The organism is Helicobacter didelphidarum, from assembly GCF_003364195.1.
Classification (GTDB): Bacteria; Campylobacterota; Campylobacteria; order Campylobacterales; family Helicobacteraceae; genus Helicobacter_A; species Helicobacter_A didelphidarum.
Genome location: NZ_NXLQ01000006.1, coordinates 1 through 89,443, shown reverse-complemented (window position 1 = coordinate 89,443; position 89,443 = coordinate 1). Strand labels below are relative to the sequence as shown.

At 31.2% G+C, this 89,443-nt stretch carries 71 protein-coding genes and 1 pseudogene; 37 read left to right on the top strand and 35 right to left on the bottom strand.

Annotation, left to right across the window (positions count from 1 at the left end; all coding sequences use genetic code 11):
- The first annotated feature begins 212 nt into the window (after positions 1-212).
- From CQA53_RS04460 to ribD, 10 genes are all read left to right on the top strand, one after another.
- Positions 213-1,769 carry a dynamin family protein gene (locus tag CQA53_RS04460; RefSeq protein WP_115542824.1) on the top strand — a complete coding sequence of 519 codons (1,557 nt, stop codon included), beginning with the start codon at positions 213-215 and terminating at the stop codon, positions 1,767-1,769.
- Between the two features lie 9 nt (positions 1,770-1,778).
- A complete protein-coding gene (locus tag CQA53_RS04455) occupies positions 1,779-2,582 on the top strand; it encodes a hypothetical protein (protein ID WP_115542823.1) in 804 nt (267 codons plus the stop codon).
- 45 nt (positions 2,583-2,627) lie between these two features.
- Complete coding sequence (locus CQA53_RS04450; RefSeq protein WP_147289995.1) at positions 2,628-3,200, top strand: hypothetical protein; 573 nt, start codon at positions 2,628-2,630, stop codon at positions 3,198-3,200.
- Between the two features lie 319 nt (positions 3,201-3,519).
- Positions 3,520-3,654, top strand: a complete 135-nt coding sequence (locus CQA53_RS13510; protein ID WP_281271164.1) for a hypothetical protein — start codon at positions 3,520-3,522, stop codon at positions 3,652-3,654.
- A gap of 9 nt (positions 3,655-3,663) precedes the next feature.
- Complete coding sequence (locus CQA53_RS04445; protein ID WP_115542821.1) at positions 3,664-4,230, top strand: hypothetical protein; 567 nt, start codon at positions 3,664-3,666, stop codon at positions 4,228-4,230.
- Between the two features lie 22 nt (positions 4,231-4,252).
- Positions 4,253-4,612, top strand: coding sequence for a hypothetical protein (locus CQA53_RS04440; protein WP_115542820.1), 360 nt, complete (start codon positions 4,253-4,255; stop codon positions 4,610-4,612).
- Positions 4,609-4,896, top strand: a complete 288-nt coding sequence (locus CQA53_RS04435) for a hypothetical protein (RefSeq protein WP_115542819.1) — start codon at positions 4,609-4,611, stop codon at positions 4,894-4,896. The genes CQA53_RS04440 and CQA53_RS04435 overlap by 4 nt, the downstream gene beginning before the upstream one ends.
- An 11-nt stretch (positions 4,897-4,907) precedes the next feature.
- Positions 4,908-6,017, top strand: coding sequence for an HP0729 family protein (locus CQA53_RS04430; RefSeq protein WP_115542832.1), 1,110 nt, complete (start codon positions 4,908-4,910; stop codon positions 6,015-6,017).
- Positions 6,018-6,056: 39 nt separating this feature from the next.
- Positions 6,057-6,296 (top strand): hypothetical protein, encoded by a 240-nt coding sequence (locus tag CQA53_RS04425; RefSeq protein WP_115542818.1) that lies wholly within the window; start codon positions 6,057-6,059, stop codon positions 6,294-6,296.
- A gap of 290 nt (positions 6,297-6,586) precedes the next feature.
- Positions 6,587-8,095 carry a bifunctional diaminohydroxyphosphoribosylaminopyrimidine deaminase/5-amino-6-(5-phosphoribosylamino)uracil reductase RibD gene (ribD, locus tag CQA53_RS04420; RefSeq protein ID WP_245945644.1) on the top strand — a complete coding sequence of 503 codons (1,509 nt, stop codon included), beginning with the start codon at positions 6,587-6,589 and terminating at the stop codon, positions 8,093-8,095.
- Positions 8,096-8,197: 102 nt separating this feature from the next.
- Here ribD and CQA53_RS04415 read toward each other — a convergent pair whose 3' ends face one another.
- Positions 8,198-9,601 carry an acetyl-CoA carboxylase biotin carboxylase subunit gene (locus CQA53_RS04415; RefSeq protein ID WP_115542830.1) on the bottom strand — a complete coding sequence of 468 codons (1,404 nt, stop codon included), beginning with the start codon at positions 9,599-9,601 and terminating at the stop codon, positions 8,198-8,200.
- 39 nt (positions 9,602-9,640) lie between these two features.
- Complete coding sequence (gene accB, locus CQA53_RS04410; RefSeq protein WP_115542817.1) at positions 9,641-10,099, bottom strand: acetyl-CoA carboxylase biotin carboxyl carrier protein; 459 nt, start codon at positions 10,097-10,099, stop codon at positions 9,641-9,643.
- Positions 10,100-10,175: 76 nt separating this feature from the next.
- Between accB and dcd the strand changes: the two genes are divergently transcribed.
- Positions 10,176-10,748: a dCTP deaminase gene (dcd, locus tag CQA53_RS04405; protein ID WP_115542816.1), complete on the top strand. Its 573-nt coding sequence runs from the start codon at positions 10,176-10,178 to the stop codon at positions 10,746-10,748.
- A gap of 153 nt (positions 10,749-10,901) precedes the next feature.
- Here the strand turns inward: dcd and CQA53_RS04400 are convergent, their stop codons facing one another.
- The 3 genes from CQA53_RS04400 to CQA53_RS04390 all read right to left on the bottom strand — a co-directional run bounded on the left by CQA53_RS04400 (position 10,902) and on the right by CQA53_RS04390 (position 14,405).
- On the bottom strand, positions 10,902-11,846 hold the full coding sequence (locus tag CQA53_RS04400; RefSeq protein ID WP_115542815.1) for a hypothetical protein: 945 nt from the start codon (positions 11,844-11,846) through the stop codon (positions 10,902-10,904).
- Positions 11,847-11,950: 104 nt separating this feature from the next.
- Positions 11,951-12,943, bottom strand: a complete 993-nt coding sequence (locus tag CQA53_RS04395; RefSeq protein WP_407918841.1) for an HlyD family secretion protein — start codon at positions 12,941-12,943, stop codon at positions 11,951-11,953.
- 40 nt (positions 12,944-12,983) lie between these two features.
- The gene (locus tag CQA53_RS04390; RefSeq protein ID WP_115542829.1) at positions 12,984-14,405 is read right to left on the bottom strand and encodes a TolC family protein; all 1,422 of its coding nucleotides are present in this window, start codon (positions 14,403-14,405) and stop codon (positions 12,984-12,986) included.
- A 612-nt stretch (positions 14,406-15,017) separates the two neighbouring features.
- Between CQA53_RS04390 and CQA53_RS04385 the strand changes: the two genes are divergently transcribed.
- Entirely contained in the window at positions 15,018-16,856 is a 1,839-nt protein-coding gene (locus tag CQA53_RS04385; protein ID WP_115542813.1) for a sodium:solute symporter family transporter, read from the top strand.
- Positions 16,857-17,078: 222 nt separating this feature from the next.
- Here CQA53_RS04385 and CQA53_RS13700 read toward each other — a convergent pair whose 3' ends face one another.
- The 3 genes from CQA53_RS13700 to CQA53_RS04370 form a co-directional block, all read right to left on the bottom strand.
- Entirely contained in the window at positions 17,079-17,852 is a 774-nt protein-coding gene (locus tag CQA53_RS13700; RefSeq protein ID WP_407918840.1) for a cytochrome c biogenesis protein, read from the bottom strand.
- A gap of 2,495 nt (positions 17,853-20,347) precedes the next feature.
- The gene (locus CQA53_RS04375; protein ID WP_115542812.1) at positions 20,348-20,644 is read right to left on the bottom strand and encodes a hypothetical protein; all 297 of its coding nucleotides are present in this window, start codon (positions 20,642-20,644) and stop codon (positions 20,348-20,350) included.
- A gap of 170 nt (positions 20,645-20,814) precedes the next feature.
- On the bottom strand, positions 20,815-21,702 hold the full coding sequence (locus CQA53_RS04370; RefSeq protein ID WP_181882358.1) for a class 1 fructose-bisphosphatase: 888 nt from the start codon (positions 21,700-21,702) through the stop codon (positions 20,815-20,817).
- Positions 21,703-22,080: 378 nt separating this feature from the next.
- Between CQA53_RS04370 and rsmI the strand changes: the two genes are divergently transcribed.
- Positions 22,081-22,932 carry a 16S rRNA (cytidine(1402)-2'-O)-methyltransferase gene (gene rsmI, locus CQA53_RS04365; RefSeq protein WP_115542810.1) on the top strand — a complete coding sequence of 284 codons (852 nt, stop codon included), beginning with the start codon at positions 22,081-22,083 and terminating at the stop codon, positions 22,930-22,932.
- Positions 22,933-23,069: 137 nt separating this feature from the next.
- Here rsmI and CQA53_RS04360 read toward each other — a convergent pair whose 3' ends face one another.
- The 3 genes from CQA53_RS04360 to CQA53_RS04350 all read right to left on the bottom strand — a co-directional run bounded on the left by CQA53_RS04360 (position 23,070) and on the right by CQA53_RS04350 (position 25,763).
- A complete protein-coding gene (locus CQA53_RS04360) occupies positions 23,070-24,203 on the bottom strand; it encodes a glycosyltransferase family 8 protein (protein ID WP_115542809.1) in 1,134 nt (377 codons plus the stop codon).
- An 88-nt stretch (positions 24,204-24,291) separates the two neighbouring features.
- On the bottom strand, positions 24,292-25,029 hold the full coding sequence (locus tag CQA53_RS04355) for an imidazole glycerol phosphate synthase subunit HisH (protein WP_115542808.1): 738 nt from the start codon (positions 25,027-25,029) through the stop codon (positions 24,292-24,294).
- A gap of 2 nt (positions 25,030-25,031) precedes the next feature.
- Positions 25,032-25,763 (bottom strand): disulfide isomerase, encoded by a 732-nt coding sequence (locus CQA53_RS04350; protein WP_115542807.1) that lies wholly within the window; start codon positions 25,761-25,763, stop codon positions 25,032-25,034.
- 280 nt (positions 25,764-26,043) lie between these two features.
- On the opposite strand from CQA53_RS04350, the gene CQA53_RS04345 reads away from it, so the two are divergent.
- The 3 genes from CQA53_RS04345 (at position 26,044) to CQA53_RS04335 (ending at position 30,189) form a co-directional block, all read left to right on the top strand.
- On the top strand, positions 26,044-26,529 hold the full coding sequence (locus CQA53_RS04345; RefSeq protein ID WP_115542806.1) for a hypothetical protein: 486 nt from the start codon (positions 26,044-26,046) through the stop codon (positions 26,527-26,529).
- 134 nt (positions 26,530-26,663) lie between these two features.
- Complete coding sequence (pyrG, locus tag CQA53_RS04340) at positions 26,664-28,283, top strand: glutamine hydrolyzing CTP synthase (RefSeq protein WP_115542805.1); 1,620 nt, start codon at positions 26,664-26,666, stop codon at positions 28,281-28,283.
- Between the two features lie 7 nt (positions 28,284-28,290).
- The gene (locus tag CQA53_RS04335; RefSeq protein WP_220272070.1) at positions 28,291-30,189 is read left to right on the top strand and encodes a single-stranded-DNA-specific exonuclease RecJ; all 1,899 of its coding nucleotides are present in this window, start codon (positions 28,291-28,293) and stop codon (positions 30,187-30,189) included.
- A gap of 78 nt (positions 30,190-30,267) precedes the next feature.
- On the opposite strand, the gene CQA53_RS04330 is transcribed toward CQA53_RS04335, so the two are convergent.
- Complete coding sequence (locus CQA53_RS04330) at positions 30,268-31,443, bottom strand: metallophosphoesterase (RefSeq protein ID WP_115542804.1); 1,176 nt, start codon at positions 31,441-31,443, stop codon at positions 30,268-30,270.
- Between the two features lie 529 nt (positions 31,444-31,972).
- Between CQA53_RS04330 and CQA53_RS04325 the strand changes: the two genes are divergently transcribed.
- The 4 genes from CQA53_RS04325 to CQA53_RS04310 all read left to right on the top strand — a co-directional run bounded on the left by CQA53_RS04325 (position 31,973) and on the right by CQA53_RS04310 (position 37,919).
- A complete protein-coding gene (locus tag CQA53_RS04325) occupies positions 31,973-34,540 on the top strand; it encodes an MMPL family transporter (protein ID WP_115542803.1) in 2,568 nt (855 codons plus the stop codon).
- A 188-nt stretch (positions 34,541-34,728) separates the two neighbouring features.
- Positions 34,729-35,370 (top strand): tetratricopeptide repeat protein, encoded by a 642-nt coding sequence (locus CQA53_RS04320; RefSeq protein WP_115542802.1) that lies wholly within the window; start codon positions 34,729-34,731, stop codon positions 35,368-35,370.
- A gap of 105 nt (positions 35,371-35,475) precedes the next feature.
- Positions 35,476-36,501, top strand: a complete 1,026-nt coding sequence (locus tag CQA53_RS04315) for an SAM-dependent methyltransferase (RefSeq protein ID WP_115542801.1) — start codon at positions 35,476-35,478, stop codon at positions 36,499-36,501.
- Positions 36,502-36,875: 374 nt separating this feature from the next.
- A complete protein-coding gene (locus CQA53_RS04310) occupies positions 36,876-37,919 on the top strand; it encodes an isoaspartyl peptidase/L-asparaginase family protein (RefSeq protein WP_245945642.1) in 1,044 nt (347 codons plus the stop codon).
- 267 nt (positions 37,920-38,186) lie between these two features.
- Here CQA53_RS04310 and CQA53_RS04305 read toward each other — a convergent pair whose 3' ends face one another.
- Together CQA53_RS04305 and CQA53_RS04300 are read right to left on the bottom strand one after the other, a co-directional pair.
- A complete protein-coding gene (locus tag CQA53_RS04305; RefSeq protein WP_115542800.1) occupies positions 38,187-38,825 on the bottom strand; it encodes a hypothetical protein in 639 nt (212 codons plus the stop codon).
- 340 nt (positions 38,826-39,165) lie between these two features.
- Positions 39,166-39,738 (bottom strand): YceI family protein, encoded by a 573-nt coding sequence (locus CQA53_RS04300; protein WP_115542799.1) that lies wholly within the window; start codon positions 39,736-39,738, stop codon positions 39,166-39,168.
- Between the two features lie 626 nt (positions 39,739-40,364).
- On the opposite strand from CQA53_RS04300, the gene CQA53_RS04295 reads away from it, so the two are divergent.
- From CQA53_RS04295 to CQA53_RS04275, 5 genes are all read left to right on the top strand, one after another.
- Complete coding sequence (locus tag CQA53_RS04295; RefSeq protein WP_115542798.1) at positions 40,365-40,886, top strand: type II secretion system protein; 522 nt, start codon at positions 40,365-40,367, stop codon at positions 40,884-40,886.
- Positions 40,883-41,410: a hypothetical protein gene (locus CQA53_RS04290; protein ID WP_115542797.1), complete on the top strand. Its 528-nt coding sequence runs from the start codon at positions 40,883-40,885 to the stop codon at positions 41,408-41,410. The genes CQA53_RS04295 and CQA53_RS04290 overlap by 4 nt, the downstream gene beginning before the upstream one ends.
- Positions 41,407-42,390, top strand: a complete 984-nt coding sequence (locus CQA53_RS04285) for a type IV pilus twitching motility protein PilT (RefSeq protein WP_115542796.1) — start codon at positions 41,407-41,409, stop codon at positions 42,388-42,390. Before CQA53_RS04290 ends, CQA53_RS04285 begins: the two co-directional genes overlap by 4 nt.
- A gap of 92 nt (positions 42,391-42,482) precedes the next feature.
- Positions 42,483-43,613, top strand: a complete 1,131-nt coding sequence (lpxK, locus tag CQA53_RS04280) for a tetraacyldisaccharide 4'-kinase (RefSeq protein ID WP_115542795.1) — start codon at positions 42,483-42,485, stop codon at positions 43,611-43,613.
- A 111-nt stretch (positions 43,614-43,724) separates the two neighbouring features.
- Complete coding sequence (locus CQA53_RS04275) at positions 43,725-44,222, top strand: hypothetical protein (protein ID WP_115542794.1); 498 nt, start codon at positions 43,725-43,727, stop codon at positions 44,220-44,222.
- 101 nt (positions 44,223-44,323) lie between these two features.
- Here CQA53_RS04275 and CQA53_RS04270 read toward each other — a convergent pair whose 3' ends face one another.
- Together CQA53_RS04270 and CQA53_RS04265 are read right to left on the bottom strand one after the other, a co-directional pair.
- Positions 44,324-44,908, bottom strand: coding sequence for a class I SAM-dependent methyltransferase (locus CQA53_RS04270; protein WP_115542793.1), 585 nt, complete (start codon positions 44,906-44,908; stop codon positions 44,324-44,326).
- A gap of 67 nt (positions 44,909-44,975) precedes the next feature.
- Entirely contained in the window at positions 44,976-46,139 is a 1,164-nt protein-coding gene (locus CQA53_RS04265) for an agmatine deiminase family protein (protein ID WP_115542792.1), read from the bottom strand.
- Positions 46,140-46,212: 73 nt separating this feature from the next.
- Here CQA53_RS04265 and tsaD point away from each other — a divergent pair, with 73 nt between their 5' ends.
- Positions 46,213-47,826: a tRNA (adenosine(37)-N6)-threonylcarbamoyltransferase complex transferase subunit TsaD gene (gene tsaD / locus CQA53_RS13695; protein ID WP_115542791.1), complete on the top strand. Its 1,614-nt coding sequence runs from the start codon at positions 46,213-46,215 to the stop codon at positions 47,824-47,826.
- A gap of 87 nt (positions 47,827-47,913) precedes the next feature.
- Here tsaD and polA read toward each other — a convergent pair whose 3' ends face one another.
- A complete protein-coding gene (gene polA / locus CQA53_RS04255; RefSeq protein WP_115542790.1) occupies positions 47,914-51,042 on the bottom strand; it encodes a DNA polymerase I in 3,129 nt (1,042 codons plus the stop codon).
- A gap of 235 nt (positions 51,043-51,277) precedes the next feature.
- On the opposite strand from polA, the gene thrC reads away from it, so the two are divergent.
- The gene (gene thrC, locus CQA53_RS04250; RefSeq protein WP_115542789.1) at positions 51,278-52,783 is read left to right on the top strand and encodes a threonine synthase; all 1,506 of its coding nucleotides are present in this window, start codon (positions 51,278-51,280) and stop codon (positions 52,781-52,783) included.
- 251 nt (positions 52,784-53,034) lie between these two features.
- Here the strand turns inward: thrC and CQA53_RS04240 are convergent, their stop codons facing one another.
- Positions 53,035-54,477 (bottom strand): nicotinamide phosphoribosyltransferase domain-containing protein, encoded by a 1,443-nt coding sequence (locus CQA53_RS04240; protein ID WP_115542787.1) that lies wholly within the window; start codon positions 54,475-54,477, stop codon positions 53,035-53,037.
- A 399-nt stretch (positions 54,478-54,876) separates the two neighbouring features.
- Here CQA53_RS04240 and CQA53_RS04235 point away from each other — a divergent pair, with 399 nt between their 5' ends.
- The 5 genes from CQA53_RS04235 (at position 54,877) to bamA (ending at position 67,012) form a co-directional block, all read left to right on the top strand.
- Entirely contained in the window at positions 54,877-57,459 is a 2,583-nt protein-coding gene (locus tag CQA53_RS04235; RefSeq protein ID WP_115542786.1) for an ATP-dependent Clp protease ATP-binding subunit, read from the top strand.
- Between the two features lie 249 nt (positions 57,460-57,708).
- Positions 57,709-58,752 (top strand): recombinase RecA, encoded by a 1,044-nt coding sequence (gene recA / locus CQA53_RS04230; RefSeq protein ID WP_115542785.1) that lies wholly within the window; start codon positions 57,709-57,711, stop codon positions 58,750-58,752.
- A 278-nt stretch (positions 58,753-59,030) separates the two neighbouring features.
- On the top strand, positions 59,031-61,040 hold the full coding sequence (locus CQA53_RS04225; protein ID WP_115542784.1) for a methyl-accepting chemotaxis protein: 2,010 nt from the start codon (positions 59,031-59,033) through the stop codon (positions 61,038-61,040).
- 707 nt (positions 61,041-61,747) lie between these two features.
- The gene (locus tag CQA53_RS04220) at positions 61,748-64,348 is read left to right on the top strand and encodes a heavy metal translocating P-type ATPase (protein WP_115542783.1); all 2,601 of its coding nucleotides are present in this window, start codon (positions 61,748-61,750) and stop codon (positions 64,346-64,348) included.
- 57 nt (positions 64,349-64,405) lie between these two features.
- Complete coding sequence (gene bamA / locus CQA53_RS04215) at positions 64,406-67,012, top strand: outer membrane protein assembly factor BamA (protein WP_115542782.1); 2,607 nt, start codon at positions 64,406-64,408, stop codon at positions 67,010-67,012.
- A 127-nt stretch (positions 67,013-67,139) separates the two neighbouring features.
- Here bamA and CQA53_RS04210 read toward each other — a convergent pair whose 3' ends face one another.
- From CQA53_RS04210 to ureA, 7 genes are read right to left on the bottom strand one after another with little or no spacing between them, the layout of a single operon-like run.
- The gene (locus CQA53_RS04210) at positions 67,140-67,913 is read right to left on the bottom strand and encodes an urease accessory protein UreD (RefSeq protein ID WP_115542781.1); all 774 of its coding nucleotides are present in this window, start codon (positions 67,911-67,913) and stop codon (positions 67,140-67,142) included.
- Positions 67,913-68,512: an urease accessory protein UreG gene (ureG, locus tag CQA53_RS04205; protein ID WP_115542780.1), complete on the bottom strand. Its 600-nt coding sequence runs from the start codon at positions 68,510-68,512 to the stop codon at positions 67,913-67,915. The genes CQA53_RS04210 and ureG overlap by 1 nt, the downstream gene beginning before the upstream one ends.
- Before the next feature lie 10 nt (positions 68,513-68,522).
- Entirely contained in the window at positions 68,523-69,200 is a 678-nt protein-coding gene (locus CQA53_RS04200) for an urease accessory protein UreF (RefSeq protein ID WP_115542779.1), read from the bottom strand.
- A gap of 8 nt (positions 69,201-69,208) precedes the next feature.
- Positions 69,209-69,700 carry an urease accessory protein UreE gene (locus CQA53_RS04195; protein ID WP_115542778.1) on the bottom strand — a complete coding sequence of 164 codons (492 nt, stop codon included), beginning with the start codon at positions 69,698-69,700 and terminating at the stop codon, positions 69,209-69,211.
- Between the two features lie 33 nt (positions 69,701-69,733).
- Positions 69,734-70,246, bottom strand: a complete 513-nt coding sequence (locus CQA53_RS04190) for an AmiS/UreI family transporter (protein ID WP_115542777.1) — start codon at positions 70,244-70,246, stop codon at positions 69,734-69,736.
- 9 nt (positions 70,247-70,255) lie between these two features.
- Positions 70,256-71,965 (bottom strand): urease subunit beta, encoded by a 1,710-nt coding sequence (gene ureB, locus CQA53_RS04185; RefSeq protein ID WP_115542776.1) that lies wholly within the window; start codon positions 71,963-71,965, stop codon positions 70,256-70,258.
- 24 nt (positions 71,966-71,989) lie between these two features.
- Positions 71,990-72,667, bottom strand: a complete 678-nt coding sequence (gene ureA / locus CQA53_RS04180) for an urease subunit alpha (RefSeq protein WP_115542775.1) — start codon at positions 72,665-72,667, stop codon at positions 71,990-71,992.
- Positions 72,668-73,039: 372 nt separating this feature from the next.
- Between ureA and htpG the strand changes: the two genes are divergently transcribed.
- Positions 73,040-74,875, top strand: coding sequence for a molecular chaperone HtpG (gene htpG / locus CQA53_RS04175; RefSeq protein WP_115542774.1), 1,836 nt, complete (start codon positions 73,040-73,042; stop codon positions 74,873-74,875).
- A gap of 393 nt (positions 74,876-75,268) precedes the next feature.
- Positions 75,269-75,991, top strand: a complete 723-nt coding sequence (gene lptB, locus CQA53_RS04170; protein ID WP_115542773.1) for an LPS export ABC transporter ATP-binding protein — start codon at positions 75,269-75,271, stop codon at positions 75,989-75,991.
- A gap of 60 nt (positions 75,992-76,051) precedes the next feature.
- Here lptB and CQA53_RS04165 read toward each other — a convergent pair whose 3' ends face one another.
- The 3 genes from CQA53_RS04165 to CQA53_RS04155 form a co-directional block, all read right to left on the bottom strand.
- Positions 76,052-76,414: a hypothetical protein gene (locus CQA53_RS04165; RefSeq protein ID WP_115542772.1), complete on the bottom strand. Its 363-nt coding sequence runs from the start codon at positions 76,412-76,414 to the stop codon at positions 76,052-76,054.
- A gap of 147 nt (positions 76,415-76,561) precedes the next feature.
- Positions 76,562-77,104, bottom strand: coding sequence for a hypothetical protein (locus tag CQA53_RS04160; protein ID WP_147289994.1), 543 nt, complete (start codon positions 77,102-77,104; stop codon positions 76,562-76,564).
- Positions 77,105-77,106: 2 nt separating this feature from the next.
- The gene (locus CQA53_RS04155; RefSeq protein WP_115542770.1) at positions 77,107-77,457 is read right to left on the bottom strand and encodes a hypothetical protein; all 351 of its coding nucleotides are present in this window, start codon (positions 77,455-77,457) and stop codon (positions 77,107-77,109) included.
- A gap of 632 nt (positions 77,458-78,089) precedes the next feature.
- Between CQA53_RS04155 and CQA53_RS04150 the strand changes: the two genes are divergently transcribed.
- Complete coding sequence (locus tag CQA53_RS04150) at positions 78,090-78,827, top strand: carbonic anhydrase (RefSeq protein WP_115542769.1); 738 nt, start codon at positions 78,090-78,092, stop codon at positions 78,825-78,827.
- Between the two features lie 110 nt (positions 78,828-78,937).
- Here the strand turns inward: CQA53_RS04150 and CQA53_RS04145 are convergent, their stop codons facing one another.
- From CQA53_RS04145 to CQA53_RS04115, 7 genes and pseudogenes are all read right to left on the bottom strand, one after another.
- Complete coding sequence (locus CQA53_RS04145) at positions 78,938-80,194, bottom strand: NAD(P)/FAD-dependent oxidoreductase (RefSeq protein ID WP_115542768.1); 1,257 nt, start codon at positions 80,192-80,194, stop codon at positions 78,938-78,940.
- 188 nt (positions 80,195-80,382) lie between these two features.
- The gene (locus CQA53_RS04140; protein WP_115542767.1) at positions 80,383-80,859 is read right to left on the bottom strand and encodes a DUF2147 domain-containing protein; all 477 of its coding nucleotides are present in this window, start codon (positions 80,857-80,859) and stop codon (positions 80,383-80,385) included.
- 138 nt (positions 80,860-80,997) lie between these two features.
- Positions 80,998-81,477: a crossover junction endodeoxyribonuclease RuvC gene (ruvC, locus tag CQA53_RS04135; protein ID WP_115542766.1), complete on the bottom strand. Its 480-nt coding sequence runs from the start codon at positions 81,475-81,477 to the stop codon at positions 80,998-81,000.
- Positions 81,478-81,510: 33 nt separating this feature from the next.
- On the bottom strand, positions 81,511-83,730 hold the full coding sequence (locus CQA53_RS04130; protein WP_115542765.1) for a hypothetical protein: 2,220 nt from the start codon (positions 83,728-83,730) through the stop codon (positions 81,511-81,513).
- A complete protein-coding gene (locus tag CQA53_RS04125) occupies positions 83,727-84,353 on the bottom strand; it encodes a hydrogenase maturation protease (RefSeq protein ID WP_407918839.1) in 627 nt (208 codons plus the stop codon). Before CQA53_RS04125 ends, CQA53_RS04130 begins: the two co-directional genes overlap by 4 nt.
- Positions 84,339-84,434 (bottom strand): annotated as a pseudogene (locus tag CQA53_RS04120) (hydrogenase expression/formation protein); the annotation flags it as partial. The gene CQA53_RS04125 and the pseudogene CQA53_RS04120, both read right to left, overlap by 15 nt.
- Before the next feature lie 226 nt (positions 84,435-84,660).
- Entirely contained in the window at positions 84,661-86,277 is a 1,617-nt protein-coding gene (locus tag CQA53_RS04115) for an ABC-F family ATP-binding cassette domain-containing protein (protein ID WP_115542764.1), read from the bottom strand.
- Between the two features lie 144 nt (positions 86,278-86,421).
- Here CQA53_RS04115 and ccoG point away from each other — a divergent pair, with 144 nt between their 5' ends.
- Together ccoG and CQA53_RS04105 are read left to right on the top strand one after the other, a co-directional pair.
- Positions 86,422-87,861: a cytochrome c oxidase accessory protein CcoG gene (gene ccoG / locus CQA53_RS04110; RefSeq protein WP_115542763.1), complete on the top strand. Its 1,440-nt coding sequence runs from the start codon at positions 86,422-86,424 to the stop codon at positions 87,859-87,861.
- 225 nt (positions 87,862-88,086) lie between these two features.
- Entirely contained in the window at positions 88,087-88,734 is a 648-nt protein-coding gene (locus CQA53_RS04105; protein WP_115542762.1) for a methylated-DNA--[protein]-cysteine S-methyltransferase, read from the top strand.
- The last annotated feature ends 709 nt before the right edge of the window (positions 88,735-89,443 follow it).

The following is an 89,443-nucleotide window of genomic DNA, read 5'->3' as shown; positions in this document are numbered from 1 at the left end:
AAATGATAATAAATGATTTTTATGTATTTGACTTTTTAGATAAAGGAGATTCTAAAAATTCTTAAATCAAGAAAAAGGCTTGATTTGTTTTTTTTTTTTGTAGAATCACAATATGGTCGCAATTATAATGCTTCTATAAATGCTTCTTGCGACATGATAAATGTAGCATTTAATATGCTGAAAATAAAATTTTATTGGTAGAAAGGAAAAATATGTCATATTGTCAAAATTGTAAATTTGATAATGCAAAAGATCATGTCTTTTGTATAAATTGTGGAGCGGTGATAGGCGGAGCAGAGTTTCAGAATCAAAATGAATTGCAATCTCTCTCAAGAAAAGCACAAGATTTCATCAATGAAGTAAAAAACTCTGACAAAAATACCCCCATTGTCGCTCCTGTAAAAGAGCTAGAAGAAGTCTTTGCCAATGCACAAAGCATCAAGAATTTCTTAGAAATCTATGCAAGGTCAGCAGATAGTGATGAAGTAAAGGAAATTCATGGTTTCATCAATGAGATTGAGAGATTTTTACAACGAGATAATAGCTTTCAGATAGCATTTGTCGGTACGGTAAAAGCAGGGAAATCAACACTCATTAATGCGATACTCAAAAAAGATTATGCAAGTATGAGTGTAACACCTGAAACAGCGGTGCTAACAAAATTTAGATATGGTAAAGAAGCGAAGATGAAAATTAGCTTTTATAATGACAAAGAATGGGAGGAGTTATGGAAAAGTGTTAATACGAACAAAGATTCTCACCTCTTTTTAGACCAATACAACAACCACAATGCAGGTGCACATCTGTCAAGCTATGTAGGCAAAGAGAGTATCACGCTCCCTTTAAGCAAAGAGGAGCTAGGGAAATACACCTCATCAAAGTCAGTCTCACACTATTTTGTCAAAGAAGTCGATATTGAGTTCCCAGACTTCCCGTATGAGAATAATATCGTCTTTGTCGATACTCCGGGACTTGATGATCCGGTAGAATATCGTTCTAATATTACAAAAGCTTATTATAAAAGTGCAAATGTGGTTTTAGCCTGTGTCAATTCATCAGTTCTTACAAGCGATGAACTAGTTACAATTTCACTAATATTTGACTACACCGGCGGAAAACCTGAAAAGGTGTATGTGCTTGGCACAAAATATGATACTCTCCCAAATATCAGGGCAGATTGGGAAAAGCAAAAGGAAGAATGGACTAAATATCTAAGTTCTAATGAGAGCAATGAACGAACAAAATATACCAAAGCTTTGGCGGAAAAAAATATCATTCCTGTGTCTGGGTATGCAGATTTACTTTGCGAGCTTTATGAGAACAATAAAGATAAACTTGCTGAATCGGAAAAAAAATGGCTTCAGAAAATTAGTGTTGAAGTAGAAGTAGATGGTAACTTAGATAACAAAGATAATTTAGAGAAAATTAGAGAGTTTTCCAAAGTTGCTACTATTAAGACGCGAATAAAAGAAGACTTTTATAATGATGCACAAAGAGAAATTATAGAAGATGCTAAACTCTGTTATAAAATTTTACATAAAGAGATTACAGAACACTTTGAAAAAGTTGGCAAAGATGTAGAGAACGATTACAAAACTTCTAAAGGAGATATAGAAAAAATCAATAAAACGATAAAAGAAAAAGAAAAAGAGTTAGAAGGGCAAAAGCAAGATAAAGCAATACATGATGGCTTTATGAGAGAGTTTGAAAAACAAAGTAATACAATGCTACAACAGCTCAATCAAAAGATTGAGAATATTAATATATAAGGAGATAATATGTTTGGTTGGATAAAGGATGTAATAGACACTGGATTAACTGTTGCTAAGAAAGTTATAGAAGTTGTAGAGTGGGGTCGTGATATATTTTTTGGTAATAAAAAAGAACAACAAAAACAACAGGCAAAAGAAGAAGAAATGAAAAAAGAAATAAAGGAAACCTTGAAGGAGACTTCGCGTCAAAGTGAAGTGATTGCACAAACTCCGAGCTATGATCATAAAACAGCGAGTGTTCAGCAAACAATGCAAGTAAATGATACGCTTTCTGAAATGAAGAATACAGCCATGAACAAAGTCGATAAGATAGAGAAACAATTGACTGATCTCAACAATGCAAGCATTAAAAGGCTCATTAATTTTTTGGAAGAGCATGGTGATATAGATAAAAACTTAAAACAACTACTTAATAAAAATTTAGACACAACCTATAACACACTGCACAGCACTATCACTTCAAATTTGAGTCTTGATAACCCGAAATGTCTGGAGATTCTAAAGCGTGAGAAGGGAGTAGCAAAAAGGCAGGCTATGGATTATTTTATCCATGAGATTCTCTCAAATGGATTAAAGGATTTGGGTGCGAATATTACAAAGGAATATAAAAGCACCTTTGAGAGTGTGAAAAATAAACTCAATTCTAAGATTGAGACGCAAGAGCTACTTCTCCAAAGAAGTATCAAGAATTTAGAAGATCTTATACAGTCTCATGACATCAAAGAAAAACAAGCAAAAGAGATGCAAATCTTACATTCTCTATGTCAAAGTGAATTTGCTATCAATTTTTTAAACCAAAAAGGTATCTAGAGTGATGTTGCCAAGCAAATATTTAAGGAGCAATGAGGTTTTATGATGAAAGAGAAAGATTGTTGGGATTTTATCGATGATATTTTCTCAAATGGATTAAAGAACTATAAAAAACATGAAATCCAAATGTTGGCAGAATTATTTTTCATTCGTTCTGAAAACTTTCAAAGTTTAACTTATCAGAGATTGGATTCTCTTATATCATACCATGACATAAAATATATATTCCATTATTCTTCTGGTAATTTTATATTAAATAATAAAGATATGTATATGCTAAAAGAAAAGTATAAATCTCATTTACCTAAGATAACATGTCTTGTTGTAGAGCATTTGACAAAACTTTTTAAATCATTTGGATATTATGTTGATATACATCCAAGGGACTTGGATTTTGATTTTGATATTTATGTGTATAATGCTAATATTTATAGGAAACAAATGACGCGGAGATTCTTTCTCACGAGTAATATTAAAAAAGTATTCCATGCTAAATTTTTAGATTTTATAAGATTTCAAATAAGAAGTTTGATTAAAAATAATTATGAAGCCAAAATAGTATATAATGAATTTAGAAAAAATGTCGCATTAAAGGTATTGGAATCCAAAATTCTATAATTTTAGCTATATTGAGAATATAAATTTCATTTGCAATCAAGAGATTTTATTATCCTACGCATTATGAAATCGGTATGCTTTTAAGTGAGATTATGGGATATAGGATTACCAGTCTAATGTGAAAGCAAATACATTCTTTATCAATGGGGTAAATATTGCATGTGATACGGGGCATATTGTGGTGCATAGAGACAAGGAAAATGCGATGGTGGGACTTGAAAAAGTAGGATGCTAATAGTAAGATAAATACAAGAATCCTGTGAATGGTTAGAATAAAAATGATAAAATACTATTCAATTATCAAGACAGAGGTAAAATGATGAATATATCACGCTTATTTATGACAAAGCAGAAGCGATATAAGGAGCTTTTAGATAGCCTCCCAATTATTAGGATTCAATGCGAAGAAGATACTGAAGAGATGATAGAGAAAACACGGATATTTAAGAAATAATGGAATTTTATGATGAAAGATAAGAAAAAAGATGAAGTCCAAATGTTAGCAGAGTTATTTTATATCTATACCCCAAAGTTACAGAATTCTCTTCATGCGAGATTATATTCTGTGCCAACAAGCAGAGAGTTAAGATGTATAAAGCATTTGCGTTTGCCTAAAGATGATCAATATAGCTTTCTATTGAATACTATCGCTATGTTGGATTTAAAAGATAAATATAAATCTCATTTACCTAAGATAACATGTCTTGTTGTAGAGCATTTGACAAAACTTTTTAAATCATTTGGATATTATCTTGATGTATATATAAGGTACTTGGATTTTGATTTTGATGTATATGTATATAATGCTTATTTTTATAGACGACAAATGAGACATAATCTCTTTCAAACGTGCGATATTAAAAAAGTATTCCACGCTAAATTTTTATATTTTATAGAAAATCGGATTCAATTTTTTATGAACAATATCAGATATGATTATAAAAAATATGAAGCAAATAGAATAAATAAACACTTTAATGAATTTCAAAAAAGTGTTGCATTAAGAATATTAGAATCTAAAATTCTATAAAATTTACACAAGGAAACAACAAATGACTTTGCAAGATTTAGAAAATCTAACTCAAGATGAGATGATAGAGAAAACGCAGAATCTCTATGAGTTACTTGAGATTTTTGCACCATTACTTTTAGCATATTTCAAAGACCCAAAACTTACTGCAAAGCTTACATTTTTAGCTTTGAGATTAAAAGATTGTTTGGGTGATTTTCCTCACAATACAAAAAACCAAAAAATTGATAAGACTTTTCATGCACTTGATTTAATCTTACAATTTAAAAAACAAAATCAAGATGAGTTTGAAAAAGTCTTTGAGATTCTGCAAGATTTGCTTGAGACTTACAAACGCGATAAACAAGCTGTGCTTCATTCTATTAGAGGATTAGCACAATGAATATCCTAGCGATACTCTCACTCATCTGGCGTCATAAGGGATTTCTCTTTTTTAATTTCTTCACACTCAAATCTTTCGCTACACAACTTAACAATAATATAAACAATCTCAAAGATTCGCAAGAAATCTCACAAAAAGTGCATTATAGCTTTGAGACACTAGAGACAATACTTGAATTTAAAAAGAAAAATCCAAAAGAATTTGAAGAGCTATTAGATACATTAGAATCTCTCCTAAATGATTATAAAAAAGACCCAGATTCAATACACAACCTTTTTAAATGATTGGGGGCAATATGGCAAATCTCTTTATCCTCTATAATCCCTATTATCAAAATAATGTCATTGAGGAGCATTTAAAAATCCTCAATGAAAAGGGCAAAGTCGCCTTTGGCAAAGTCCGCTCCAAGCTTAAAGATAAAGCACATAACACCCAAGATGAATTAGATAGAATCTACCTTGAAGTAAGCAAAGATAATCCCTTGCAACTTTTCTTAAGTGATTATTGTAATCTCTTTGTGGCAAAGGTAGTGAGTGTGATAAGCGAAGATTCTCACTCTATCGCACCACCATATTACGCACAAAAGGGCTTAGAAGTTACGCAATGGTTTATCATCACTGATATGCGTGAGCTTGTGCGAAATGACTTCAAAACATTGCGTGATAACTTCCTAGCAAATTTCATTACACCTAGCTTTGGCAATCACACCTACGCACTTTATGGCAATTCATATGACTATCCTTTAATCATAGCAATGAAGCAAAAATTTAACTATTTTGATGATAATCTTTTGCATTATAGAGATGTCTATAAAAGTGATGAATATCTTGCCATTAAGGCAAATATTATTACTTATAGCTTTGGTGAAAAATTTATTCATTCCATGCACCCAAATACACTTGACAATCTTATCTCCGCAGAGATAGAATATCAAGCAAATAAGCAAAATCCACTCTATGACTTTAGCTCTGTGATAGTCAAGTATTCTAAAAGTGTAGAAGCGGAAGTTTTCTTACTTATTCGCACACTTTTTGAATTTCTCGTCAGCAAAGATGAAAATCTTTTGGATATTAGTTATGAGATTCAAGGTAAAAGATATAGCTTAGACAATCTATTCATACAGAAAGCAAACTATGGGACATATAAATATCTCCTTAGAAATACTCAAATCTCTGAATCTATACAGGCACACTGCCCACATCACATGGTAGGCTATTTTCAAAAAAGATTCTCTTATCATATCAATCTTATCCAGAATGTCCGCAATGAAAGTGTGCATGAAAAACCAGCCACATGGCAAGAAGCACAAGATATGCGGGATTCCATACTTGGATTATCCACAGAGAGTATCATTATTGGATTTGTCAAAAAACGATGTGAACTTGCTTATTTCTACCAAAAATAAAAACTTAAATGATATGATAAAGAATCATAAGGAGAATGAATGTTTGAGAGATATGAGAAATATACATGTAGAAAATGCAATCATGATGAGATACGAAGATTATCTTGCACATCAGAGGAATATATGTTTCCTCCCAAATGTCCGAAATGCAATATCGATATGGAAACAAGTCAAGTGCCAACAGAAGAATTTTGGGAACAGCAAAAAATCTTAGAAAAAGAATATAACAATCAATCCAGTATTTTTGGTAATTTATACAATCTTTTTATGAAGAAATAATAAGAATACTTTTTAGGATAAACTATCAGCCTTTTAGAATCTGATGAAATATCCTTATATGGCTTATTGAACTTAAAAATAACTTTTTAATTTTTATGATACAAAATTACTCTGCAACATAACATCTAAAAATAAAATGGAAAATATTCCAAAAATTTTATGGAGAATCTTTATAAACTCTTATCTTTGTTGTTGTATCCATCACTCTTGTATATTGTAAAAATGCTTTGCTATACAATCTTATAAAAATAAGATACAATACAAAATTAGAATTACCAAAAAGAGGAAATATGCCATTTTCAGATTATTCAGATACAATTTTTATGCAAATTGCCATTAATCATGCTTGGAAATTCCAAACTTTGACATTGCCAAATCCAGCAGTCGGAGCACTTATACTTTTTAAAAATACCATTATTGCTTTAGAGGTACATTTCAAAGCAGGATTCCCACATGCGGAAGTCTTAGCTTGCAAGCAAGCCTTTATTACACTTGCAAAAAATGACAAACAATCGCAACAAAAAATCCTACAAACTCTTTCTGATTCAAATGATATTGGCAAAATAAATCAAGTAAGCAATTCTACACAAGGATATTTGGAAAATTTTTCAGATGATACTTTGTTGAAATCTTCTAAAAATCTACTCAAAGATTCACCACAAAGACAACTTGAAAATCTTATTCAGACATTAGAACATATACATGATTCTCATGCAATCCATGATTTTATAACAACATATCATAGTGGTATATTTTATCAATGTGATTTTTTTGTAACACTTGAGCCATGTAACCATTATGGCAGGACGCCACCATGTGCAAATCTTTTGAAAACTATAAAACCAAAACGTATTGTTATTGGACACAAGGATATAAACAACAAAGCACAAGGTGGATCAAAGACATTGCAACATATTCACCTTACACAGCATATTTTAGAATCTCAAGCAAAAGTTCTTCTCTATCCGTTTTTACAATATTATAAAAAAAAATCTTTTTTACTTTTTAAAGTCGCACATCGTCTGAATGGAGATTATAAAAATGGACAAATTAGCAATCAAGATTCTAGAATCTTGACACACAACATGCGTTGCATAGCTGATAATATTATTATTTCAGGTAAAACTTTGAGAGAAGATAATCCATTGTTGGATACACGTTTCGCACAAGATATATACAAACAAAATAGTAAGCTTCCAACAATTTATATACTCACTAAAACGATGCAAAAGAAAGATATAGAAAAATATAGAATCTCTAACCGCAAAGTCTTTATTATAAAAAGTATAACAGATATTCCAAAGCATGGTTTTAGTGTAATCGAAGGAGGATTTGAATTTCTTACCTCAATATTACAAGAAATAAAACAATTGCAAGAAACACAACAATCTTGCTTAAATATTGATTGTATTTTAGGATATATTGCACCAAACTTTCTATCAAATAATCTTTGTATTCATGCAATGAATAGTCCTGTGCAAAATGATAAAAAAGATATTGCAGAACAAAATCACTTAAACAAATTTGACAAAAACAACAATATTTATGATAATGAGATATTAACAGATTTTTACCTAGCATATACACAATCTCTAGAGAACTCTTTGCATGATCCTACTATACAAGATTCTAATAATATTTTATGTTTCCAATCTTTTTTTAAAGAGTATTCCAAAGAATCTCTAAAAAATAATGCTTCATTACCGCAAAATATAAAAACACAAAAATTGGATAGGAATGTAGATTCCAAAGCGAATATAATCTATTGGCTTTTTAGGAAAATTGTATATGATAAATAACTCCGAAACTTTTCAATAAACTTTTCTTCATTACTTCATAAGAGTTTATGCGATATTTTTTGGGATTTCAAAGAAGCTTATTGTTCTGTAATAGCACATAATTTATCCTAGTTTATACTCTGTTTCTAAATATTTTGTGTAAATTTTAGAATCTTTAAAATCTTGATTATCCATCATTTTAATATGAAATGGAATTGTTGTTTTAATTCCCTCAATGGAAAATTCACGCAAAGCTCGCTTCATCTTTGCAATAGCCTTTTCTCTTGTTTCACCCCACACAATAAGTTTGCCAATCATAGAATCATAAAACATCGGCACAGAATACCCCGCATAAGCATGCGTATCAAGACGCACATTCGCACCACCGGGCGTAATCCATTCAGTAATTTTACCCGGACATGGATAAAATTTCTCTGGATCTTCGGCAGTAATCCTACATTCAATGCTATGACCATGAAATGTAATGGTATCTTGGCTAGGCAATTCTTCACCCTCTGCAATCCGTATCATCCATTCAACTAAATCAAGTCCGCTTACCATTTCACTCACAGTATGTTCAACCTGCAAACGAGTATTCATCTCCATAAAGTAAAAATCTTTGTTGTTAGAATCTAATAAAAATTCAAATGTCCCTGCACCAACATAACCAATATGTTTTGTGGCTTTAATCGCTGTTGCTAGTAATTTTTCTCGGACTTCAGGAGAAAGCACAACCGCTGGAGTTTCTTCAATAAGTTTTTGCTGTCTTCTCTGCATTGAACAATCTCTTTCACCAATATGCAAAACATTTCCATGTTTATCGGCAAGTATCTGCACTTCTATATGTTTTGGTTTATTAATAAACTTTTCCATATAGATTGTCCCATCACCAAATGCACTCAAAGCCTCGCTTTCAGCTGCTAGATAAAGATTCTTGAGTAGTCCCTTATCTGGCACAACACGCATACCGCGACCACCACCACCCGCAGCGGCTTTTAGAATCACGGGGTAACCAATTTCATCAGCAACCTTTAATGCCTCTTGATACCCCTTTAATGGACCATCACTCCCAATAATAACTGGCACACCGGCTTCTTTCATGTAATCTTTTGCTTTTGATTTATCACTCATAATCATCATGACTTCTTTGCTTGGACCGATAAATTCTATACCATGATGTTCGCAAATCTCTACAAAATTTTGATTTTCACTTAAAAAACCATATCCGGGGAAAATCGCATCTGCTTCAAAAAGATCTGCGGCACTCATAATTGCTGGAATATTGAGATAGCTTTCACTACTTTTTTCCCCACCAATACAAACTTTTGCGTCTGCGACTTCAAGATAATGCACATCTTTATCAGCAATCGAGTGAATAGCGATTGCTTGCTTTCCCATTTCTTGAATCGTGCGAATTGCACGCAATGCTATTTCACCACGATTTGCAATAAGTATTCTTTGAATCTTTTTCTTCTGTATAGCAGATTCTTTATTAGTTTTTGTACTTTTTTGTGCTTTGGTTGCCATAGTTTCGAGATTCCTTGTTTGTTTTGCCATAAAAGCCCCTTATATTTTTTCAACCATGACAAGCTTTGTGCCAAATTCAACAGGTTGTGCATCATTTACTTCAATCTCTAAAATTTTACAATCAAATTCAGCCTCAATTTCATTCATAATTTTCATCGCTTCAACAATACCAATAGTCTGCCCTTTTTTGATTGTATCGCCAATACTTATATAAGGTGCAGCACCAGGGCTAGGCGATCGATAGAATGTGCCAACCATAGGAGAGGTAATGAAATCCGCTGTTGTATTTGTAGCTTTTTGTGGTGCTTGTATAGCCACTTCAGCTTTAGGAGGGAGTGGAATTCGTGGTGCAACTTGTGCCACAACTTCTTCTATCACCTTTGGTTTTTTACCCTCTTTGCCAAGCTTGAGAGAAAAGGTTTCAGATTCTAATTTGAGTGTTGAAAGTTTTGACTCATCAAAGATTGTAATGAGCTCTTTTATTTCTGATAATTTCATGGCGGAATCCTTAAATTAAAGTTAAAGTGCTATAATAGCATAAAAATATTACAAAATTTAAAATTCAGGAAGAATTATGGGATTAAAGTCGGATAGTTGGATAAAAGAGAAAAGCCTTTGCAATCAAATGATTACCCCATTTGTGGAGTCGCAAGTAAGCAAGGGAGTTATAAGCTACGGTCTAGGTAGTTATGGCTATGACATTCGTGTGGGACAAGAGTTTATGATTTTCACAAACATCGGTGCAACTCTTGTTGATCCAAAACATTTTGATGAAAAAAATGTAGTCCAGATGAAAGCGGAGGAAAATGGATTTTGTATTGTGCCACCAAATTCTTTTGCATTAGCACGAACAGTTGAATATTTTAAGATTCCAAGAGATGTCCTAACAATTTGTCTAGGAAAAAGCACTTATGCTCGTTGTGGTATTATTGTAAATGTAACTCCATTTGAACCAGAATTTGAGGGGCATATTACTATTGAAATTTCAAATACAACACCACTTCCTGCAAAAATCTATGCCAATGAGGGTATCGCACAAGTTCTCTTCTTTACAGGAGATGAGGTTTGTATGCAAAGTTATAAAGATAAAAGTGGAAAATATCAATATCAATCAGGCATTACCCTACCAAAAATGAGTAAAAAATAAACTCAATCAATATTACGGAAATCAAAAATAAAAACTTCTCAATCAGAATAAGAAATTTTATTAAAGATTGGGATAATAGATAATATTGGTTCATTCAAAACAACAAGATATTTGCTATTTCTCCTCAAAAATACTTAGAAAGCACATACAATGTTAAGAAGATTTACAACTAAAACGGCTATATACCCACAATTCCACAGAATCTTTATCTTGCACAAACATCATTGTATCAATTACACCGCAAATATTATCACTTATCTCAATCATGTAGAGATTTCCTAGTGGTTCATATACATATGAAATATTGTGATTTTGTGATTTTGTTTTGAATTTTGGTAATTGTTTAAAGATTTTGTCAAGCTCACCGCAATACATGCAAGTAAAAATTCCTCTATGTTTCAAGATTTCTTCATAAGCTTGTGAAATATTGCGTTTCATAAAAATCGCTTTGCTTAACTTAATTGCATCAAGTGTGTTTGAATACGGAGTATTTTGGTGCAGTGGATTTGCGAATATATCATCTTGTCGCCTTGTTTGCATATCAAGAAATTCATTTTGTCCTCGTTGCCCTAAAAATTCATATTGTAAAGAATCATTTTCTTGATTGCCATAATCCTCATCAAAAAGATTTTGTAATGCTGAGTTTTGCAAGGAAGATTCTAGGTTTTTTAATTCATTAGGGGTTGGCATTTTATTTACATTCGTCGAATTTTGTTCAGAATCTTGAAAAAGCATGGATTGCGTTGCATTATCTAAAATAGGATTCTCTATGGAATATGAAATAGTCCAATCACATGTTGCACAAGCTTTTTTTGGTGGACTAAATTTAATTCTTTTTTGCCATTGCAAAAAATCAATTTGTCGATTAATAGAATCTCCAAATACATATTCTACATTAGTAAATAAAAAAATACAGAGAACAACTAAAGTCTTTATGATAAAGTTATGTAATAATATTTGATTGTTTTTGTGTTGAAAAACAAAATTTTTATGTCTAAAAAGTTGTATTTTATATAAAAAAATATTATTTTTTATAATTTGAGTTATAAAGTTATAATATATTATAACATTTTGTCGTTTGTGTATATTGATTTGCATTTTACTCCTTATTGTTACAAATTCACAGAGATTCTCAACTATACAATACTCAAAAAAGATAAAATCAGAGTACATAGTTTTAGAATCTTCATAACTCTAATTCATTAGTTTGCATCATAAACAAGCACACTCATGCCTATACGCAAGCCCTTGGTTTTTTCTATGGGTCGAGCTTCAATCTCAAAAGTTTTCATATCATAATTCTGTGTGCTGGCAGTAGCTTTCCAAGTAGCAAAGTCTCCCATTACTGCAACATGTGACACACGGAATTTAATCGTCTTATCAAGAGCGGGAATATAACCATTAAATTCTGCATTTTTTGCAAATTGGGGCAAATGTTTTTCATCGACACTTAAACGCAACCACGAATCCTCCAAATCTACAAGCATTACAACAGGAAATCCACTTGGTGCTAACTCGCCACTATGCACTAAAATATTACTTACTTCCCCATCTGCTGGTGCTAGAGCTTCAACATCCTTAAGATATGCTTCAACTTCTTGAAGTTGTCCTAAAGCCGCCCTTTCTTTCTCTAAAGCCGCTCGTTTTGTTTCATCGCGTGTGCCGCTTAATGCAAGTTTATATTGTTGATAAGCAGTATTTTCATTATATTTTGCACTTTCATAGGCAGTAAAAGCTTCATCGCGTCTTTGGAGGCTTACTACACCATCATTATAAAGTTGTTGGATTCTACTATAAGTTTTTTGTGCGAGTTTTGCTTGTGAACTTGCTGCTTGCCATACATCTTTTGCAGATTCTATGGTTTCATCACGTGTGCCATGATTTGCTTCAGCATTCAGTGCTTTTGCTGCTTCATATCCTGCTTGTGCTTGTGCAAGTTTTGCATCAAGCTCGGGACTTGCGATTGAAAATATAACATCTCCTTTTTTTACAATATCTCCTTTATGCACGAAAATTTTATCAATTCTTCCAGCGAGTTTAGAACCCACACTATATTCCCGTGCACTAATTTGTCCTTGAAACATTTGTTTTTTAGGCAGATATGCACGATAAAAAGTAATAACAAGCCATGTAATAATAAGGATTGCCAAAATACCAATAAATACGAATGAAATAGTTTTTCTTTTGTCTTGCAAGATTTGTTTAAACACATTTACTCCTTATTGAATCTAAATATTATTGTTGCACCTTAAAAAACTCTTCAATATTACCACTTAGAGCTTGTAATTTGGCATACGTTACAATCGTTTTGTAGGCTACTGCTTGTTGTTCCATGATTGCAAGAGAGAGAGCGTTTCTAGCATCAACAACTTGATCATTTGTAGCGATTCCTTGCATATACGCTTTCTCTTGTAATCTAAGATTTTCTTTAGCTAAGGCTACGCTTGAATGTAAATTTTCATGTTCTTGTTGATAAAAAACAAGCTGTTTATAAGTCTTTTTTACTAGTAATTCCATATCTTTAACAGCTTGAGATTCTAAAGCACTTGCCTGTAATTGCATAATTTTTGTTGCTTGAAATTTTTGGAATCTTCCTTGTGGCGAAACAATTGACCATTTTGCTGCGATACCTAAATACCAATTTGGCATCATTTGTTCTAATTTTGATTGATTATCTGTAACAACAAAAGAGGCAAAAGCACCAATTTGTGGCATAAATTTCCCAAATTCAAGTTTATGTTGTTGTGTCGCACTTGTGATTTTATTGCGTGCAATTTGTAATGCGGGGTAAGATTGCAGGGTAATATCAACATAATAATTTATTTCTTTGAGTTTCATTGTTGGGCTAATCTGCAATACAGAGGTGGGTAAAACATTTTGTGATTGTAAAATACTATCAAGGGCTAATTGTGTAACATCAAAAACATTTTGTGCTGCAAGAGTATTATTCCGAGCTTTGTCATAAGCAACCTGCGAACCAAGTAGTTCTAAATCAGCAATTTGTCCAAGTTTATGAAGTTTCATCGAGTTTTGATAATGTTTTAATGCACCCTCCTGCGTTGCTTGCAACACTTCAAGAGATTCTTTAGCTAAAACGACACTATAATAAATTTCTACAAGCTCCTCAAAAGTAGCCAACTCCTTCAATCTTAGAGCTTGATAAGAATCTTTTAATGCAATTTCAGCAAGTTTATTCCCATAGAATCTTGTCCCACCCGTATAAATTGGATAGAGAATATTTAATGCCCCCACAATAATATTTCGATTCATAAGCGTAATAGGTGTATTAAGGGTTGTTATAAGAGAACACAATTGTGGTAAAGGAGGGCTACTATTGCAAATTTGTTGTTGTGCCAGATTCACTTCATTTTTATTGTGTGCAGTCAAGTCAAGCTGAATCCTATCCCCCATGTGCAAATAAAAAGCATTCAAATCAATTTGAGGTAAGTAAGAAAGCCTAGCCGCTAATCGCATTTTCTCCATTGCTTTGGTGTTTAGATTCTGTGCTTTTAAACCATCGTGATGAAGTAGAATTTTATTCCATGCTTGTTGCACATTTATCGGCGTTTGTTGTGTATAATCTATTTTGGATTGTGTGTCAGAAGCTTTAGATACAGGGATTTTTGTAAAAGAAAAATTTTCTTGTGATATTAACATAGAATCTGCCCAAACAATTTTAGTTATGTAGCAAATAAAGAATATAAAACGATACAAGAAACAACCTTAAGTGTAGTTTGTAATTTATGTCGAATTATATCTTATTTTTTTGTTTGCTTATCGAATTTCCAAATTTGAAATGTATGAAATCAATATGATTTTTTAAACTTTTCTCTTCTTGAAATATATTTCCTAAAAATCTTAACTCAACACCTTTTATCTTAATTGTCATTGCAAATATCAAAAGTTATAAAACCTAAACCAAGTCCCAATAATTATAAAAAAGATTTAAAATTTAAAATATTAAAAATACATTATTTTTAATAATACTTTGCGATAAAAAATATACAAAAAGTAACACCTTAAGCACTTTCATATTAATTTTTTTACAAAAAATCACATTGATAATATAAAGACATGTAAATTACAATGAATATGTTATAATATTATCTAGCCTTGAAATATTGACTCTTACAAAGAGGTTTGTTTCTGGTGTTAAACAACCTGTTGGTATTCTTAAATATTATTTATACAGAATCAAGAATAGCAAACAGCATTTGCTCATCTTAAATTTTTCAAGAGCAAAAATTAATATTTAATGTAAGGAAAAGTATGCAAACACTTGAAGTTCAGGGTTTAAGTTTGCCCATATTTGCAACATTTGGATTATATGCACTTGTTATGATCGCAATTGGTTTTTATTTTTGGAGGCAGACAAAAAATCCAGAGGAATTTTTCCTTGGTGGTAGGAATATGGGTCCAGCAGTTAGTGCATTGAGTGCAGGAGCATCAGATATGAGTAGTTGGCTTCTTATGGGATTACCCGGTGCCTTATATGTCGCCGGATTGCTCAATGCGTGGATTGCGATTGGCTTAAGTATTGGAATGTTTATTAATTGGCTTTTGGTAGCAAAGAGATTGAGAATCTACACTGAAGTAGTAGCAAATTCTATTACAATTCCAGATTATTTTGAAACAAGATTTTCAGATGATAAGCATATCTTACGACTTATTTCTGCTGTTGTTATTTTAGTATTCTTTGTATTTTATATCTCTTCTGGTTTGATTGCTGGTGCAAAACTTTTTGAGCAAACATTTCATATTGATTATCAAATAGCATTAATTATTGGTGCGGGAATTATTGTTGTCTATACATTCTTTGGTGGATATTTGGCTGTATGTTGGACGGATTTATTACAAGGTTTACTCATGATGATAGCTCTTGTGGTTGTCCCAATAACTATGCTTTATCATATTGGTAGTCCTGCCACCGCAGGAGATTTTATTCGTCAATCAGATGAACAGTATAATGAAATTGCAACGAACACACAAAAATTTATCGATACAGATTTGAATTCTATTTTATTACAAATAAATCAAAATATTGAAGGAAAAAATGCTAAACAAATCGATAAGGAATTATTATCTGCAGATATGATTATGCTTTCGGATTCTTTGAACGAAGTTCATGAAATCTCTAAGATAAATACAAAAAATGCTTTTGCAAAACTTTCTACCAATGCACATGAGATGGCTACAACTCTGTTACAAGATGAGAGAGTAACAGAATCTTACCTTACTTCACTAAAGGGATTCTTAGCAACTATACAAAAAGAGTTGCAAAATGTAACAACACTAAAAAACCACTTTTCATTTTTTCATGGCGTTACTTGGGTTTCAATTCTATCTGCTATTGCGTGGGGACTTGGTTATTTTGGACAACCTCATATTATCATTCGTTTTATGTCTATTCGCTCGACTAAAGATATTCCAAAAGCAACCGCTATTGGTATGTCATGGATGATTATTAGTCTCTGTGGTGCGTGTTTTGTTGGCATGTTGGGGCTTGCATATATTACAAAGTTTAATTTAAATTTCAATGATCCAGAAACAATCTTTATTGTTATGTCACAAACGCTTTTTAATCCATGGCTTACAGGAATATTTCTTTCTGCCCTCTTAGCTGCAATTATGAGTACAGCAAGTAGTCAACTCCTTGTTTCTGCTTCTACTGTCGCTGAAGACTTTTATAAAAAGATTCTCAAAACCGATGCAACTCCAAAGCAAGTCATGTTTTTTAGTCGCGCCAGCGTTCTTGTTGTTTCATTCATAGCATTTTTTATATCAACCAATAAAGATTCGAGTATTCTTAGCATTGTCGCGTATGCTTGGGCTGGATTTGGAGCAAGTTTTGGAAGCGTTATGCTATTCTCACTCTTTTGGCGACGCATGACTCGTATGGGTGCAATTGCAGGAATGGTTGTCGGTGCACTTGTTGTAGTTATTCATAAAAATTTTACTTATGATTTGTTTCCAATATATGAGATTGTTCCGGGTTTTGTGTGTGCAAGTATCGCTATTGTGCTAGTAAGCTTTTTGCAACCTGTGCGTCCAGGAACAAAAGAAGCATTTGATAAAATGATGCAAGAAATGAAGGAAGGAAATATTTAACATTATAAGAGTTCATATTGTCTTTATTTTTGCAAATGTTTTTCAATTATAGAAATTTTCACAAATCTATCATAAGATTACTTTACTGTTTTGCTTTCTGACTTCCTCAATTAAGACTTTGAAAGATAATGAATGTTTCTGTCAAAGTATTATAGAAAACTATAAGCAACTTTCAAGTTATCCATCATTAAATATTTCTATTTTCTATATTATTTTAGAATCCTAATTTGAAATATATGAATGCAAACCTGTGAAGTAAAAATTTACCCCAAAGTATGACATAAGAATAGCCCCAAAGGCAATAATGCTACCAAATGCAAAAATAGTATGTCTATCAAGTCCCTTAATAAATCGCATATGTAATACAACCGCATATACAAGAATAGAAATAAGAGTCCAAGTTTCTTTAGAATCCCACCCCCAATAACGTCCCCAATTTTCATTTGCCCATATTGCCCCAAAAATATTTCCAATACTTAGTAAGCATAGTCCAACTATCATGGAAATTTCATTCATATAGCAAAGATTTTTTGCATTATGTTTGAAATTTTTAACTCGTATAATTTGCAAAGTATAAGAAGAAATTTTATTGCAAATATTCTCTTTATGTAGATTCATAAGTTTTGAAGTTTTTTCTAGTATTTTTTGTTGATAAAAAACAGAAAGAGAAAGCAGAAGTGAAATAATACCAAGAATACAACAAAGCCCGAGAAAACCATAGCTAGCAATAATTGTAGCTACATGGATATTGAGCCAATATGATTGTAGAGCAGGCGGAAGAACTCCAATTTGAGGATTCATAAAACCTAAATGTGCGACAAATAATGCAATCCCACAAAGCACACTAGAAGCAGCGATAATAAAATAAGATTCTACTATATTATTTTGGATAAAATTTGATGTCTGTTTATTTATAGAAATATTTTGTGTCATTTGCATATTTTTTATTGGTTTTAATTTCTTCCAAAAGATTTGAGAAGTTAGCAATAAAGGCATTATTGCACCTACCCATGCAATATATACCATGCTTTCATAGCCATTGCTAAATGGAGCATGATTACTTATTAACCAACGAGCAATCAAACCCAATGTATGAAGCATCACACAAAAAATAAAACAACCATACAAGATTTGAATATAAGGCAATTGTAAAAATATTGTTATTATTTTTCGTATTACACTCTGTTTATCGTGAAAGCCATATTTAATAGTGGCATTTGAATCCGATTGATTTGATATATTCAAAGATATTTCTTCTTGCTTTTTTGTTAGAATAGAGTGTATTAATGGAGGTTTTCGAGGTCTATGAAAAAATAATTCTTTTATTGCAATGAGAAAAAAACTGCAACTAATCAATAAGTATGCCAAGATAAGATTCTGGAAAATATGAGTATGATTAAGCAATATTTCAAGATTCACTTCCCATTTTGATGGGATATGATTTGTAGAGGCTGAAAATGTATGCATAGCTTCTTGTTGATATGAATCTTGAGTGAGAAAGTTTATGCGAGACTCATCATGATTTATTGTAGTATCTTGAGAATCTTGCATCAAGGTGCGTATGGATTGTTGTTGAAAGATTTGTATATTTTCAAGATTTTTATTTGCTTCATGCCAATCATTTGTCTGCATAGCATTATAAAATGAAACGATATAAATACCCAATAGACTTTGAATATTGTCAAGAGTTTGTTTATCAAATTCTACTTCATTGCGAGGTGAAAGCCAATAAATTTGTTTGTGGGTTGATATGTGTTGTTTAGAATCTTGCATAGGGATTTGATTGATAATATTATTGTTCATAGACTTATTATAAGGAAAAATTCGCAAAATATTAAGTGTATAGACCATGTATAAGATATTCATTTTTTCATGCACTTCCAATACTTCTTTATCAAATATAGTGCGATTTTGTGCTAAAGTATTGCTTGATTTCAAAACATATTGTTCAAGTTTATATTCATTATTTTTAAATAAGTCATTAAAAGTAATACTTTCTTGATTATGATGCATATCTAAAATCTTGCGTAATAATTGATGTTTGATAGGGATTATTTGCAGATTCTGAAATATTTCAGGGAAAAATAACATACCTAGAAAAATTTGGTTGTAATTTAACGCATAAGGTATTTTATATGTTTGTTGAAAACTTGTTTGTCTTTTGATATGTTTTGTTGTTATAGTGTTTTGTTCTACATTGTCTGAATCTTTGGGAAAATTTTGTGTAACATTTCTTAAATCTTGTATAAAATTATTTTCTTGGATTGTGGGAGTTTTAGGATTTTGTATAGAATATGATTGTGTTCTACTCAAAAAAAGAGGTTCTTTCAATTTGTGTTTATTTGTTATTTTAGAAATAATATTGAGCGCAAGTGTATCAAGAGGCATAACACGATTTGAGTCTGCGACAAGGAGTTTTGCAAAATTATCGGCATGATTTTTTGTACGAGAAAAATCATGCAGAATTTGTCTTGGGGTATCGTATGGTATTGAGAGATTTTGTATATCTGCCATTTGTGTGGGATTCTCTTGTAGAGAAAATTTATTAGCATGTAATATATGCGATGAAGAACTTATACATAAAAGAAAGATTAATACAACGGGCGTGTATCGATAGAGTTGTTTTTTAAGATATGCAATTCGTCCTTTTTTTGAGAATATAATTCCTAAGAAACCAGCAATTAGCAAAGCATAACCAATATAAGTTGGAATCTTTCCGGGATCTTTATTGACTAAAAGAAATGTCCCCTTATAATCTTTATCATAGGTTGATTGGAATAATCTGTAACCTTTATAATCAAGGACTTGATTTGGGGAAATTATGAATTTTTCTGTGTTACTTTGTGTCATATTAGTTTTATCTATATTTGTAAATACATGAGAATTTACAAGAAATTCTTTTGAAAGATTTATAATATCTTGTCCCATAGGTTGTTCGTGTGCTAACTCTTGATTTTGCAACACAACATGAGAAGCATAGTTTGATAATGTTTGAGAATTTGGAAATTTTTGTGTTATAAAATCTTGAAGCGTTATCCTAAAGGGTAGTTCTAACTCTCTTTGCCCCCACATAATTGTAAGTATAGAATCTCCAAATGAAGTTTTTGTTTGCTGCATGTTAGTTTTATTGTTTTGCATTATAGAATCTGCAATCTCTCCTTGATTGTTTTGCTCTTTTGTATTGATAGTTTCCATATTCATAGGAGGATTCCAATATACAAACACATCTTTACTTTGTGTATCATGTGATATTCGTAATTTTATCATTTGCGTTTGCATATCAATAAATGTATAATCCATGAGTCTGAAAGAAAAGCTTTTATTACCAAATCGTAAGGTTGTATGGATTGATTGTTGTAATGTTGGTGTCAAAACAACGGGAATATGTTGAATATGAATATTTTGAGAATCCTCAAGAGTGATAGTAAGAAAGGGATGTGTCGTTAGGAATGTATTTTTTGTTTGTCCAATACGCAAATGAATATTTCCCTCTATACCAAAATGTCGCGTGATAAAACTTCCAAACAAAATAACAACAAATGAGCAATGTAAGAGAAAAAGGGCATACCTTTTATTTGTAAATATTTTTTTTGCAATAAGATTCCAATAAGATTGCACACCACAAGAACATGAAGAATTTCAAACCAAAGTGCATTGTAAATAAACATTTTTGCATATACTACACCTAATTTATGTTCCATGAAAGTTGCAACAGCACACACAAACACATAAATGCAAAGTAAAATTATCATAACTTGAAATGAACAAAAAAGACGAATTATACTCACTCATGTTTCCTTTTATTTACTGCTTTAAAAAAATGAAAGAAAATGGTATCTATCAATAGAGATTCTTAACGAATTCTATTTTCTCATTTCTTGTTGATGGGATTAATATTTATTGTAAGAAATAATAGAACAAAGTTTTAGAAAGCAAAATTTTTAAAGGCTATGTTGTGTCATAAAGAAATTTTTTTATAACCCTCTATAATTTTATTAATTTCTCTTTTACTTCCAAAAAAACAAGGTGTTGTTTCATGTATGGATTTTGTATCAAGCAAAAGTAAACGATTTTGACCATCAATAGCTTCCCCACCAGCATTTTCAAAAATAAGTGCGAATGGAAAAACTTCAAAAAGTTTGCGCAATTTCCCTTTTCTGGAATCTTTTGTAGCGGGATAACTAAAAATACCTCCACCTTTACATAAGATTTGATGTAAATCTGCCACCATACCACCACTATACCGTAGCCTATAACCTTCTTGGAAAAAACCCTCAATAATTTTCTTATGTCCATTGAACCACTCTTTTTGCGTTCCACCTGGTGCATTTATTTTCCCTTTTTCTTGTAAAGCAAATTCTTGGATAAAATCCCATGTATGCGTAGCATAATTATAGAGATAATGTAAGCTTTTTTTATCTCTTGCAACCACCATTTCTAAGCGAGGTCCATAAAGAAAATAGATGCCACAAAGAAGTTTATTTCCTATAAATTCACTATGATAGATCCCAAAAATGCTGCCAATGGTAAGATTACTATCAATAAGGGAAGAACCATCGAGAGGATCAAAACCTACAAGCAAACTTTGCATAGGTATTTCTTGATTTGTATCATACATGTTATCATTATCATAGAATATTACTGCGGATTCTCGTTCTTCACTTGCAAATCCCTTAATACCTATCTCACTTAAAATATTTCCAAAGAGTTTATCAGCAAGAATATCTACTTTAAGTTGATTATCTCCACTTGAATTTGAACCGTGTGTATATTCCACCTCTCTCTTTTGCAAGAGGTTTGCAACCTGAACAGCGGCTTTTTGTAATTCCTGAATAATTTTATTGATAGCATCCATTTATATTCCCTATAATGCTTGTGTCAAAATCTAAAATACATTAAAATTTTAACGAAAAACTAGCAACAATCCTATATTTATTCCTAAAATTCTGGCACATATCATTTTGCTTTATCAATTAAGTTATGAATTCAAAGTTATTTTGATATGTGATTTAATTTTTCTTAAGAAAGGCTTTTATGTCCATGTGGTATGAAACTAGAAAGTATTACTATAAAAGTATTTCTCTTAATTTACTTATAAGAACAAATAAGATAGAATAATAAACTCTTAAGAATTATTAGGTGTGAATGAAAAAATAGTTAAAAAATTAATAAATTCAAAATAATCTAAAATCGATTTTAGGCGAGGAATTATACAAGGAGATGTATGCTAACTTTCTTACCCACACCAATTGGTAACCTTTCAGATATTTCATTACATGTTTTAGAAGCACTAAATGAAAGCGATATTGTTGTTTGTGAAGATACAAGAGTAACAAAGAAATTGCTTATACTTTTACAAAGAAATCCTATCGTCTCGCAACATTTTCCAATGATTGCACCAGATAATAAAAAGTTCTTGAGCTTTCATTCGCATAATCAAGAAAAGTTTATTCAACATTTAACACCAGATTTTTTCAAACAAAATATCGTATTTTGCACTGATGCAGGTATGCCAAACATTAGCGATCCCGGAACCTTGCTTTTGCAATATGCTCGTAGCCATCAAATTAAATATCAAGTGTTGCTTGGTGGTAGTGCCTTTAGCCATGCATTTGTCAATAGTGGTTTAGAGGGTGGATTTTGCTTTTTAGGATTTTTACCCCACAAGCAACACGAACGACAAAATATGCTAAAAGAATCTCTTGAGTTTCATAAAACATTGCATATAATTTATTATGAAAGTCCAAAAAGACTACGAGAATCTCTCAAGGATATTGCCTTAATAATGCCTCTTGCAAAAGTTTATTTGTATAAAGAACTTACAAAATTATACCAATCTGAAATGATTGGACTTGCTAAAGATATTCTTTCCAATCTTCCCAAAGACATCTTGGGAGAATATTGTATTATTATACAAAAAGATGACAAGCATATAGCCCAGAATAAGATTCTCAGCCTTACTCAAGAAGATATTTTACAATTAGATATAAGTTTAAAACAAAAATCAAAACTTTTGGCACAAATTAGTCAAAAAAATGCAAAAGAATGGTATGCCCTTTTACTTGAACATTCATAGTGTATAAGTTTTGAAAGAAAACTGAAGTAGTTTTGGTATGCAACAAGAATACATACAAAAGTCTTACAACGGAGTATATTTTTGAGTATTTTACAGAGATTCTATTACAGTCGGAATAGAGAATCTCACACATAAGATTATGTTCTAAAAATTTTTCGAAAAAATTTTCCGATAATTTTATAAAGTGGCTTATTAATTTGCTTTTCTAGCTCAGCCATTTGTTTGCGAAGTAGTCCTATAGCATCATATAATTCACTCTCCTTCAAATTATTTCGCAATTTTTGTAGCTCTTCTTGAAATATTGGCATACTCAACGCAATTTCCCACCATGTATCAAACACCAAATGCCTTGTATCTTTATCTGCTAGCACAAAAAAATTACTCCAAGGTTTTGCATAGCCATTGCAATGAATAATCTTAATATTATCAAAGATTTCTTTATATTGCATCTTTGCTGTATCGGGAGCGAGGATATATTGATAAATAAAGATTCCCCAATTTGATGTTAATGCCAAAGAATCTTGTGCAACAAAATTTAATGGGTCTTGATCTGCAAATTTAGATTTATATTCCTGTAAAAACTTTAGACATTTAGATTCTATATTTTTCTCTCTCCATTGAACCATATTAATAAACATTAATCCAGAGCAAAAATAATTTTTAAATGAAACTACCTTGTTTGACTTCTTCGTATTAATTGCTTTAAATTTTCTTCTCCATGGTAGTATTTTAATATCTCCAGATGAACTCGCCAATATGGCATTTCCTAAATCTATTGCAAATAATTCTCGCACATCACATAGCACAAGCATGTCAGTGTCTAAATAGAGAACCTTTGTAACATCTTTAGGAAGGAATCTATTTAACAACAAGCGATACCATGCAGCATGATTCTGTGTCTCAAAACCCCATTTTTCTAAGTGGGCAAACTCATCGTTATTTATAATATGAATCTCAATCTTGCAAGGATAAATTTTACTAAGATGGGTTTGAAGGATTTGGAGTTGTTCTTGTGATTGAAATGTAATAGTATCAATTAATATATGGAAATGATATAATTCATCTTTATCGAATAATTCCTTCGCATGTGATTTACTTTCGTTGTGGCTAAAAACTTCTGAAGCATAGTCTGTATATTGTATATTTACCATTGCACTTGATTGAAAACTTGTAAAATTTTTACTCGTATCTGTGTATTTTATGATATTTGTTATTAAGACTGCAACATATTTTATGTAATTTTCATCACAATTAAAGGCTATATGAAACATAATTAATCCTTAATTATTTTACTTAGAGAACAAAGTCTTATTGTATCAAATTTCTATGAAGTATTGAATAGTTTGGATTTCGTAGTTTCTATAATTCTAAGAAATTACGCATAATTTTAAAGCCATAATCATGGCTTCTCTCTGGATGTGGTTGCATCCCAATAACATTTTCATGTGCCACAATGCTTGGGAAAGATACGCCGTAATCACAATATGCTACAAGATTTTCTTTTCCACAAACAGCATGGTAACTATGGACAAAATAGAGATAAAACTCCTCAGGCATATCTTTTATAATACAATGATTTTGTGTTTTAAAATTTTTATTCCAACCAATATGCGGAATCTTTAAATGATTTGGATTATTTTGACAAAAAAGATTAAGAGATTGGTTACTAGTATTAGGAGTTATATTGTCTTGTTTCTTGCCTTTTTCATGAGACAAATCTTGGATTACAGAATCTTCACTACCAAATTTTATTACTTCACCTTGTACCAAACCCAAACCATCATGTGTCCCAAACTCATAGCTCTTCTCAAATAATAACTGCATACCAAGACAGATTCCAAGTATAAAACGACCACTTTTAGCGAACTCTATGATTGCATTATCAAGATTTTTTTTTCTAAGATTTGTGATAGCAACGCCAAATGCACCAACACCAGGTAAAAGAATCTTATCGCAAGTAAAAATAATGTCAGGATTTGAGATTCGCAGAATCTGTATTTCTCGCTTTGATGAAAATGCAAGGGAACTTATGCGTTCAAGACAACGTATAACATTTGTGATGTTTCCAACATCATAGTCAAGGATTCCTATACGCAAAATTATTTATCCTCTTCGATAATATATGGCGTTCCCTCAACTTTCCCTTTCCCCATAAGTTGACGCACAACTTCAGAAACTGCTGTCCTAGCTACTGAATCTGCGTCTTTTGCTTTATAATTCTTATCATAGATTTTTTTCAAGAATGCAATTTTTTCTGAATCTGTTTTAAGATTCTTTGCATTTGCATAAATTTCTGCTACTTTGTCTGCAGAACCTTTGCCCATCCAACCGATAGGAATCATTGCCACATCACCATATTCAAGTCGTTTGTCAATATTTGCAAGCTCTACTTGACAATGCGGACATAGCGGATCTGATATAATATAGAAAACCTTTTTATTTGTTTTACCTTTAATATAAACAATATAATCTTTTGGTAATGAATCAACTATTTTTTTTACACTTGCATGAGTTTTGTATGTGTCATTATAGCTTTGCACAGATTGCATTTCTCGGATAATTAGCTCCCTATCTTTATTGTTATCGGTAAAAACTACTGGTGAAAGCCCGATCGCTATATTCTCTTTTTGATTCACAAGAAAGTTTGCTTTTACGCCATGTTCTTCATCTTTCACTGTTATAAGTTTTAAATTAGAATCTGCATTGAGAGATTGCTCTTTGATTACACCTACTTTGACACCCACTTGTTTTGTGATTATATCTGTAATTTTGCTTGCATAAGCAAAATTACAGAAAAAACCTAATAATAAAACACTCAAAATTTTATTCATAAAAACTCCTAATTACCTCTAAAAGTTAAAATTATTTCGAGATTCTAGCAAATTTAAAATAATAGAAATACAAGAAAAAGTCTTTTTCTTAATGTTATATCTTGGAAACAAAAGTTTTAAGAATAGTATTTATGTATCTGATTAGCATGAGATAGGATAAAAAGTTATATTTTATAACTTCAAAAAGGAAAACTCTCTATTGAAATTCAAGTATAATACAATAATATGGTATCATTTTTGATTATATATTGTCAATTATTTAAAGTTATGGAGATACAAAATGGAACATGATTTAAAACCAATTCTAACAAAACATGCAAAAGAAGTAATTCAGTATCTCATTGGGCAAAATATACATTTTTCCGTGCAGTGCCAATCTTCACAAGTGCAATTTGACCCAATATTACCTGAAGAAATTAGCAAACATTTTCACCCAATTATTGACTTTATTTTAGCCGGTTTTACTTTTGAAAGTATTGAGATATGGGAAGATGAAATGTCTTTTGAAGCGGGTTTTGGTAAAGATAATTTTTCTAGTCTCGTTGTGATTCCTTTTTCAAGTATTATACAAATTTCGATACCAACAAATAATAATATTATGCGTGATATTTGTGTATTTATGAATACAATGAATTTTCTTAATCTCGAAATTTTTGATAATTTGCCATCACAATTGCCAGATGATTTTGGAGTTGAAGAAGAAGATGAATTAATGGAAAGCTCAAAACGTGCAATTTTATCCAACCCAGAGAATAAATTTCACTAAATATTGCCCCAATCTAAATCCACAAATACCTAGAAATAGAAAAATAAAATAGATAAGGTTCAATAAAAAATAATAGCAATCTCCTAACTTTTGTCTTATAATTGCATGTGTAAAAAATAATTAAGGCAAACTCAATGTTAAATAACACAAAATATATTTTTGTAACAGGCGGGGTTCTAAGTTCTCTTGGCAAAGGGATATCATCTTCGTCTATTGGCACACTTCTTAAGAATGCTGGATACTCTGTTTCAATACTTAAAATTGATCCTTATATTAATGTTGATCCTGGAACAATGAGTCCACTAGAACATGGGGAAGTGTTTGTAACTGCAGATGGTGCAGAAACTGACCTTGATATTGGACATTATGAAAGATTCTTAAATACAAGTTTTTCTAAAAATAATAATTTCACAACAGGTCAGATTTATCTTTCTGTCATTGAAAGAGAACGAAAGGGTGATTATCTTGGGAAAACAATCCAAATTGTTCCACATATTACAGATGAAATTAAGGCACGTATTAAACGTGCAGGAAATGGATTTGAATTTTTGATTGTAGAACTTGGTGGAACCGTTGGTGATATTGAAGGAATGCCCTACTTAGAAGCCATGAGACAACTTAAACATGAAATGGGGACACATAATGTATTAAGTATTCATGTAACGCTTGTTCCGTATGTAAAAGCTGCTGATGAGTTAAAGACTAAGCCAACCCAACATAGTGTCCAAGAACTGCGTCGTATTGGCATAAGCCCACAAATTATCATTACACGTTCTGAACTCCCTCTCTCAAAAGATACAAAGTTAAAAATAGCTCTTGCATGTGATGTAGATTCTGATAGCGTTATTAATGCTGAAGATGCAAACACAATATATAAATGTCCTATTAATTTTATTAGTGAAGGTATATTGTCTCCTATTGCTCGTGTATTAAGTCTTTCTAGTCTCTTACCAAATATGACTGAATGGGATATGCTTGTAAAAAAAATTCTTTCGCCAACAAAAAATATTAGTATTGGTTTTGTGGGAAAATATCTTTCCCTAAAAGAATCATATAAATCACTTTTGGAAGCACTCACGCATGCTGGAGCAAATCTTGATACAAAAGTAGATGTGGTGTTTATAGATTCTGAAAATATTGATTTAGAAAAACTCTATAATCTTGATGGAATATTGGTGCCAGGTGGATTTGGGGAACGTGGTATTGATGGAAAAATACAAGCCATTCAATATGCAAGGGAACACAATATAGTTTTTCTTGGAATCTGTCTTGGTATGCAATTAGCCTTAATTGAATTTGCAAGAAATGTATTGCAGATTCCAAATGCAAATTCTACTGAATTTGATAAAACATGTAAAAATCCAATCATTTATATGATAGAAGATTTTATAGATTCACAAGGTAAAAAACAAGTTCGCACACATAATTCACCCCTTGGTGGAACAATGAGGCTTGGTGAATATGAATGCTATTTAAAAAATGATTCTAAACTCGCAAAAGCATATCATAATCAAAAGATAATAAGAGAAAGACATAGACATCGTTATGAAGCAAATCCAAAATATCGTGATCTTTTTGAAAGCAACGGGCTTATGATTAGTGGTGAGTGCAACGATCTTATCGAAGCTATTGAGTTAGAAAATCACCCATTTTTTGTGGGTGTGCAATTCCATCCGGAATTCACTTCAAGATTACAAAGTCCAAATGCAATTATTCTAGAGTTTGTCAAGCAAGCTCTAGCACACAAGAAGTAGGTTTATAATGGAATCTTCTACATTGCAAATTTCACAAGCAGTTAAAGATATTAAAGAAGATTTAACGACTCTTGAAAATCTCCAAAGTATTATATCTCTTTTAGAGTCTCGCTTTAAAAGTTTTCGTTTTCACACACTCAAAGATATTCCACACCCACAAGAGTTACTGAATAATATGGAAGCAAGTCTTTTGGTAGTTCAAAGTATTTTTCTCCATGAAAAAGTTATTGTTGTTGGTGATTATGATGCAGATGGTGTGTGTGCAACTTGTATCATACTTGATTTTTTTGAAAGTTTAGGTTATTCAAATATTTCATATTCTATACCTAATCGCTTTAAGCATGGATATGGTTTTAGCCGTGTTTTATTGCAAGATATTTTACAAGAACACCCGGATGTAAAACTTATTATCACGGTGGACAATGGTGTAAGTAGTTTTGAGGCGGGAGAAATCTGCAAACAAATGGGGATTAAATTTATCATAACAGATCATCACACTCTCGAGATTGATAGCAAGAACAAGTTGAAGATCCCACCTTGTGATTTCTTAATTAATCCCCAACAAAAAGAATGTGGTTTCCCTTATAAGGATATTTGTGGGAGTTTGGTAGCATGGTATTTTTGCTGTGGGATTAAAATCAATATACAAAAAGTATATCAAAATCCATCTATGCTCTTTCATAATGATATACAAAATAATCTAGAATCTATAAAAATGAATAATACTTATTGGGATAAAGATTCCAAAGCTCCATCAGCAATGCAAAATGTAAAAACAACTACCAATATTTCATACAAAAAGATTAAGAAAAAAGCAAATCTTTATGTATCCAACCTCGCTGATACGCGTATGGAGGAATTTTTGTTGCTTGTTGGCATTGCCATTATATCCGATGTGATGCCGCTCAATGCACTCAATCATACAATTTGTCGCTATGCTTTAAAAAACTTTACAAAAAGCAAAAAAAGTGCAATTCAAATTCTTATAGAATTCCTAAATTGCAAAATAGATTCTCAAGCATTAGGTTTTAAGCTCATTCCTCTCTTAAATGCAGCGGGGAGAATAGATGATGGTAAAATCGCACTTGATTTTTTGCGTTCCAAATCTATCTTAGAAGCAAAGCAATATTTTAAAAAACTAAAAGCACTCAATATGAAACGCAAACAACTACAAGATGAAGTTACGCATGAAGCTTTTGAGGCAATTGGAAGATTTAAACAAAACTCTCACATAATATGTGCTGTTGGCGATGATTGGCATGAAGGTGTGCTAGGAATTGTCGCAGGAAAAATGACAAATGACTTTAAAAAACCTTGTTTTGCACTTACGAATATCAATGGTGTTTGTAAAGGAAGTGGTAGAAGTTATGGTAACATAGATTTAATCTCAAGTATGCAATCATTGGGACATTTAACAAATAGACATGGGGGACATATTGGGGCTGTTGGACTTGAGATTCCATATGATAATATTCAAGAATTTATTAATTCTTTCAGACCTGTTACACGTAACCTTGAAAAGCCACAAAATATTTTAGGAATCTTACCACCCAATCTTGTTACACATGAGCTATTGCATTGCATAGAACTTTTTGAACCTTATGGCAATGGAAATCCAACGCCAAAATTCTTTCTTGAACTCAAAATAATTGATTATAGACGCACTGCACAAGGCTTTCTGGAATTTAAACTCGATTGTGGTCAAGATTCTCTAGGAAATACACAAATCATTAAGGGAATGTTCTTTAACTCTCAATATGCTACTTACCCATTTCGTTGTGGCAACATTTTACATTTTTGTGCTATGGTTGCTCCCGATATGCAAATATCACATCAACAACAATATCGTGCAATGACAAATCGTGATAATATTATGCTTATCATTGAGGGAATCTATGGGATATGAGTATTTTACCCCATACTATTTGCAAGTTTGGATATAAAAACTTACTTGTTATTGAAAACTGCCTATCTGACTAAAGTCTCAAATCTCTATCCATACAATTTCTGGAGGATTATAGATTCTGGGAAGCTTCCAATTAAAACTTAATCCTCTTGAAACAACAAGGAATTTCCCAAATTCTACATTAAAGGAATTTTGCCAATTAGGAAGATACATCATAGAATCTTTCTTTTCATATTGTTGCAATGATTGATGAGTGCTAACGAGACTATATGCACCACCGGCATACTTTGGCAAAATTCCTTGATTTGGTGCATAAAGACCATTTATGACAAATGGGATTCTCACTTGTCCTCCATGTGTGTGTCCACTTACGATGAGGTTAAATGGAAGTTGTTTATAGATTTCAATAGATTCGGGACGATGTGAGAGAAGAATTTTATAGGATTGTTGTAGAAATTTTTGATAAATCAAATCATCTGAAGCTATATTATAAGTATCATAAGAATCTTTATAAAGAATATCTTGTAGCCATGTAAAAGATAGATAAAGATTAGAATCTTGATAGATTTTTATACTAGATTCTGCTAAATTTTGTAGGGTTGAAAATTGTTGCAAGAGAATTTTACTCCATTTATCCTGCCAATCTTTAGGATATTGTGTATTTATAAAAATTCCATTTTCATCATATTTTATACTATATGGATCATCAATACCTGCAAGAAGTAAAATACGCTTTTTAATTTCTATAAGCAGACTAGGAATAGCACCATCAAGGACAAAAGTATTATGTTCTCGTGCAAGATTTTTATATGTAACAACACTTCCACTCCATAATTCATGATTGCCAGTAACATAAAACTTGGGTATCTTGTCAAATGGTGTAAGATTAAGGCGTTTAAAAAATTCTCTTGCTCCCTCAATGTCTTCTTTGTCATCAATCATATCACCACTCATTAGAATCAGATCTAACTTTCCAGCATTATAAGCATCTTGTAAATTTTTTAAGATAGTATTCAAATAAAAAGTGCCAGAATGCAAATCACTAAGCAAGGCAATATAAAGAGATTCTCTATTGTGATGTTGAATATGATTTTCTTGTGGATATTTGTTATTTTGAATAGTATTAAGAGAATCTTGTTTTTCTATTACATGATTATTTATATGTCTTAAATCATAAAATGTTTGCGATAATGGTGCATACAATCCAACAAGAATAAATAACAACAAAAAAAATAGTATGTAAAATACTTTCATATATCTCCTACATTCATTATTTTGTTGTGTATTATATTTGTTTTTTATAAAGTATTTATAAAAATGTTGTGGAACATGACTTTTTTGATATTTGTGAAATAATGCAAATATCAAAATCTTTTGCCAAAATCATGGGGGCAATATGGATCTTTTTGCATGATTCTATTTTAGCCTTAGTATCTTAAGATAATCTTATCAAAGTTTTCTATCATTAGTCTGTTATTTGTTGGTTTTTATAATTTAACAAGGCAAAAAACATACGGTTATTTAAAGATTTTGTTGAGTTGTTATGGAGTAAATATAAGTTATAAAAATTCTTATTTTTTTTGATATAATTACTTTTTTATGGTATATTAGAAAGAGATTTCATTTTTATATACTTTATTTAAATATATAACAACAGACTTAATAATATTCGCCTAAATATGATTCTATAAGAGTAAGGCACATAATCTACCGAATAAAATAAGAGTCTTATACATTTACATTCTATACTTATACTAAGTTTAGCAAAAATTGAAGGAAATAAATGCTTCGTTTTATTAATTTTATTTTATTCTTTATTGCAATTTCATGTATTGTTCTTTTCTTTTTGTTTCAAAAGGATAAAATTACACAAGAGGTTCTTGACTTATTCCCCCAAACACAAGATAGACAAATTATAGATATATATCAAAAATTCTCACATTCTCGTTATATTCTTGTCGCTATTAAAGGTTTTGATGAAAAGGCACGCGTAACACTTAATGAGTTTTTAGACAAGATACAATCGGTAGAAAATGTGCAAACAACACTAACAAAAATGCAAGCCCCACAAGAATTGCAAGAGTTTATTCAAGAAAATTATTTTTATGTTGCCCTACCAAAAATAGGGCAAGATTCTGAAGCAAACGGAGAATTCTCAACAAAGATTTTACAAACATCAGATATTACATATACAGAACCAATACTTTTTACTTCACAGCAAATTTCCCAAACAATTACAAAGACATTAAAAAGCTTAGAAAGCCTTGAATATGTTTCAGAAGATGAATACGAAGAGGCACTTGAAAAATTGAATTTTAATCCTTATGATCCGTTTGGTATATTTAGGATACAAGCAAATCGACCTAAAATTCTTGTTGCTAAAGATTATGGTTATATGGCACTGGTTGAAATGAAAAGTGTTGAGAAACCAGAAGTAGAAAAGACTTTAAATGGTTTTGAGATGATTGCACAGGAGTATCCAAATATTCGTTATTTCTCTCCAAATTTCATGGGGGTAAAAAATCTCAATCTTATTCTTTCTGAAGTGAATTTTCTCCTTACATTCGCCTCTCTTTTTTTTATTGCATTATACTTTATTATTATTAGAATCCCAATTCTTACTCTTAATACAATTTGCACTTTGGTTGTTGCAAATGTTGTTGCAATTTTTGTTGTTTCAAGTGTTTATCCAAAAGTTACGATTATGGCATTAAGTTTTGGTATGGGAATTAGTAATATTGCAATAGATTATATGATGCATCATAATTTTTTTAGCCTTTATTCTCAAAACAAAAGGGTTTTTAATCGTCCTGTATTTTATGGTTATATTACGACAATTGTTGGATTTTGTGCGTGTTTATTTATTCCATTTCCATTACTTACACAGCTTTCGCTATATGCGATTATTTCTCTTACTATATGTTATGTAAGCTTTGCATTTTTATATCCTCGTATTGGATTTGTCGAACCTAGATTATTTTTAAGAATGGCAAATTTGCGTTTTCCAATTATTCCTAGTTTGTGGTTTTTATTTGTTTCGCTAATATTATTTATAGTTGCCTTTATGAATGTTAAGCTCGATTTTGATCTTTCAAAGCTTGATTATCAAAATAAGCCAATGCTGCAAGAAAGAGATTTCTTTACAAAAGCAATGGGTGTAAATGAGACACAAATCCTTTTATCAAGTCAAAGCATTGATGGATTAATTCAACTATCAAAAGATCTGCAAAAAGGTATTGACAAAAATATGAGTTTAGCAATCGAAGTGATGAAACCTATTGATACAAAAGAAGATTCTATGAATAGAAAAACTTTTATTCCTCTTAGTATTTTGCCATCAAAGGCACAAATGGAGGCAAACAAGGCTTTCTTAGAATCTGATACAATGCGAAAAAATAAAGAAACATTACTCTACACTCTTCCAAACCTTAAGACACAACTTATACGAGAGATTAAAGAAAGTATGAAAAATACACAGAACTCCGAAGTTTCCCTTGAGGATAAATTGGAATTTATTGATGGTATTTTTGATACTTTTGCACAAAGTTATGAGATCAATGATATGCCGGTACTTAATTTAGAAAAAGTCAATGAATTAGGTTTTAGCATAATTGCACTCAATAAGACACATCTAACACAAAATTTAGAAATAAATGAACAAAATATCTCAAAAAAATCATTGCAAGAATTACCACAAGAAGCACAAGATTCTACACTTATATCACACAATCAACGTTTTTATTATTTAGCCACAATTCAAAAACAAGATTTAGAATTTGTTAAAGAATATGCAAATGCACTCGAATCTCTACACACCAACACACAAGAAGATAAAGAACAATCACTAATAATGACTAAAACTAGCTTTTTGCAGTCTAATCCACACATTGAAACACGAAGTTTGCATTCTATTATGGATCATATTACAGACAATATCTATTCTCCGATGCTGATTGTCTTAGGGATCGCTTTTTCATTGATGGTTGTTATGCTTTTGATTACGGCAAGAGAAGCATTTTTAGATTCTATCGTTTTTATTTTATTTCCTTTATCTTGTGCTTTGTGTGTAATTGCTTCACACAGTCCATTAAATATTATGCATCTTTTTGCCTTATTAATATTAGTTGTTGTAAGTATAGATTATGGAATCTATTCCGTCAAAGAAGGTGATAATCCACGCACAGCACATGCTATATTCTTTTCTGCGATTACAACTGGTGCATCTTTTGGTGTTTTAATTATTAGCAAGACAAAAGCATTAAACTCATTTGGTGAAGTTATTTTTGCGGGTATGCTATGCGTTCTTTTTATGCTTGTTTTTCATAAAGTAAATCAAAGAAAACTATCTTGACATTTCAGAAAAAATTAAACAAATAAAAAGGGAATGTAGAATCTGATTAGGAAAATTATTCATAACATGCAGAATAAATTTATGAGAGTTTTTATCTTGTAAAATCATGAGAGATTATATAAAATAACATACAAAAATACCGATTGTATATTATTCTCTTAAGAAATAAGGAGATTATTTTGAACTCAATGAAACAAGTAATTTTTTGCATAGGTATATTTAGTTTTTTTTCCATTAGTTATGCTGAGATGTATGGATCATTAAATGAAGAAGAATGGCGATATACTTATAATTTTTGTATGCAGAATAATGCAAATGCGTGTGATTATCTTATTGATAATGGTTTAACTTCCGCACAGAATTGTTACCCAAATCAATGCGATACAATAGGTATAATTTATACTCTTGCAGGACGATATAGCGAAGCATTACCATATTTTGAACGATCTTGTGAGTTTGGAAACATGGCTAGTTGCGGAAGCGTTGGCGACACTTATTATTTTTATTTAAAAGATTATTTTAAAGCAAAAGAATATTATGAAAAATCTTGTAAACAGAAAAATAGTGCAAGTTGTTATAATTTAGGTTTCATGTATGGGAGTGGTGAAGGTGTCCGTCAAATAGTAGCCAAAGAGGATAATTTCTACCGACAAGCATGTAGTGGCAGAGAGCCTCTTGGCTGTTATAACTTAGGTGTATCATACCAAAATCAAACAAATGTCAAAAATAATTATTCTATTGCAAAAGAATATTATGGTAAAGCCTGTGATTATGGGTATCAGGCAGGTTGTGATCGTTATCGTGAATTTAATGAAAGTGGAATAAAATAATTTATCATTATAATATTTTTGTTTTATGAGATCGCATAAAGGTTAATAGAATTATGAACTTGTTACTTTGCAGTAAAGATTCCATAAAGTTTGTTGGGGATTATTATGAGAGAGAAAACTCATTTTAGCCATTTTATGTTTCAGTGGCTGTATGATTCTAAAATGGGTTATTATACAAAAAATAATGTAGGTAAAACAGGGGATTTTTATACCTCTGTAAGTTTAACAAAGTTTTTTGGTGGAGCAATTAGCCGTTTTATTCTTAAGATTTTAGAATCTTCTAAACTTTCTCTTCCAATCTATATCGTTGAGATTGGGAGCAACAATGGAGATTTGGTAGCTGATATTGCAGAGTTTATTAAAGCTTTTAGTAATGAGGTTTTTGTTGCTAGCACTTTTTGTGTCGTTGAGCCATTACAGCAACTTATTCCTTTACAAAAAGAAAATTTTTATACGCGTATTACACAGCGATTTCAAAAAGAATTACATATTTTTTCATCATTTCAAGAGCTTGATTTATTTGCAAAAAATAATATTTTTTTTATTGCTAATGAATTATTTGATAGTATGCCTTGCGAAGTTGTGAGAGATTGTTCTATGCTTTATTATAAAAATAAAAATTTTATATGGGATAAATTAGATTCTGAAGTAGTTAAGTTTTATGAACAATACAATCCAAAAGGATTTGAGATTCCACTTTCATGGGATACCTTTATTGCAGATTTGAGTTCACAAATTCATCAAAAATGGTTTTTTTTGACATTTGATTATGGTGATTTTCTCGCACGAGAAATGAATTTACGCATATTTTATAAACACAGAGTTCATAATTTTTATGAGGAATTGGAGCAAGGCAAGATTCTAGATTTTTTTATGAAAAGTGATATTTCATATGATGTTGATTTTAGTTTGCTTTGTCGGATTTTCCAACGCTATGGAGCAAAAGAGGAATTTTGTCTCACACAAGCAAAAGCCCTTATTGATATGTGTGAAATACTAGAAGTTTTTGAATCCTTTACGCAACATTTTACACCAAATACTTTACTCAAACAACGCACAAAATTGCAAGGTTTAATTTTACCAAATGCAATGGGAGAAAGATTTAAAACATTGTGTATATCGCAAATATAGCTTATATTTGCATTGGAGATTAATAAAATTGCTTACAGCCAAGAAAAGAATTTGTATTGTAGCATTTTATTAATCATCAAATTACTTAAATGTTTTCTAAAGATGTAAAATATACAATATTAGATAATGTTAAATTAAAATCACTTTTTCAATGTTTCTTGTTACCAAAATGATTTCCTTAGTATATATTTTACTCCTCTTTTTGGGTATTTTTTCATATTATATTCATTGAAACTTATTTAATATATCAATTTCATGGATAACTATGGTTGAAATTGTTTGAAAAGATTTTAAATACCCCACCCTTTCGAAAAATTCAATCTCTTTGTTAGAATTGTGATATAATGTAAAATGTTTTTATTATAAGGAAATCTATGGGACGAAGAAAGTTTTTAAAAAATATGGTAATTGCTGCTGGTGGTGCAACATTAGGTTATAATTTACTTCAAGCAAATCCAAAATTTACAAAAAAAGTTCCAATCATTGTGATTCATGGTGGAACAAGTGGTCTTGGACTCACAAAAGAAGAATTTGCAAAAAGAGAGGCTATAATGCAAAAATCACTTCTTGCAGGACAAAAGATACTTACTGATGGTGGGAGTGCAACTGATGCGGTTATTGTGGCAATTAAGATAATGGAAGATAATCCTCTCTTTAATGCAGGTAAAGGAGCAGTATTTACAGCCGACGGATTTAATGAGCTTGATGCGTCGCTTATGGACGGATCAACAAAAAAGGCTGGAGCAGTAGCGATGAGCAGGGCAATTAAAAATCCAATTGAAGCTGCTAGAGTTGTCATGGAAAAAACCTGGCACACACTGATTGCAGGAGAAGGTGCTGATAAACTTGCAAAAGAAAATGGACTTGAAATGGTTAATCAAAAATACTATTTTACGCAAGAACGTTATAATCAGCTTCAAGAGGCAAAAAAGAAAGATAAGCTTTTGCTTGATAGTGATAAAGTAAAAACACATTTGAATCTCTATACAGAACCATATCTTGGAACAGTCGGTGCAGCAGCACTAGATTCTAAGGGGAATCTAGCAGCAGGGACAAGCACAGGTGGTATGACTAATAAAATGACGGGACGCATTGGAGATTCGCCAATTATTGGAGCTGGTACTTATGCAGACAATGATTCTCTAGCACTCTCTTGCACGGGAACAGGTGATATTTTTATACGCGTAGCCACAGGGCATGAGGCTTCATCGCTTTATAAATACAAAAAATTATCAGCTCAACAAGCTGTTGAAGAAACAATTAAGCAAGTCGCAGCTCTTGGTGGAGAAGGAGGTATTGTATCAGTTGATAAAAATGGGATACCGGGTTTTGCATGGACAAAAAATAAGTTAGGTATGTTTCATGGATTGGCGAGAGTGGGTGAAAAACCACAAGTATTTTTTCCTGTTGCAAGGTAATTATATTCTAATTTGCCCTATATAATAAACTCATTTTAAAGAAGAATATAGTGTTTGCTGACATTTTGGGGGCTATATTCTTTTCTAACATTATAAACTTTCTCTGTTTATTTTCCACTATTAGTTAAGATAAATAGTATATTGGAGAAATATTCTCCAATATATTTATGGATTAGCCCTGCAAGACCTATTTTTATCTATTCCCAATTCTAATGCACCATCAAGTCGCAAAATACCAAATAATACTTTTTTACATCTAAGAGGTTTTCATGTCATATTATAAAAATCATGATAACTTGTGATAATCCCTTTTTTAAAAGCATAATGCTTTAACTCCTGCAGATCAAAAAGTGCATTGTTTCCATAATCAATTTGCATATAAAGGGTATCAATTTCATCTTGGACTTCATTTATAGTTTGAATGTGGTTATATCTTGTTGTATATTGTGCAAGGAATTGTTCTTTATTTTGGATATTCTCGTATCTTTTACCAAAGTAAAATTGATAGGGCATAGTTGTGTTTGGAATCTTAGGAGTTATTATTCCAGCATCATTACATGGATTAACTCTTTCAAAAAGTAAGTCTTGGATATTCTTTGTAAAATTTTTAATACCAGTACATTTAATTGTTACATGGAAATTTCCGAGATTATATTGAGGTGAGATAAACCGCAATTCATTTATAGAATTGATAAAGTCTCCTAAGTATGTCTCACCAGAATTTTCAAGATTTGAGACAAGTTGTTTCACTTCTTCATCAAAGAATTCTTTGGTCTGAACATAAGAATATTTGATTCCGTAATTTTTATTTTCATATGAAGTAGTGTTATTTTGGAATAAGAAAAAGCAACCTGAAAATGTAAAAAGAAGTATACAATATACACAATATGATAGTATCTTTGACATTTTATCTCCTTAAATTTTCTAGTTTTTTGTTCTTCAATAGAATTGTATTATATCTAAAATAATAAATTCCTTAAGAAAATGTTTTTTATTATAGAATATGAGAAATGATAAAATAATGTGTAAATTACTCCAGACTTTCGGGTAACTTCATACAAGATTCTATTGGTGCTTCAAGATTCTGCAATAAAGAATGTTAATAAATTTAGAAATAAAATTCAATAATTTAAGGAAAAATTGTAAATTATAGAAAGAGCAAAGATTATTGAGATTCTGTATTCTACTTAGGATAGAATCTCAATAATACATATAAAAGTCATTAAAATACTATGAATACATAATATTATTTTGCATTAAGTTCAAGACTAATTGAGATTTCTACTTCTTCACCCATAGTCGCACTCGTAGTATCTAGGGCGATATTGAAATCTTTACGATTGATTGTAGCTTTTAAAGTTAATCCATACACTTCACCTTTTGTCATAGGATTCTGTGCTGGTCCTTTCAAATCTCCCAAGAAAACAACTTTCTTTGTAACACCTTTGAGCGTTAAATCCGCCTCTACTTTGATACCTTTTTTATCTTTTGAGACTTTTGTCATCTTGAATGTGCCTTTTGGATATTTTGCTGTATCAAGATATTTATCTGCTTGTAGATGTTGATCTCGTGTTTCGTTGCGGGTATTGATTGATTTAATATCAATTTTACCTTCAAGTTTTATTAATGTTTTTGTTTTAGGGTCAATCTCAACAACCCCTTGAAAATTATTAAAATTTCCCTCAACGCTTGAAACAACCATATGTCCAATTTTAAAAGCAACATTTGAATGTGATTCATCAATATCATATGGGGTAGCTTGCAAACTCATAAAGCCTAAAGTACTCGCAACCATCGCACTTAGTAAAATGTTTTTCATGTCTATCCTTATAAATAAGATTGCCTGTAAGACAAATCCATTATAGCAAATAAAGGTAAATAGTGATGTAGAGTTATCATTTCATTATTCTCATAGATTTCAATTTTTCACTTCTTTTTAATTTTATGCCATATATTGAGGCTATTGGGATTTCCCTTCAATTTTACTTTCATTTTGTGAGTTACAAATTTATCTTTTTATTCTGTGTATCTCATTGTACCTCAAGATTGAGATTTTTCTACTTCTCATGTTCTAAGTCTTTTTGCACAATTTAAAATCTCCCAAACCAACCCCCCAATCCACCCCCCCCCCCCCCATTGCAATCATAGAGATTACAAAATAAAGAATCCAAATATACACACCAAAGTCTGCATTTTTGTCTCATAAACTTCGATAACTTTGGCTAAAATAGTAATTGATAAATACCAAACATACAAAATAAGCAAAATATATAGTTTTTTATACATAAAAAGCATAAGAAATCTAGGTATATTTCCCTATAAACAAACTTTTTTTAAACATTATGATATAATCGTATCATCTTTATTCTACAAAAATAAAGATGATACGATGAGACTGCCAGTTGGATAAAAGATTCTCATATCTCAAGCATTAGGAAAAGTATATTGCGACATGTATTATGGAAAAATACAATACAGAATCATCTCCATGCTTTTAGTCTTATTGAAGTGCTTTTTGTGTTGGTTACTATGGGTATTTTAGGTGTTACAACATTAAAAAGTCTAACTGCATTAAAAAAACAGAATCATAATACACAGAAATTTTTGACACAACATGGGAGTCTTTTTGAAACAAGTCTTTTTATCAATAAAAATCTTAGTATAAGTAAGCCAGATTCCATTAAAATCACTCCAAACAGCCTTGAATGGAAAGGATATACCAAACTTTTTTTACAGGGACAAAATAACGCAGATTATATGAACTTTTCTCTACAAACAGAAGTATTTTCTCTTGAACGACACAATAATAATCTTTTTTTCAACAACACTCTACTTTTAAAAAATGTAAGAGAATTTGAAGTCAAAATAATAAAAAGAAATGCGGATAGCATATTGGAATACAAACTTTGCACAAATATTTGTGTTCAAGATTTTATTTTTATTGAAGAAAGTGAAATTGCCTTATGAAACATTACATAAATTCTTGTAAAATGACTCATAGATTCTGTGATTTTTATAAAATTACCTTTACACATAAGCGAAATAGAAAACCATATTATCAAGATTGCAAAAAGAATCCTTTATGTGCTTCAATAAAGTATAATGCTTTTATAAGTATTTATGCACTTTTACTTTCGCTTAGTATTAGTCTTGTTGCACTTCATACTTTACGCTCCTTTACACTAAAAAAAGACATTTCACTTGCTTTAGTTTTTCAAAAGCAATCTCAACTTTATGCAAAAAGTCTCAAAGAGATTGCACTACGATGTTTAAAAGAGTATGATTTACAAACTTGTGCAGAAGATTCTATAAAATTTGATGAATATTTCAATGGTGAATACAAAATAATAAATGAAATAATACGCGATAATACGCACCCAAACTATCAACATAATATCCTTTTGCTTGACATTTCAATCCATGCAAAGACATTGCTTAGCACACACCCTTTGCGTCATGCAAAACGATATATTATAAAAGGATATAAATGAATCTCTCAACACTTTTTCATCTTGCCATTCGCTACAATGTAAGTGACATACACATTGATAACTCAATTTATTTTCGTATTAATAAACAAATCGTGCTTGTTGCACCATGTAACACAAAAATAGATTCAAACATTGGAGCTATCACACAGAATGATATAGAGAATATCAAGGTTGAGTTAGTGAATCTTTTAGAAACATTCAATAAATCTTTTGATAACCTCAACGAGCAAAGCCTTACAATTCAAGTTAATCAAGTCAAATGTCGTGTAAGCACATTTTTAAGTCATAGAAATCTTCATTTTGCACTAAGAATTTTACGAACAAAGATTCCTGATTTACAAACACTTGGCACTCCACCAATTTTAGAACATTTAAGTATGCAAGAAGCGGGATTATTGCTTGTTTGTGGTTCTACCGGAGTTGGTAAAAGCACGACACTTGCAGGTATGTTAAATCATATAAACATACATTCCAGACGACATATTTTAACAATTGAGGATCCTATTGAATATGAGCATGAAAGCCAGCAATGTCTTTTAACACAACGAGAAATTGGGGTAGATTCTCAAAGTTATGGAGATGCCCTTAAGGCAAGTTTGCGACACGATCCAGATGTAATTTTAATTGGGGAAATTTTGGATTCTGAAGTTTTGAAACTCGCGATTAATCATGCACTTAGCGGACATCTTGTATTAGCAAGTTTTCATGCCAAGTCTTGTTCCCATGCAATAGCAAGAATCTTGGGCATGACCTCTGGCGATTTAAATGCACATGCAAACCTTGCTGATTGCTTGCAAGGTATTATTACCCAAAGGCTTTATGAGCAAGAGAATGTATTAAGGGCTGATTTTGAAATACTTGTTGCAAATCCAGCAGTTCGTATCCTCATTAAAGAAAACAAAATAAATCAAATAGATTCCCAAATATCAATGGGAAAAGAATTTGGTATGCAGCATTTCAGCAAACATCACAAACCTTAAAAGTTAAAATTGGTAAGTCTAAGCAAAGGCTATTATATATTGCGATTACTGCATTTGCTGGGATTCTAAAGTTGCGATAATAAGGATTAATCATGGAAGAAAATTATCATAAAAAAAAATCTCAACAAACAGAAAAATATAAACAAAGCTTTTTTGATTCATATTTTTTTTATCCCAATTTTTTGCATAAAATTCTTGCTTTTTTGCTTTTACCCTTTTCTTTTCTTTATTATATTATCACAACATTTCGTAAAAATATTGGAACAAAACAAGATTTTAGGATAAAAATTCTTAGTATTGGGAATCTTGTGAGTGGTGGAAGTGGTAAAACTCCTTTCTGCATTGCGTTGGTAAAATATTTGGAATCTTTAAATTATGGCGATATATTCATTATCCTACGTGGTTATAAACGGCATTCAAAAGGGTTACAAGAAGTAAGTCTAAAAGGAAAAATTCTATGTGGTGTTAAAGAAAGTGGTGATGAGGCAATGCTGATTGCAAAATGTGTAAAAAGTAGTGTGCTTGTTTGCGAAAAAAGAGAGAAAGCAATAGAATATGCAAAGACACTGGGAGCAAAAATTATTATTCTTGATGATGGGTATCGTTTTAGATTCCATAAATTTGATATTTTACTTGAACCAATCATATTACCCTATTTTCCTTTTGTTCTGCCAAGCGGGTATTATAGATTCCTGCCGAGTGCATATAAAAATTGTGATTTACATTTAAAAGAAGAACGGGATTATATTCGTAAAACACATATCCATTTTTATACACAATCCTTTCAAACTACGGAATCCTACAATACAGATATAATGGATAATACAACAAATGATCCTTTAAAAAATAATTCCTTAAATGTGCAAAATCCTATGCAAAATTCTTATGAATTTCAAGAGAGAAATAATAAAACCATGCCAGCTTATGATGGTGTATGTTTTGTTCTTGTAAGTGCAATTGCAAATCCTATGCGTCTCCAAAAATATTTACCAAAAGAAGTGGTTGCTATGTATTTTTTACCTGACCATGCAGAGTTTGATTACCAAGATTTAAAAAATCTCTTACAAAAACACAATGCAACACATATTTTGATGACACAAAAAGATTTTGTGAAATGTGAGCATTTTGATTTAGCCTTTGCCCTTTTAGAACTAGAAATTGAAATAAAAGATTCTATTTTGCAAGAGATTTTATATTTTCTTGATTCTAAAAATACTTTATAAGAAATTGTAATTACGATAAAAACTCTGAATTGTGTTACAAAAAAATATAATTTGGACGATATTAGTAGTTCCAGAAAGGTATAAGCCTTAATTTTATCAAAAGGAATAATTATGAAAGCTCTAAAAGCAACAATATTAGCAAGTATTTTAGGTGTTGGTGTTAGCAATGCAGCAATTATTAGTGCTGAAATCGGAGGTTCTTTCTCAGCATCAATGGGTAATGTAAAAGCTTTTAATCTTGATGACAAAGCAGTTTTTTCGGGTGGTGCATATGCACGAGTTTGGCTGAAACCAAGTATTCTTCGTATAGGTGGTTTCTTTAAATGGGAAAGTATTGGTTCTTTAGAACAAACATCTAGGTGGAATAATTTCCAATATGGTGGTTTGTTGGGATTTGAAATGGCTAGAATAACTCCTTATATCGGTATCGCATATTCACATTTTACTAATATAGCATTTAATCCCACTTGGGCGCTTAATTATGGAGTAAAATTTAGTTTGCCTTTCCATATTACCCTTGGTATTGAGGGTTCTTATCAAGAACCAAGAATGTCTGGTGTAAAAGTTGAAACACACAGAATAGGTGCTACACTCGGACTTGAGTTTTAACTAAAAAATATTACCAATATAAAAGTAGTTATGGGTTATTGTATATCTTATGTTTAGAATCAATTCCTATATACAATGACTTGTAAGATATTCTGATTTAGTTATAGTAAAGAAGCCATAAAAATATTCTCCTCCTTAAGCACATTATAAATTTTTTGTATCATATTTTGTCGATGAATTGGGCGAATAAATTGCAATGTATAAAATGCTGTGATAATATCTGCTGGTAGAAATGTTGTTTGTAAAAAATCTTGATGTAAAAAAGTAATATCTGCACCTAAAGCATTTGCTTTTAGTTTTGCTCGTTCAATCATTGGGAGTGAGTTATCAATACCATAAAGGTTAGCACAAATGTTATGTGTGCTAAATGTATCATATAATCGTAATAAGAGATTTCCCGTAGAACTACCTAAATCATAAATAATTGGAATCTGCACAGAATCTGTTTTTTGAATTGTATGTGTCCAGTCTTTTAGATTCTCAAGTATAAAGTAAATTGAAAGATTCATCATTTCTTCATAAAAAGGCACAGAACGTTCAATCATATCATCAAAAACACTTGCCACAAGATTATTAAATTCAAATTTTTCATTATAATCTTGCATAAAGATTGTATCTTGTTTGGTTGCATTCTTTTTACTTGAGAGAATGTTTTTATTATTAATGTCATGTTTGTATGATTTCATGATACTTCTTTGTAAGAATTATTATATTATTTTCACTTTGTATCAAATATATTTAATACAATAAGTGTTAGTGAATCTGCATTGTTATACAATGCAAACTGCCATATTGCTGTATCAGTGCTTCGCAGTTTATAGGAATAATATTATACTCTGGTAATGCTTTTTTCATAATCTCTATTGCACTAAAATCTGTTGGTTTATTATAGATTGGTAAAAGTAAAGTATTGTCATTTAAAAAAAGAAAATTTGCATAGCTTGCTGGGAGATAAGGCTTATTTTGTTTTATTTGCCTGTGTAAGTCTGTATCTGATTCTATAAGTATATCATTGGGATATTCACAAAAAGGTAGAGCAATAAGTTTAAAATTATTCACTTTAGCGAGATTTTCTAGTTCATGCTTCATAGCATTTAATTCGGTAAAATTAGGATTTTGTAAATCATCACATTGGATATATACAATCGTGTCATGATTAATAAATCGTGCGAGTGTGTCAATATGGCTATCTGTATCATCACCAAGTAGCTCACCGTGTTCTAACCACAGAATCTTTGAAACATGGAGGTATGATTTGAGGGATTCTTCAATTTGTTCTTTTGTAAGATTTGGATTACGATTTGGTTCTAAAAGGCATTTCCTTGTTGTAAGCAAGATTCCATTGCCATTATAATCAATGCTTCCACCTTCAAGCACCATTCCATAAGTTTTCAGCATATCAAAAAATCCTACTTGGTGAAGTTTCACGTTCAATTGATTATCAAAATTTGCACTATATTTCAATCCCCATGCATTGAAAATAAAATTTGCAAATTGATGATGTATAGTCTCATTTTCAGAATCTTGTCTTATAACCTTATCCAAAAAACCTAAAGATTCAGACTTTACAGAATTTGCACCAAACATTGCATTTGCGAGGTTGGTAACTTTTTGGCTTGTTGTTTGTTCTTTAACGGAAAGAGCAATGCTATCTCGTGCCCATACATCATTGCTTTCAAATTCAAAGATTCTGCAGTTTTTTGCTTCCTCGCCGATATTTCTTAATAATTCTTGCACACGTTCTTTTGCTTCATTATCTTTTGGATGCATAATAAGATATACACTTTCAACCTTTAGAATTTCTGCAATAATATTGTCATAACAATCTTGCACTTCTTCTAAATTTGCCTCAAAATCACAAAAAACATGTGGATAAATTAACACAATTCCTTTTTGTTTTTCCCACTCTGCAAACATGAATATCCCTTAAGCTTTATTTAGTAATGTAGGATAAAATTATAGCATTAAATCAAAATTTTAAAGAGAAAATATGAAAATTTTAAGCATTGAATCAAGTTGTGATGATAGTGCATTAGCTTATACTGATATAAAAAGTGCAAAACTTTTGTGGCATACAAAAATTTCACAAGAAGAAAATCATAAAATTTATGGTGGTGTTGTGCCAGAACTTGCCTCAAGACTTTTTGCAAAAGATTTACCAATTTTATTGCAAAAATTTCAAGATAAATTTGATTTCAATGACATTGCTTGTGTCAGTGTAACCTGCGAACCAGGCTTATCTACTTCACTTTTAGAAGGTGTGATGATGGCAAAGGCACTTGCACTCTCATTGCGTGTCCCATTGCTTGGAATCAATCATCTCAAAGGACATATTTATTCATTATTTATCAATCAAAAAGAGGAAATATTCCCCATTTCTGTGCTACTCGTCTCCGGAGGACATACAATGATTCTTGAATGTTATGGCTATGATGACATGAAAATTATTTCTCAAACACTTGATGATAGTTTTGGTGAATGTTATGATAAAGTGGCAAAGATGCTTGCACTTGGTTATCCTGGAGGTGTATTAATCGATACACTGGCAAGAGAAGCTATGCAAGAATTTTTCCCCCATGGTAATTGTTTACAAAAATCCTCTAATATCGCAAACAAAACTATACAATCTCCCAATGAATCTTATAAGATAAATCAATCTTTCATACAAATCTATACTCATTGCTCTCTGCCAATACCACTTGTCAATCAAAATACATTAAATTTTAGCTTTTCTGGTTTAAAAAATGCTTTTCGTTTAAAACTTCATAGTAATTTAGAAGTTATGAATATTGTAGAATCTGCAATTTCTATGCAACAAAAACTAAAAGAATTATATGCTTATTGTAGCGATATTACACAACAAGAAACAATACAAACTAAGCAATCACTTGAGAATGAAATATGTGAAAAAGAAGCGATATTGCATGATATTCTAACACAGATTCAATCTCACCCCTATGTCCGTGCTTTAGCACTCTCTTTCCAAGAAAGTGCCACAACACATCTTGTCCAAAAATGCAAGAAATATCTGCAAAATACTAACCATATTAAACATTTTGCAATTGTTGGTGGTGCAAGTGCTAATTCACTGCTGCGAGAAAAATTACGAAATCTTTGTCAGAAGTTCGATAAAACTTTATTAATGAGCGATATTGCATTTTGTGCAGATAATGCTGCTATGATTGGTAGAGCAACACTTGCTAAAATACACTCAAACCCCGATATTATTAAACAGCGAGATTCTGTTATGCAAAATATTACTTCCAAAGGTTACTTGCAAATAAAGGACACGGATTTACTAGACCAACACATTAAAAATATAAAACAAATAGCACAAGATAAACAAAACTATATATACAGTCCTCAAAAAAGCCTTTTAGAAAATGTACAAAATTTATGCAAACAAAAACAATTAGATGATACTAAAGCAAATGGAGAGGTTTCAAAAAAATCTTGTATCACACCTGATGAATCTGAAAAATACAAAGAAAAAACTTACTCAGAGCAAGAAAAAGACATGAAAGATAGAGATTCTCCTTTCTTTGATTACTTGCTACAACAACTTTTAGAACTAGACATTTCACCAAGAAATACAGAAATATGATAGTTGAAAAAGATTCTGTATTATCAGCAAAAATATTTTTTAGCTATAATTTAAAACATTACACCCATAAAAGAGTTTAAGTCTTACTTATTTTAAATCTGCCCAAGTTTTTCCGATTGCAAGGTTACACACAAGAGGCACACGAAGCATATAAATATTTTCCATAATATCTTTAATTTTTTCTCCAATATCTTTTGCACATTCTTCTTTCACTTCAAAAATTAACTCATCATGCACCTGCAATAACATTTTTACATCATTGTGCTTTAGTAAATCAAATTCTTCCACAATAGCATTCATGCTAAGTTTAATTAAATCTGCCGCACTTCCTTGAAATATAGTATTTACCCCTTCACGCAAATAATTTGAACGCATGAATTCTGTTGCACTAAAAAAGTCAAAATGTCTTTTCCTTCCAAGAAGTGTTTGGCTATATCCATGTTTTAAAATTTCTTTCTTTTGTTGTTCTAGATATTCTTTCACGCTTGGAAAATTTGCAAAATAATCTTCAATATAACCTTTTGCTTCAGCCTGTGTAATATTGAGCGTTTGAGCTAATTTTCTCGCACCCATACCATAAATTAATCCAAAATTAATGGACTTTGCTATATTCCTAAAATCAACAAAAGTTTGAGAATCTTTATCGATAGAATCTTTCATATTCTGATTGGAATTATTGCATATTGAGATCTTGTCCTTAAAAATTCTTTTAGCTGTTTCTGCATGAATGTCTGCATTGTGTTTAAATGCTTTTACCAATACACTATCTTGGCTAAAATGTGCCAAAAGTCGCAATTCTATCTGCGAATAATCAAGACTAAGCAACACTTTTGTTTTCTCTGCTACAAATCCGGCACGAATGCTTCTACCCAATTCACTTCTTACTGGAATATTTTGTAAATTAGGAGATTTCGAACTTAATCTCCCTGTATTTGTCCCTGTCTGCATAAATGAAGTATAGATTCTATGATTATTTGTACTTAATTTCAAGATTGGTTCAATATATGTGCTAAAAAGTTTAAAAGCCTCACGATATTCCAATAATGTTGGAATCACTTCATGTTGATGAATAAGGTTTGTAAGGGCATTTTCATTTGTGCTAAGAGATTTATTATTTGTAGCATCAAGATGTAATTTATCAAAAAGAATTTCACTCAGTTGTTTTGGGGAATTAATATTAAATTCATAACCACTCTGTTTATAGATTTTTTGTTGTAATGTATGTAATCTTGCACTAAAATCATTTTTAAGTTCCAAGAAATAATCACGATGAATTGCAATGCCACAATCTTCCATTATACGCAATGCATAAATAAAAGGAAATTCTAAGTCTTTTGCTACTTCAAGTAAATGCGGTTCAAGGAGATTTTCAAGCTTTTGGTAAAGCACATAAGTTGCCACAGCATCTTCGCTCGCATATTTTGCAGCACACTCCAAACGAATGCTATCAAATGTCGCACCCTTTGGCACAATAGATTCAAAGCTTATCATTTCATGATTGAAAAATTCACGCATAAGGTTATCAAGACTAACACTTTGGCTTGGATTAAGAAGCCATGCTAAAACCATAGAATCTTGAATCTCTATTTTATGTAAAAAATTTGTATTATTTATATTATTTTTGTATGTTTCTTTAAATGTTGGTAAAAGTCCAAAATTATACCAAGTCATAGCTAAATCAAACTTCAGATTATGTCCAATGAGGGGGTGTGTAAAAATCAATTTAATTGCTTCTTTTGCATCTTTTTGTGAAATTTGCTTTGGTGGGTATGAATCCTCAAGAAGAGTTTGATTTGTTGTCTTTTGAGAGTTTCCTAAAGAATGATGTGGTGTCTTGTTATTTGAAATATCACAAGTATTGATAGGAAATAGCGAAAAATTTACATTATGGCTTGTTTTGTTCTCTTGCTGTATAGAATCTAGATTCCATAAATTTGGTTGAGAATCTTGCATGAAATTATTAGTTAAATTTAAACTTCTATCTCGCTTAACTCCACCATGTAAAAATGGCACATAATACCCATTTACCCCATCGTAGCAAAAACTAAAACCAACCATATTATCCTCACGGACATTTAATCCATTTGTTTCACAATCAAATGCTATTGGGATATGAGGTGGTAAAGATTCTAGAATCTCAAATAACTCTTGAGATTCTGTAATTAAATGTGATTGAAAAGAAAATCCATTTGATGTAGAGGGAGATTCAAAAGACATCTCTTGTGGCATATCAGCAATATATTGATTTTGCAATAGATTTGTATTTATTGTATTTTGACGAAGAGAGTTTTCTGGATTATGCTTCTTATTCGTAAGAGATTTCCCAATTTTTTGTAAAATTTTTTGTAATTCATATTCTTCTAATTCTGCTGTTATTTGCAATAAGGGTGTTTTCTGAAAGCTATTTAATGCAACTGAAAAATCAAAATCTTGTAATAAATCTTGTTGCAAAGTTACGAGCTTTTGACTTAAAAATGCGGAATCTTTATGTTCTTGAATGAGTGATAGAGTTCTCTTCCCTACAATTTCTTCAACATTTTTTGGATTATTTTCTACTGCTTTATATAAAGATTCTAAAGTTTTAAAATGAGTAACAATTTTTTGTGCCCCCTTTGCACCAATTCCTTTAATGCCAGGTATATTATCACTAGAATCTCCAACAATGCTTTGATAAGTAATAAATTCACTTGGCAAGACACCAAATTTTTGCTCACATTCGTGACTTGTGATTATACTCTTTTTAGCGTAATCAAAGATATGAACTTGGTCATTAATCAATTGGTAGAGATCTTTATCATGACTTATAATTTCTACCCGAAAGCCTTTGTTTTGTGCGATTTTCGAGAGTGTTGCAATGCAATCATCTGCTTCATATCCTTCAATTTTTAGAGTCGTTATGCCCATTTTTTCAAGCCATGAAATCGCCACTGGGAGTTGCAATAAAAGATCTTGGGGAGTATCTTTACGATTTGCTTTATATTGTGGGAAAATTTCTTTTCGTTTATTGTCATGCCCCTCAAGTGTAAAAATAATGTTTGCATGAGGATTATCTTTAAAGATATTAAAAATGAGTGTTGCAAAACCTGTAAGCAATGATGTTGGAAAATTTTTAGAATTATGAAGCGGTGGTAACGCATAATAACTACGAAAAAAGAATCCGAAAGTATCAATGAGAATAATCTTTTTTTGTTGCGTATTCTGTGAGTTTATTTGCATAATATTCCTTACTCTATTTAAGATTCTCAATTATATTGTAATTTTATTAAAAAACAGATTCTTTGATTATTTCACGATTTTATCTATCAAAATGTTACTATGCTTATTTGTAAAAGTAGAGGGAATAAAAAGAAGCTATTGGGGGAGATTTCATAGAATCTTATTTTTAATTTCAATTAAATATTTCTAAATTTTTTGTATTATTTTATCTATATTTTATTTTAAGCGAGATAATATGCAAACCAATAATGAAACGATGTTGGCACAAACAAGAAGCAATACACCAACAAACAAAACATTTGTCCAAGCAATGCTGAATCCAAATGCAGATTTTGGGGGGCTTTATACTTTTGGGAAAATTACTCCTTTTGAGAATCTTACAAAGATTTATGCACTCTCTTATACTGAAATTTGTAAAGAAATTTTTCAACAACTTCATATTCATTTCGATTCTCATCTTTTAGAATCTGCACTTCAAAGTTATCAAAACTTTGGTTCAAAAGATATTGCACCTTTAGTAAAGATTTACCCCAATCTTTATTCTTTAGAACTTTATCATGGACCAACCTATGCTTTTAAAGATATGGCTTTACAGCCTTTCTCAAAGCTTTTAGATTCCATAGCAACACAACAAAAGAAAAAATATCTTATTTTGAGTGCAACAAGCGGTGATACAGGTCCTGCAACATTGCAAGGTTTTGCACACTCTAAAAATGTCAAAGCGATTTGTATATATCCAAAAGGTGGCACGAGTGAAGTCCAAAGATTGCAAATGACAACACAAGATGCACCAAATCTTAAAGTTTTTGGTATATATGGGGATTTTGATCTTGCACAAAGCACATTAAAATCACTTTTACGCAATAAAGAATTTAATGCTTATTTAAAAACGAATGGCTATGAATTAAGTGCTGCAAATTCTGTAAATATTGCAAGGATAGCATTCCAAATCGTATATTATTTTAAAATTGCAAAAGATCTTGCAAAGGAAAATCTAGAAGAATTTAGTGTAATAATACCGAGTGGAAATTTTGGCAATGCACTTGGTGCGTTTTTTGCGAAGCAACTTGGTTTGCCAATCAAAAAAATTTGTATCGCCTCAAATCCAAATGATATTCTCACACAATTTTTTACGACTGGTGTATATGATATTCGTGAGAAAGAATTAAAATTGTCATATTCTCCTGCTATGGATATTTTGAAAAGTTCCAATATTGAACGATTGCTTTTTGCATATTTTGGTGCGGATAGAACAAAAGAGCTTATGGAATCTCTTGAAAACAATGCATACTTTAATCTTACTGATAATGAGTTAAATACATTACAGAATCTTTTTGAAGCAAAAAGCTTTAGCGATAAAGAATGTTTGCAAGGGATTAAAGAATCTTTTGCTTCTGGATACATAATTGACCCACATACAAGCAACGCATATTTATTCGCAAAGGAGAGACAAAATAAGAATGAAACACAGGTGATTATTTCTACTGCACATTTTAGTAAATTTGCTAAAGTTGTTTTTTCCGCTTTGTCGGGCAAGAATCCAAAAGATTTAGAAGCTCTTAATGATAAAGAAGCCCTTCATAATATTTTAGCGATTATTCATTCAAATCTTGACACTAATGTAAAATTAGATTTTGGTATTCTTAATATTTTTACGAAAAAAGAAATACATACGCAATCCTATAATGCCAATGAGTTAGACACATATATAATGCAATGGATAGGAAATGAGATGAATTAATTTTGTTGCCAAATAAAAAATCAATAAAAACTATCTTTATTTATAATAGTGTTAAAAATAAATTTTTATTCTCTTTTATAGAAAAAAGCCCGAGAAAAAAGGATGGAATACAATCAGATAGCAAGTTAAAACTTTATGACTTATTCATGTATCGCGAGGTTAAGAATCTCAATAAAACAATTATTAGAACAACATATAGCCCTTGCTTGATAATATGCAAGATTACTTTAAAATATATTTCTGAATAAAATTTATGTATTGAGAGTGTCTTGGTGTATCCCAATAGCACGTAAAAACTCGCTTTTAGCATATATGCGTATAGAATCTAAATCCTCTAAACTCATATCAGTGCTTAATAAATCATTTTCAATTTCATAATCCATATATTGCACAACCTCCCTTGTATCCCTTTTCACTGCTACTTTACCAGAGAGGGAAATTTTATCTTTTCCTGTTATTGGATTTTTAATTAAATGCACAGATTTCCCATTAATCTTTGCCCAAGTCATTTTTGTTACTAAGCCTACATCATCACGAATTCCTGAATTATAAGCGTAACTTCCTATTCCAAGACATAAAAACTCTAAAGGATTAAAATTATTATGCTTACACCATTCATAAATCATTCTTGCTCTCTCTATCGTAATAGCATCACCATAAATAATTCTAACATGATGAAATCCAAAATATTCATGCACAAGACGTATAACACCCTTTTTTTCTCGATCATCATGCGCATGAGGATTGCCTGTCAATATAAGGAATGGATCACCTGAATCTGGACGCAAAACAATTGGTTGCTTTCTATTTTGAATCGTTAAAAACATTTCTTTATCGTTTTTAAGCAAATCAATAATATTCCATAGATTCCAAGTATCTGCAACGATTGAAACCATTGAATGAGGGAATTTTTCCATAATTCTTTTAAAAGTCTCTAGCTCATATTGTTGTCCTCCAAGACACATTACACTATGTTCACTCGCAGGTATAGAACCTAATGTTTCTATACTTTTTCCATAATTATCATAAACATTTCTTATTGCCATAAGAGAATCTGTTCCGCTAAAAAAGAGTAAATGCCCCATACTTGAGATATAACAATCCTCAATCCCATTCATTCCTCTTGCAGCAAAATCATGGAAATTCAAACTCTTATCAATATAAGATTGCAAAAAATCATATTCTATTTTCTTAAATAATGCTGCTTTTGTTGCAACAAAACAAGTTTTCCATAATTCAGAATTTAAATAAGTTTCAATAAAATTTACAAACCAACAATGCTCGCTTTTTTGACATAAAACAGAAATAATTGGCGTGTTGTTTGATACAAATGTCCCTTCTGGCAAAGCCTTAAAAGTTACAGGCATTTCATCTGGTAAATTTAACCATTTTTCAACAAGAAATTTATAAGATTCTTCATTAGGATTAAGTTTCATAAATTTTATATAAATCCATTCAAGTGCTTCGCGTAAAATATTCTCCTCACATTGTTTAAATTCATAATAAAGTTGCTGCAACTTATGAATTACTTGCCTCATACCAAATGCAACAATATGCCCATTGAGAGATTCTAAATCAAGTCTTGGATTTCTACAATAAAGCAAACTATAAACTTCCTCCACGCCATTAGGATACATCGCCGCATGGGTGTATTTATAACAATCAGAAATAAAAAGTAACTTGGGATATTTCATAATTACGCCTTTAATAGCAGTTTATCATCAAGAAAATGAATCTCTGTATGAGAAAGCTTATAAACATGATATAAAAAATAAACTCAATATTACCATAATTCATAAATATTTTAAAGAGTATCAAGAAAACTTTGATTTTTTGGGGTCTTTTCTCTTTAAAAATCCAATATTCAAAAACAACCCTTCAAGCATATTTAGGAAAATTATGAAAGAACATTATCTATCTTAAATATAATTTATACTTTTAGTAAGTTAAACTTATTAAAGTTTATATTAATAAACTAAAGTTTTTTTATTCTAATAATATAAAATTATAAATAAATTAGCACAATTTTTCACTAATTGCTAAAATTTATGTTATACTTCCACCTAATCTTTTGTAAAAATAAGGAGACTATCATGAATATTTTTGATAAATTAACAAATCAAATGCGAGAAATATTAAACAATTCAGCTCAATTTGCAATCAAACATAAAAATGCACAAACAGAACCAATCCACACGCTACTTGCTATGGTAGCAGATTCTAATCTCTTAATGTATCAAGCATTACAACGAAATAACGAAGATATTAATGCACTCATTAATACTCTTACATCAGAAATTGAAAAACTCCCAACAACAAGTAATGTAAATACCGAGAATATGAGTCTTTCCAAAGATGTATTCAATGCTTTACAAAATTCACTTACTTTAGCGACAACTGAAGGCGATAGCTTTATTGGCGTGGATAGTTATGTAAGAGCAAATGTCGATTCATATTTTAAAGATTTTTTGAAAAATATTGATAAACTTGAGCTTATCAATACTCTTAAAAATATGCGTAAAGGCATGAAAATAGATTCTCAAAGTAGTGATGATGTCTTAGAAACTCTTGAAAAATATGGTATTGATTTAACAAAAATGGCAATACAAAATAGTCTTAACCCGGTTATTGGTAGAAATGAAGAAATTGAACGAATGATGCAAATTCTTATTAGAAAAACAAAAAATAATCCTATTCTCTTGGGCGAACCGGGTGTTGGTAAAACTGCTGTTGTAGAAGGCTTAGCGATTAAAATTGCTAAAAAAGAAGTGCCATTATCATTGCAAAGTAAAAAAGTTATCGCACTTGATATGACTGCACTTATGGCTGGAGCAAAATATCGCGGAGATTTTGAAGAGAGATTAAAAGCTGTGGTTGATGAGGTTAAAAAGAATAACGATGTAATTTTATTTATTGATGAGATTCACACGATTGTTGGAGCTGGAGCAAGTGAAGGGGGAATGGATGCAGCAAATATCCTAAAACCCGCTTTGGCTCGCGGAGAATTACGAACAATAGGTGCTACAACACTCAAAGAATATCGCAAATATTTTGAAAAAGATGCGGCACTTGCAAGAAGATTCCAACCTATTGCAGTAAATGAACCAAACCAAAACGAAGCTATGCAAATTATGCGAGGAATTAAAGAGAGTTTAGAGTCTCATCATAATATCAGTATTACAGATAGTGCATTGGTTGAAAGTGTCAAGTTATCAAGTCGCTATATCACCAATCGTTATTTACCTGACAAAGCAATCGATTTAATTGATGAAGCGGCGGCAGAGTTAAAAATGCAGATAGAATCTGAACCTAAAGCAATTTCTAGAGTAAAAAGGGAAATTGAAGTGCTGGAAGTTGAAAAGGCGGCACTCAATCTCGATAAATCCGATAATAATACGCAACGTCTTGAAGAAATTGAAAAGCAGTTAGCTGACAACAAAGAGAATCTTTTAAGTCTGCAAAATACTTTTGAAAATGAAAAGCAAATTTTTAGCAATATCGCAAAATTCAAAAACACGATAGAATCTTTGCGTCGTGAAAGTGAACTTGCAAGAAGAAATGGAGATTATGCAAGAGCTGGTGAAATAGAACATGGTGAGATTCCAAAATTGAATATTGAATTGGCGAGTTTAGAATCAAAATGGAAAGAGTTGCAAAAATCTGGCTCTTTGCTTCAAAATGCTGTAACAAAAGAAAGTATTGCAGAGATTGTATCTCGTTGGACCCAAATTCCTGTCGGCAAAATGCTTGAATCTCAAAAAGAAAAGATTTTGCATATAAAGGATAATCTCAAAGCAAGTGTAATCGGACAAGATGAAGCAATAGAATCTATATCTCGGGCAATTAAACGCAATAAAGCTGGATTAAATGATGCGAATCGCCCTATTGCGAGTTTTCTTTTTTTGGGTTCAACAGGAGTTGGTAAAACACAGAGTGCAAAAGCATTAGCAAAATTTCTTTTTGATAGTGAAAAAGAGTTAATTCGCATTGATATGAGTGAATATATGCAAGAAATTGATGCAACAAAACTTACAGGTGCTGCACCTGGATATGTAGGTTATGAAGAAGGTGGGATTCTCACTGAAGCAGTAAAGCAAAAACCTTACAGTGTTGTGCTTTTTGATGAAGTAGAAAAAGCACACCCAAAAGTCTTTAATATTTTATTGCAAGTATTGGATGATGGAAGACTGACGGATAATAAAGGGGTTGTTGTCGATTTTAAAAATACAATTATTATTTTAACAAGTAATATTGGTAGCGATTTAATCTTACAAGGAATGGATAAAGAAGAACAGCAAAAAGCTATTGATAATGCACTGAAGATGTTTTTTAAGCCAGAATTTCTCAATCGTCTTGATGATAAAATAATATTTAATCCACTCACAAAAGAAAACATTCGTGATATTATTGACATATTGATTGAAGGTGTACAAAATAAGTTAAAAGAAAGGCATATTATACTGACACTTACTCAATCCATGAAAGATTTTATTGCCAATGCAGGATTTGATTCTGTGTTTGGTGCGAGACCTTTAAAAAGAGCGGTGCAAAGATTTATAGAAGATGAGTTGTCGGATTTAATCCTAAGAGATGAAGTTCAAGAAAAATGTGAAGTTATATTTGATGTTTATGATGAGAAAGTAAAAATAAATATCCAATTATGTAAAAATGATTGATTGATGAAAATTAAGAAAGAAAACTACAATAAACCATAGTTATATTTTAAATTAAAGTATAGCTTTCTATTTTTGCTACTCTTTCGATAATATTTCAATTTTCTTGAGTATTAAGTTTTTAGATTGCTCTTACTATTTTGTTCAATATATTGAGGTCTAATTTATGTTGCAATCTTAAGATTCTTTTGATATTATTTTTTCTCAACAATCTTATGATAGAATCACGAAATTTTGTAAAAAGGTAAAAGTATGGCAATTGATGCAAATAAACAAAAAGCTTTAGAAAGTGCAATGAAACAAATTGATAAAGCATTTGGCAAGGGGATGCTTATTCGACTTGGTGATAAACAAGTCGAAAAAATAGATTCTATTTCCACCGGTTCATTAGGTTTAGATTTGGCACTTGGGATTGGGGGGATTCCAAAAGGGAGAATTATTGAGATTTATGGACCAGAATCAAGTGGTAAAACCACTCTTTCATTGCAAGTCATTGCAGAATGCCAAAGAAATGGTGGAGTGTGTGCATTTATTGATGCGGAACATGCACTTGATGTATATTATGCAAAAAATTTAGGAGTTGATACAGAAAATCTTTTAGTTAGCCAACCGGATAATGGTGAACAAGCCTTAGAAATACTTGAGACAATTACGCGAAGTGGCGCTGTTGATTTGGTGGTGATAGATTCTGTTGCCGCACTTACACCAAAAGCAGAGATTGATGGAGATATGGGGGATCAACATGTAGGATTGCAGGCTCGTTTAATGAGTCATGCATTACGTAAAATTACAGGTGTGCTTTTTAGAATGAATACCACTTTGATTTTTATCAATCAGATTCGTATGAAAATTGGCACAATGGGATATGGTAGCCCAGAAACTACAACAGGTGGGAATGCCTTAAAATTCTATGCGAGTGTGCGTATTGATATTCGTAAAATCGCTACTTTAAAGCAAAGTGATAGTATCATCGGTAATCGTGCGAAAGTGAAAGTAGTAAAAAACAAAGTTGCTCCACCATTTCGAGAAGCTGAATTTGACATTATGTTTGGTGAAGGCATTAGTCGTGAAGGTGAGATTATCGATTATGGCGTGAAACTTGATATTATAGATAAAAGTGGTGCGTGGCTTTCCTATGGAGATAAGAAAATAGGACAAGGTAGAGAAAATGCAAAAACATTTCTCAAAGATAATCCAGATATTGCAACAGAAATTGCAAATAAAATTAAAGAGCAAATTGGCACAAGCGATGAAATTATGCCTCTGCCAGATGAGCCAGAAGATTCTCCAGATTGATTTTCTTGAGCATGATTAAAAAGTAAATTTTGTTTCATATTATTAAAATATGGGGTTAATAAAATGCTTAACTCAAGATAATTTACTTATATATTCTGCCCAAAGTTTGCAATCAGTTTAGGTAGTAGAATTATACAATGAAAATTAAGTAAAGTTATAAAAATGATAAACTGGAATTATAATTGCGGTAATTAAAAGATATTTTGCCTTGAATGAAAAACATGGTTGAAGTATCAGATTCAAAAGATTTAATGTTTAAGTCAAGAAAAGGAAAGTTTATGTTTAATTTGGGTAAAAGAAAGAAAAAAGAAGTCCCTAAGAGAGAAATGACAAGCCTTTATTTCAAAAGTAATGAGGCTAGGATGCGTGTTAAAGATGTGCTAAAGGCTAGAGATGAAATAGGACAACAACCTATAAAGTTTGCACTAGGCTATTCTTTGCCTAGCGTAGATTTATCGAAAGTTGCACATGATATAAAATCGGTATTGCCCAATGATTGTATGCTTATAATGGCTAGTTCTGCTGGGCTTTTGTGTTCACTCGATGATAATACACCGCTGAATGACTTGTATGGCGTAAGTATTGGCAATAATGGAATGGATGGTGATAGAGTGGACTTAATGCTATTTTCTAGTGATATGATAGAACATATACATGTTGTAAGCATTGATTTAGGTGTTAAAATCACAAATAAAGATGAACAAATTAAGTTTATAGAAAATGAAGTTCGCAAGGTAAAGATCCCTTTTAAAGCTACATCACATAGCACTTTGGGCTATGTTTTACTAGATGGTATAAGTTGGGCTGAGAGCTTTTTAATGGAAGCTATTTATAATGCCGGTTCACTTCCCTGTATGTATGTAGGTGGTAGTGCAGGTGGTAGGCTTGATTTTAAAAATACTTATATTTTTGATAATAACTCAGTGGTTAAGGGGAAAGCAGTTATTACTTATGTAAAACTTAAAAAAAATTATCATTTTGGTATCTTTAAGACACAGAACTTTGAGGTAACAAATGAAAAATTTTTGGTAGTAGATTCCGATGTTAAAAGTAGAACTATTAATAAGTTTTTAGATAATAAAACTCATAAGCAAAATAGTGTATTTGAAGCTTTGAGTGATAAATTGAAATGTGATTTATCAAAAGTACCCAATATTATGAATGATTATACCTTTGGTGTAAAGATTAAAGATCAAATGTTTGTGCGTTGTATAGCAGATTTTAAAGCCGATACAGAGAGTGTATCAATGTATTGTGATGTTGATAAGGGTGAAGAGCTTACTCTCCTTAAACGCGTAGATGTTGTAGAACGCACTAAGATGGATTACAAAGCGTATGCCAAGAATAAACCAGAACCTTTGGGGGTAATTTTAAATGATTGTGTATTGCGTAGATTGCATAATATCAATATGCTTAAGGGTATAAATGTGTTTGACAAGATTCCAGCAATAGGCTTTTCTACCTTTGGTGAGATTTTGGGAGTGAATATGAATGAAACATTAAATGCGATATTTTTCTATCATCATGAGGGGCATTTTAGTGATGATATTTTGGATACCTTTCACTTGCAATATAGTCAATTTAAATCACATTTTATCTATAAACGTATAGCACAACTTGAAATCATTAATAATATAAATTCTCTCATGCTCAATCAGCTCAAGTCTTCCATACCCACTATTAAAAATATTGCCGATACACTCACAACAACATCAAGGGATTTTAAAGGTATGGGGGAGAATCTAGATTCTGTAAATGAGCAGTTTGGAGCGTTTGTAGCACAATTAGAAAGTGGTATGCAAACAGGGAGTGAAAATATGAATCTAGGAGAACAAATACATAGATTATTGGGCGAGATAGATGGCTTAAATCGTGTCTTAGACATTATATCTGGCATTGCCAATCAAACAAACCTATTAGCATTAAATGCTGCAATAGAAGCTGCAAGAGCAGGAGAACATGGTCGAGGGTTTGCTGTTGTAGCCGATGAGGTAAGGAATCTAGCCGAGAGGACTCAAAAGAGTCTTAGTGATACAAATGCATCGATAAAGTCTGTTATAGAATCAGTGCATAATATCGATAGTAGTGCACAAAATGCCTCTTCAAATATGCTAGATATTTCAGAACGTTCTAAAAGTATTTCTGCTATCATTATGAATCTTATTGATAATGGCAAAACCTTGTCTAACAACATTAGCTCTAAAGCAGGTGCCAGCGAACAAATAGAAGAAGAGTTGCAAAAAATAAATGTTTATGAATCTATACTAGAAATCTTACAAAAAAAATAAACTATAAGCTGTCTGCATTGATTCTAAATCAAACTAAGAAGACAAAAAATACCAAAGATATAAGATGTGAGTTTGCATGAAATAAAATAGTAAATAAAGTAGTAAAAAATACATATAATGTAGGCTTAGTGATATTAGTTTAGCAGTTATAGAATGTCAAAATTGCAATACAGATTATTATCAAATTTAAATTTATACAGAATAAAGTAATTGCAAGAATGCTTTCACAAAACTATAATAATAAGGCAAAACAATTTATAAATCAAGTGAATTTCTTTCATCTGAATTGCAAAATACAAGAGATTTCAGATAACAAAGATTTTTATAAACTTTTAGTTATGGTTTTCTCTGGTAAAAAATATATTGTATCTATATCTCAAAGAAATAGAATTTAGATATAATGCTAAGGTAGAAAAGGAAAACTACTTAAATTATCTTAACCAAATATGTATTTTGCAATTTAATCTTAAAAGATATTGATTTTTTATTGTTAATTTATTAAAAGAGATAGATTGATCGTTTCGTTTGGCTGGAAATTTATAGATAAAATCATGGGACAATGTTTAGTTTTATTTATATTACAATAAGAGAGATTGTGGAAAGTCATCTATAATTAATTTATTAATGTATGCTTTAACTCATAGGAGACTTTTAAATTATTATTTTGAGCTTTAATTAAGATAAAACATGGAGGTATAAGAGTTATTATGCAAAAGATTTCATGCTCTCATTGTAAGCAAGAATATACAGACAATATGCTAAAAATTGTGCGTGATACACAAAGCGGAGAAACTCTGTATTTTTGTTGCAATGGTTGTGAGTTAGCATTTCAGCTTTTAAGAGAAAATAATTTAGAATCTTTTTATACAAAACTCGGAAATAATGCTTTAGAAACGAAAAATATACAAGATTCCATTCATACAAATTTAAACTATGATTCTATTAATTTTAAACAAAAATATGTAAAAGATCAAAATGGCTACAAAGAAGTCCATTTTATTCTTGATGGTGTTGTATGTGCGGCGTGTGTGTGGCTCAATGAGCAAATTTTATTGAATCTCAATGGAATTAAAGAATTAAAAATTAATTATACAACACATAAAGCAAAGGTTTTATTTGATGAAAATACAATAAGCCTTGCTACAATCATTCAAAATATTCGTAAAATTGGCTACAATGCGATTGTGTATAATCCACAGGAAAAAGAAAATAAAGATTCCCAACGCAATAGAATCTATTATATTAAACTTGTTATAGCAATTTTTTGCACGATGAATATTATGTGGGTCAATGTTGGACAATATTTAGGTTTTTTTTCTGGAATTGATTCTATTTCAACAAGCATTCTTAACCTTGCAAGCTTTATATTGGCAACCCCTGTGCTATTTTTTTCAGCAAGTGGATTCTATAAACAAGCGTTTTTGGGGTTAAAACATGGTATTATTGGTATGGAAATGCTTGTAATTACGGGCACAAGCCTTGTATATTTTTATTCAATTTATGCTTGGTTATCTCAAAGTGGACACACCTATTTTGAATCAGTTTGTATGATTATTTTATTTGTCCTAAGTGCAAAATTTCTAGAATCTTTAAGCAAGAAAAGTGCAAATGATAACCTTGACAAATTGAATAATATTTTACCTCTTGAAGCACGATTAGAAGATGATAGTATAATTTCTGTATATGATATAAAAATTGGCGATAAATTATTAGTATTGCCCGGGGAGACTATTGCTTGTGATGGGACTTTAGAATCTAGTTTTGCTACTTTTGATTACTCAAACATAAATGGTGAAAGTGTGCCAATAAATATAAAAAAGGGCGAACCTATAAGTTCTGGTGCTATCGCTATCAATACTGCATTATATTATAATGCTACGAAAGAATTTAAAAACTCTAGCATGAGTAAGCTCGCCAACTTATTAAAAGAAAGTGAGTTTTCGACACCAAAGATTGCATCATTTGCATTTCGTATCGCTGGATATTTTAGTAAGATTGTGTTAAGTATAGCTTTTCTTGGTTTTTGCTATTATTATTTTTTCGCACAAAGTGATTTTGAATATGCGTTACTTATAGCTGTATCTGTGATTGTAATTGCATGTCCTTGTGCCTTAGCTCTTGCAACACCGATTGCAAGTGTTGTGGGATTAAATGTTGGTTTTAAAAACCATATTATTTACACAAAGGCAGATTTTTTAGAATCTTTAGCAAAAGCTGATTGTGTTGTATTTGATAAAACGGGTACACTTACAGAAGGTAAAATGCGTGTAATAAAGGTAGAAAAACCCATATACTCTCATGCTCATAACACAAGTATAAAGGATTTAGCAAAAAACAAAGATTTTAAAAGTATGGAATCTGTTGATTTTACAAAAAAGCAACAAGAAGCCTTACAATCTGCAACAAGATTCTATGTTGCTATGCGTAGAAAAAATGATGAGTTCAAAAAAAGCAATGGAAATGTTTTAGATTCTGATTGCAAAAGTCTCATTATAAAGGCTATGCAAAAAAATCCACATATAATAGCAAAAGCGATTATGGAATATTTTAAAGAAGATTCTCAAACAGACTTACTCGAATCTAATAAACATAAAATATCTCAAAATATAGAATCTGATAAAAGTAATAATCTATTTGAATTAATAGAGGGCAGAGGCTTTTATGCTGTAATTGATGATGTAGAAATAATAGGAGGCAATGAGAAGTTAATAAATGAAAAACTTTCTCAAGATTCTAATGCCCCATTTGCCTTAACACATATTTTTTACTTGCAAGATTCCGTAAAATCAGGAGCAAGAGAACTTATACAAAGTCTCAATAAACTGAAGAAGAAAACAATTATTTTAAGTGGTGATAGATTTGAGGCTGTCAAAAGTCTAGCAAATACACTCGATATTAGTGAATATTATAGCGGTCATACACCTTTACAAAAAGCAGAATTTATTAAAAAAATGGTGGAATCTAAGCACACAATCGTGATGATAGGAGATGGGCTAAATGATTCTCTTGCATTAAAATACGCTCAAGTTGGCATTGTTATGGGAAGTGGAAGTGAGATAAGTATAGCTCATAGCGATATAATTATCCTTGATGATAGCTTAGAATCTTTACATAAGGCTTTTAAAATCTCGAATCTTACTTTTAAACGCATTCAAGAAAATCTTATTATGAGTTTAATTTATAATGCCTGTGCGATTCCTTTTGCATTATGTGGTTTTGTAATTCCACTCTTTGCAGCACTTTTTATGAGTATAAGTTCTATAAGCGTTGTTTTAAATTCTCTAAGACTTTACAAAAATAAACTTTAATATTATTTTAAATCCGCTATAATTTAAGGTTTTAATTAAAAATCAATTTGGAGCAATATGCGTTTTTTTTTCGTGAGTTTATTATTTGCTGTTTCATTTCTTTATGCAGAGATTGTGCAATCAGTAAAAATTTATAATATAACTTATATGTCAGAATCTTTAGCAAAAGATATTATTAATATTAAAGTAGGTGATAAACTTGATGGTCAAAAGATTGATGAAGCTATTTTAGCTCTTTACCAACAAGGTTATTTTAGCGATTTATATGCAACTTTTGAGAATGGGATACTAAGCTTTTATGCAACAGAGAAACCAGCAGTAGCAAGCATTGAGATTAAAGGATATGGTTCACAAAGCGAAAAAGATACATTATATGGGCAACTTGGCATTAAAAAGGGTGATACTTATGATGATATAAAACTTGAAAAAGCCTTAGAAGTGCTAAAACAAATGCTTGAATATAAAGGATATTATGGCAGTGTTATAGAGCCAGAGGTAAAGGAATTAAGCGAAGGTCGAGCAGTCGCTATTACTTTAAATGTTAATCGTGGAGATTCTATCATTATTGAAAAAAGCTATTATGAGGGTGCAAGTCAATTAAAAAAGAGAAAAATAGAATCTTTGAGTGCAAATAAACAGGCTGATTTTATGGGTTGGCTACCCGGACTAAATAATGGGAAACTCATGCTAAGTGAATTAGAGTTAGACCCTCTTAGAATCCAAGATTCCTATATGCGTAACGGCTTTTTAGATGCAAATGTGTCTCACCCATTGCTTTCAGTCAATATGACAAATCATAAAGCACAACTTTATTATAATATCAAAGAGGGAAACCAATATAAAGTTAAAGATATTGAATTTATTATTGATGAAGAACATAAGGGATTAATTAGCGATGAAGAATTGCGTAAGAACTTGACTACAAAAATAGATATGGTTGTGAATGTCCAAAATCTTCGTGATGATTCTCAAGTAATTAAATTAAAAGTCGCTGACCTGGGATATGCTTATGTTGCAGTGAATCCAGATTTGAAAAAAGATACAGAGAAAAAAGAAGTAACAATTATCTATTATATAGATTTTGGTAAAAAAGTCCATATTAACGATATTGTAATCACAGGAAACACACGGACGGGAGATAGAATCATTCGTCGTGAAGTCCTTATTGCACCGGGCGAGACTTATTCATTAGGCAAAATACAAAGTAGCGAAATAGCATTAAAGCGGATTGGATATTTCGAGAATGTGCACATTGATGAGAAAAGAATCAGTGATGATTCTATGGATTTAGTCGTAAATGTTACAGAAGGGAGAACAGGGGAACTCAATTTTGGTATTGGCTATGGGAGCTTTTATGGATTAATGGTAAATGCGAGTATCAATGAACGTAATCTCTTTGGGAGTGGATTTGGTGCAAGTCTATATGCAAATGTAAGTTTTGGTGGAGATTTCTCATATTATCGTGGTGGAGCAAGCAATTTCTTTGCACCTACACAACAAGCCTTTAATCTAAGCCTTACAAATCCTAGAGTGTTAGATTCTAAATGGAGCTTATCATTAAATATCTATTATAGTCGTTATCTAAATTATGTCTATACACAACAAAGCATTGGTGGAGGATTTACCGTTGGTCGATTACTCTTACCTACATTGCGTCTAAATATCGGTTATGATATTAATAAGACAGATACATTTGGATTCTATAACCTCTATACAGGACAAGCACAGCCACAATATCAGAAGTATTATGATTCTGGGAATATTGATTATACTGTTAATAATCCAAATTATGATAGTAAAAACCCACCTGGTTCCACTCAAGATTGTACTACAAATACAACGCAATGTAGTAGTTCTAATACCACTGATAAGTTTTTTAAATACAGAACACAAGGTTTATGGGATAGAAGTTATTCTGGGTGGAATAATGCACCAATTAAAAGTTCGATTTCCCCAAGTTTAGTCTTTGACAATACAGATGATTATTATTTCCCTAAAAATGGGAATTCCACAACTTTATCTCTTAATATCGCAGGAATTGGCGGAGATGTGTATTATACGAAGTTATATGCAAAGACTGGATTCTATGTTGATTTACAAAAATATACAAAGCTTGATTTTATCTTCCGTTATAAAGCACAAGGCGGGTATCTTTTCCGCTATAATCAAAATCACTTTTTACCGCTCAATGATACGTTCTATATGGGTGGTGTAGGCACGATTAGGGGGTATTCAAGTTATTCTATCACACCTCTTGATAGTGATAGATTGCGTGTTGGTGGTGATGGAATTTTTACAAACTCTATTGAATTAAGCTACGGACTTATCCCTAGTGCAAAAATGCGTGTGTCTCTCTATGCTGATTATGGAATCTTAACTTATCATGGTGCAAATAATAATGCAAATTTTAAACAATATGGCACACTTGGTGGACAATCAAGTATCTTACAAAGAGGTGCTGCGGGGATAGCTATTGAGTGGGTATCACCTATGGGACCGATTGTGATTGTGTTCCCAATGCTGTGGTATGGACCAACAGATCCAGAAGGCTTGGGACCACCTCAATTCTTTAGCTATGGAACTGCAAATAAGATTCGTGCAAGCGGAGGTTATTTGACAAATTATCCTAGTTTTTTTGAATTTACAATGGGAACAAGATTCTAGTTGAATAGATTAAATAACTTTTTACAATAATTGTATCGAAATGGTATTATTTGAAACAACAATCATTGAAATCTATTGTTTATTAGGAATATAAGAGATTGGTTGCAATAAAAATAAATAGCTCTTTTTATCTTATATTTTTCATCATCTTCATATTATCACAAAGATTCAGTAATTCCTCGCTTCCATGTGAGAGAGCCTTAAAACAATATCCATGTGCAATCTTTGTAATCCCAGCATGTATGGATTGAGATTGCAACCATTCTAATGCTGTGTCATATTGGAAATTTGAATCTATAATAATAAGATTGAGATAATGTGTAAAGTTACCAAATCTACATATATTTCTTAGATTCATTGTGTTTGGTTGCAACAACATATTATCTACAAAGATTAACTCATTTTCCAAATAAATCTTTAATCTTGTGTCGTAATTCCTAAAAGCAAAAACTTCCCCTATTCCTACCCTACCTGCGGTCATAATCTCACTATAATAAAGTTTTGCTGAATTTTGAAGATAAATTTGTGTTGAGTTATAAAAGCTTGAATTTGCAAATGGAATTGTAGGAAGCGGTGAAAAGTCAAGTAAGGCATTTTTTTCAACTACAATAAAGCTATTGCGTTTAGCACTATCTTGTCCCATATCATGAATTTTCTCAAAACTTTGCGAACTTAATTTTAGCTTAGAACCCTCACATACACATAAATGTATCTCTTGACTATCTCCCGCTAGTAATCCCGCACTCACAGAAATCAGCATAACATTTGCAATATCATTCTCATAGAAAGGTTCAATAATTTTTAATGGTGGCGTAAAGAATAATGTATCAATCACACTTTTACCGCCATATCCTAGTTTTGTGGAAAGCTTAAGCTTGGTTTCTTGTGGGTATGCAGTCATTATTCTTCCAAAAGTGCATTTTTCTTAATCCACGATATTACTTTATCCATTCCTTCTTTTGTGCGGATATTGGTAAAGTAAAATGGTTTATTCCCACGCATTTTTTTAGAATCTCTTTCCATAACTTCAAGACTAGCACCCACATAAGGTGCTAAATCGATTTTATTAATAAGTAATAAATCTGAACGAGTAATACCCGGTCCGCCTTTTCTAGGAATCTTATCACCTTCAGCTACATCGATAACAAATATCGTTACATCAGCCAAAGCAGGACTAAAAGTTGCACTCAAATTATCACCACCACTTTCAATCAAGACAATATCAAGATTGGTAAATCGTCTTTGTAGCTCTTCCAGTGCTTCTAAATTCATTGAAGCATCTTCTCGAATGGCAGTATGAGGACAACCTCCTGTCTCTACACCAATAATGCGTTCTCTTTCTAAGATTGAATTTTTTGCCATAAATTCAGCATCTTCTTGTGTATAAATATCATTTGTAATGACACCGATTGAATAATCATTCGCCATAATCCTAGTCAGAGCTTCAATAAGTGCGGTTTTACCACTTCCAACAGGTCCGCAAACACCAATTTTAACCATAAATTTCTCCTTATGACATATAAAGTCGTGAATAAAGATTCTGATGAATTATCGCAAAAATATCATAATTGGGTGCATTATTCCCTAAAGATTCTTGACCTAAAGATTTTATCTTTGCAATAACATCAATAAACACATTTTGTAGATTATATAAGATTGATTGCCCACTATCTTGAGAAAGCGGGATTAGCTTCACACCATTCACTACCATATTGGCACTTTGTGCATAAAGATATGATGAGATAGCTCTATCAAAATCTATACCATTATCAGCACAAAACACACCATAGCTTGTGGCATGAGTGGGTTTGAGTGTATGAAGTACATAATTACGCCATATTTTACCATTTTTGTCCAGCATTGCTTCTATTGTTTTGATAAATCGAATTCCAAGTTTTGCATTTGCCTCGCGTATTTCTTGCGGTGTTGTGAGAGCAAACAACAATGATTCTATCTCCAAGATTTTTTCTAAATTATTTGCATATTCATAACAAAGTTTTAAAGCTAACAAATCACTATATAAAAGGCTATCTACAAGATAACTTTGCATAAAACAAAGCATATCGTTTTCATTGCAGACTAAACCTTTTTGCACAAAACTCTCCAATCCAAATGAATGTTGAAAACTCCCAATTGGGAAGAGTGAATCATTTATTTGCAATAAAAGAAAATTATTTTGTATTGTCATATTTCCTCTTAATGAGCTGTTTTAATTGTAATCTTAAAATCCGGTGAGAGTATAAAACGCGGCTCTGGTAGTATCGGAAGAGAAACATAGAATCTCTGTTTTGGATGGAGCTTCGTAAGAATTTTTTCTGTTAAAAATCCAAGCTTTGTAAGAGTATTCTCCAAAGTCTTTTCATAAGGAATGTAAAACTCATTTTTTAAAGAAGATACAAAAAGTGGTATGTGTGCATTCCCAATTTCATAACAAAGTTTTGCTATTTCAAGCTTATTTCCCCATTGAATCGATAATACTTCACAAGGCACAATTTCAACAATAATACCAAATTTACTATCAAGATACAAAATATCACCATCATCTAAACCATATATTAAAGGCTTCGGAAAGCAAAGTGCTATATCCAATCCATTTTCAGTCTTAAACCTACCAATGCGTTTATAAGTCTCATACCATTCCATATAAATCTTATCTATACACTTAGGAGGTGATTGATAATCCCTCATATTTCCAATTATAGAATTAAGCTTTAGCACTTTTTAAGACCAAATATACATAAAGAAAAGCCACGCAGGAAACCAAGCTGTGAATATGCCTTCAAGGATTGCAAGATATGGAACAAATTTCAATTCGATATTAAGAACAGTTTCAATCCAGCCTGTAAGCCACAAGATTCCCCAAGCAAACCAAATTATAGCAAACCAAAAACCTTGATTGGTTGATTTCATATAACTTAAATATGCTGCTGGAATAGAATTAATTGCAACAAAAAGACTATACCATCCAAAAATACGCCAATCAAGGTTATAGATATGAATGATTGCATTTAAAAGGTAAGTAAAACCAAAGAGCAGACCTGTAGCAGCTACATAATAATCTATCTCAGAGTTTGTCATATCTCCATGTATGATAATTATAATATTACAAATTACAGATAATGTTCCCACAAAGACATTCATGACTGCTGTGCTTTTTGGATCTATCTTAGAGATTCTACAAATCCCATTATTAATTAACACAATCCCAACATATAAAAGAACAACGCCCAACATAAGAAACCTCTAGAACAAATAATAAAGTTGTCCCAAAGACACTTTATCCACACATCGTGAAGTAACTTTCTTGCCATTCACTTTGACTTCATAGGTTTCTGAATCTACTTCGATATTTGCTACGACATCATTATATTGCATGTCTTTTTTTGTGATATTCCGACAATTTTGCACAGGCAAAATTTTTCTTTGAAGCCCTAATTTCTCTTTGATACCACTTTCATAGGCAATTTTAGAGACAAAAGTAATACTTGTATCAAATTTTGCCTTTCCATGGTGTCCAAACATTTCATGATAAACCACTGGTTCTGGTGTAGGAATCGAAGCATTGAAATCACCTATTTTTGAACCAACAATCATACCATTTTTGATAATCATTTCAGGTTTACTCCCAAAAAATGCTGGTTTCCATAACACTAAATCAGCATATTTTCCCACTTCGACAGAGCCTACATATGATGATATTCCGCATGCTATCGCAGGGTTAATGGTGTATTTTGCGATATAACGTTTGATGCGGAAATTATCATTTTCTCCACACTCTTGTGGTAACCTACCAAATTCTTTTTTATTTTTATCAGCCGTTTGCCAAGTTCTTGTGATTACCTCTCCAACACGTCCCATTGCTTGAGAATCTGAACTTGTAATAGAAAAAATCCCCATATCATGCAAAACATCTTCGGCAGCAATCGTTTCTGGTCTAATTCTAGAATCTGCAAATGCTACATCTTCTTTAATTCGTTTATCTAAATGATGACACACCATAAGCATATCTAAATGTTCGTCTGCGGTATTTTTCGTGTAAGGAATTGTTGGATTTGTTGAAGCGGGAAGCACAAAAAGCTCTCCTGCAGCTTTAATAATATCTGGTGCATGTCCACCTCCAGCACCTTCTGTGTGAAAAGTGTGAATGGTTCTCCCATTAATTGCTTTTAAAGTATCCTCTACACAACCACCCTCATTGAGTGTATCTGTATGGATAGCTGCTTGCACATCATATTGCTCTGCTATATTTAATGCGTGGTTAATCGCTGAGGGTGTGCTACCCCAATCTTCATGAATCTTAAATCCTAATGCACCAGCTTGAAGTTGATTATATAAGCTTTTTTCATCGGAAGTATTCCCCTTACCAAAGAATCCTAAATTCATTGTATATTCCTCCGCTGCCTTCAACATCTCATGCATATTCCATTCCCCAGGTGTGCAAGTTGTAGCATTTGACCCTGCTGCTGGTCCTGTGCCACCACCAATCATTGTTGTTACCCCACTATAAAGTGCCGTTGGAATCTGCTGTGGGGCAATAAAATGGATGTGTGTATCAATACCCCCAGCAGTTACAATCAATCCTTCACCGGCAATCACTTCAGTCCCAGCCCCTACAATCATATTAGAATGCACACCTTCTTGCATATCTCGATTACCTGCTTTTCCAATTCCTATAATCTTACCCTCTTTAATACCAATATCAGCTTTATAAATTCCGCTATAATCAATAATTACAGCATTTGTAATAACAACATCAAGCATATTTTCATTATAAGTTGCACTTTGTGCCATACCATCGCGAATGGTTTTCCCACCGCCAAATTTAATCTCCTCACCATATACTGCATAGTCTTTCTCAATTTCTGCATATAAATCTGTATCAGCCAATCGAATCTTATCACCTTTTGTTGGACCATACATCGCAACATATTCTTTTCGTGAGATTTTTGTCATAATTTTTCCTTAATCAATTAAACTTTATGAAATAAAATGTTCTTTTTTTGCATTTTGCAATGCTTTCTCTTTTGCATTATAACCAATTTGCCCATTTGTCAAATCATTAAAACCAAAAATTCTTTTGTTACCACCCACATCGATAAGATTTACAACCTTACTTTCCCCAGGTTCAAAACGCACAGAAGTTCCAGATGCTATGTCTAATCGTTTTCCAAAAGCTTGTTCTCTATCAAAAACAAGTTTTTTATTTACTTCAAAAAAATGAAAATGACTACCAACCTGAATTGGTCTATCGCCTTTATTTGTAACTTTTATTGCAATAGATTCCCTATCTTGATTGAGTATAATATCTTCTTCTTGAAGAATGATTTCTCCTGGTATTAATGCACTATTTTGTTGTATTGGATTATGAACTGTAACAAGCTTTGTTCCATCGGGAAACAAAGCTTCTACCTGCACCTCAGCTACTAAACCTGCCACTCCATCCATAACATCATCAGGTTTTAAGATTTCTCTACCATATTGCATAAGCTCTGCAACAGAATGTTTGCCTTCTCGAGCAAGTTCCATAATCTCCATACTAATGAGTGCGATACTTTCAACATAATTAAGCTTAATGCCTCTTTCTTTACGCGACTTTGCCAAAGCCCCAGCATAATGAAGCATAAGCTTATCTAATTCTCTAGGTGTTAATTTCATGGTCTGATCCTTATATATTACCTAAAATTAAAATAATGTAATACATTATGATAATGTGTTCTCTTAAGAAACTTAATATAAATTTAAAAAAAGAATTTTTATATTATACATTAGTAATATTTAACGATTGGTAACATAATATGATATAAAAATAATAGTTAAAAATCTTATTTTTATATAAATTTCTTAAAATCAACAGGCATAAGAAATTTATGGGTGCTATACAATCAAATATTTATAAATATATTATCAATATACTAAATAAATATTATATACATATACTAAACTTTATTTAATATTTATACTAAAGGTTTTATTTATTTATCAAACTTATGCTATAATTGCTAAATTTTATATTAAAGGAGCATAATTATGGCAAAAATAGCCTTTCAAACAGAAATTAAGCAATTACTTGACTTAATGATCCATTCACTCTATTCCAACAAAGAAATCTTTTTACGAGAACTTATTTCTAATGCAAGCGATGCACTTGATAAGTTGAATCACCTTACACTCAGTGAAGATGCCTATAAAATTATGGATTTTAAACCACGTATTACAGTGAGTTTTGATTCTGATAAAAAGATTCTAAAAATTGCAGACAATGGTATTGGTATGAATGAAGAGGATTTGAAAAATCATCTTGGAACAATTGCAAAAAGCGGAACAAAGAATTTTTTAGAATCTTTGAGTGGTGATAAGAAAAAAGATTCTAATCTTATTGGGCAATTTGGTGTTGGTTTTTATTCATCATTTATGGTTGCTGATAAAGTTATTGTAAATACAAAAAAAGCACTTGATTCGCAAGCTTGGACATGGATTAGTGATGGCAGTGGAGAATATGAAATCTTACAATCAGAAAAAGATTCTTATGGAACAGAAATTACACTCTACCTTAAAGAAGAAGGTAAAGAATTTGCAAATAAATGGAGTATTGAGGATATTATCAAGCGATATTCAAGCTACATTCAATTCCCAATCTTTCTCCAATATATAGAAGAGAAAAAAGAAGAAGGAAAAGATCCAATAAAAGAAGAAAAGGAAGAGCAAGTTAATAGTGCAAAAGCACTCTGGACATTACCAAAAAGCTCTTTAAAAGATGAAGATTACCAAGAATTTTATAAAACAATTTCGTATGATAGAGAAAAGCCAATTAAATATATTCACACGCTTGCAGAAGGGACATTAAGCTATAAAAGTCTCTTTTATATCCCTGCTACACCTCCATTTGATATGCAAAGAATGGATTATAAGCCAAATGTAAAACTCTATGTAAAACGCGTATTTATCACAGATGATGATAAAGAATTGTTGCCTCCATATTTACGTTTTATTTATGGTGTGATTGATAGCGATGATTTACCATTAAATGTGAGTCGAGAAATCTTACAAGAGAATAAAATTTTAGAACAAATCAAGTCTGCATCGGTAAAAAAGATTCTTAGCACCATAGAATCTCTTGCTAAAGATTCTGAAGCATATAAAGATTTTTATGCAAAATATGGTAAGGTTTTAAAAGAAGGTTTATATGGTGATTATGAAAACCGTGAAAAATTACTCTCTTTATTGCGTGCATATTCTTACAAAAAAGGTGAATATATTAGTTTGCAAGAATATAAAGATAATATGAATGAAGGGCAAAATAATATTTTTTATACGATTGGCAAAGATTTAGATTCTATTAAAAATAACCCCCTCTTAGAAAAATTTAAAGAATATGATATTTTACTTTTCAGTGATGAAGTTGATAATTTTGTAATTCCACAGATTGGGGAGTATCAAGGTATAAAATGGCTTGATATTAATAGCAAAGATGCAAATAATGAGATTAAAAGTGAAATTAGCGATGATGTAAAAAAAGAGTTTGAACCTCTTATTGAATCTTTTAAACAATTAGATTCTGTAAATGAGGTAACCCTTACTGAATCTATCACTTCTCCACTCGCATTAAGTGAAGAAAGTGGGCATAATAGCTACATGGAACAAATCATGCGACAAATGGGACAAGAAATTCCAGAGCCAAAGAAAAATGTAGAAATCAATATCAAACATGAATTAATTACAAAAATCAATAAACTTGATACAGATTTGCAACGCAAATATTGTCTTGTGCTATTTAATGGTGCAAAAATCCTTGAGGGACAAAGCCTTAAAGATTCTAAAAACTATGTAGATAGTGTGAATGAATTGCTCCTAAAAAATCTGTAAGAGTTATGAAATTAGGTTAATAAATATAAGCTATTTTCAAGGTATTAACTTAATACATATTTCATCGCAAAAATATATGAATTCTCAAGCCTTATGGGGTTTGAGAAAAATTTATTGAATATTCTCGCATCTATTTGATATAGCAATAACATATTATTCTACTATCTTTAGAATATGTAAAAGAGAAACAGAAAATAAAAATATTCTTAAAAATTAGAATTTTAAAAGACTTTGATTTTATTATTACAATACATTATATAAAATACAATATCAAATAAAAAATCTATAAACAACAAGTTATAATCTAAAAACAAATACATTGGCATTTAGATTCTTCATATTACTTACTCTCATTAAGGTAAGAAAGAATAAAATCATAGAAAGGATAACTAGATGAGTGTTTTAAAAGCTCAAAATTTAAGTAAATACATTAAAAAAACAAAAATTGTTGAGGATATTTCACTAGAAGTCCATAATAATGAAGTTGTTGGTTTGCTAGGTCCAAATGGTGCAGGGAAAACAACAACCTTTTATATGATATGTGGGTTACTAAAACCTAGTAGTGGGAAAGTTTTTTTAAACAATGAGGACATTTCTCATCGTCCTTTGCATGAGAGAAGCAATTTAGGGATTGGTTATCTTCCACAAGAATCAAGTGTTTTTAAGGATTTAAGCGTAGAAAACAATCTCTTACTTGCAGCACAAAGTGCATTTAAAAGTAAAAAGGAAATTCATACAAGAATTGAACAAATGCTCGAAGCTTTCAATATTGAAGCTATTCGTGACAGACGTGGGATTAGCCTTAGTGGCGGGGAGCGTAGACGCGTAGAAATTGCACGAGCATTGATTAAAAATCCAAAATTTGTATTGCTTGATGAGCCTTTTGCTGGGGTTGATCCTATTGCTGTGCTTGATATACAAAAAATTATTACAAAACTCGTTGATATGAACATTGGTGTGCTGATTACTGATCATAATGTGCGTGAGACCTTAGGTGTATGCCATCGTGCATATGTGATTAAGAGCGGAGCATTATTTGCGAGTGGTAATGCAGATGAAATTTACTCTAATCCACTTGTGAAGAAATACTATTTAGGAGAACATTTTAAAGCCTAGAATATTATTATCTATCAAAAAATAAAACTATCCATACACTATAAATCTATTTTACAGAGATTATCTTGCTTGATAAATCTCTGTTGCACAGGTTTGCATGTATTTATGTGTGTATTCAGGGGATTCCATTTTTTGTTGGATTTCCATAATCTTGGCTGGATTCTTTAATCGTTCGCTAAAGCTAGAATCTATAATCAGCTTTATCTCATCATCACTAAATGTATCAGTCATGTGCTGAGCGGTGCATGCAATGAGTTCTTTGGATATTTTTGTGCCTTCGGGTGCCATCATTGGCAATGTTAATCCCAAACCACTTTCAATCTTCTTTCTAAACTCTGTGCGTAAATCTTTTGGCTTATCACTGCCACATCCAATCACAAGAACCATTATAGTAGCTATAAAAAAGTAAAATGCTTGTTTCATATATATCCTTTAAAAAAAATATAATCATATTATATAAAACGCAATAATTGTCTTTACTTATATCATGATTACAAAGGAATACTGCCAACAACCAATTGGTCATGATATATATTGCTATTACATTTGTAAATACAAATTAATAACCACTTAGGGTTGTAGTTGTAATTCTTTAGGAAAAAAGTCTTTTTCTTCTGTAAGCATTTCTACATGTAAATCTTTGTTGTCATTAATATATTGTGCTGAATATTCAAACCAAGTTTTTACATTCGGATCTAGCCCCTGCATAGCCTCTAGCATTTCTGATATTTCAGGTGTTACCTCATTTTCTGGAGTAAGACTTACAAACATTGCATAGTGCAACCCTTTTATGAGCTTAATGAGTGCTGGATTGCTCCACTTTGCCTTACATATAATTTTCTTTTCTTTCTCATCGGTGTTATTTAACATAAAGCTACTATATTCAAATTTACTCTTCTTAGCATTATCTACCAATTTTTGCTCTAATAAACCATCTTTTACATGCCCAAGAAACTCTCCACCAAGACCATTCTCCTCTGTTATTTCTGTTATTATCTTGTCTAACTCTTCTAATACTACCTTATCATCACACTGAGGGACTGACTGCCCACAGCCTACTAAGACACCACATAAAGCGATACTACTAATTAATTTTAAAGTTTTATTTCTCATATTTATTTCCATGATTCTAACTCCACATACACTTCTTTTTTATCATCAGTATATCTTGCAGTATAGGTAATCCAAGAATCTATTTTCGTATTTTTCCCAAAGCTTTTTACATTTGCTTTACAATAATTAGTCCGACTTTTTTCATCAGTCATTTCTGTCATAAAGCCACTATAAGACAATTTTATTTTCTTGCGATCTGATTCTTGCCATTCTGCGAAGTTATTTTCTAAAATTATATTACTTAATACATCTTGCACTACTTTATCACTACAACTAGGGATACCACCACCACACGCATTTAAAAAAAATGCTATTGCCACTAAAGGCAAAACTTTTGCACTTAACTTTTTCATATTATCTCCTTAAAATTAAAATAAAGTAAAATTATATATATATATATATATATATATCAGCTTAAAGTAATCTTAAAGTTAGCTTAAATTTTTAATTTTTGGTAGTATAGACGAATGTAAAGCTAAAATATGACAATATTTTGTTTAATTATGATAAACAAGAATTATGATATTCAAGGTTATACTATTTTTGATAATCGTGAATGATTATTGTATCAATTTAAGAGATTACACCAAAATGTTGTTAAAACAAAAAATCAATAAAACACTATTTGCAATATATTTTTTAATAAGATTGTTATATTAACAAGAATCTTATGTTTCATCTTGGGAGCTATAACTTTAGCTTTTATTGCAAAATACATAATTTTTGTTAAAAATTTAAAAATAGATTCTTAAAAATAGTGTGGATATGAAAAATAGTAATATTTTGCAACATTATCTATTAAATAATATTGAATATACAAAATAACATAAAATAGGCTAAAGCGAATATTTTTTATTATTAATGAGGCTATAAATTCCCATTATGTAAAAATATTTAAGAAAATAAAGTTATAAATTAAAGTATAATAATAATGTTTTATTATATCTACATAATAAAATATTAATAATTATAATAAGGAGATCTTATGATAATAAGACATTTATTTTTGACAACACTATTAAGTGTAAGTAGCATGGTTACAAGTATTTATGCTGATAATTGGGGATATGACACAACAAATGGTCCTGATACATGGGGTAAAAATCCAGATTTTGAAGCATGTGATATTGGACAATTCCAATCCCCAATAAATATTCTTAGCGATACAGCAAAAAAGACAACCAATGAATTGAATTTTAACTATCAATTAGATTCTAAAGATATTATAAATAATGGACATTCGATGCAAGTAAATTTTGATAAACAAGGAAAATTACTTTTCAAAAAGAAACAATATAATCTTATACAACTACATTTCCATACCCCATCAGAAAATCAAATTGATAGCAAGGCTTATCCTTTGGAAATGCACCTCGTGCATGAAAATGACAATGGGGAATTACTTGTTGTTGGTATATTTTTTGAAGAAGGAAAAGAAAATGCGGTATTGCAAAAAATGATGAATGCTTTCCCACAAGAAATTGGAAAAACACAAGTCTTCAATAAACTTGATGTTAAAAAAATTATACCAAAGATTACAAGCTACTATGCTTTTGTTGGTTCGCTCACAACTCCACCATGTAATGAAAAAGTGCAATGGGTTGTTCTTAAAAATTCTATGCAAGCATCAAAAAAGCAAATTAATTTTTTTCATAGTGTGCTACATGGCAATGCAAGAGGTGTGCAACAACTTAACAATAGAGAAATAACAAGTGCTGATTAATACTTCAATGAAAGAAAATAAAAGTAGAAGCTCAAGTTTGCAATACAAATGAAAACTTGTAGCTTCATTACTTAATAAAAATGAGATAACAAAACGAGTTTGTTATTTGGCTAGTCCGCCCTAAAAACTCCTCCCAAACCATTAAGGGCAAAACCCCATTGAGATTCTATTAACCATTTCAAGCAATTCGCACTAAATCCCTTTATTTCTTTATTATTGACAACACCAACAGCATAACCCTGCCCTATTGAGCAAATGCTACCTCGTGCTTCAAATTCAAATTTAGGTAGCGAATCTTTTTGAATCTCTTGATTTGTTTTTTGTGCATGGAACAAAGTTTCTAAAAGTTGCCCCACATATTCACCTTGTTTAGCGGATATTTGTGCTGTTGGTGGATAAAACCTTCCTGTTTTTTCATCTTTTACCGCTGCACAATCCCCTATTATAAAAATATTGTGCAATTTTGGTATAGATTCTAATATTTCTTGAGTATGAGAATCTTGTTGTGTGAAGTTAAGTTTTGTTGGTTGTAGCCATTCATCTACGGCAACTTTACTTCTTGCACTTTCAAAAAATGGCGAGTTCGCAATTACTTCGTTGCCTTTTACACCAGCAGTCCAAATGATTGTATTTGCAAAAATTTCATTTTGTTTGCCATTTTGTTCTACAACAACGCAACCTTGCCTACATTCCAAAATCTTTGACCCCATTAAAACACTCACACCAAGCTCTGTTAATTTTTGCAATGCCACATGCATAAGATTTTCACTAAACATTGGAAGAATCTTTGGCATTGCCTCAATACAATAAATTTTTACTAGTGAAAAATCAATTCCAATAGATCTGCACTGTTTTTTAAGTTCTTGAGCAAGAGAACCAACAAACTCAATACCTGTAAATCCACCCCCACAAACAACAAATGACAAATCATTGATTTCTTTACTTTGCAAATATCGTTGCAAAGCTTGAGTAATTTTATCTTGAATCTCTCTCGCACTATTATAAGAAGTGATGCTCTGTGTATATTGCACTACACCAGGTATCCCAAAACTATCAGAACTAAAACCTAAGCCGACAATTAAATAGTCATATTCATAACTTCCATTTTTTGCGATAACGGTATGCGATTCAATCCTTTCTACATAATCTTCTATAATTTCGATACGCCTATCAAGCACATCTTTTAGAGGAAATAACACGCTACGATTATGCTTTCCACTTGCCACATCATGCAAAGCAATTGTCTTGTAATGATAGGGTGTATTATTTATAAGTGTCCATTGTACTTGAGAAAAGATCTCTTTATTAATCGAAGTAAGCAATTTCATATTTGCATATCCTGCACCAAGCAATAAAACTTTTTTCATAGTGTTCCTTTCAAATAAAAATTTTATAATCTAATAATACTCTCACAAAAGCTTAAACATTACATATTTTATTAAAGTTGAGATACTCCTAAAATTCTAACTAAAATTTCATTCAATATGATAAAAAATATTTATGATATAAAAATTTCACACATAATACCCTATAAGATTATCCAAAATACGAACTACTAGGGGAGTGTAAGTGTATTAACATCTATTCTGCGTGATTGCAAAGGTTCAATCTCTGTGTCGCTGAGCTTATGCCATTCAAAAGTTTTGCCAAAAAATCCCATAGAATCTTTGCTCGCCTTTAATTTAAGAATATTGCCATCAAATTTTGCACTTGCATGATATTCTCCACCATTGCTAAAGCTATAGATTCTTCCACCAGCATATTCACCCGCACTTTTTTTAGTAAGATTCCACACAAATACAGAACCACGAACATCTCTATCCCTTAATGCGGGGTTTGGATTTTTTAGATCTTTATCACTGCTTACACCATCTTTATTGGCAAATCCAACAGCATAAAACTTATTGTTCTTTTTAAAAATCTCAACATAAGTTTCTTTTCCCTCAAACTCTACTTTATAAATACCTGATATATCAACAGCCCAGACCATATTAAACAAACATACCATAAATATATATTTTATCTTATTCATTTGTATTCCTTCATTTCATTGGGATTTATCATATATTCGCATTATACCATGATTTATAAATTACCTAGATAATAAAAAATATATCCCAATAAATTAGATACTTTTTTATATATTTTTAAGAACATATATAAAATATAATCAACCACTATTACAACGTAATGCTTGGGCGTGGGTAAGAGCAATAGCTAAGGCATCGGTTATATCAAGTGGTTTTATCTCTATTTGCAAACCCAAAAGTATTTTTACCATATAAGCAACTTGTTTCTTGTCTGCCTTGCCATTACCCGTTAGAGACTTTTTTATTTGCAATGGAGTATATTCAGCAAAATTACCTAATTCTTGTAAAATTTTTAAACTGATTGCACCACGAAATTGTGCTAATTTTATTACACTTTTTGGATTATACGCATAGAAAATATCTTCAATAGCCACCTCATCAATATGATATGTCTTTAAAATAATATCAATACCTTCTACAAATTCGATAATTTGAGATTGCAATTCACGCGATTCAATCTTAATAACACCTGCATCGATTAGTTGAGGTTTGCAAGATTCTAAAGTAATGATACCATAACCACAATTTCTGCTACCCGGATCAATTCCCAAAATTACCATTTTTTAAATTTTCTCTCTCATCTTATAAAAATCCTAAGTTTGCATTGTATCGACAGTTCCAAAGACCGGTAAATTAAATATCATGTTCTTAGGAATAGAATGTAAGATTCTATCAAGGAAACATTGCTCTAAAAGCAAGTCACCACAAACAAATACTTCTTTAATACCATAATTCAACATAATATCACCAGCAAGAGTGCCAATAAATTCAGCCATAGAATCTATCACACCATAACACAATAATTCATGTTCAACACCTGCTAAGTGAAAACTTGCTACGCTTCGAAGTAGTCTTGCATAATCAATAACAATATTGTTTTCACTATCTTTAATCAATTTGTAATCAATCCTTGGACCCCTATCACGTACACACTGATTTGCAAAATCTAAAACACACTTTTTCAATCCCAAAAATTGCTCTATGAGTTCAAAAATATCTAAAAGATTCATAGAGATATTCTCATTATTTAAAGTGGTTTGATGATATTGTGTAGTATGAGAAGCTACTAAATCATATAAACCAATTTTTTGTAACTCTTCAGGATTCAGATTCCATGTGTGAAGCAGATCTTTATTGGCGTGAGCAAAATTGAGAAGTAATTTATCGCCATTCTTATAGTCATGCAAAATCTGTAAATAATACCCTAAATTACGCATTATTTTAATCTCTAAAATTTGTTGATAACGAATATTACTATGAGGATTTTCAATAAAAAATTTAGAATTATGCTGATGTGAAAGATAAATTACAAACCTTGGATTGTCGGTTGCGTTTCTTCGTAATATTTCTATAAAATCTTTGCATGTTTGGTGATATGCTAAAGCAACATTTTCGCCCACAACAAAACTATTATGCTTAAAATTTTTTAATGGATAATCATCAAAATATCGCAATGCAACATTTTGACTAGATAAATGAAAATCCCTTTTAATATTGTATGCTAACTCTTCATAAAAAAGAAAATCAATGCCCTCATCTAATTCTCGTAATCTTGCAAAAAGCAATAATAAGATGCAATCATTTGGTAATTTTACAAAAGGTGAATATGACTTAAATTGTTTATAAAAAGCATTTTTACAAAAGATTTTTATAAAAGGAGATTCAAAACTTGCAAGAGCAATTTTTTGAGACTCACTTAATCGTAAATAGCTTTGTGCATTATAAAGGTCAAAGAATATAACACATGGATTCTGTATGGCTTGCAAATGCTCACACGATTTAAAATTTATTTGTAAGTTCTTTTCTTCTATTGTTTTATTGTTCATATTTACCTGATTTTTGGAATCTGATGTGTTACAATTTTGCTGTGTATTTTCCAAACAAAAATCTGTATCCAAAAATTGTCCTCTTTTATCTTTGTCAATATCTGTTTGCAAAGATTTATAACTTTTACAAAGCGAAAATACGCAATCATTGCGTTGTAGTATAATCTTTTTAGATTCCAAAATCTCTTTTGCAAGGAAATCAATTACATTATAAATACTCTCTATATGGCTAGAGATATTTACAATATCTAGTGAAAATAAATCAGTTTCTATTAATTTTATATATTCCCCTATTTTCGCATAGTTTCCCTGCTTTCCCTCCCTCATTGTATTTAATTGTTGAATGTTTGGTAAAAAAATTGCATGTTTTTGTGGAGTTTTAAAATATTGCGATATATCATTACCTCTTTGAATATCAAGTATATCTTGTGTGCTAGCACTTTCTTTTTGTTTGTCTCTATGCAATTCTAATGGCAAAATTTCCTTAAAATGAAAATTTGATGAAAACGGCAATGCGTGTGATAAATACTCTGAAAAATCTAAAACTTTTTTGGAATCTGCATACATATATAATACAAAATCATGGGAAAAAGTTTGTGTTTTTTCTAAACTTACATGAGATTTATCCTCTGTTTCAGTTATGTTATGTAAAGGAAATGCAGTTATTTCTTTTACTTGTCCGTATAAAGAGAAATTTTGAGAATCTTGCTTATTAGTGCATTGCAAAAATTCTAAAAAATCAGTAAATTTTTTTATATCATCTCTTATGCCACACAAAATCTCTGTATTTTTTTCACAAAAATCATAAAGTAAATTTTCCAATAAAATTTTCACAACACCTGCGTATGCAGTATTATTGCTAGAAAATCTCATAAGACATTCAATCATTTGTGAATCTTTTAATGCATTTTCTTTATCTAGCTCATTAGAAGATAAAGTAGTATTATTTAAATCTTGTGTAATAAAAACCACCTCGTCATGATTCATGCAAAACCTTTATATGAATTATTAGCAACTTCTTGCAATGAAATATTATTTTTTTTGGTTGCTATAAAACCAAGAGATTCTATATGCTTAATTGCTTCACTCTCCATGATTTGTGCACCTTTGATAAGAGACTGACTTAGACTAAATGCTGTCTCTTCGCCAATAACTTCAGGCACAATACCAATAATATAAACAGGTGGCAAATCACCAAGTAATTTTGTGAGATGAAGAGTTTGGAGCATTTCAACTTCATGAGCACTACCAGCCCAAGTAATAAAATTTGGGACTTTATCAAAACTAAAGCTAAAGACATCGCCTATGTTTGCACCACTCACACTTACGCAATCAAGAATCAAGACCCAATCATATTCCACAATAAGTGGAATTAACATATTTGCCAATGTTCCACCATCAACAAACTCAATGAGATTTTCTCCTTCTGTTTTTCTTTTATTTTCTCCATCTATCAAAGATTCACTTTGCCATTTTGCGTCCAAAGATTCTCTATTATCTTGCTCCGCGTTTTTTTTATGTTCCCCTACACTATTGGTGCAAGGTTGTTGTGAAATTGCATGCGAATCTTTTACATTTACACTATCTTTTGATGTAAATTTGTAATTCACTTTCAAGTAATTACATAAATGTACACCAATACCTTCATCACCAAACAGAATATTCCCGATACCTAAAACTAAAATTTTCACCTTTCATTTTCCTTAAATAAAACTTGACAACAAATAACTTACCGACAAACATATTTTTCTTTTTATGAATCTTAAATATTAAGGATTCATAAATTAAGTTTATAAATATTTTAGAAATCACAAATATTGTATTAAGTTCGTTTAAAATTAGTTTCATTTTTTATACATTACAAACCTTAATCACCGTATCAATTATCAAAAATCCTAAACAAATATGAAACAACAATTAAGGATGCTGCTCGTTTTTATATGTAAGTAGATACTCTTCATATGAACCATGAAAATCAATGATTCTCGCCCCTTCTTTATCTTCTTGTATTTCAATAATCCGATTGGCAAATGCCCCAATCAACTCTCTATCATGACTTACGCAAATAACGCCTCCCTGATAGCTATACAATGCTTCGCCTAGTGCTATAATTGCTTCCAAATCCAGATGATTTGTAGGTTCATCAAGCAATAAAAAATTACTTTTTGCAAGCATGAGTTTTGATAGCATGATACGATGTTTCTCTCCACCACTTAATGAACCAACACTTTTTTCTTGTTCCTCACCACTAAAAAGCATTCGCCCAAGAGAAGTGCGAATTTCATTAGAATCTAAACTCTTATCAAATGCCCTTAACCATTCATAGAGACTCTCATTACCTTTTATAATTTCACTTGTATCTTGTGGGAAATAACCCATTTCAATGGTAGCACCCCATTTCACAACACCACTATTTGGCTGCATAACTTCAGCCAAAATCTTACAAAGTGTGCTTTTACCTACACCATTCACACCTATAAGTGCTATCTTTTCATTTGGTAAAATTGTAAGATTTAAGTTATTAAAAATTTTTCTCTCCCCATAAGCATGACTAATATTCTCAATATTTAAGACTTCATTTCCAATGTTTCGCCTTGTCTTAAATGTAATGCTCGGATCCCTCCTACTTGATACCTTTAGAGATTCTAAATTAAGCTTTTCAAGTTGCTTTTGTCTTGAAGTTGCTTGTTTCGCCTTACTCGCATTTGCACCAAATCTACGAATAAAATCTTCTAATTCTGCTTTTTCTTTCAATTTCTTATTGCGTTCCATCTCTTGTTGTTTAGCAATCAAAGTTGAGGCGATATACCACTCATCATAATTCCCACTAAATTCTCTCAGAGTCTTAAAATCTAAATCTAAAATATGTGTGCAAACAGCATTTAAAAAATGTCTATCATGTGAAATTACCACAAGTGTTCCCTCATGTCTTTTGAGATTTTCCTCTAACCATGATATTGAATGTAAATCAAGATTGTTGGTTGGTTCATCAAGTAATAATGCATCTGGCTTTGGGAACAAAGCTTGTGCCAAAAGAATTTTAAACTTATCTCCACCTGTAAGTGTTTTCATTAAATCATTGTGAATATGAGATGGAAATCCAAGATCTTGTAAAATTTTTTCAATTACAACTTCACATTCATACATTGGATCTTCTTCAACATAAATCATCTCAAGTTCACTTAATCTTTCATTCACTTTCTCATCATTTAAATCTGCATTCGCATAAAGATCTTCTTTTTCTTTTATAACATCATAGAGCCTCTTATTACCAATCAAAACAGCATCTTTAAGACTTAAATTCTCGTAAGCATATTGATTCTGACTTAACACACCTAATTTTAAACCAGAATCCAATATAATGTCCCCGCTACTTGGTTCAATTTCTCTGCTTAAGATTTTTAGAAAAGTTGATTTTCCCGCACCATTTGCACCAATTAAACCATATCTTTTCCCTTTATCAAGCTTAATATTAATATCTTCAAATAAAGTTTTACTCGCATAACGCATACTTACATTGATAGCTTGCAACATGATAAAATACCTTTATAACTTAAAGTAAATTCTTAAAATTTTGTTCAAAATAATAATGAAACTTTAAGTAAAATTTTAGCATTAGAATTATATAATTTAGCTTAAACCCAAAGTTTAAATTATAATTTACTAAAGGATAAATTAATGCAAGAGATGTCTCAAAATAAAAAGGATGCTTCTGTTGTTCCGCAGAATTTTCGCAAGAAACGATACATAGGATATATTATTATAACACTTATTGTTATGGTTTTACCTTTTATTCGATTAGGAGATGCTAATCATCATATTTTTTTATTATCATTTGACCACAAAGTATTACATTTAATGGGTGTTGAATATAGTATTCAAGAATTTTATGTCATGCCCTTTATGCTTATTATTCTCTTTGTTGGAATATTTTTTATGACTTCAATGGGAGGAAGAGTATGGTGTGGTTGGGGATGTCCGCAAACACTTTTTAGAATAATATATCGAGATATTTTACAAACACATATTCTCAAATTACGCAAGAGAATATCAAACAAACAAGAAGTACTTGTGCTTGATACAATATCCAAAAAAATTCGGTTTGTTATTGGTATCTTGGTTTTTGCTTGTCTCGCCCTTATCGCTTCGGCAAACTTTTTATTCTTTTTTGTTCCGCCAGAAGATTTCTTTGTGTATGCAACAGACTTTGGAAATCATACCGTGTTATTGGGGTTTTGGCTAATAATTGCAACATTTATGACTTTTGAAGTGTGTTTTATTGCAGAGAAATTCTGTATTTATATGTGTCCTTATGCACGTGTCCAATCTGTATTATTTGATAATAATACACTTATGTCAATCTATAATCAAAAACGCGGTGGAGCTGTTTATACGCCAACAGGAGATTTAATTAAAATTGCACCAAAGAAACAAAACCCATCGAATGAATGCACAAATTGTCATCAATGCGTTAAAGTTTGTCCAACGCACATTGATATTAGAAAAGGAGTGCAACTTGAGTGTATTCACTGCCTTGAATGTGTTGATGCGTGTTCTGAAGTTATGGGTAAATTGGGCAAATCAAGTCTTGTAAATTGGAGTTCCCCAAATGCAACAGAACAAAATACAAAAGTAAAATTATTTCGCCTTAAAACTATTGGCTATATGATTGTTTTAGCATTAATTTTTGTAATTCTTATATTTGTTAGCACTATGAGAAAAACAATGTTGCTTAATATTACAAGAACGGCAGGACTCTATGAAGTGCGACAAAGTGGTGCAGTTGACAATGCCTATAAATTTGTGGTTCAGAATATTGATAAAGATCCACATAGATTCAGTTTTGAAATACAAGGTGAAATAGCGGACAAGTTTGAAATCAAATTCCCAGATCATCTTAATGAAAAAGATTTCTTAATTGCACCAAATGAAACAAAAATTCTTGTTGTTCTCTTACGTGCCAAAGAGACACTAAACTCTTCGGATAGTGAAGACAAGAGTATTCCAATTATTATCAAAGGTTTTGCAACGGATAGTAAAGATAAAATTAATATTACTTACAGCACATTCTTTATGTATCCTAGTCAAAAACATATTGCAAAGAAACTGAATAAATAGTTAATACGAGACTTAATTCTTTCATATTTTTCTTACGCGGTTATATAAACACCTTAAGTAAGAAACAACTCTATGAAACAGAATTAGCTATTAAATGCGATTTATACTTTATAATTTTTAAATATTACTGAAATTGATTCTTGTAAATTACAAATAAATGAATTATAATTTTTCCAGCAATACAGCTTCTTTATTTATAATAAATGGCTACAAAGGGAATTATTAATGTTATATAATAAAGATAAGGCAATAAAAACACATCTTACACAAGAATTATCAAAAAAAATAGATAACCAACTCTATAAAACATTGTTTCCTTCTATGCTCGGCAATATTACGCTTATTGCCTCTGCCAATATGCTTCATGGACTCTTTATAGATGGGCAAGATATAAATAAATCACTTCTAACAAATACCATAGAGTTACGAGAAGATGAGAATCTTACCATATTTAACTGGACAAAGGCATGGCTTGAGTGTTATTTTAGGGGACATAATCCTATTGTATCCTCACAAATAATGAAGCATGAAGCAATGACAAAATCCTTAACTCATTTATTTTCGCAATCAGTAAGATTGCCAATTTATCCACAAGGGACAAGATTCCAAATGGAGGTTTGGGAGATTTTATGTGCTATTCCTTATGGAGAGGTAATAAGTTATGGAGAGATTGCTCGGATTCTTGCTCAAAGGCTTGGTATCAAGAAAATGTCGGCTCAAGCGGTAGGAGGTGCAGTAGGGAAAAATCCTATTTCTATTATAATCCCTTGTCATCGCGTGTTGGGAAGTGGGTCAAGACTCACAGGCTATAATGGTGGAGTAGAACTAAAAAGCAAACTTTTAGAATTAGAGGGTATTGAATTTAAAAAATAGCCATGGTTTATTACTAATTGAGGGGGCGATAAGCTTTTCTTCTCTTTTATTTCAATGGAGTAGAGTTTATTAAACCTTTCTTGTTACAAACAGGGTATAGGTAAAAGTATCGTATTTATCATATCCGAATCAAGATTCTCTTAATTTTCATTTGCTATTATGTGGATTGTTGAATTTGAAATGATATATATTCAAGACAATCTTTTTCTCGTTGTCGTATGTTACTTTTATGAGGACAAAACTACTACTTTAAGAAGTCGATTAGTTTAAAACTATCTTGGGGATTCATTACACTAACAATATTTATAGTGCTTCAGAGAAATTATAGAGCAATAGAGATTCTCTAGCAATCAATATCCTCTTTTTTAATCAATGTAAAATCAATACACCTAAACAACCCCACAACAACAATCAAATACAATAAATAAAACAAATAAGTATGCAATATAAACAATCAAAACATAATAATTCGATATAGATTCAAAGAATATTTCTTATAAAATATTAAATATTTTAATTTTTTTAAAAAAAATCATCACATGTTACTTTTCTACCACATTGCAAATATTCTAATAAAGCATACAGGTAGTATAGATATTATGATATTAATTCTCTTTTTATTGTTTTTCATATTCTCTTTACAAACTCCCTATACTACGATATTTCTAAGAAATAATGAAAAAAAAAGGAAGAAGAAATGTTAAAAAAA

Bases quoted from the DNA above. Each gene is read 5' to 3' on its own strand.
- CQA53_RS04400 (WP_115542815.1), bottom strand. From the start codon at position 11,846: ATGCAAATCAATATACACAAACGACAAAATGTTATAATATATTATAAC.
- accB (WP_115542817.1), bottom strand. From the start codon at position 10,099: ATGAAATTATCAGAAATAAAAGAGCTCATTACAATCTTTGATGAGTCA.
- CQA53_RS04330 (WP_115542804.1), bottom strand. From the start codon at position 31,443: ATGAAAGTATTTTACATACTATTTTTTTTGTTGTTATTTATTCTTGTT.
- CQA53_RS04240 (WP_115542787.1), bottom strand. From the start codon at position 54,477: ATGAAATATCCCAAGTTACTTTTTATTTCTGATTGTTATAAATACACC.
- CQA53_RS04445 (WP_115542821.1), top strand. From the start codon at position 3,664: ATGATGAAAGATAAGAAAAAAGATGAAGTCCAAATGTTAGCAGAGTTA.
- pyrG (WP_115542805.1), top strand. From the start codon at position 26,664: ATGTTAAATAACACAAAATATATTTTTGTAACAGGCGGGGTTCTAAGT.
- CQA53_RS04320 (WP_115542802.1), top strand. From the start codon at position 34,729: ATGAAACAAGTAATTTTTTGCATAGGTATATTTAGTTTTTTTTCCATT.
- CQA53_RS13700 (WP_407918840.1), bottom strand. From the start codon at position 17,852: ATGCCTTTATTGCTAACTTCTCAAATCTTTTGGAAGAAATTAAAACCA.
- CQA53_RS04335 (WP_220272070.1), top strand. From the start codon at position 28,291: ATGGAATCTTCTACATTGCAAATTTCACAAGCAGTTAAAGATATTAAA.
- CQA53_RS04145 (WP_115542768.1), bottom strand. From the start codon at position 80,194: ATGAAAAAAGTTTTATTGCTTGGTGCAGGATATGCAAATATGAAATTG.
- CQA53_RS04435 (WP_115542819.1), top strand. From the start codon at position 4,609: ATGAATATCCTAGCGATACTCTCACTCATCTGGCGTCATAAGGGATTT.
- ccoG (WP_115542763.1), top strand. From the start codon at position 86,422: ATGCAAGAGATGTCTCAAAATAAAAAGGATGCTTCTGTTGTTCCGCAG.
- CQA53_RS04190 (WP_115542777.1), bottom strand. From the start codon at position 70,246: ATGTTGGGCGTTGTTCTTTTATATGTTGGGATTGTGTTAATTAATAAT.
- CQA53_RS04385 (WP_115542813.1), top strand. From the start codon at position 15,018: ATGCAAACACTTGAAGTTCAGGGTTTAAGTTTGCCCATATTTGCAACA.
- thrC (WP_115542789.1), top strand. From the start codon at position 51,278: ATGCAAACCAATAATGAAACGATGTTGGCACAAACAAGAAGCAATACA.
- lptB (WP_115542773.1), top strand. From the start codon at position 75,269: ATGAGTGTTTTAAAAGCTCAAAATTTAAGTAAATACATTAAAAAAACA.
- CQA53_RS04325 (WP_115542803.1), top strand. From the start codon at position 31,973: ATGCTTCGTTTTATTAATTTTATTTTATTCTTTATTGCAATTTCATGT.
- tsaD (WP_115542791.1), top strand. From the start codon at position 46,213: ATGAAAATTTTAAGCATTGAATCAAGTTGTGATGATAGTGCATTAGCT.
- rsmI (WP_115542810.1), top strand. From the start codon at position 22,081: ATGCTAACTTTCTTACCCACACCAATTGGTAACCTTTCAGATATTTCA.
- CQA53_RS04225 (WP_115542784.1), top strand. From the start codon at position 59,031: ATGTTTAATTTGGGTAAAAGAAAGAAAAAAGAAGTCCCTAAGAGAGAA.
- CQA53_RS04345 (WP_115542806.1), top strand. From the start codon at position 26,044: ATGGAACATGATTTAAAACCAATTCTAACAAAACATGCAAAAGAAGTA.
- CQA53_RS04165 (WP_115542772.1), bottom strand. From the start codon at position 76,414: ATGAAACAAGCATTTTACTTTTTTATAGCTACTATAATGGTTCTTGTG.
- CQA53_RS04155 (WP_115542770.1), bottom strand. From the start codon at position 77,457: ATGAAAAAGTTAAGTGCAAAAGTTTTGCCTTTAGTGGCAATAGCATTT.
- dcd (WP_115542816.1), top strand. From the start codon at position 10,176: ATGGGATTAAAGTCGGATAGTTGGATAAAAGAGAAAAGCCTTTGCAAT.
- CQA53_RS04430 (WP_115542832.1), top strand. From the start codon at position 4,908: ATGGCAAATCTCTTTATCCTCTATAATCCCTATTATCAAAATAATGTC.
- CQA53_RS04310 (WP_245945642.1), top strand. From the start codon at position 36,876: ATGGGACGAAGAAAGTTTTTAAAAAATATGGTAATTGCTGCTGGTGGT.
- ureG (WP_115542780.1), bottom strand. From the start codon at position 68,512: ATGGTTAAAATTGGTGTTTGCGGACCTGTTGGAAGTGGTAAAACCGCA.
- CQA53_RS04315 (WP_115542801.1), top strand. From the start codon at position 35,476: ATGAGAGAGAAAACTCATTTTAGCCATTTTATGTTTCAGTGGCTGTAT.
- CQA53_RS04415 (WP_115542830.1), bottom strand. From the start codon at position 9,601: ATGGCAACCAAAGCACAAAAAAGTACAAAAACTAATAAAGAATCTGCT.
- CQA53_RS04140 (WP_115542767.1), bottom strand. From the start codon at position 80,859: ATGAATAAGATAAAATATATATTTATGGTATGTTTGTTTAATATGGTC.
- lpxK (WP_115542795.1), top strand. From the start codon at position 42,483: ATGGAAGAAAATTATCATAAAAAAAAATCTCAACAAACAGAAAAATAT.
- ruvC (WP_115542766.1), bottom strand. From the start codon at position 81,477: ATGGTAATTTTGGGAATTGATCCGGGTAGCAGAAATTGTGGTTATGGT.
- CQA53_RS04450 (WP_147289995.1), top strand. From the start codon at position 2,628: ATGAAAGAGAAAGATTGTTGGGATTTTATCGATGATATTTTCTCAAAT.
- CQA53_RS04210 (WP_115542781.1), bottom strand. From the start codon at position 67,913: ATGACTGCATACCCACAAGAAACCAAGCTTAAGCTTTCCACAAAACTA.
- CQA53_RS04150 (WP_115542769.1), top strand. From the start codon at position 78,090: ATGATAATAAGACATTTATTTTTGACAACACTATTAAGTGTAAGTAGC.
- ribD (WP_245945644.1), top strand. From the start codon at position 6,587: ATGCCATTTTCAGATTATTCAGATACAATTTTTATGCAAATTGCCATT.
- CQA53_RS04270 (WP_115542793.1), bottom strand. From the start codon at position 44,908: ATGAAATCATACAAACATGACATTAATAATAAAAACATTCTCTCAAGT.
- CQA53_RS04305 (WP_115542800.1), bottom strand. From the start codon at position 38,825: ATGTCAAAGATACTATCATATTGTGTATATTGTATACTTCTTTTTACA.
- CQA53_RS13510 (WP_281271164.1), top strand. From the start codon at position 3,520: ATGAATATATCACGCTTATTTATGACAAAGCAGAAGCGATATAAGGAG.
- CQA53_RS04275 (WP_115542794.1), top strand. From the start codon at position 43,725: ATGAAAGCTCTAAAAGCAACAATATTAGCAAGTATTTTAGGTGTTGGT.
- CQA53_RS04300 (WP_115542799.1), bottom strand. From the start codon at position 39,738: ATGAAAAACATTTTACTAAGTGCGATGGTTGCGAGTACTTTAGGCTTT.
- ureA (WP_115542775.1), bottom strand. From the start codon at position 72,667: ATGAAATTAACACCTAGAGAATTAGATAAGCTTATGCTTCATTATGCT.
- CQA53_RS04360 (WP_115542809.1), bottom strand. From the start codon at position 24,203: ATGTTTCATATAGCCTTTAATTGTGATGAAAATTACATAAAATATGTT.
- CQA53_RS04115 (WP_115542764.1), bottom strand. From the start codon at position 86,277: ATGTTGCAAGCTATCAATGTAAGTATGCGTTATGCGAGTAAAACTTTA.
- CQA53_RS04350 (WP_115542807.1), bottom strand. From the start codon at position 25,763: ATGAATAAAATTTTGAGTGTTTTATTATTAGGTTTTTTCTGTAATTTT.
- CQA53_RS04265 (WP_115542792.1), bottom strand. From the start codon at position 46,139: ATGTTTGCAGAGTGGGAAAAACAAAAAGGAATTGTGTTAATTTATCCA.
- CQA53_RS04195 (WP_115542778.1), bottom strand. From the start codon at position 69,700: ATGAGGGATTATCAATCACCTCCTAAGTGTATAGATAAGATTTATATG.
- polA (WP_115542790.1), bottom strand. From the start codon at position 51,042: ATGCAAATAAACTCACAGAATACGCAACAAAAAAAGATTATTCTCATT.
- CQA53_RS04390 (WP_115542829.1), bottom strand. From the start codon at position 14,405: ATGTTAATATCACAAGAAAATTTTTCTTTTACAAAAATCCCTGTATCT.
- ureB (WP_115542776.1), bottom strand. From the start codon at position 71,965: ATGACAAAAATCTCACGAAAAGAATATGTTGCGATGTATGGTCCAACA.
- CQA53_RS04440 (WP_115542820.1), top strand. From the start codon at position 4,253: ATGACTTTGCAAGATTTAGAAAATCTAACTCAAGATGAGATGATAGAG.
- CQA53_RS04425 (WP_115542818.1), top strand. From the start codon at position 6,057: ATGTTTGAGAGATATGAGAAATATACATGTAGAAAATGCAATCATGAT.
- CQA53_RS04220 (WP_115542783.1), top strand. From the start codon at position 61,748: ATGCAAAAGATTTCATGCTCTCATTGTAAGCAAGAATATACAGACAAT.
- CQA53_RS04455 (WP_115542823.1), top strand. From the start codon at position 1,779: ATGTTTGGTTGGATAAAGGATGTAATAGACACTGGATTAACTGTTGCT.
- CQA53_RS04200 (WP_115542779.1), bottom strand. From the start codon at position 69,200: ATGACAATACAAAATAATTTTCTTTTATTGCAAATAAATGATTCACTC.
- CQA53_RS04160 (WP_147289994.1), bottom strand. From the start codon at position 77,104: ATGAGAAATAAAACTTTAAAATTAATTAGTAGTATCGCTTTATGTGGT.
- CQA53_RS04235 (WP_115542786.1), top strand. From the start codon at position 54,877: ATGAATATTTTTGATAAATTAACAAATCAAATGCGAGAAATATTAAAC.
- CQA53_RS04105 (WP_115542762.1), top strand. From the start codon at position 88,087: ATGTTATATAATAAAGATAAGGCAATAAAAACACATCTTACACAAGAA.
- htpG (WP_115542774.1), top strand. From the start codon at position 73,040: ATGGCAAAAATAGCCTTTCAAACAGAAATTAAGCAATTACTTGACTTA.
- recA (WP_115542785.1), top strand. From the start codon at position 57,709: ATGGCAATTGATGCAAATAAACAAAAAGCTTTAGAAAGTGCAATGAAA.
- CQA53_RS04130 (WP_115542765.1), bottom strand. From the start codon at position 83,730: ATGAATCATGACGAGGTGGTTTTTATTACACAAGATTTAAATAATACT.
- CQA53_RS04290 (WP_115542797.1), top strand. From the start codon at position 40,883: ATGAAACATTACATAAATTCTTGTAAAATGACTCATAGATTCTGTGAT.
- CQA53_RS04285 (WP_115542796.1), top strand. From the start codon at position 41,407: ATGAATCTCTCAACACTTTTTCATCTTGCCATTCGCTACAATGTAAGT.
- bamA (WP_115542782.1), top strand. From the start codon at position 64,406: ATGCGTTTTTTTTTCGTGAGTTTATTATTTGCTGTTTCATTTCTTTAT.
- CQA53_RS04460 (WP_115542824.1), top strand. From the start codon at position 213: ATGTCATATTGTCAAAATTGTAAATTTGATAATGCAAAAGATCATGTC.